The 115343-nt window shown below is 52.3% G+C and carries 107 protein-coding genes (2 of these 107 cut by a window edge); 54 read left to right on the top strand and 53 right to left on the bottom strand.

The window, feature by feature from the left end:
* Window positions 1-192 carry the 3' portion of an OmpW family protein gene (locus DBR37_RS03445; RefSeq protein WP_124572887.1) on the top strand. The gene continues 534 nt to the left of window position 1, outside the view, so only the last 192 of its 726 coding nucleotides appear in the window; the start codon falls outside the window, past its left edge; its stop codon occupies window positions 190-192.
* A 3-nt stretch (window positions 193-195) separates the two neighbouring features.
* On the opposite strand, the gene pncB is transcribed toward DBR37_RS03445, so the two are convergent.
* The gene (gene pncB / locus DBR37_RS03440; protein ID WP_124572886.1) at window positions 196-1389 is read right to left on the bottom strand and encodes a nicotinate phosphoribosyltransferase; all 1194 of its coding nucleotides are present in this window, start codon (window positions 1387-1389) and stop codon (window positions 196-198) included.
* A 324-nt stretch (window positions 1390-1713) separates the two neighbouring features.
* Between pncB and DBR37_RS03435 the strand changes: the two genes are divergently transcribed.
* The 3 genes from DBR37_RS03435 to DBR37_RS03425 all read left to right on the top strand — a co-directional run bounded on the left by DBR37_RS03435 (window position 1714) and on the right by DBR37_RS03425 (window position 5344).
* Window positions 1714-3696, top strand: a complete 1983-nt coding sequence (locus DBR37_RS03435; RefSeq protein WP_124572885.1) for a methyl-accepting chemotaxis protein — start codon at window positions 1714-1716, stop codon at window positions 3694-3696.
* Window positions 3697-3891: 195 nt separating this feature from the next.
* A complete protein-coding gene (locus DBR37_RS03430) occupies window positions 3892-5031 on the top strand; it encodes a DSD1 family PLP-dependent enzyme (protein WP_158610220.1) in 1140 nt (379 codons plus the stop codon).
* Between the two features lie 88 nt (window positions 5032-5119).
* Entirely contained in the window at window positions 5120-5344 is a 225-nt protein-coding gene (locus DBR37_RS03425; RefSeq protein ID WP_124572883.1) for a hypothetical protein, read from the top strand.
* Between the two features lie 76 nt (window positions 5345-5420).
* Here DBR37_RS03425 and DBR37_RS03420 read toward each other — a convergent pair whose 3' ends face one another.
* The 6 genes from DBR37_RS03420 to DBR37_RS03395 are packed head-to-tail and all read right to left on the bottom strand — an operon-like array spanning window position 5421 to window position 13692.
* Window positions 5421-5648 (bottom strand): hypothetical protein, encoded by a 228-nt coding sequence (locus DBR37_RS03420; protein ID WP_124572882.1) that lies wholly within the window; start codon window positions 5646-5648, stop codon window positions 5421-5423.
* A 32-nt stretch (window positions 5649-5680) separates the two neighbouring features.
* Window positions 5681-7072, bottom strand: a complete 1392-nt coding sequence (locus DBR37_RS03415; protein ID WP_124572881.1) for a heavy metal sensor histidine kinase — start codon at window positions 7070-7072, stop codon at window positions 5681-5683.
* Window positions 7069-7752 carry a heavy metal response regulator transcription factor gene (locus tag DBR37_RS03410; RefSeq protein ID WP_124572880.1) on the bottom strand — a complete coding sequence of 228 codons (684 nt, stop codon included), beginning with the start codon at window positions 7750-7752 and terminating at the stop codon, window positions 7069-7071. The genes DBR37_RS03415 and DBR37_RS03410 overlap by 4 nt, the downstream gene beginning before the upstream one ends.
* Window positions 7753-7803: 51 nt before the next feature.
* Entirely contained in the window at window positions 7804-9231 is a 1428-nt protein-coding gene (locus tag DBR37_RS03405; RefSeq protein WP_124572879.1) for an efflux transporter outer membrane subunit, read from the bottom strand.
* On the bottom strand, window positions 9228-10487 hold the full coding sequence (locus tag DBR37_RS03400; RefSeq protein WP_124572878.1) for an efflux RND transporter periplasmic adaptor subunit: 1260 nt from the start codon (window positions 10485-10487) through the stop codon (window positions 9228-9230). Before DBR37_RS03400 ends, DBR37_RS03405 begins: the two co-directional genes overlap by 4 nt.
* A 1-nt stretch (window position 10488) precedes the next feature.
* On the bottom strand, window positions 10489-13692 hold the full coding sequence (locus DBR37_RS03395) for an efflux RND transporter permease subunit (protein ID WP_124572877.1): 3204 nt from the start codon (window positions 13690-13692) through the stop codon (window positions 10489-10491).
* 447 nt (window positions 13693-14139) lie between these two features.
* Here DBR37_RS03395 and DBR37_RS03390 point away from each other — a divergent pair, with 447 nt between their 5' ends.
* The 8 genes from DBR37_RS03390 to DBR37_RS03355 all read left to right on the top strand — a co-directional run bounded on the left by DBR37_RS03390 (window position 14140) and on the right by DBR37_RS03355 (window position 23371).
* The gene (locus DBR37_RS03390; protein WP_124572876.1) at window positions 14140-14700 is read left to right on the top strand and encodes a hypothetical protein; all 561 of its coding nucleotides are present in this window, start codon (window positions 14140-14142) and stop codon (window positions 14698-14700) included.
* Window positions 14701-14992: 292 nt separating this feature from the next.
* Window positions 14993-16621, top strand: a complete 1629-nt coding sequence (locus tag DBR37_RS03385; protein ID WP_124572875.1) for a methyl-accepting chemotaxis protein — start codon at window positions 14993-14995, stop codon at window positions 16619-16621.
* Between the two features lie 12 nt (window positions 16622-16633).
* Window positions 16634-17119, top strand: a complete 486-nt coding sequence (locus DBR37_RS03380) for a chemotaxis protein CheW (protein WP_124572874.1) — start codon at window positions 16634-16636, stop codon at window positions 17117-17119.
* Window positions 17116-18387 (top strand): protein-glutamate O-methyltransferase CheR, encoded by a 1272-nt coding sequence (locus DBR37_RS03375; protein WP_124572873.1) that lies wholly within the window; start codon window positions 17116-17118, stop codon window positions 18385-18387. Before DBR37_RS03380 ends, DBR37_RS03375 begins: the two co-directional genes overlap by 4 nt.
* Entirely contained in the window at window positions 18380-19054 is a 675-nt protein-coding gene (locus DBR37_RS03370) for a chemotaxis protein CheW (protein WP_233588264.1), read from the top strand. The genes DBR37_RS03375 and DBR37_RS03370 overlap by 8 nt, the downstream gene beginning before the upstream one ends.
* Window positions 19051-21315: a hybrid sensor histidine kinase/response regulator gene (locus DBR37_RS03365; protein ID WP_124572872.1), complete on the top strand. Its 2265-nt coding sequence runs from the start codon at window positions 19051-19053 to the stop codon at window positions 21313-21315. The genes DBR37_RS03370 and DBR37_RS03365 overlap by 4 nt, the downstream gene beginning before the upstream one ends.
* Before the next feature lie 2 nt (window positions 21316-21317).
* Complete coding sequence (locus tag DBR37_RS03360) at window positions 21318-22328, top strand: chemotaxis response regulator protein-glutamate methylesterase (protein WP_124572871.1); 1011 nt, start codon at window positions 21318-21320, stop codon at window positions 22326-22328.
* 17 nt (window positions 22329-22345) lie between these two features.
* Window positions 22346-23371: a diguanylate cyclase gene (locus DBR37_RS03355; protein ID WP_124572870.1), complete on the top strand. Its 1026-nt coding sequence runs from the start codon at window positions 22346-22348 to the stop codon at window positions 23369-23371.
* Window positions 23372-23443: 72 nt separating this feature from the next.
* On the opposite strand, the gene DBR37_RS17120 is transcribed toward DBR37_RS03355, so the two are convergent.
* The 4 genes from DBR37_RS17120 to DBR37_RS03340 all read right to left on the bottom strand — a co-directional run bounded on the left by DBR37_RS17120 (window position 23444) and on the right by DBR37_RS03340 (window position 28176).
* Window positions 23444-23599 (bottom strand): hypothetical protein, encoded by a 156-nt coding sequence (locus tag DBR37_RS17120; RefSeq protein WP_158610219.1) that lies wholly within the window; start codon window positions 23597-23599, stop codon window positions 23444-23446.
* Window positions 23600-23687: 88 nt separating this feature from the next.
* Window positions 23688-24587, bottom strand: a complete 900-nt coding sequence (locus DBR37_RS03350) for a FecR domain-containing protein (protein ID WP_124572869.1) — start codon at window positions 24585-24587, stop codon at window positions 23688-23690.
* Window positions 24556-26592: a filamentous hemagglutinin N-terminal domain-containing protein gene (locus DBR37_RS03345; protein WP_233588263.1), complete on the bottom strand. Its 2037-nt coding sequence runs from the start codon at window positions 26590-26592 to the stop codon at window positions 24556-24558. Before DBR37_RS03345 ends, DBR37_RS03350 begins: the two co-directional genes overlap by 32 nt.
* Before the next feature lie 6 nt (window positions 26593-26598).
* Window positions 26599-28176, bottom strand: coding sequence for a ShlB/FhaC/HecB family hemolysin secretion/activation protein (locus tag DBR37_RS03340; protein ID WP_124572868.1), 1578 nt, complete (start codon window positions 28174-28176; stop codon window positions 26599-26601).
* Between the two features lie 292 nt (window positions 28177-28468).
* Here DBR37_RS03340 and DBR37_RS03335 point away from each other — a divergent pair, with 292 nt between their 5' ends.
* From DBR37_RS03335 to DBR37_RS03325, 3 genes are all read left to right on the top strand, one after another.
* The gene (locus tag DBR37_RS03335; RefSeq protein ID WP_199739019.1) at window positions 28469-29428 is read left to right on the top strand and encodes an HNH endonuclease; all 960 of its coding nucleotides are present in this window, start codon (window positions 28469-28471) and stop codon (window positions 29426-29428) included.
* 9 nt (window positions 29429-29437) lie between these two features.
* A complete protein-coding gene (locus DBR37_RS03330) occupies window positions 29438-30568 on the top strand; it encodes a hypothetical protein (RefSeq protein WP_124572867.1) in 1131 nt (376 codons plus the stop codon).
* An 85-nt stretch (window positions 30569-30653) separates the two neighbouring features.
* On the top strand, window positions 30654-31508 hold the full coding sequence (locus DBR37_RS03325; protein WP_124572866.1) for a DUF5677 domain-containing protein: 855 nt from the start codon (window positions 30654-30656) through the stop codon (window positions 31506-31508).
* A 727-nt stretch (window positions 31509-32235) separates the two neighbouring features.
* On the opposite strand, the gene DBR37_RS03320 is transcribed toward DBR37_RS03325, so the two are convergent.
* The 6 genes from DBR37_RS03320 to DBR37_RS03295 form a co-directional block, all read right to left on the bottom strand.
* A complete protein-coding gene (locus tag DBR37_RS03320; protein ID WP_124572865.1) occupies window positions 32236-32820 on the bottom strand; it encodes a hypothetical protein in 585 nt (194 codons plus the stop codon).
* Window positions 32821-32858: 38 nt separating this feature from the next.
* Window positions 32859-33053 carry a hypothetical protein gene (locus DBR37_RS03315; protein ID WP_124572864.1) on the bottom strand — a complete coding sequence of 65 codons (195 nt, stop codon included), beginning with the start codon at window positions 33051-33053 and terminating at the stop codon, window positions 32859-32861.
* A gap of 63 nt (window positions 33054-33116) precedes the next feature.
* The gene (locus tag DBR37_RS03310; RefSeq protein WP_124572863.1) at window positions 33117-34049 is read right to left on the bottom strand and encodes an ImmA/IrrE family metallo-endopeptidase; all 933 of its coding nucleotides are present in this window, start codon (window positions 34047-34049) and stop codon (window positions 33117-33119) included.
* Window positions 34050-34055: 6 nt separating this feature from the next.
* A complete protein-coding gene (locus DBR37_RS03305; protein WP_124572862.1) occupies window positions 34056-34538 on the bottom strand; it encodes a helix-turn-helix transcriptional regulator in 483 nt (160 codons plus the stop codon).
* A gap of 2 nt (window positions 34539-34540) precedes the next feature.
* Window positions 34541-35170 (bottom strand): GNAT family N-acetyltransferase, encoded by a 630-nt coding sequence (locus tag DBR37_RS03300; protein ID WP_124572861.1) that lies wholly within the window; start codon window positions 35168-35170, stop codon window positions 34541-34543.
* Window positions 35167-35382, bottom strand: coding sequence for a transcriptional regulator (locus DBR37_RS03295; RefSeq protein ID WP_124572860.1), 216 nt, complete (start codon window positions 35380-35382; stop codon window positions 35167-35169). The genes DBR37_RS03300 and DBR37_RS03295 overlap by 4 nt, the downstream gene beginning before the upstream one ends.
* A 270-nt stretch (window positions 35383-35652) precedes the next feature.
* Here DBR37_RS03295 and DBR37_RS03290 point away from each other — a divergent pair, with 270 nt between their 5' ends.
* The 5 genes from DBR37_RS03290 (at window position 35653) to DBR37_RS03270 (ending at window position 38545) form a co-directional block, all read left to right on the top strand.
* On the top strand, window positions 35653-35877 hold the full coding sequence (locus DBR37_RS03290; protein WP_124572859.1) for a DUF2188 domain-containing protein: 225 nt from the start codon (window positions 35653-35655) through the stop codon (window positions 35875-35877).
* Window positions 35878-35881: 4 nt separating this feature from the next.
* The gene (locus DBR37_RS03285) at window positions 35882-36097 is read left to right on the top strand and encodes a hypothetical protein (protein ID WP_124572858.1); all 216 of its coding nucleotides are present in this window, start codon (window positions 35882-35884) and stop codon (window positions 36095-36097) included.
* 76 nt (window positions 36098-36173) lie between these two features.
* Window positions 36174-36458 (top strand): hypothetical protein, encoded by a 285-nt coding sequence (locus DBR37_RS03280; protein ID WP_124572857.1) that lies wholly within the window; start codon window positions 36174-36176, stop codon window positions 36456-36458.
* On the top strand, window positions 36451-37353 hold the full coding sequence (locus DBR37_RS03275; RefSeq protein WP_124572856.1) for a TIR domain-containing protein: 903 nt from the start codon (window positions 36451-36453) through the stop codon (window positions 37351-37353). The genes DBR37_RS03280 and DBR37_RS03275 overlap by 8 nt, the downstream gene beginning before the upstream one ends.
* A gap of 604 nt (window positions 37354-37957) precedes the next feature.
* Window positions 37958-38545 carry a hypothetical protein gene (locus DBR37_RS03270; RefSeq protein WP_124572855.1) on the top strand — a complete coding sequence of 196 codons (588 nt, stop codon included), beginning with the start codon at window positions 37958-37960 and terminating at the stop codon, window positions 38543-38545.
* A gap of 450 nt (window positions 38546-38995) precedes the next feature.
* Here DBR37_RS03270 and DBR37_RS03265 read toward each other — a convergent pair whose 3' ends face one another.
* The 6 genes from DBR37_RS03265 to DBR37_RS03240 all read right to left on the bottom strand — a co-directional run bounded on the left by DBR37_RS03265 (window position 38996) and on the right by DBR37_RS03240 (window position 45514).
* Window positions 38996-39460 carry a hypothetical protein gene (locus tag DBR37_RS03265; RefSeq protein WP_124572854.1) on the bottom strand — a complete coding sequence of 155 codons (465 nt, stop codon included), beginning with the start codon at window positions 39458-39460 and terminating at the stop codon, window positions 38996-38998.
* Window positions 39461-39491: 31 nt separating this feature from the next.
* Window positions 39492-41306, bottom strand: a complete 1815-nt coding sequence (locus tag DBR37_RS03260; protein WP_124572853.1) for a TniQ family protein — start codon at window positions 41304-41306, stop codon at window positions 39492-39494.
* Complete coding sequence (locus DBR37_RS03255; protein ID WP_124572852.1) at window positions 41303-42289, bottom strand: TniB family NTP-binding protein; 987 nt, start codon at window positions 42287-42289, stop codon at window positions 41303-41305. Before DBR37_RS03255 ends, DBR37_RS03260 begins: the two co-directional genes overlap by 4 nt.
* Window positions 42286-44271 carry a Mu transposase C-terminal domain-containing protein gene (locus tag DBR37_RS03250; RefSeq protein ID WP_124572851.1) on the bottom strand — a complete coding sequence of 662 codons (1986 nt, stop codon included), beginning with the start codon at window positions 44269-44271 and terminating at the stop codon, window positions 42286-42288. The genes DBR37_RS03255 and DBR37_RS03250 overlap by 4 nt, the downstream gene beginning before the upstream one ends.
* On the bottom strand, window positions 44252-44953 hold the full coding sequence (locus DBR37_RS03245; RefSeq protein WP_158610218.1) for a TnsA endonuclease N-terminal domain-containing protein: 702 nt from the start codon (window positions 44951-44953) through the stop codon (window positions 44252-44254). Before DBR37_RS03245 ends, DBR37_RS03250 begins: the two co-directional genes overlap by 20 nt.
* A gap of 216 nt (window positions 44954-45169) precedes the next feature.
* Window positions 45170-45514: a helix-turn-helix transcriptional regulator gene (locus DBR37_RS03240; protein WP_124572849.1), complete on the bottom strand. Its 345-nt coding sequence runs from the start codon at window positions 45512-45514 to the stop codon at window positions 45170-45172.
* A gap of 508 nt (window positions 45515-46022) precedes the next feature.
* Here DBR37_RS03240 and DBR37_RS03235 point away from each other — a divergent pair.
* The 3 genes from DBR37_RS03235 to DBR37_RS03225 are packed head-to-tail and all read left to right on the top strand — an operon-like array spanning window position 46023 to window position 47572.
* Complete coding sequence (locus tag DBR37_RS03235; protein WP_124572848.1) at window positions 46023-46253, top strand: hypothetical protein; 231 nt, start codon at window positions 46023-46025, stop codon at window positions 46251-46253.
* Window positions 46254-46287: 34 nt separating this feature from the next.
* Window positions 46288-46608, top strand: a complete 321-nt coding sequence (locus tag DBR37_RS03230; protein WP_124572847.1) for a helix-turn-helix transcriptional regulator — start codon at window positions 46288-46290, stop codon at window positions 46606-46608.
* A complete protein-coding gene (locus tag DBR37_RS03225) occupies window positions 46571-47572 on the top strand; it encodes a reverse transcriptase family protein (RefSeq protein ID WP_124572846.1) in 1002 nt (333 codons plus the stop codon). The genes DBR37_RS03230 and DBR37_RS03225 overlap by 38 nt, the downstream gene beginning before the upstream one ends.
* A gap of 173 nt (window positions 47573-47745) precedes the next feature.
* On the opposite strand, the gene gyrB is transcribed toward DBR37_RS03225, so the two are convergent.
* The 3 genes from gyrB to dnaA form a co-directional block, all read right to left on the bottom strand.
* Entirely contained in the window at window positions 47746-50244 is a 2499-nt protein-coding gene (gene gyrB, locus DBR37_RS03220; protein ID WP_124572845.1) for a DNA topoisomerase (ATP-hydrolyzing) subunit B, read from the bottom strand.
* A 351-nt stretch (window positions 50245-50595) separates the two neighbouring features.
* Window positions 50596-51702 carry a DNA polymerase III subunit beta gene (gene dnaN / locus DBR37_RS03215; RefSeq protein WP_011979228.1) on the bottom strand — a complete coding sequence of 369 codons (1107 nt, stop codon included), beginning with the start codon at window positions 51700-51702 and terminating at the stop codon, window positions 50596-50598.
* 347 nt (window positions 51703-52049) lie between these two features.
* Window positions 52050-53432, bottom strand: a complete 1383-nt coding sequence (gene dnaA / locus DBR37_RS03210) for a chromosomal replication initiator protein DnaA (RefSeq protein ID WP_124572844.1) — start codon at window positions 53430-53432, stop codon at window positions 52050-52052.
* A gap of 338 nt (window positions 53433-53770) precedes the next feature.
* Here dnaA and rpmH point away from each other — a divergent pair, with 338 nt between their 5' ends.
* The 5 genes from rpmH to mnmE all read left to right on the top strand — a co-directional run bounded on the left by rpmH (window position 53771) and on the right by mnmE (window position 57800).
* Window positions 53771-53905, top strand: a complete 135-nt coding sequence (rpmH, locus tag DBR37_RS03205) for a 50S ribosomal protein L34 (RefSeq protein WP_011872825.1) — start codon at window positions 53771-53773, stop codon at window positions 53903-53905.
* 9 nt (window positions 53906-53914) lie between these two features.
* The gene (gene rnpA / locus DBR37_RS03200; RefSeq protein ID WP_012081531.1) at window positions 53915-54325 is read left to right on the top strand and encodes a ribonuclease P protein component; all 411 of its coding nucleotides are present in this window, start codon (window positions 53915-53917) and stop codon (window positions 54323-54325) included.
* Window positions 54322-54582 carry a membrane protein insertion efficiency factor YidD gene (yidD, locus tag DBR37_RS03195; RefSeq protein ID WP_012081530.1) on the top strand — a complete coding sequence of 87 codons (261 nt, stop codon included), beginning with the start codon at window positions 54322-54324 and terminating at the stop codon, window positions 54580-54582. The genes rnpA and yidD overlap by 4 nt, the downstream gene beginning before the upstream one ends.
* An 18-nt stretch (window positions 54583-54600) precedes the next feature.
* Complete coding sequence (yidC, locus tag DBR37_RS03190; protein ID WP_124572843.1) at window positions 54601-56298, top strand: membrane protein insertase YidC; 1698 nt, start codon at window positions 54601-54603, stop codon at window positions 56296-56298.
* Window positions 56299-56402: 104 nt separating this feature from the next.
* Window positions 56403-57800: a tRNA uridine-5-carboxymethylaminomethyl(34) synthesis GTPase MnmE gene (gene mnmE, locus DBR37_RS03185; protein ID WP_124572842.1), complete on the top strand. Its 1398-nt coding sequence runs from the start codon at window positions 56403-56405 to the stop codon at window positions 57798-57800.
* A 45-nt stretch (window positions 57801-57845) separates the two neighbouring features.
* On the opposite strand, the gene DBR37_RS17105 is transcribed toward mnmE, so the two are convergent.
* Window positions 57846-58298, bottom strand: a complete 453-nt coding sequence (locus DBR37_RS17105) for a hypothetical protein (protein ID WP_148089223.1) — start codon at window positions 58296-58298, stop codon at window positions 57846-57848.
* Between the two features lie 437 nt (window positions 58299-58735).
* On the opposite strand from DBR37_RS17105, the gene DBR37_RS03175 reads away from it, so the two are divergent.
* A complete protein-coding gene (locus tag DBR37_RS03175) occupies window positions 58736-60964 on the top strand; it encodes an NADP-dependent isocitrate dehydrogenase (RefSeq protein WP_124572840.1) in 2229 nt (742 codons plus the stop codon).
* A 171-nt stretch (window positions 60965-61135) separates the two neighbouring features.
* On the top strand, window positions 61136-62035 hold the full coding sequence (lpxO, locus tag DBR37_RS03170) for a lipid A hydroxylase LpxO (RefSeq protein WP_199739035.1): 900 nt from the start codon (window positions 61136-61138) through the stop codon (window positions 62033-62035).
* A gap of 129 nt (window positions 62036-62164) precedes the next feature.
* Here lpxO and DBR37_RS03165 read toward each other — a convergent pair whose 3' ends face one another.
* From DBR37_RS03165 to DBR37_RS03150, 4 genes are all read right to left on the bottom strand, one after another.
* The gene (locus DBR37_RS03165) at window positions 62165-62392 is read right to left on the bottom strand and encodes a Lar family restriction alleviation protein (protein WP_124572838.1); all 228 of its coding nucleotides are present in this window, start codon (window positions 62390-62392) and stop codon (window positions 62165-62167) included.
* 229 nt (window positions 62393-62621) lie between these two features.
* The gene (locus DBR37_RS03160) at window positions 62622-64460 is read right to left on the bottom strand and encodes a DUF4153 domain-containing protein (RefSeq protein WP_124572837.1); all 1839 of its coding nucleotides are present in this window, start codon (window positions 64458-64460) and stop codon (window positions 62622-62624) included.
* 130 nt (window positions 64461-64590) lie between these two features.
* Window positions 64591-65076 (bottom strand): asparaginase domain-containing protein, encoded by a 486-nt coding sequence (locus DBR37_RS03155; protein WP_124572836.1) that lies wholly within the window; start codon window positions 65074-65076, stop codon window positions 64591-64593.
* A 141-nt stretch (window positions 65077-65217) separates the two neighbouring features.
* Window positions 65218-67791, bottom strand: a complete 2574-nt coding sequence (locus DBR37_RS03150; RefSeq protein WP_124572835.1) for a chemotaxis protein CheW — start codon at window positions 67789-67791, stop codon at window positions 65218-65220.
* Window positions 67792-68127: 336 nt separating this feature from the next.
* Between DBR37_RS03150 and DBR37_RS03145 the strand changes: the two genes are divergently transcribed.
* Window positions 68128-68901, top strand: coding sequence for an L-asparaginase (locus tag DBR37_RS03145; protein WP_124572834.1), 774 nt, complete (start codon window positions 68128-68130; stop codon window positions 68899-68901).
* Window positions 68902-68924: 23 nt separating this feature from the next.
* On the opposite strand, the gene DBR37_RS03140 is transcribed toward DBR37_RS03145, so the two are convergent.
* The gene (locus DBR37_RS03140) at window positions 68925-69896 is read right to left on the bottom strand and encodes a D-2-hydroxyacid dehydrogenase family protein (RefSeq protein WP_124572833.1); all 972 of its coding nucleotides are present in this window, start codon (window positions 69894-69896) and stop codon (window positions 68925-68927) included.
* A gap of 147 nt (window positions 69897-70043) precedes the next feature.
* The gene (locus DBR37_RS03135) at window positions 70044-70277 is read right to left on the bottom strand and encodes a DUF2061 domain-containing protein (protein WP_124572832.1); all 234 of its coding nucleotides are present in this window, start codon (window positions 70275-70277) and stop codon (window positions 70044-70046) included.
* Between the two features lie 191 nt (window positions 70278-70468).
* Between DBR37_RS03135 and DBR37_RS03130 the strand changes: the two genes are divergently transcribed.
* A complete protein-coding gene (locus DBR37_RS03130; protein WP_199739018.1) occupies window positions 70469-70828 on the top strand; it encodes a hypothetical protein in 360 nt (119 codons plus the stop codon).
* Window positions 70829-70832: 4 nt separating this feature from the next.
* Here the strand turns inward: DBR37_RS03130 and DBR37_RS03125 are convergent, their stop codons facing one another.
* The 3 genes from DBR37_RS03125 to DBR37_RS03115 are packed head-to-tail and all read right to left on the bottom strand — an operon-like array spanning window position 70833 to window position 73430.
* On the bottom strand, window positions 70833-71537 hold the full coding sequence (locus DBR37_RS03125; protein ID WP_124572831.1) for a phosphatase PAP2 family protein: 705 nt from the start codon (window positions 71535-71537) through the stop codon (window positions 70833-70835).
* Window positions 71534-72397: an acyl-CoA thioesterase II gene (locus DBR37_RS03120; protein WP_124572830.1), complete on the bottom strand. Its 864-nt coding sequence runs from the start codon at window positions 72395-72397 to the stop codon at window positions 71534-71536. The genes DBR37_RS03125 and DBR37_RS03120 overlap by 4 nt, the downstream gene beginning before the upstream one ends.
* Before the next feature lie 31 nt (window positions 72398-72428).
* Window positions 72429-73430: an LLM class flavin-dependent oxidoreductase gene (locus tag DBR37_RS03115; RefSeq protein ID WP_124572829.1), complete on the bottom strand. Its 1002-nt coding sequence runs from the start codon at window positions 73428-73430 to the stop codon at window positions 72429-72431.
* Between the two features lie 312 nt (window positions 73431-73742).
* On the opposite strand from DBR37_RS03115, the gene DBR37_RS03110 reads away from it, so the two are divergent.
* On the top strand, window positions 73743-74054 hold the full coding sequence (locus DBR37_RS03110; RefSeq protein WP_124572828.1) for a hypothetical protein: 312 nt from the start codon (window positions 73743-73745) through the stop codon (window positions 74052-74054).
* A 16-nt stretch (window positions 74055-74070) separates the two neighbouring features.
* Here DBR37_RS03110 and DBR37_RS03105 read toward each other — a convergent pair whose 3' ends face one another.
* The 4 genes from DBR37_RS03105 to DBR37_RS03090 form a co-directional block, all read right to left on the bottom strand.
* Window positions 74071-76089 (bottom strand): cache domain-containing protein, encoded by a 2019-nt coding sequence (locus tag DBR37_RS03105; RefSeq protein WP_124572827.1) that lies wholly within the window; start codon window positions 76087-76089, stop codon window positions 74071-74073.
* A 24-nt stretch (window positions 76090-76113) separates the two neighbouring features.
* The gene (locus DBR37_RS03100; RefSeq protein ID WP_124572826.1) at window positions 76114-77508 is read right to left on the bottom strand and encodes a sigma-54 dependent transcriptional regulator; all 1395 of its coding nucleotides are present in this window, start codon (window positions 77506-77508) and stop codon (window positions 76114-76116) included.
* 167 nt (window positions 77509-77675) lie between these two features.
* The gene (locus DBR37_RS03095) at window positions 77676-77810 is read right to left on the bottom strand and encodes an oxalate:formate antiporter (RefSeq protein ID WP_124572825.1); all 135 of its coding nucleotides are present in this window, start codon (window positions 77808-77810) and stop codon (window positions 77676-77678) included.
* 31 nt (window positions 77811-77841) lie between these two features.
* Complete coding sequence (locus DBR37_RS03090) at window positions 77842-79245, bottom strand: OFA family MFS transporter (RefSeq protein ID WP_124572824.1); 1404 nt, start codon at window positions 79243-79245, stop codon at window positions 77842-77844.
* 438 nt (window positions 79246-79683) lie between these two features.
* On the opposite strand from DBR37_RS03090, the gene DBR37_RS03085 reads away from it, so the two are divergent.
* The 4 genes from DBR37_RS03085 (at window position 79684) to DBR37_RS03070 (ending at window position 84681) form a co-directional block, all read left to right on the top strand.
* Window positions 79684-81693 (top strand): TonB-dependent siderophore receptor, encoded by a 2010-nt coding sequence (locus DBR37_RS03085; RefSeq protein WP_124572823.1) that lies wholly within the window; start codon window positions 79684-79686, stop codon window positions 81691-81693.
* Between the two features lie 10 nt (window positions 81694-81703).
* Window positions 81704-83038, top strand: coding sequence for an ABC transporter substrate-binding protein (locus DBR37_RS03080; RefSeq protein ID WP_124572822.1), 1335 nt, complete (start codon window positions 81704-81706; stop codon window positions 83036-83038).
* A complete protein-coding gene (locus DBR37_RS03075) occupies window positions 83035-84408 on the top strand; it encodes a di-heme oxidoredictase family protein (protein ID WP_124572821.1) in 1374 nt (457 codons plus the stop codon). The genes DBR37_RS03080 and DBR37_RS03075 overlap by 4 nt, the downstream gene beginning before the upstream one ends.
* Before the next feature lie 75 nt (window positions 84409-84483).
* Window positions 84484-84681, top strand: a complete 198-nt coding sequence (locus DBR37_RS03070; RefSeq protein WP_199739016.1) for a hypothetical protein — start codon at window positions 84484-84486, stop codon at window positions 84679-84681.
* 110 nt (window positions 84682-84791) lie between these two features.
* Here DBR37_RS03070 and DBR37_RS03065 read toward each other — a convergent pair whose 3' ends face one another.
* From DBR37_RS03065 to DBR37_RS03050, 4 genes are all read right to left on the bottom strand, one after another.
* Window positions 84792-85541: a sterol desaturase family protein gene (locus DBR37_RS03065; RefSeq protein ID WP_124572819.1), complete on the bottom strand. Its 750-nt coding sequence runs from the start codon at window positions 85539-85541 to the stop codon at window positions 84792-84794.
* A 225-nt stretch (window positions 85542-85766) separates the two neighbouring features.
* A complete protein-coding gene (locus DBR37_RS03060) occupies window positions 85767-86969 on the bottom strand; it encodes an MFS transporter (protein WP_124572818.1) in 1203 nt (400 codons plus the stop codon).
* Between the two features lie 86 nt (window positions 86970-87055).
* Window positions 87056-88051, bottom strand: a complete 996-nt coding sequence (locus tag DBR37_RS03055; protein ID WP_124572817.1) for an asparaginase — start codon at window positions 88049-88051, stop codon at window positions 87056-87058.
* A gap of 47 nt (window positions 88052-88098) precedes the next feature.
* A complete protein-coding gene (locus tag DBR37_RS03050; protein ID WP_124572816.1) occupies window positions 88099-88986 on the bottom strand; it encodes a polysaccharide deacetylase family protein in 888 nt (295 codons plus the stop codon).
* Between the two features lie 152 nt (window positions 88987-89138).
* Between DBR37_RS03050 and DBR37_RS03045 the strand changes: the two genes are divergently transcribed.
* From DBR37_RS03045 to DBR37_RS03035, 3 genes are all read left to right on the top strand, one after another.
* The gene (locus DBR37_RS03045; protein WP_124572815.1) at window positions 89139-89912 is read left to right on the top strand and encodes an IclR family transcriptional regulator; all 774 of its coding nucleotides are present in this window, start codon (window positions 89139-89141) and stop codon (window positions 89910-89912) included.
* Window positions 89913-89996: 84 nt separating this feature from the next.
* Window positions 89997-90413, top strand: coding sequence for a winged helix-turn-helix domain-containing protein (locus DBR37_RS03040; RefSeq protein WP_124572814.1), 417 nt, complete (start codon window positions 89997-89999; stop codon window positions 90411-90413).
* A gap of 353 nt (window positions 90414-90766) precedes the next feature.
* The gene (locus tag DBR37_RS03035) at window positions 90767-91045 is read left to right on the top strand and encodes a hypothetical protein (RefSeq protein ID WP_124572813.1); all 279 of its coding nucleotides are present in this window, start codon (window positions 90767-90769) and stop codon (window positions 91043-91045) included.
* A 77-nt stretch (window positions 91046-91122) separates the two neighbouring features.
* Here the strand turns inward: DBR37_RS03035 and DBR37_RS03030 are convergent, their stop codons facing one another.
* The 3 genes from DBR37_RS03030 to DBR37_RS03020 all read right to left on the bottom strand — a co-directional run bounded on the left by DBR37_RS03030 (window position 91123) and on the right by DBR37_RS03020 (window position 94069).
* The gene (locus DBR37_RS03030; protein ID WP_124572812.1) at window positions 91123-91632 is read right to left on the bottom strand and encodes an HPP family protein; all 510 of its coding nucleotides are present in this window, start codon (window positions 91630-91632) and stop codon (window positions 91123-91125) included.
* A 147-nt stretch (window positions 91633-91779) separates the two neighbouring features.
* Window positions 91780-92982 (bottom strand): NAD-dependent formate dehydrogenase, encoded by a 1203-nt coding sequence (locus DBR37_RS03025; RefSeq protein WP_124572811.1) that lies wholly within the window; start codon window positions 92980-92982, stop codon window positions 91780-91782.
* A gap of 148 nt (window positions 92983-93130) precedes the next feature.
* Window positions 93131-94069, bottom strand: a complete 939-nt coding sequence (locus DBR37_RS03020; RefSeq protein WP_124572810.1) for a LysR family transcriptional regulator — start codon at window positions 94067-94069, stop codon at window positions 93131-93133.
* Window positions 94070-94348: 279 nt separating this feature from the next.
* Between DBR37_RS03020 and DBR37_RS03015 the strand changes: the two genes are divergently transcribed.
* The 4 genes from DBR37_RS03015 to modC are packed head-to-tail and all read left to right on the top strand — an operon-like array spanning window position 94349 to window position 97689.
* On the top strand, window positions 94349-95143 hold the full coding sequence (locus DBR37_RS03015; RefSeq protein ID WP_124572809.1) for a TOBE domain-containing protein: 795 nt from the start codon (window positions 94349-94351) through the stop codon (window positions 95141-95143).
* Between the two features lie 30 nt (window positions 95144-95173).
* On the top strand, window positions 95174-95929 hold the full coding sequence (gene modA / locus DBR37_RS03010; protein WP_124572808.1) for a molybdate ABC transporter substrate-binding protein: 756 nt from the start codon (window positions 95174-95176) through the stop codon (window positions 95927-95929).
* Window positions 95930-95941: 12 nt separating this feature from the next.
* A complete protein-coding gene (gene modB, locus DBR37_RS03005) occupies window positions 95942-96616 on the top strand; it encodes a molybdate ABC transporter permease subunit (protein WP_124572807.1) in 675 nt (224 codons plus the stop codon).
* Window positions 96613-97689, top strand: a complete 1077-nt coding sequence (gene modC / locus DBR37_RS03000) for a molybdenum ABC transporter ATP-binding protein (RefSeq protein ID WP_124572806.1) — start codon at window positions 96613-96615, stop codon at window positions 97687-97689. The genes modB and modC overlap by 4 nt, the downstream gene beginning before the upstream one ends.
* A gap of 10 nt (window positions 97690-97699) precedes the next feature.
* Here the strand turns inward: modC and DBR37_RS02995 are convergent, their stop codons facing one another.
* Window positions 97700-98788 (bottom strand): substrate-binding domain-containing protein, encoded by a 1089-nt coding sequence (locus tag DBR37_RS02995; RefSeq protein ID WP_124572805.1) that lies wholly within the window; start codon window positions 98786-98788, stop codon window positions 97700-97702.
* Between the two features lie 265 nt (window positions 98789-99053).
* On the opposite strand from DBR37_RS02995, the gene DBR37_RS02990 reads away from it, so the two are divergent.
* The 6 genes from DBR37_RS02990 (at window position 99054) to DBR37_RS02965 (ending at window position 106016) form a co-directional block, all read left to right on the top strand.
* Window positions 99054-99533, top strand: coding sequence for a formate dehydrogenase subunit gamma (locus tag DBR37_RS02990; protein ID WP_124572804.1), 480 nt, complete (start codon window positions 99054-99056; stop codon window positions 99531-99533).
* Complete coding sequence (locus DBR37_RS02985; protein ID WP_124572803.1) at window positions 99530-101086, top strand: NADH-quinone oxidoreductase subunit NuoF; 1557 nt, start codon at window positions 99530-99532, stop codon at window positions 101084-101086. Before DBR37_RS02990 ends, DBR37_RS02985 begins: the two co-directional genes overlap by 4 nt.
* 33 nt (window positions 101087-101119) lie before the next feature.
* Window positions 101120-103993 carry a formate dehydrogenase subunit alpha gene (gene fdhF, locus DBR37_RS02980; protein WP_124572802.1) on the top strand — a complete coding sequence of 958 codons (2874 nt, stop codon included), beginning with the start codon at window positions 101120-101122 and terminating at the stop codon, window positions 103991-103993.
* 28 nt (window positions 103994-104021) lie between these two features.
* The gene (fdhD, locus tag DBR37_RS02975; protein WP_124572801.1) at window positions 104022-104849 is read left to right on the top strand and encodes a formate dehydrogenase accessory sulfurtransferase FdhD; all 828 of its coding nucleotides are present in this window, start codon (window positions 104022-104024) and stop codon (window positions 104847-104849) included.
* Between the two features lie 21 nt (window positions 104850-104870).
* Window positions 104871-105101 carry a formate dehydrogenase subunit delta gene (locus tag DBR37_RS02970; RefSeq protein WP_124572800.1) on the top strand — a complete coding sequence of 77 codons (231 nt, stop codon included), beginning with the start codon at window positions 104871-104873 and terminating at the stop codon, window positions 105099-105101.
* A 102-nt stretch (window positions 105102-105203) separates the two neighbouring features.
* The gene (locus DBR37_RS02965) at window positions 105204-106016 is read left to right on the top strand and encodes an extracellular solute-binding protein (RefSeq protein WP_124572799.1); all 813 of its coding nucleotides are present in this window, start codon (window positions 105204-105206) and stop codon (window positions 106014-106016) included.
* Between the two features lie 105 nt (window positions 106017-106121).
* Here DBR37_RS02965 and DBR37_RS02960 read toward each other — a convergent pair whose 3' ends face one another.
* The 3 genes from DBR37_RS02960 to DBR37_RS02950 all read right to left on the bottom strand — a co-directional run bounded on the left by DBR37_RS02960 (window position 106122) and on the right by DBR37_RS02950 (window position 107331).
* Window positions 106122-106304 (bottom strand): hypothetical protein, encoded by a 183-nt coding sequence (locus DBR37_RS02960; RefSeq protein ID WP_124572798.1) that lies wholly within the window; start codon window positions 106302-106304, stop codon window positions 106122-106124.
* Window positions 106305-106579: 275 nt separating this feature from the next.
* Window positions 106580-106822, bottom strand: coding sequence for a hypothetical protein (locus DBR37_RS02955; RefSeq protein ID WP_124572797.1), 243 nt, complete (start codon window positions 106820-106822; stop codon window positions 106580-106582).
* A 20-nt stretch (window positions 106823-106842) separates the two neighbouring features.
* On the bottom strand, window positions 106843-107331 hold the full coding sequence (locus DBR37_RS02950; protein ID WP_124572796.1) for a hypothetical protein: 489 nt from the start codon (window positions 107329-107331) through the stop codon (window positions 106843-106845).
* A 153-nt stretch (window positions 107332-107484) separates the two neighbouring features.
* Between DBR37_RS02950 and DBR37_RS02945 the strand changes: the two genes are divergently transcribed.
* The gene (locus DBR37_RS02945) at window positions 107485-108444 is read left to right on the top strand and encodes a LysR family transcriptional regulator (RefSeq protein WP_012081482.1); all 960 of its coding nucleotides are present in this window, start codon (window positions 107485-107487) and stop codon (window positions 108442-108444) included.
* Between the two features lie 57 nt (window positions 108445-108501).
* Here the strand turns inward: DBR37_RS02945 and DBR37_RS02940 are convergent, their stop codons facing one another.
* Together DBR37_RS02940 and DBR37_RS02935 are read right to left on the bottom strand one after the other, a co-directional pair.
* Window positions 108502-109194 (bottom strand): type 1 glutamine amidotransferase, encoded by a 693-nt coding sequence (locus DBR37_RS02940; RefSeq protein ID WP_124572795.1) that lies wholly within the window; start codon window positions 109192-109194, stop codon window positions 108502-108504.
* 127 nt (window positions 109195-109321) lie between these two features.
* Window positions 109322-110143, bottom strand: coding sequence for a class I SAM-dependent methyltransferase (locus DBR37_RS02935; RefSeq protein WP_124572794.1), 822 nt, complete (start codon window positions 110141-110143; stop codon window positions 109322-109324).
* Window positions 110144-110216: 73 nt separating this feature from the next.
* On the opposite strand from DBR37_RS02935, the gene DBR37_RS02930 reads away from it, so the two are divergent.
* From DBR37_RS02930 to DBR37_RS02920, 3 genes are all read left to right on the top strand, one after another.
* Window positions 110217-110648, top strand: a complete 432-nt coding sequence (locus DBR37_RS02930; RefSeq protein WP_124572793.1) for a helix-turn-helix domain-containing protein — start codon at window positions 110217-110219, stop codon at window positions 110646-110648.
* A gap of 174 nt (window positions 110649-110822) precedes the next feature.
* Window positions 110823-112853, top strand: coding sequence for an AsmA family protein (locus DBR37_RS02925; protein ID WP_124572792.1), 2031 nt, complete (start codon window positions 110823-110825; stop codon window positions 112851-112853).
* 1097 nt (window positions 112854-113950) lie between these two features.
* Window positions 113951-115343 carry the 5' portion of a CoA-acylating methylmalonate-semialdehyde dehydrogenase gene (locus tag DBR37_RS02920; protein ID WP_124573254.1) on the top strand. The gene runs 125 nt beyond the window's last position, so the window shows 1393 of its 1518 coding nt (coding positions 1-1393); the start codon lies at window positions 113951-113953; its stop codon lies beyond the right edge, outside the window.

Below are 115343 nucleotides of genomic sequence, written 5' to 3'. Positions count from 1 at the left end.
CCAGTGGCCAATGCAGGTCTTACTTACAATCTCACTGAAAGATGGTCGCTGGGTCTTTCCGTCGCATACATCCCGCTCAAAACCGATGCCGATATTACCGGGCGTATTGGCAATACAGTGGTCTCGAGAAATACAACCACTCTGACACTCGATCCACTCGTAACCTTCCTCTCGGTCGGCTACAAGTTCTGATCATCAGTTGATTTGTGGATGATGAAACACCTGGCGCAGGTAGGCCAGGAACGTTTCATCAGTACATAAAGTCTTGCCTGCAGAATCGGACAGCTTGGCGACAGGCTGTCCGTTGCAGGACATCAGCTTCATCACAATATTCAAGGTTGCGATCCCGGTATCGTTCGACAAGTTCGTCCCTATGCCGAAGCCTGTCATGACGCGATCAGCGAAGTGGCGATACAACGCAAACGCGGTCGGCAAATCCAGTGCATCGGAAAACACCAGGCGCTTGGTCATCGCATCTATCCGCAACTTCGCATAATGCGCCAGCGCCTTCTCACCCCACACGATCGGATCGCCGGAATCATGGCGCAAGCCGTCGAATAATTTGGCAAAGTACAAATCAAAATCACTGAGGAAGGCGTCCATGCCAACAACATCCGTCAACGCGATTCCCAAATCACCGCGGTATTCCTGCACCCAGTCTTCCAGTGCCGCCTTCTGAAAGTCACGCAAACGCACACCAAATGATTGATAGGCTTGCAGGTATTCATGCGCCATGGTGCCGATAGGCGTCAGGCCATACTTCTTCGCCAGATACACATTTGAGCTGCCTTTGAAGTACTGCGGCACTTCGCGCGCCAGCGTGACCACCACTTCTTCCTGCCAGGCAGCGGAGTAGCGACGACGCACCCCGAAATCAAAAAATTCGAACGGGTGCTTGCGTTCCGCTTCGTTGCCGAATGCCTGCAGCAACGCTATCTTCGCTTGCAGTCGTTGCCGCCCTTCGGCCAGAACCGCTTGCTGGTCGAAACGACGAAAATACAATTCATTGACGATATACAGCACGAAGATCTCAAACCCCATCACATGCACCTGCGGCCCGGCGGCATGGATGTTCAGGGTATCGCCGTCGCTGCTGACCGAAATGAATTTGCGCTGAAAGCGAAACACGGCGAGGAAATCAACGAAGTCGCTTTTCATGAAACGCAAACTGCGCAGATAAGCCAGTTCATCTTCGCTAAAGTACAGCGTGCATAAATGATCGAGTTCGCGTTCGACATCCGCCTGCAATTCACTCAGCGGATAGGCCGGTGTATTGCGACAGACAAATGCGTATTCGGCCTGCACGCCGGGGTGGCTGTGCAACAGCGCCTGCCACATCGTGAACTTGTACAAATCGTTTTCCAGCAGGCTGCGAACAATAGGATTCATTTGATTTATATCAAGTTTGGGACGGGGCTTGCCCGTTATCGTTGCCGAAATAAATGCCAATAATAAATATATAAGGCGAATAAAAGACGTGAAACAAGCTCTCACTGTTCCCCAACATTACACGCTAACTGTTTGAATCGTTGGCTTTTAATGTCCGGCAGCATTCTTGCCCCGGTTTTATCGTAGTGCAGGCGCACAACATCGTGCAATGCAGCATTGCTTGATTCCTGCAGAAATCGTCCGTTATACAGTTATGATGTTTCCACAGAGCATCATCGCCAGTTGCAGTTTTTCGTACAACCTCATCATGGATGGAAGTAAGAGATGAACAGCCTTAAGCGTTACTTAGCCAAGCTCAGCGTCGGTGTCCGACTTTCCGCCATATCCTTCCTGCTGATCGCGCTCAGCTTCGGCGCATTTATCTGGTTCAGTAGCCAGGCGACTGCCGATCTGCTGCTGCAACGCGCGACTGCCGACGTCAATGCCCAGGCACAGCTGGTACTCGGCCTGAGCGAAGACGCCATCCTCACCAAACAAAAACTGCTGGCGCTGAAAGTCGGCCAGAGCGGGCAATACGCGGTACTGGACGCAAACCAGGGCGCGGGCTACGGCAAGCTGCTCATCGCCGCGCAGGGGCCGAATGTACTAAGCGGCAAAACTGCTGACGGGCGTGAACTGGCCAGGGAAATCCTGGCGCAGAAAGAAGGCAGCCTGCGCTACGCTGATGGCCATGGTGCGGAACGCATCGCCATCTTCAGCGCAGTGCCGAACAAAAACTGGATTGTAGTCGGCGATACTGTCCTCAGCGAATTCACGCAGGAAGCCAGCACCCTGCGCAATATCTCTGCCGCCGTCGCGCTCGTCGCCGCATTGATCCTGGCAGGATTGCTATACAGCGCAATCCGCAGCATATTGCTGCGTCCGCTGGCGCAGGCTACCCACACCGCACGCAAGCTGGCGACCGGCGACCTGACCATACGCCTGCAAACCAAACGTACAGATGAGGTCGGGCAACTGCTGACTTCGATCAACAGCATAGGCCAGGGTCTGGCCAATGTCGTATGGAATATCCGCCACGGCACCAAGACCCTGTCCACCGCGACCAATGAAATTGCCGCCGGCAACCTGGACCTGTCGTCTCGCACCGAGCAGCAAGCCAGCTCGCTGGAAGAAACCGCATCTGCGATGGAAGAAATGACGTCTACCGTCAAGGAAAACGCGGCGAATGCCGAGCAAGCCAATCAACTGGCACGCACCGCTTCCGAAGTCGCAGTCAAAGGTGGCAACGTGGTGTCGGAAGTGGTCAACACCATGGATTCGATCAACCAGTCCTCGAAAAAAATCGTGGACATCATCAGCGTCATCGACAGCATCGCCTTCCAGACCAACATCCTCGCCCTGAATGCCGCAGTCGAAGCGGCACGCGCAGGAGAACAAGGTCGCGGCTTTGCGGTGGTTGCGGGTGAAGTCCGCAACCTGGCACAGCGCAGTTCCGCTGCCGCCCGCGAGATCAAGGGTCTGATCGAAGACTCGGTGCACAAGGTACAAAGCGGCAGCAAGCTGGTGGCACATGCGGGCGAGACCATGAATGAAGTCGTGGCCAGCATCAAGCGTGTCGACAACATCATGCATGAGATCAGCTCTGCCAGCCGGGAACAAAGCATAGGCATAGAACAGGTCAATCAGGCGATCGCGCAAATGGATCAGGTCACGCAACAAAACGCAGCGCTGGTCGAACAGGCGGCCGCTGCTGCTGAATCTCTGCAAAGCCAGACCACCGAGCTCAACAACGTCGTCGATGTCTTCACCATCAAGAGCGGCAGCCACGGCACTGCCGATGAGGCAACAGAAATGGTGACACGTGCAATCGAGACCATGCACGAGAAGGGCCGCGATGCGACCTTTGCCGAGATCAATAACAAGCTCGGTCCGTTCTGCGATCGCGACCTGTATGTCGTGGTCTACGATATGCAAGGCAAGAACCTGGCACATGGCGCCAACCCGGCACTGATAGGCAAAGACCTGATCAATGCCAAAGACGGTGCCGGCAACTTCTTCATCCAGGAACGCCTGTCCATCATCAAGACACACGGCAAAGGGTGGCAGGATTATCTCTTCCTCAACCCGATCTCAAAACAGATGGAAGCCAAGTCCATGTATCTCGACAAATACCAGGATCTGATCATCGGCTGTGGCGTCTACAAGGAAGAAGGCGCAGCAAAGAAGTCCGATAGCAAGACCATCGCAGCCAGCAATACCTTGCGCATAGCTGCCGACGCCAAACGCCTGGAGCGTAAAGCCGCGTAAATATTTGTTGCCTCATCAGGAGCCGCTGCCTGCATACGGGTCAGCGGCTTTTTTTTCGCTCGTACAATACTGCTGTCATTACCTGCCACACAGATGTCACACATGAAATCGCATTTGCACGTAAAGTAAGGGGGCACTCGCTTACCGATGCAAAGCAGCGTTAGCGCTTCAATATTTATACAAACGAAGGACAACATGGGTCACAAAGAATTATCGTTTGCGTCGCAAGCGGCACCGGCACTACCTGGCGACTCGATTAACCATGTGGACACACCAGCCTTGCTGGTGGATCTCGATGCCTTCGAAGACAACCTGGCACGTGTGCATACCCGTGTACTGCAGGCAGGCCTGAAAGTAAGGTCGCACGGCAAGGCACACAAAAGTCCGGCGATTGCGCATCGCCAGTTGGAAGCGGGCGCTATCGGCATTTGCTGCCAGAAAGTCAGCGAAGCGGAAATCTTTGTGCAAGCCGGCATCCAGGATATCCTGATCACCAACCAGATCGTCGGCCTGCGCAAAGTCGCACGCGTCGCCGCACTCGCCGAACGCGCAAAGCTGGCAATCTGCGTGGATCATCCTTTGCAGGTTGAACAAATCGGCGACGCCGCCAGCAAACAAGGCAGTCATCTCGATGTCCTGATCGAAGTCGATATCGGCCATCAGCGTTGCGGCATCAGCAATGCACACCAGGCCATCGACCTTGCACGTACCATAGAACAATACAGCCCACACCTGCGCTTCGCCGGCATCCACGCCTTCCGCGGTTCGGCGCAACACATGCGCCTGCCGCAGGAACGCGCAGCTGCCGTCGCCAGCGCTGTCGAAAAAGTGCGCGACATCATCCGGGAACTGGCAGCATCCGATTTCCCTTGCAATACGGTTACCGGCGGCGGCACCGGCACATATATGCTGGAAGCCGCATCATCGCTGTACACCGAAGTACAACCCGGTTCCTATGTATTGATGGATACCGACTACGCGGCCAACACGCCGGAAGCAGATAGTCCGCCTTTGCGTCATGCCTTGTTCGGTTTATGTACGGTCATCAGTGTGCAAGCAGGGCATGCTGTGCTGGATGGCGGCCTGAAAGCATTTGCCGTCGATCACGGTTTGCCGCGCCTGCAATTCCCGGGCTGGTCAGTACAAACGCTATCGGATGAACACACAGTGATCGTGCCGGAGGCGGGTGCGGCCCCACTACACGTCGGCGATAAGGTACGCCTGATTCCCGGCCATTGCGACCCGACCGTCAACCTGCATGACTGGCTGATCGCTTATCGCGGCGAAACCGTTCACGAAGCGTGGCCGGTTTCTGCACGCGGCGCCTTGTTCTGACAGGCAACGCTGAACGAATTCAGCGCATCGCATGTCCCATGCTAAGATTAGAACTCATGTCATAAATATCCGTGTCGAGGAGGGTGCCATGGCTTTAAGAAAACTCAACAAGCAGGAATTCCTGGATGAACTCAACCGTAACCTGAAGGATCATCCGGGTTACGAAGACTGGATGCAGTTCGTACCACCGCCGGAAGGGGTGGAACCGAATACGGTGGAAGGATTTGAACGCGCCGGTCCGGAACCACGTCACTCGCTGTACGATCTGGTCGCACTGAAAGTCGGCGAAGCATTTGAAATGTTTCCCAAGTAGTTTTCCACTCGCCATCTTAAACATTTCCCGTCCTTAACACGCACGGGAAATGTCATTACCGCCAGACAGCACTCACTCAGGATTCGGATACCAAAACACCGCGTGCGTAGGCCCAATGATCTTTCGGTGCCGGCCGCGCCTCACCCTCATCCATCAGGAACACTTCAGTCACTTCACGCGGGAAATATTCGAGGTGCACCCAGAAATTGCGTGTCTTGCCCTGGTAACCGGCAGAGGCGGTTTCACCCGATATGGAGTCCTGATACCAGACGATGCGCACGTTTTGCAGTTCTACTTTAGTCATTTCTATACTCACCGAAATCGGATCTCGCCATTCTACGCCGAGTAACTATCCGCAATGGTAAAACCTATACTGGTCTCGCCCTTATTGCTGGCGGCAAATACCGAGCCACCATGCATATGGGCAATCGCCTTGACGATGGCCAGGCCCAGGCCGTGGCTGTTGCCGCTATCGCTACGCGCTGAATCAACGCGATAAAAGCGCTCGAACAGACGCTCCAGGTGATGCGCCTCTACCGGCGCACCCTGGTTGCTGACCTTGACTGCGACCACATGCTCATTGCGTTCGATATGCACACGGATGGTGGATAAGCGATCACAGTGCTGGATCGCGTTGTACAACAAATTGGTAATTGCACGCCCGAACAAAGAGCGATCTATACGTGTATCGGCATCGCCTTCTATCTGCAAAGACACGCCGGCATCTTCGATCAGCATGTCGAGGAACTCGGCGCTCTTCGAGACTTCGGATGCGATCGATGTCTGCTCCAGATTGGCAGCACGTATGCCACGGTCAGCCTGCGCCAGGAACAACATATCGTTGATGATGGTGCGCAAGCGTTCCAGCTCTTCCAGGTTGGATTGCAAGACCTCGGTCAATTCTTCTGCCGAACGCTCACGCGACAACATTACCTGGGTCTGCCCGATCAGGTTACCCAGAGGCGTACGCAACTCATGCGCGACATCTGCATTGAATGTCGACAACTGTACATACGCGTGCTCGACGCGCTCCAGCGCACCATTGAAAGACAATACCAGGCCGTTGAGTTCGGTTGGCAAGTCACGCGCCGGCAAGCGTTCCGCCAGATTCAGCGGACTCAATTTGGCGGCATGGCGCGATAGTTCATCGACTGCAGCGAGGCCACGCCGCGCGATCCACCAACCCAGCCCGGCGACCACCACCACGCCAAACAGGAAGGCGATTACCAGCGCTGCATTGATCGCACGGCTGGTACTGTCAAACGCGCTGGCATCCAGCCCCACCGTCAGGAACACTGCAGGTCGTTCGCCGGAAGCCGGGATCTCACCGTTCAGCGTCAGGTAGGTACCGTTTTCGGTTACGATACGACGCACGCCATTACCTTCGTAACTGATCTTCGCATCGGCGGCGAATGGTTTGCCCAGCCTGAACTGCGGATTGCTGCTTTCCACCAGATAAATAATGCTGCCGTCCTGCGGCATCAACTCGGTCATTTTTCCTTCGAGCAGGACCCACTTTTCGGCATTATTAATACGCCGGACGATCAGGCTTTCGACGAATTCGAAACGGGTTTTGATTTCCTGCAATTGATGACGACGCAACTCTATGCACTGGAATTGGTAGAGGGCATAGCCGGTGACGGAAAACACCGCCGCGGCCGCCAATGCAAACATCAGCGTCAGACGACGTGCAATCGATTGCGTGCTGACGAGGGCGCGCGCATTCACAGGGCGGCCTCGCTACGCTCTTCCAGCAAATAACCCATGCCGCGTATCGTATGCAGCAGCTTGATTTCGGATGGCTCATCCAGCTTGGCACGCAAGCGTTTGATCGCCACTTCAACCACATTGGTATTGCTGTCGAAGTTCACGTCCCACACCATTTCGACGATCACGGTTTTGGACAACACCTGGCCACGATGTCGCGCCAGTGCAGCCAGCAAGGCAAATTCCTTGGCCGTCAGATCCAGTCTGCGTGTACCGCGCGTGGCACGGCGTGCGATCAGGTCTATATGTAAATCGGCAATACGGATATGTGTTGACTCCTGTGGACGGCCGCGACGTCCCAGCGCCTGCAGACGGGCCAGCAATTCAAGAAAGGAAAACGGCTTCACCAGATAATCGTCGGCGCCGGTCTGTAAACCATGGATGCGATCATCCACTTCACCACGCGCGGTCAGCATGATGACAGGCGTACTTTTTTCACGGCGCAATGCCTGCAATACTGCAATGCCGTCACGCTCAGGCAACATGATGTCGAGCACAATGGCGTCGTAGTCGCCGGTAAGCGCAAGATGCTGACCGTCGATGCCATTGCTGGCGACATCAACGATGCAACCTTGCTCGGTCAATCCGCGCTGCAGGTAAGCAACGGTTTTGACTTCATCTTCGATCAACAGGATCTTCATAAGATAAACATCCTTTCTTGCACTGCCTTATATGCTACCGTAGCTTCAATCTTACTCATGCGCGGGCCAGCCGCCGCCGAGGGCCTTGATCAGTTTCACTGTATTCACCAGGCGCTGCCCATTCAACTGCACTTCCTGACGACGATAGTTGAGGAAGGTCTGCTGTGCAACCACCACCTCCAGATTGGTGGCAATCCCGCTCTGATATCTATCCGTCGATAAACCCAGCGAACGATCCGCACTATCCGCCGCAACCTTGGCCGAGCTGATTGCCTGCGCCAGTGCCAGATCGCTGTTCAGGCCATCCTGTACTTCCTGCATCGCGACCAGCACGCTCTGTCTGTAGTTAGCCACCGCTTGCTGATAACCAGCCCTGGCAAATTCAACATTCGCTTTGGTTCGGCCACCGTCAAAAATGGTTTGCGTCGCGCTGACGCCGATAGACCAGAGCAAGGCCGGAGCGCTAAATAAATTGCTGAGCTGGTTCGCATCGCTGCCATACAAACCCGACAAACCCAGCGTCGGGAAATACGCACTGCGCGCCACGCCGATTTGCGCATTGGCTGCAGCCATCGCTCGCTCTGCCGCGGCGATGTCAGGACGGCGCTCCAGCAATGCCGCCGGCGCTGTCAGCGGTATCGTCGGCACCTGTGTTTGCACCAGCTTCACCGGCATTTTAAAATCAGGCGCCGGCACGCCGACCAGGGTTGCTATCGCATTCTGGTAACGTGCGCGCTGATCCCGCAGCAAGGTCAGCTGGGTCTGTGTCGCCGCCGTCAATCCCTGCTGCTGGTTCAAATCCAGACCCGAAGCCGCGCCCAGCTCATGTCGCGCCGAAATGAAATCCAGCGCCTTGGTTTGTGCCGTCAGCGTTTGCTGCAGCACGTCGATCTCAGCATCGGTCTGACGCAGCACCAGGTAATCAACGGCCAGCTCGGCGGTCAGCACCAGGCGGGTATTCTCAAAATCAGCCTTCGCTTGTTGCGCGCTGGCAGCGGCACCTTCCGCCGTGCGGCGCACACGGCCAAACAAATCCAGCTCATAGCTGACCGTAAAAGCAGCATTGAAATCGTTCTGGATAACGGAGCTGTTTTGCGCGTTGTAATTGGTCAGTGGTCGCTCTGCCGACGTACGATTGCGTGCCGTTCCGGCCTGCGCTCCGACCTTGGGGAAGAAAGAACTGTTTGCGACATTTGCCTGCGCGCGTGCCTGATCAACGCGTGCCTGTGCAATGACCATGGTTTGTCCATTCGTCAGCGCCTGTTCCTGCAAGGCGTTCAAGTCGGCATCACCGAACACCTTCCACCATGCGCCTTTTAATTCATCATCACGCGGATTGCTGACTTGCCAGCCGGGTTCTGTTTTCCATGCTTGCGCCACCGATGCTTGCGGGCGCTGATAGTCAGGGCCGACCGCACAGCCGCTCACGATCAGCAGCGCCAGCAAAGACGCATAGGCCGGGGTACGACGCAGGATCACGACGCTTTCCCCTTGCTGGTGGCAGGTGTGGCTGGCGCAGTTGTTTTGTCTGCTGGCGGCGTGATGACACTCACGGCATCACCATTGCTGAGCGAATCAGACGGATTGATGATCAATTTATCTTGCGCCGTCACACCGCTCGCCAGTTCGATATCTACACCCAGCTCACGTCCAATCACCACCGGCTGCAAACGCACTTTGCCATCATCGCCAACGACGGCCACACGCGGACCCTCCGGACGGAACAGCAAGGCATTATTCGGTATCGTCAGCGCGTTTGCATTGCCGCCGCTGGCCTTGATGGCAACCTGCGCATACGCACCGGGCAACAGCGCACCATCGGGATTCGGCAAATCGATGGCGACCTGCAAGGTGCGGGTCAGCGTATCAATCGCGCCTGCGGTGCGGGCAATCTTGCCTTCAAAAACTTTACCCGGTATTTCACTCAGCGTGATGCCTACTGCATTGCCAGCCTTGATCTGTCCGGAATAACTTTGCGGCACATAAACATACACACGCAAAGGATCGCTTTTCGCCAGTGTGAACAGTACGCGGGTGCTGCCGCCGGAATCGACCAGCGTGCCGATATCAATATTACGGCGTGTCACGATGCCGTCGAACGGGGCAACGATGCGGCTGTAGCCCAGTTGATCCTGCAGGCGCTGTACCGCTGCCTTGCTCGAGTTATCCGCTGCCACCGCGACCGCCAGTGCATTGCGTTTTTCATCCAGATCCTGTTGCGATACTGCGTCGCGCTTGCGCAGCGCATCCCAGCGTTCAAAGGTACTCTTCGCCAGTTGCAGGTTGGTGGTGGCCTGCGCCTGTGTCGCCTTCGCTTCGTTCAACTGCTGCGCGACTTCCGGTGTGTCGATCACCGCCAGCAAATCGCCGCGTTTGACCGGATCACCAATGTCTTTCACCCAGCGGCTGACATAACCGTTGGTGCGCGCATTGATAGGGGCTTCAATAATCCCCTGCAGCGTACCCGGCAGGCGCAGCACATTGTCCGTCGCCGAACTGCGTGGGCTGGTCACCGTCACATAGCGCGTGGCCTGTTGCTTCGATACCTCGGCCAGTTCGGTCGCTTTCGCGAAGCGCAGGCCGATAACTATCGCAGCGCCTGTCAGCAGGACGCCGACGACGATCAGTGCGAACTTGCGCGTGCGTGATAACAGATGCAAGCGTTGTATCCCGTGCGCGGCCTGATGCGCGTGCAAGCCGTGGATACCGATATCAGAGTGGCGATCTTGAGTCATATCAGCTATTTCCTTCGAGTACTGCAGTATGGGGCGGCGGCAAACCTTTTTTGGCTGCACGCTGCACCAGGAATTGATGAACGCCGGCAAATACCAGCGGCACAAAGAATAGGGTGGAAGCAGTCGCAAACAAGAGACCACCGATAGTGGCGCGGCCCAGCGGTGCATTTTGCTCACCACCTTCACCGAAGCCCAAAGCCATAGGCAACATACCGATGATCATCGCCAGCGCCGTCATCAGCACCGGACGCAAGCGGGTCGCACCGGCTTCCAGCGCGGCAGACAGCGGCGGCTCACCTGCCAGCAAGCGTTGCCGTGCAAACGAGACCATCAAAATACTATTAGCCGTCGCCACCCCGACCGTCATGATGGCACCCGTCAACGCCGGTACGCTCAGCGTGGTACCGGTGAGGAACAGCATCCACGCGATCCCTGCCAGCGCCGCCGGCAGGGCGGTGATAATAATCAGCGGATCTATCCACGACTGGAAGTTAACCACGATCAGCAGATATACCAGCACAATCGCCATCAGCAAACCAACGCCGAGGCCGGCAAAGGAAGACTGCATGGTTTCAACCTGGCCGCGCATATTGATCTTCGATCCCTTCGGCAATTGTGCGCGTATGGGCTCTATCGCCTTCTCCACTTCACGCGCCACCGCACCAAGGTCACGCCCGCTGACGCTGACGTACAGGTCGATCACCGGCGTGATGTTATAACGCGAGATCACCGATTGCTCGCGGCTGGTTTTGACATCCACCAGATTACTCAGCAACTGGGTAGGCGTACCCGGATTACCGGTGCCAACCGGTATTTGCATCAATGCATCCAGGCTGTCTATCTTGTACTGCGGCGTTTGTACCGTGATGTTGTAGGCGATGCCGTTGGCAGGATTCAGCCAGAACGCCGGTGCCGTCTGCGAGCTGCCGGAGAGCGGGATCAGGACGTTTTGCGCCACATTGGCCGCGCTCAAACCCATCTGTTGTACACGACTGCGATCCATCGTCAGCTGCATCGCAGGCTGATCGATACGCTGACGGATGTATACATCGACTGCACCGGGTATCTGCTTCACCGCATTCTGCAACTGCGCAGCCAGACGATAATTTTCCTTAATGTTGTTCCCGGCGAACTGCACGTCGATGGCGGCAGGCAAACCGAAGTTCAGGATTTGTGTCACCACGTCAGCAGGCTGGAAGTAAAACTCTATGCCGGGGAAGCGCTTCGGCAATTCTGCGCGCAACTTCTTCACATAGTCATCGGTCGGGGCATGCCCCTTCTTCAGCGCGATCTGGATTTCACCGTCGAAGGTGCCGATGGTGCCGGCATTGCTATATGACAAATTGATACCGCTATATGGCAAGCCGAGGTTATCCAGCACGGTTTCCAATTCATTGGCGGGTATGGTCTCGCGTATGACTGCTTCGATTTCATCTGCAATACGCGCTGTCTCTTCGATACGGGTACCGGTCGGCGCGCGGAAATGCAGGCGCGCCAGGCCTGCGTCTACACTAGGGAAGAAATCCTGCCCCAGCGTGAAGTACAAGCCGCTCGACAAAACCGTGAAACCAAGGAAGATCGCCGCATAAAAACGACGACGTGGCAGCAGGGCGCTCAAAACCAGGATGTAGCCGCGACGCATGCGTTCGAAACGGGCGTCGAAACTCAGATAAACACGTTGCAACAAATTCGGTTTGTCCTGGACTGCAGGCTGGCCGGCGCCGTGCGATTTGCGCATGAACAGCATCACCAGCGTCGGCACCAGCGTACGCGACAGGATGTAGGACGCAATCATCGCAAACATCACCGCCTCGGCCAGCGGCACGAATAGATAACGTGCAACGCCGGTCAGGAAGAACATCGGGACGAAGACGATACAAATACACAGGGTCGCAACCAGCGTCGGGATCGCAATCTCACCCGCACCTTCGAGGATCGCCGTCTCCAGGTCATGCCCAAGATGCAGATAGCGCTCTATGTTCTCTATGGTGACCGTCGCATCATCGACCAGGATACCGATCGCCAGCGCGAGCCCGCCCAGCGTCATAATATTGATGGTCTCGCCCAGCGCATGCAGTGCCAGTATCGATGACAGCACCGACAACGGTATCGAAATCGCAATAATGCAGGTGGTACGCCAGTTGCCGAGGAAGAGCAGGATCATGGTCGCGGTCAGGCAGGCGGCGATCAAGGCTTCATGCATCACACCGCTGATTGCCGCCTTAACGAAGACCGACTGGTCAAACAATGCGGTGACCTTCACATCATCCGGCAAAGTCGGGATGATGTCTGCCAGCGAGGCACGTACCGCATCGACAATATCCAGCGTCGATGCGCCGCCATTCTTCAGCAGCGATAACAGCACGCCGCGCTGACCATCCTGTCTGGCGATATTGGTCTGTGGCGTGAAACCGTCGCGCACATGCGCCACTTCACCCAGATACGTGGTTGCGCCATTGACGGTACGCACCGGCAAGTCATTCAACTCATCCAGTACGCGTGGCGAACCATTGATATTGACGGTGAATTCGGTACTGCCGAATTTGGCGGTGCCGCCCGGCAGAATCAGGTTTTGCGCATTCACCGCATTCACGATATCGGTCGGCGACAAACCCTTGGACTGCAAGGCCTGCGCATCCAGATCGACGGACACGACCCGGCTTTTACCACCGTATGGATAAGGAATCGCCACACCCGGTATCGTTACCAGTTTGGTGCGCAAGGAATTGAGTGCGATGTCGAACAAGCCCTGTTCCGACATGGTCGGGCTGGATAAACCCAATTGCATGACCGGGATGCTGGAAGCGGAATATTTAATGATGAGCGGCGGCGTCATGCCGGGCGGCATCTGGCGCAGAATGGCCTGTGATACCGAAGTCACTTGCGCAATAGCGGTCTGAATACTCGCACCAGGCTGGAAAAACACCTTGATCACGGCCACCCCGGCCAGCGTCTGCGATTCTATGTGCTCGATATCGTTGACGGTTGTCGTCAGAACCCGTTCATTGACGGCGGTAACCCGCTGGCCCATCTCCTGAGCAGAAAGACCGTTGTAGTTATAGATGATGCTGATAACCGGAATATCGATTTCCGGCAATATGTCGGTCGCCATGCGCATCAGCGCGACAGGCGTGGCCAGAAAAATCAGCAGCGCCATCACGAGGAAGGTATACGGCCGCCGCAAAGCGATTTTGACAATCCACATCGAATAATTTCCGTTCTTGTTTGGGATACCGCTGGAGCCCGGATCTCGGCATGACTATCCGGGCGCGGCAGACTGCGAGTGCCTGGACATAAAGCGCCACTAAGCAGGCAATATACCGTGTCGTCTATGTCGGCTTGCTGACCAGAAACTGACAAATTTGTCAGTTTTGTGCGACTTCAGGCTGAAAAATCGCGCAAGCACAAGGCACACTAGGCGAGGACTGCGATTCTACGCTTATCCCCACAAATATTTCTGGCAGTACATTTTTTCGCCGTTTACATATAAAAACACTGAAAAAATGCCACCAAAACCCCTCAAAACTCGCAAATAGCATGCCCAATCTGGTGTAATCTGCCTGATATGCGGAGCTCTTGAGGCCGCGCTAAAACATATAAAAGAAACACCAGACAGACAGGATCCGCGCCTGGCGAGGGTCACGGAGGAGACATGAAGACGATAACGTGCGCCTTATTGGCGCTATGTTTGGTCGCCTGCGGCAAAGCAGTCGAAACCCGGAGCAGCGATGTACCGGAGCGCCACAGCAGCCTGAACCGGGAAGCCGAATTCGAACTGACGACGGAACAGTTCGCCAACGCCTTCAACGCGGCCTCACGCGCCTACGGCCAGTCATTCAAAATCAATAAGGTCGAAGTACAACACGGCCCGATCCACGACTATTTCCAGCACACCTTCCCCAGCGGCATCTCACTGACGGCCGCGGTCTCCAAGGACACCGGCCATATCACCAGCGTCACGGCGCTGGTGGCTGAACATGGTGCAGCGACCGAGAGCCGCAACAATGTCATCGCCATTTCAGAGGTGGTCGCAGCCGCCGTCAATCCGCGCATGAGCCAGGGCAAAACCACTGAACTGGTGCAAGACATGCTGCGAGAAGTCAGCACCAGCCAGGATGCCGGAAAATTCCCGCAACGCTTCATCAACAACGTCCGCTATGTCTTGCGCAGTGGCAGCGGCATCGGCTATTGGTGGATTGCGAATCCGGTCTGAACCCCGGTAGCGACACCAGGCTGCAGCCCTTGCAGCCCTGATCTGCTGTCAGTAACCACTTACTGCAACGACTCACTTTGCCCGTGCTGCAACACCATGTCGCCGCGCGACTTGATTTACCTGCAAAACTCCCCCAGTATTTACCCGCGTTTGTTAACAGCTGTCTCGCACTTAAATATGGCATTCGCCTACCTATTCGGCCATAATGCCCAGAGGCAAGATTCAATAAAAAAACGCCGTCCCTCCGCCTACTCACAGCACTAAAAACCACTCGCCAGGAAAGCCTGCCTACATGAAAAATTGGACAATCAAACAACGGATCCTCGGAAGCTTTGCGCTCATCCTGCTGTTGATGGCCTTGATGGCGGCGGTGGCCTGGGTACGACTGGCAAAAATTGATGACGCAGCCAGCAGCATGCGCGATGACTCGACACCCGGCCTGCACGCCAGTGCGATGATCAATGCCTACTGGTATGAAAACTATATGCTGACGCAGCAGATTGCAGAGATTGCTGACACTGAAGCAAACCGCAAGGCCGACCTGGCCAAATTGCAAGTCAACAATGACCGCATCAATACGATGCAGGTGCTATACGAAAAATCGATCTTTAGCGCAGACGACAAAGCGCAGTTCGAACAATTCAAACAGGCTCGTGCCCGCTATCAGCAAGCTCAACAAGAAATCCTGCGCCAGGATCTGAGCCGCACATCAACGACAACGCACAAACTATTCACTGATCAGTTGCGCCCGGCCTGGAAAGAAGCGCATGCGCTGATACAAAAAATCACCGAAAGCAACAAGGTCATCGCCGATCAATCCGCACAGCACATCATCGACTCCGTCCATCAAGCCAAGATCAATATGGTGGTGGCGCTCATCGTCGCTTTGCTGGCTGCGATCATCTGGGGTTACTTCCTGTTGCGCGCGATTACCGTCCCTATGCAAAAACTGATCAGCATCCTCGACGTCATGCGCTCCGGTGATTTCTCACAACGCCTGCATCTGGAACGCAAGGATGAATTCGAGCACCTGGCCTCCGGCTTCAACCGCATGACCGACGAACTGACCATCCTGGTCGGCCAGGCACAAAAATCATCCGGCCAGGTTTCTACCTCGGTCACTGAAATTGCCGCCACCTCCAAACAGCAGCAGGCGACCGCAGCGGAAACCGCCGCCACCACCACCGAAATCGGCGCAACCTCGCGTGAAATTTTTGCCACTTCACGCGACCTGGTACGCACCATGAATGAAGTGTCGCTGGTATCGGAGCAGGCAGCCACGCTGGCGGGCAACGGTCAGACCGGCCTGACGCGCATGGAAGATACGATGCAGGCGGTGATGGATGCCGCCGGTTCGGTCAGCGGCAAGCTGGCCATCCTGAATGAAAAAGCCGGCAACATCAATCAGGTCGTGACCACCATTACCAAAGTCGCCGATCAAACCAATCTGCTGTCGCTCAACGCGGCGATCGAAGCAGAAAAAGCCGGTGAATATGGTCGCGGCTTCTCCGTAGTTGCAACCGAAATCCGTCGCCTGGCAGATCAGACTGCAGTCGCTACCTATGACATCGAATTGATGGTCAAGGAAATCCAGTCTGCCGTTGCCGCCGGTGTAATGGGCATGGATAAATTCTCCGACCAGGTGCGTCGCGGCATGCAGGAAGTGCAGCAAGTCGGTAGCCAGCTCTCGCAAATCATTGCGCAGGTGCAGGCACTGGCACCGCGCTTCCAGGTCGTCAATGAAGGCATGCAGGCGCAAGCCAACAGCGCCGAACAAATCAACCAGGCACTGGTACAACTGAGCGAAGCCGCACAACAAACGGTCGAGTCGCTGCAGCAATCGAGCCAGGCGATTGATGAACTGCACCTGGTTTCCAACGGTCTGCGTAACGGCGTATCGCGCTTCAAGGTTTCGGCCTGACAGGACCGATAGATGACCGCCGGTAACGGACAAAAAATGCTCTTCCTGCTCTTCCAGATCGGGCGTGACCGCTATGCGCTGGAAGCGGCGCAGGTAGCACTCGTCTTACCGCTGGCGCAGCTCAAAAAAGTACCGGGTACGCCATCATGGGTGATGGGCCTGTTCAACTACGGCGGTCAGCATGTGCCGGTGCTCGATGTCAGTCTGCTGGCGACGGGACAAGCGGCGGCAGCACGCCTCAGTACCCGACTGGTGCTGGTGCACTACACACCGGCGGGAAAGCCGCCCCAATTACTTGGACTGGTGGTGGAAAAAGCCACCGACACCCTGCGTTGCGACCCGGCTGACTTCAGCCACTCGGGTCTCGCCAACGATGATGCCGCTTATCTGGGTCCGGTCTTGCGGCGTGATGACGGCCTGATCCAGCGCATCAATGTGCAGGACTTGCTCGACACCTCGGTGCAAGCATTGCTGTTTCCGGAAGCGGCCAGCGCATGACCACGCTCAACCGCATCGCCAGTTTGCTTCGGCACAGTATGGGACTGGACGTCGCATCGGTCGGCATGATGCTGATAGAGCGCGCAGTCAGCGAACGCATGACGACGCTGGGACTCAGCCAGGATGCTTATCTGCTGGCCTTGCAGTCGGCGCCGGCAGAACTACAGGAATTGATCGAACTGGTCATCGTGCCGGAGACCTGGTTCTTCCGTGATCGCGAAGCCATCCTGTCACTGGCGCGGATGGCGCGCGAACAAATCACAGCGCAACCGGAACGGTGCGTACGCGTACTCAGCCTGCCGTGTTCCACCGGTGAAGAACCGTATTCGGTAGCGATGGCCTTGCTCGACGCTGGCATCCCCCCAGCCAACTTCCATATCGACGCAATCGACATCTGTCACCGTTCGCTCGCAACTGCCGAGCGCGGCGTGTATGGCCGCAATTCCTTCCGTGGCAAATTGCTGGAATATCGTGACCGCCACTTCAGCACCGACAAGGATGAATCGATCTTGTCGGAACTGGTGCGGAAGCAAGTGCATTTCCGCCACGGCAATATGTTTGCGCCGGATTTTTTGAGCAATGAAAAGCCGTATGACTTTGTGCTGTGTCGCAATGTCCTGATCTACTTTGATCGCGAGATGCAACAACAAGCAGTGCAAGTGCTTGATCGACTGCTGCATACGCAAGGCACGATTTTTGTCGGCCCCGCAGAAGCAGGCGTGATGCTACGACCCAACCTGGCCTCAGCCGGCATACCGCTCGCCTTCGCTTTTCAAAAGCGCAGTACACCTTTACCTGCCGTGACTCCCTTCAGAGCCAGCAAACCCGCCGTACCTGCGTCCGTCAAGATGCAGGCGTTACCACCGATACCGCCACTGCGGAAACCGTTTGCGCCTGTTGCACCTGCTGCACCGCTAGCTGCTCCTGTAGCGCAGGCAGCATCCAGCGAAGCGATACTCGCACGTGCGATGCAATGCGCAAACCAGGGTGAACTGCTTGACGCTGCGCGACTGTGCAAGGAATACATGCAGCAAAATGGCCCGAATGCCGCTGCTTACTACCTGATGGGCCTGATCAGCGACGCCAGGCACGATACCGGCGAAGCGATGCAACACTATCGCAAGGCGATCTACCTGCAACCGAATCACTATGAAGCGTTGACGCATCTGGCAGCGCTGCTGGCCGCACAAGGCGATGCTGCCGGTGCCCGCTTAATGCAACAACGCGCACAACGCGTAGCCGCTATCCAGGAGCAGCCGCATGCATGAACAACTGCAAACAGGTGATGCGGTCATGAGCATACAAATCGATGATTGCTGGAATCGCATAGGCATACGCGGCGACTGTACCTGCCCGAAACTGCAAGACTACTTCCGCTGCCTGAATTGCCCGACCTATGCAGCAGGCGCTTCGGCTTTGCTCGACCGGCCGGTATCAGCAGCAGACATGATCAGCGACTGGGGCCAGGCTGCACAAAGCCTGGCGCGCAGCGAGACTGCGGTTTCCGCATTGATCTTCCGCGCCGGGAATGAATGGCTGGCTCTGCCGACTGACGCCATCGTCGAAGTCGCCGAGCAACGCACCATTCATAGCCTGCCGCATCAGACCAATCGCGCAATACTCGGCTTAAGCAATATACGCGGCTCGCTGCTGCTGTGCGTGTCACTCACCCAGATGCTGGGTGCAGAGCGCGCAAGCGCAGCGGCAATCCAGCGTCTGCTGGTAGTCGGCTACCAGGGTCAAACCCTGGTCTTCCCGGTCGATGAAGTACTGGGTGTACAACGCTTCACGCAAGCCGAACTGCAAACGGTGCCGTCTACGGTGGCACAATCGCACACGACTTATACGCAAGCGATGATCGTCAGCAAAGACAAGAAAATCGGTCTGCTGGATTGCAATCTCTTGTTCTACGCACTGAACCGGAGCCTGACATGAGCTCGCCAGACCTGAGCCAAATGTCCATGCTGGAGCTATTCCGCCAGGAAGCGGAAAGCCAGACACACGTCCTCAGCATAGGCTTGCTCGAACTCGAACAGAATCCGCGCGCAGCCGATCAGCTGGAAGCCTGCATGCGTGCAGCGCACTCGCTCAAAGGTGCGGCCCGCATCATCGGCCTGGCGGCAGGCGTCGATGTCGCGCACGTAATGGAAGATTGCTTCGTCCTCGCACAGCGTGGCGAGTTGCAGCTGCATCGCAAGCAAATCGATGTCTTGCTGAAAGGCGTGGACTTGCTGACACGCATAGCCAACCCGCCCGGCGACGATGAAACCTGGGGCGACAAAGCAGGCAAACCCGAAATTACTGCATTCATCGCCAGGCTGACCAACGTCATGGCCGAGCCTGAAGAACAAGTCAGTGCGCCGGACAACATAGCCAGCTATGTAGAAGAAAAAATCGCAGCAGAAACACCCCCCCTCAGCAACGGCACTACGCTATCTGAGACACGTGAAAGCAGCATACGTTCGGTACGCGTCAACGCCCGCAACCTGGACCGGCTACTCAGCCTGAGTGGTGAATCGCTGGTTGAATCGCGTCGCCTCAAACCGTTTACCGCATCCATCCTGCGCCTCAAACGTACACAACGTGAAGCCGGGCAGGCTCTCGATCTGCTGCATCAACAACTGTCAGCACAAACGGCAGACGAAGCAACGCAGGCCGCGTTGTCCGAAGTGCGCACGCTAATGATGCAATGCCAGCACATGGTGGCCGATCAACTGGGTGAGCTGGAAACATTTGATCGTCGCTCAGTGAATCTGTCGCAACGCTTATACGATGAAGCGCTGGCTTGCCGCATGCGACCGTTTGCCGATGGCACCCAGGGCTATGCGCGCATGGTGCGCGACGTCGGCCATGCACTGGGAAAATCGGTACGACTGGACATCATCGGCAACGCGACGCAAATCGATCGTGACATCCTGGAGAAGCTGGAAGCGCCTATCGGCCATCTGCTGCGCAACGCAATCGATCACGGTATAGAAAGTCCGCAGCAACGCAAAGCGGCGGGTAAGCCGGAGCAAGGCACGATCACGCTAGAAGCACGACATAGTGCAGGCATGCTGCTGGTGAACGTCAGTGACGATGGCGCCGGTATAGATCTGGATCAACTGCGGGCCGCCATCATCCGGCGCAAGTTATCGAATGCCGACACCGTCGCACAACTAAGCGAAACTGAATTACTCGAATTCCTGCTACTGCCCAGCTTTAGCCTGCGCGATACCGTCACCGACATATCCGGTCGTGGCGTGGGTCTCGACGTCGTCAGCAATATGCTCAAGCAGGTGCGCGGCACCATGCGTATCTCGAGTTCCGTCGAACAAGGCACACGCTTCCAGTTGCAACTGCCGCTGACACTTTCCGTGATCCGCAGTCTGCTGGTGACGATTAATGATGAACCATATGCCTTCCCGCTGGCCTATGTAAACCGCACGCTGGAACTGCGACGCGATCAGCTCGCCATGCTGGAAGGGCAGCAACACTTCAGCTTTGACGGCCGCCAGATCGGCCTGGTCAGTGCACATCAGATTTTGCAAAAAGGTGAACTACGCGCCAAGGATGACCTGGTTTCGGTGGTCGTCATCGGTGATCATGAACACACTTACGGCCTGGCAGTCGACGCCTTCCTCGGCGAACGCATGCTGGTGGTACAACCGCTCGACAGCCGTCTCGGCAAAATCCCGGACGTACTGGCCGGCGCACTGATGGAAGATGGCGACCCGGTCCTGATACTCGACGTCGCCGACATGGTGCGCTCGGTTGAAAAACTGACCGCAGCCGGCAAGCTGGACGTGGTTCAGCATGGCAACAAAAACCAGAACGACGTCAAACGCAAGAAAGTACTGGTGGTGGATGACTCACTGACGGTGCGCGAGCTCGAACGCAAGCTGCTCAGCAATTGCGGTTACCAGGTCGTCGTCGCGGTCGATGGTATGGATGGCTGGAATGCGGTACGTACCGAACACTTCGATCTGGTCATTACCGATATCGACATGCCGCGCATGGATGGCATCGAACTGGTATCGCTGATCAGGCAAGCCACCAACCTGCAAGCGCTGCCCGTGATGATCGTTTCATACAAGGACAGGGAAGAAGACAGGCAACGCGGCCTCGATGCCGGAGCCGATTACTACTTCACTAAGAGCAGTTTCCATGACGAGAGTCTGTTACAGGCTGTCACCGATTTGATAGGAGCGGCCTGAACGTGAAAATCGGCATCGTCAATGACGTACCCATGGTAGTTGAGATATTGCGCAGGGCGCTGGCAGAGCACCCCGCACATCAACTCATCTGGGTCGCTCAGGACGGTGTACAGGCAGCAGAGATGTGCGCATGGCAGTTACCCGATGTGGTCCTGATGGACATCATCATGCCAAACGCGGACGGCGCTGAAGCAACACGTCGCATCATGCAAAAGACACCTTGCCCGATCCTGCTGGTGACAGCTGATATCAGTGCGAATGCCGTCAAGGTATATGAGGCGTTGGGTTACGGTGCGCTGGATGTCGTCACGACCCCGGTCATGACCGGCGGCAACTTCCAGCAGGGCGCTGCCGCATTAATCGCGAAAATAGAAAAAGTCGCCCGCATGAGCAAGAAGGTGGAAGCACCGGCTCCTGTGAAGAAGCCCGCTGCCATACGCGAAGCTGATCCGTCCAACAAACTGGTAGTGATCGGCGCATCGGCAGGTGGCCCGGCAGCATTGGCCGAACTCTTGCGCGGCCTGCCGACTGACTTCCCGGCCGCAGTCGTTATCGTGCAGCATATCAATTCGGCTTTTGTCGATGGCATGGCGGACTGGTTGCAGCAACAAACGGCCTTGCGTGTACGCGTGGCGAAGGAAGGTGATCAGCCGCTGAGAGGCACCGTCTTTATTGCGGGTACCAATCAGCACCTGTTGATCAAGAATCGCGACAGCCTCGGTTATGTCGCAGAGTCACCGATGGATATTTATCATCCGTCCATCGATGTGTTGTTTCATAGCGTGGTGCAGCAATGGCAGGGTAAGGCAGTGGGAGTACTGCTGACAGGTATGGGACGCGATGGCGCGCTCGGCCTGAAGGCGATGCACGATCATAAATATCACACCATCGTGCAGGATCAGGAAAGCAGTTCTGTGTACGGGATGCCCAAAGCAGCCGCTGCGCTGGGTGCAGCGACAGACATACTCCCCGTATCCGGCATTGCACAAAAATTAGTCCAACTGTTTAATTGAATCTAGGGATAAAAAATATGGAATCTTCCGCACTGAGCGACAGCGATCTCGGAATCCATCTACCGGCTGAAGAATACAAGATCATGGTCTTGCTGGTAGATGACCAGCCCATGGTCGGCGAAGCGATACGGCGCGCCTTATTGAACGACCCGAATATCGACTTCCACTACTGCGCACGTGCGGATGAAGCCTTGCGCGTCGCAGAAAAAACCAAACCCACCGTCATCCTGCAGGATCTGGTGATGCCAGGTGTGGACGGACTGACGCTGGTACGCCAGTACCGCCAGAACGCAACGACCTGCGATATCCCGATCATCGTACTGTCGACGCGCGAAGATGCCGAGGTCAAACGCGATGCCTTCGCTACCGGCGTCAACGACTACATGGTGAAGTTGCCGGACACGATAGAACTGATCGCGCGCATCCGGTATCACTCACGTTCGTACAACAATCTCTTGCAACGCGATGCCGCTTACCGCGCGCTGCGCGAAAGTCAGCAACAGCTACAAAAAAGTAACTTCGAACTGCAGCGCCTGACCAATACCGATGGTCTGACCAGCATTGCCAATCGGCGTTACTTCGATGACTACCTGGGTGCAGAATGGAAGCGTGCGCGTCGCGAGCAACAGGAACTATCGATACTGCTGATCGACGTCGACAACTTCAAGTTATACAACGACACTTATGGTCACGTTGCGGGCGACCTGGTATTGAAGAAGGTCGCCAAATCACTGGAAGCCAGCGCGATGCGCCCGGCCGATCTGAGTGCCCGCTTCGGCGGCGAGGAGTTCGCCATCATCTTGCCGGCAACCGGCATCAATGGCGCCGTCATCTCGGGCAAGAAAGTCTGTGCTGCGGTGGAAGCCTTGCAGATCCCGCATGCACACGCTGCGTCCGGCGCATGGCTCACTGTGAGCATAGGTGTCGCTACACTGGTTCCGCAATCGGAGCAGGCACCTAGCGATCTGATCGAGCTGGCAGATAGACGACTGTACCGTGCCAAGGAACAGGGTAAGCATCGCGTGGTGTGGGAAGACACATAAGTCCGGCGCCACTGGAAATTGATGCAATAAAAAAGGCTTCCCCCGGGAAGCCTTTTTACATCTGTCATTCATCTACGGATTGCCATGTTGCACGCCGACATCGATAACGCCGTAGGCTTCTACACTCGAACTGCCATTTGGCGTACGTGCATAGCCGCCACATCCGGCTATTACCAATACAACTGGCATCAGCAAACCCATCATCAATTTACGCAATATTTTCTTCATTGCATCACCGTATCAACTTGCTTTTCAAAACCTGAAAAGCTCAATCCGTACGACATCACAAGTACAGAAACATTCCCATCATCTCGAACTAACGCACCACGCAATCCACTGCATTGGATTTAGGTGGTGCGGAGCTTGCACCTGGGGTGTTTGACATCGGGACACTAAACGCTGGTGGCGGAGTAAATTGCAGGCCCGGGTTTCTCGGTACGACTACCGGCGCCTGAATCGGAGTCGGTGTAAAGCCGAACTGTCCAGCAGAAAAATTCTGCGTACCGCCCTTGTTCGTCACGTTAATCAAGCCATCGATTACCTGCACATACAAACCCGGCGGCAATGGCGGTGTTGAACCAACAGCATTCGGCTTCAGCCCGGTGGGTAAAGGTATATTGACCTGCGCCAGCAGCAAAGGCTGAATAGCTGCAGGTGCCGGCATGTCGCTACGAGTTGCATGCATGGATAAATCAAGTGCTGCAGTACTCGCCAGTAAATATGCGTGGCGCGCAGCCGCAACTGCTTCCGCTGTCGGCTTGATGTACTGCACGACGACATTCGCCGCTTGCATGCTAATGCTGGCGCTTGGCGTCACCATCTGCACGCTGTCCTTGCTGCGCTTGCCGAGCGAGCCCGCATTGGAACGCACCCCGCCTTGCACCAGTGTGAAGGCAACATTGTCTGCAGCAGGCTTGGCCGCGTCATACGAAAACTTATCTATCGTCAGCGTCGTATCCGGTTGCAGGATGAGCGTGCTGCCATCGCTGAATCTGACTTGTGCATACGCTTTACCCTGAGTGGATAAGGTGTCTCCGGCCTCGACCGTCGACTTCGCGCCGAGCACGCGCATCGTGCCGTTTGCTTTCTTCGCCAGCAAGGGACCACTCAGCAAGGTAACCGTGCCGACGCCTGCAGCCTGAACCACTGTTGCTGTACACAAAACTGCCAGCAACAGGGCTGACTTAATTACAGTACATTTTTGCGGCTGTTTCATTTTTGGTTCCACTCTTGTCATTGGATGCGAGTTCTTTGGTGTCGGCTTTCTTGTCATCAGATTTTTTATCATCCGGAATAGATGTACTTGCGGATGATCCCGACCCGCCAGATGAGGTATCGCCTTGATTTTTTGTATCGAGGGAAGCCACCTGATCGAAATCAGTCTTAGGTGCGGCTGCATTAACTGTCTTGATGATTTCATTGCTTGCCCGTTGTACCGGCTTGACTGGTTCACTTGCGGTCGGAGGTGACAGCACCTGGCATAAGGCTGAGTTGGGGGCAATGGTACAGATGTCGGCGGAAGGAGGAGGTGAAGGTGGATTCGTAATCGAATCTCTAATGGTCACCGTACCTCCGTTATTAGAACGAACCAGCCCGCCGTTGCCAGCATTGACGATGACTCTGCCACTACCGCTAGCGGTTCCTGCACCATTATCATTCGCCGATAAAACGATGGCACCACGATTCGTGGCAAGCAGCGCATTGACGACGATGTTGTTACCCGCCTGCGCCGTCAGTCCTATATCAGGCATATCAATATTGACCACACTATCGAAAGTTATATTTCGCTTAGCCTGCAAAATAACACTTGCACCCGGAGCCACTCCAGAAGCCATCGATATGGTTGCGCCATATATTTGAGTAACGTCATTTGCATTAGCTGAAAATGCAGACACATCACTCAAATCCGTTCCCGGGTCATTTTGAGGATCAAAAGGAATGACAACAATATCCAGGGGATCGAGTAACCATTGACCACTTGTGCCTTTGGGTGCGCTGGCATTCACACGTATGCCCGCCACATCAAGGAAATTACCCGACGTTTCAATGAACCCACCGTTACCCGACTGCGCACCACCCCGCGCAAAGATGGAACCATAAGCCTGCGCAGTCTGGTTACCCCAGACGATGACCTTGCCGCCATCACCACTCGTAATTGCGTCTGCCTTGATCGTCGCATCCTTGCCGACAAAAGTTTGTTCGGCATTCATCACCGCGGTATTTTTACCCTGATAGTCACCACCGACCAACGCAGTACCGCCACCGCTCTGACCGCTGACATCGACCACCGCATCACCCATCAGACCGACTTTTTCACCGAGCACCTGTACTTCGCCACCTTTGCCTGCACCGGTTGCACTCGTCACACTGCCAGCTTCCAGCAAAGTCGTGCCGCTCGCTTTCAGGATGATCTCGCCGTTCTCACCGACCACCGCGCTATTTGCATTCAACTTGCCGCGCTGATTAATCAAGGCACCGTAGATACCGATCTTGCCGCCTCGCGCAATCACTTCACCAAGATTCAACGCACGGTCGGTCGGCGCAGAGACCACTACCTGCATATCAGGATTGGTCGAATCCGCCAGTTGCACGCTGCGTCCTGCTGCCAGCACCACATCACCTTTAGGCGAGGTGATGATGCCGCTATTGCTCACATCCGGCGCGATCAGATAAACCTGCCCGCCGCTAGGCGTAGTAATCGCACCAAGGTTACTCACCGCACCAGCGACATCGCCTGCTGTAAATTTATTCTTGCCAGCGAGGAAGTCGTTGTTTGAAATCGCCAGTGTCGACGCCACCAACCCAGCTACGTTCACTTGCGAGCCAGCACCAAACATAATGCCGTTTGGATTGATCAGGAACACGCGACCGTTTGATTGCAGCGCACCCATGATGCGGCTCGGGTCTTGTCCGGTAATGCGGTTCAGCACGCTGCTGCTACTGTTTTGCTGTATGAAACGCACCATCTCACCCGCACCGATGGAGAAACTGCTCCAGTTAATAATCGCGTTCGGGCTATTCGTAATCGTGAAAACATTGCCTTGCTGCGAAAAAGTAACCTGTCCATTCACGACCGTAGGGTTGGATGGATTCGCAACTGCGCTGCCGATACCTGCGACACCAAGGCATGCGGCCATTAGTGGTGGCAAGAAAGCGCAGCGCACAGACCAGGCGAGGGCGGCGGGTTTATTCAAAGCCATATTCATAGATTTCTTCATCATGGCACCTTAGAAAGACAAGGCAAGACGTGCGTGTACACGGTTGTCACCGCTGCGGGTAGTCGTTGCCTCCGCATGCAGGACATGGCCAACATCAACCTGGAAGTTCACGTCATTACCCAATTGCACCCGCAAACCCACACCAACGCTGTTGATAGAGATTGTGCTGAACTCGCCCGGCAAAGAGTGATTACGCGTCAGGTAAGCATGATCATAAAAGGCCAGGGCGCGGCATTGCCACTTGCTGTTGCCGCACAATGGCACGGTGTACACCTCAAAGTTACCGGTAATACCTGAATCATTGGCCACTTCGCGCTCGAGGAAACCGCGTACCGAAGCAGCGCCACCCGCACCGAATTGCTCACCCGGAATCAAGGCATCCTTGGTGTACTGACCGTTGATAACGGCGCGCGCCAGCCATTCAGCAGGCAAGGCTTGCGTCAGGCTTGCGCCGACGCGCAATGCGGTGTAATTCGCCTTCGCATCAACACGCACCTTGTCGAAATCACGCTGATGACCATTGGTACCACCGGAAATGTTATGCAGCAGAGTCGTCACAAAACCGAATGAGCCGTTAGCCAGAGCCCAGTCGCCCTGATAAGCGATGCTGACCGGACGCACCGTGATATCAGCACCCAGCTCAATGCCTTGCAACTGCATGCTGTTCTTGTATTGCTTCAAATCGACGCCGTACATCAGCTTGGATTCGTAATTGCCGGCCGTCGCCAGATTCTGGTTATAACGCGCACCGTACATCGACCCCTTGCCGCTCACCGCCAAATCAAAAATACCGGCCGTCACCGTACCCGCATTCACATCGGAATAGCTCGCATAGAAGTCCATCGAATCACCCAGCGCATACAGCGGCACGTGATAACCAACGCCATACACACCAACGCGGCTAGGTTCTTCCAGCGTTGTCGTGTACTGCAAGCTCATCACATGATCAAGGCCGAACATATTCGCGTTCTGCAATACAACATTGGCGCGGGTGCGTCCGGTAGACGGAACGCCAGTGTTATCCAGGCCCACCGTAGTACGCCAGATCGACTCGTCAACAACCGCCAACGTCGCCTCGACTTCGTCATCCTGCTCGGTAGACTTCATCCGCATCGTCACCTTCTTGGCCGGATTCTCATTCGCCAGCTTCAGGCTCTTGGAAACCGCTTTCAGGTTCGGCGTTTGTCCTTCATGCAGCGCAGGCAAGGAGCGACGGATATTCGCATCATCGAAATGGCTATTGCCTTCGATGACTATATTGCTGATCTTGGTCTGCACCACATTCAGCACCACGGTGCCGTGATCCAGTTCCTGCTCAGGCAAATCGATACGCACCAGCTGATAACCGCGCGCATGGTAAGCCGCCTCCAGCGCTTCCAGCGCCTTCATCACATCAGCAAAATCACGCTGCTTGCCGAGGTAGGGCGCAACCAGGCTATCGACAGTCTGCGTGGGCAACAAAGTATTGCCGCGGACATCGAAACGGTTGATATCAAAATGAACGGAAGTGCCGCTATCGGCGAACGCCGAAGCACAGGTCGCGGCCAGCAAAGTGCCGGCCAGCATAGACATAAAACGGTATTTCATCGGATCGCCCTTGGGCAGCGTAATTATTATGGTTTTAGGTAGACGCCATGCGGGTTACGTGGCGATCCTGCCGTGGGTTTCTAGTCTACAGAATTTGTATTTCTCATAAGGAATTATTGCAAGAAAAATCGGTTTTGTGATGCTCAGACGCTACAGTGGATCAAACACCAACGGAAAATCGCACTCGCACAGACTAGTGCTTGCGCCGAAACATCGCGGATATTTCCAAAAGGCAATCCGTCGTTCATTTCTATTAATATAGGAGTTATCTTAAAAATAGGAATTAATAGAGATGGTGCCATCCGCTACAAATCCACCAATTAACTATTGGTGGGTTAATCAGAACCAAACCTACAAAGACGAGATAAATGGCGGATTTCTTTGGTCGCCCAAAACGCGCTCAGACGGCGGCCGAAATCAATTCTATGAAAACATGAAAGACGTCTCCCCAGGAGATGTCATTTTTTCGTTTTGCGATACCAGAATAAAAGCAATTGGACGCGCATCGGGCGTCGTGCAAACTGCGCCAAAACCAGATTTCGGAAATGCGGGCATCAACTGGTCTAAAGAAGGATGGCTTGTCCCTGTAGAATTCAAAGAACTAACAAATATTATTCGGCCCAAAGACCACATAGAACAGCTTTCCGTATATTTGCCAGAGAAATACTCGCCTCTTCAGAAAAATGGGAATGGCCTTCAATCAGTTTATTTGGCAAAAATCGGCAACGCTATGGCCCAACAGCTAATTGGGTTAATAGGCGCCGAGTATCATTCAACATTAACGGCCCTCACCAGCACAGTTGAAATTGAATCGACCAGCGATGATGTATTTGAAAACGCGATCAGAGGTAGAACAGATATCAGCGCCACTACAAAATCCCAGCTGATTAACTCTAGACTTGGACAAGGTTTATTCAAAACAAACGTCAGGCTAAATGAGAAAGCATGCAGAGTGACAGGAGTTAGCGATCCTCAACACCTTCGCGCGAGTCATATCAAACCTTGGCGTCTTTCTGACGATACGGAAAAATTACATGGATGTAATGGGCTTCTTCTAGCACCGCATGTGGACCATTTGTTTGATAGCGGATTTATTTCTTTCTCTGATATTGGTCAATTACTTATCTCTTCTAAATTGAATACGGATGTTTTGTCGGCATGGGGAATTTCGCTAAAGAAGAGCGTAGGAAAGTTCAACTCAGAGCAATCAAAGTTTTTACAATTTCACCGCACAAATATTTTTAAACAATGAGTAGATCATATGCAGGAAAACATTCGTGTTTTTTACTATGAATTAGATTCAAAAATTTACGTCTGCAGTGACTCTCTAATTAGAGAATCTGCAGAAAAACTTCTAAATGATTTTCAAACGGTACCACCTACTTCTAGTACGGAGCCTTGGGGGCCAAACAAGACTTACTTGCCCTTCGGGGTGACACTGATTCCCACGCCAATAACCCGGCTTTGGGAGAACAACCAAGTTCCAGTTTTTGATCCGATTTGCAGACGTTGGATTTTAAAAAATGTTAGCACCGCAAGACTATATCCAATAGAAGAATTGTGTTTTTATACTGGACATGACATTTGGCCGAATAGACCATCACTAGGATCAAATTTTTACACTGACCCACACCCTTCAAATTTCAATGATCCGATTCCGTCATGGATCAATCAAATTTTGGCGAGTAATTTTATTTACAGATTCAAATCTTCTGGTACTGTCCGAAGAGATCTTCAGCAAAGATTATTCTCTATACGAGAGACCTCAAAGCTTATCTACAAAAAATGGGACGAGGCTAAAAATCCTAAATCCGATGCAGTAAATCCATTTGATTATCATATTTCCACGGACGCATTGATTTTCCAAATCCGCCGCGTATTAGATGAAATAGTTAGCTTGCTTTTTATTGATATATTTCACAGCCAACTACAAAAAATAGGGAGCCCAATATATCTAGATTCTTTTGCGTCTTTGTTTGAAGAAACGCAGGGAATACAAAAACGGATGTTTAAAAATCTGGCAAACAATGTTGAATTAGCCAATCGTTTTGAATTATTGAAAAAAGTTTTCTTAGGGAACAATATCAGCTTTGTTAAAACAATTCAGACCTTAAGCAATGCCTCTAAACACGCATTTCACAACAGTGATATTCGTGGGCTTTTAGGAGCAGAATTTCCCACTGTACTAGCCCTGGCACAGAAACGTGACAAGCACATTAATGGCCTTGTTCAATACAGCCATCCACTACCTCAAGTTTTAGGTGGATTAGAAGATTTTCTGATTGATCTTGTGGCTCGCATTGTAGATATGCGGCGTGATGGCAATGTTGATTTAACAAAGACCTATCTTTCAGATACTCATCAACTTATTTCTTATACCGATCTTTATTAAGCTCAATAGCACATCCCATAGTTGAACGTTCATTGATGTGCAAGCGCCCCCGTACATCTGCTCTTCATCTTGCATCAAAGATCTAATGACCTTTTTAAAACAATTCACAGCGGACTACGCTGCGCATACAACCCAAGTTGAAACCCTCTTAAAGACGGTCACAACGTTAAGAGAAATTTCCCTCAATATTCCCGTTGAAACACATGCATCACTTAGTTTCATCATTCAACGCGTTCAAGTTCGACATTTTTTAAATGGGATTAATGAGCTTAACGCAACGATTTGCCACGCGTTATCTCAGAAATTTAGTACTCCCGCCGAAGCTCTTTCTCGCGTTTCTATTGAAATGTCCGTTAATTTGCTTTTTATTCTGGCCAAGACTCAACATGCGAGGTCTAAAGGACTACTGCGAGCATGCGTAGAAGCTCGTAAATCACGCGCAAAGAAATGGTACAAATTCGCAGCTGGGGCAAATTTAGTCACATCGATGAAGGCAGCAGAAGGATTATTGCAATCAACAGAATTGATTGAAAAAAGCATTACCTTTTCGCCTAACCTCCCTATCGCGCCTTGGCCATCAAATAGTCGAGAGAAGTTTAAGGCCGTAGGAAAAGAAGAGGTGTATTGTACGCACTTCCAATCGTCGTCTGATTCAGTGCATCTTCTCGGCGAAGACATTCTTAATTCAACGATTGTAGAGTTCATACCAACCGAGGATCACGCACGGGCGTTTGCCCTACTTGATGTAGAAAAATTCAGTTTCGCTATTTACCTTACCATTCAGGCGATTCTTTGCCATTGCGAAGCAATACATATCCTGCTTGAGTTAATTGGTAGCGACGAAAAGCTCAGTCAGGAGGTACAGCAAATAGCCAACAAAATCGGTGAGCTTCACTCATTACATGAAAGCGATCATGAGCGATACTTTTCTTCCAAGTAAAGCCCATCTTTTCGTTTCCATTTATTTCTTCTACACCGGAATCGATTTGAAGCCACCATTGGGTTTCGGCGACATATTCGAATCTCACCATACTTGTAAAAAAGGCTCCCAAAGGAGCCTTTTCACGTATTTGAAAACATTTCAAATGTTTTGAAAATATACCTGTAGGAAGTCACAGATAATGAAAATTATGCTCTTTGATTTTTAAAGGAAATTTCAAGCAGTTTTCTATTTTCATTATTCGGCTATTTCACAGTTTATTAAAATTTCCTATATTTTCTCAAATTAAATGAAAACTGCTTTTATGTTCTTCATTACTCGACGTTTGTATAAAGTGACTCTATTTAGCCAATAGCCTTTAAATTCGGGAAATTACCGTGCGGTAGAAAATAATTCTCGATTAGCTCCAAATGAATTCGATGATGCCCGACTGGCGAATCCAAAGAGGATGTTGTTATTTCTTCGACAGTGACGTCTTTTTCGGCACGACTGAAACCCTCCGTACAAAGCATGTGAATAGTCCGAGCATCGACGTGGTGCGCTAAAAGACAGACATTTTGAATACCGGCGTAATCAGGAGCCTTCGCGTTAAGATTTGATACATTTTTCAAGAATTTCTGGTAATTCTTATTACTTCTGCCTCGCGTTATGCTGACTTCGTAAAGGTATTTGGACACTGCTATCCCTTTCCATTGAAACTAGGCCTAGTTTGAAGGACCCCTCAAAGTTAATCTTGTATAGGGCGGAAGTATGCTTTTATTACATCTGGATTTCGCACGCATATTTGCACATGGTTTTTCTTCTCAATTAGAGACCCAGGGAAAATTGGACCGCCCTCCCAAAATGCTCCTCGAACGGTGTCATAGGCAGGTAGTGTCTGCCTTCCCGGATTTTTCTTCTGCCAGGTCTTTTGTTGAGTAACCTCACGAAGTTCGTGCAGCATATTTATCACCGCACAATCCAAATTTCTATTCCACCTTTGTGTGCCATTAACGGGCAACTGGGCAACATCACCATTATTATTTGCAAGCAAGGCTTCATACGCAAGTTCTAACGACTTCAATCCTGACGCATCTAAAAGGTTTAAGCAAAGCCCTGGGTCGATAATGGCTCCGACGACAGCAACTTTGTCTTTTCTTTTTTCTCGTGCGAATTTTGTTTCAACAAATTCTTGCGCTCTATGCGGACTATATTCCCAGAAATAAATTCCATGTCCCAACCAATCATACTGATTGGTACTTTGATCTAAATGATCTTTGCCCGCCAGAATTTTTTCGGCTGTAGCTTCATCCGTCCCGTGAAAGCACACCAAAAAACTCGGTAGAATTTCGTAACGCGATCCGGTATTTATTATTTGCTCCGATAAATTGAAGGCACCCGCCCCGTTGGCGTAGAAACACCGGCTTTCACTGCAATCTTACGTAATTCTTGAGGTTTTTTCTTAAGCTCGAAGACGACAGTGCGCAAGGTCGCCAATTCGGCGCTCGCTGTTGACTTCACAACAAACTTACTCGTGCTTGTGCGAAGCACATGTGATTTAGCCATAACACCTCCATGAGCACATTATATTTCTTCAGTTTAGGCTCTGCCTTTAAATCTAACAGGCTCCTAGGATACAGCAACCATTAGCTGCTCGGGCTGTAAATAAGTACCCAACGTTAACCCGTCATATCGGTTAAAGAACGTTTCAAATTTAAATCGATGATTTTCACCATTATCATCAGTAAGAATTAAATCAGTAGCACCTAGCGGCCCCCCACTCTGGGGGCCGCAATAACCGGCAACCGCCTTAAACAATTCAATCTCTGAAATTTTGCTGAAACGAGCCATGAACGCAGGAGAACGAATAAAGTGGCGACAGGGTTTAGCCTCATCAAATTCAGGTTTTCGTTTGGTTGAATGTGGATGGCCAGTAATCAATGCGAGCATAGGTACGTCAACGCCCACGCATTCTACAAATCTGTAAAGTGTTGTTGACAGCGTATTTCCAAATATTCCGTGTAACTTCCTTACAGATGCCAAGGTCGGATCAACAGAAAACGCTTCGTCTAAAAATCGATCGCGCAAGAACAATAATCTCCCCGCAGCAAAATTAGCCTCGGCTTCGATTTGTTCATGACACGAGTGAGAAACTGTATGCGTGTTATCTCCATGCATCATGTCGTCATGCCAAGGGATTAAACTATGCCCAATCTCATGAGCCTCATTCCATCTATGTTTTTTTTCTGGGATATCTCCATCAAGCATAATTCGCTTACGATCAGGCAAGTAAAGAGCTTTCAGAGACATCTTCTTAATCGCATCTATTAGAAGTGTAGGTCGCTTATAAACTTGAATAGTAGCGACTCGAATTCTACTGATTGTCTCTTCTGCAAAACCAGGGTCAGTAGCTGTATAAAACTTCAAATCTAGATTTAAAAGAGCTCTTACATCTTCTAACCGAATAGGTGGTTCGGGATTGCCAAGCCCATTCAGCACACGCTCTATCTTTGCATCAATATCGCGACTAGTTCTGGAAGACAGTAAGAGATTTTTTGCCATTATCTTTTATTTTTTATCTATGAGAACAGACACAAAGGCTTCCAAAGCAGCACGTTCTTCATCAGAGAGGTCAGCATTTGGGTCCGAACGCGCCGCAAATCTAATGGCCTCACTATGAAGATGTATATCTTTGGGTATAGTAAGTCCTGCTATCTGCATCAAATTACTTCTTGGAATTTTGAAGTAGTTCGCTAATTGATATACGGTCCTTGGTTCTGGCTTATGTCTTGTATCGGCCTCTATTTCTACCAGCTCCTCTATTTCTATATCGGTATCCTCTGCAAGCCTCTCAAGACTTAATCTATTCTTTCGCCTAATAAGGCTCACAAATCTGCCAAATGCAATGTTCGGCTCCTCTAAAAAGGATTCGACCTCTTCTTGCTCAACGTCCAATACTGGATCAAAACTAAATGCTCCCGCACTAATGGCAGCATCATTCTCCAGATGTGCCATCCTCATACACCATTCTTTGGTGAATTCGATTTTCATGGCTAATTCCCTTTCGCAATGAAGGCTTCTGCCTGCGCAGGTGTCATTTCGAAATAACGTAAGCCTTCTTTGTTTGTATCGATGCCCAAATCACTCATTCCGCATGAATTGGCGTACCAATCATTTGCTTGTGGCAATGAGTGAAGGCCAATCCTTCCCTTGAAACCCTCTTCTTTGCTGAGTTCGATTGCTGCCCGGATCAAAATACTGCCGACCCCGCGGTAACGCGGCGTAAGTAGTAACTCCTTTCTATTCCAGGGTGCATTTTCAATAAATTCAACGTAAATTAAATGTTGCCCCTCTTGTTCCTGAAGTCGGCAACGGTACGACGTATTTTCAACGACCATTAAACCTTGCGTAACGCCATTACACATGACGCTGAAACCCGGGTATGCGAGATAGCCTTGCACCGCCTCCATTTTTTTACGCCAATCCCAATGACGATTCTGGGGCCAATATTTTCTGGCGACCCCTGCTTGATTAAGATTTCTAATGCCAGTTTGGAGTGTTGGTGCCCATTCAGCCTCCCAATCAGCTAATTGTTTTTCAGTAATTTGATCCCACAGCTCCGCTTGCACAGAATTTTTACTTTGGATATCCAACAGGAAAATTGGCGATATGGTTACGGTCATAACATCATGACCTCAGCTTTTTCTTTGGATTTTTCATCTTCAAAAAATAGCTTATCACCTTTCTCCATGCGCTTTTCCACCAACTGATACAGCCTAAGAGCCTGCCTCACAAGCGAAGTCTTACTTAAATCCTTTTTAGCGCAAAGCTCCTCCAATACAGTCATTTCTGCATCGGTAAGATTAAGCGTCATTGTCTTTTTAGCTAATGCCATCGTGTTCCCCCAACCATTGCCTGTTATTTCATACCTACATTATATAAATTAAAAATAGCCATGTCAAAGCTATTGACTAGCTATTTTTTAGCTATATAATAATCAGCATGACTAGCGATTAACCATCAAAAGTCAGGGCTACGGCAAAGGAATTGGACCCAGGACATCCAGCGCTTCTTAGAAGCTGGCACGCGAATATCGTGGCAGTTCTTTTGTCGAACACGATGCTTTACTAACGTTTTAAAACCTATTTTATAAGCGATAAATGCTATGAAAAAATCAAATCAACACGTCGTCACTCACAACGGTGAGTGGGCAGTCCGCCGCGAAAACTCTTCTCGCGTTACAGGAACGTTTTCAACGCAACGCGAAGCAATAAATGCAGGGCGTGAAATTGCCAAGAACCAGAACTCTGAATTAATCATTCACAGACCGAATGGCCAAATCAGGGATAAGGATAGCTTCGGCAACGATCCATATCCACCCAAGGGTTAATAATATGGCGATCGAATCAAATGAAGCAGGGTCCGAAACCAACCTTACTAGTCCTCTTTTATGGGAGGGTTTAGGTGTTGGTATTTTTGCCTTAGCTGCAGGTGCATTGCTCATAGCAGAACGAATGGGCTGGATATCCAAAGACGTTTCATGGGGATTCCCCCTGATTTTGTTTGTCTTTGGCATTGTTACCATTGCACGTGCCCTACGAAGAAAATGAAAGCCAACCCAAAAAGAAGCCAACTCTAAGTTGGCTTCCTCCCCAAATTTAATACTTACTATTTACTCTAAATCTCATGATTAAAATTACTGGGCTTGATGAGCTAAGCCAAGAACTAAAAAATGCAGAAATGGCACTTGAAACTTTGGATGGCGAGCTCGGCACAGTAACCTTTGATGCCAATGACCCTGCAAGTATTGAAGCCGCGATCTTAAGTGTTGAGACGATAATCAATGAAAAGCTCGGGGAGTATGCTGACAACTCCTTTATTGGCCCACTCGCCGAACAGATGAAAGAGCATTATCGAGAGGCAATTATCGATCGGGCAGCCGCAATACGTTTAGGGAGTACAGATGTCTGACGATTTAGATTTATTCCTACAAATCAATAATGCAATTCTTGATATACAAGCCGCACAGCAACAATCATTTGAGCGGCCATTAAAAGCGCTCGTGCGCCTTTTACATCATCCTAGTTTGGAGGAAATAAATCGCTCACTAATTACCAATGTGGATTTCGACGCCTTCATACATGAAAGTGAAACGACTGGTGGAAGCATGGTCGGCAGTCATCAACTTGTTTGGCCGGATGAACCTGAAAAAATTCTAGGTCTGACTTTAATATTGTTGGACAAATTTGCAGCTGACCCAGACTATGCACTTAATTTTTGCAATCAATTTTTCTACTCAGGTCGAAAAGTAATCGCTGGACTACAAGCATTCACCCGACAAGTAATAATTCCATTCGCTAGGGACTATAAAACTTATGTCATAAATCATGGGAGCCTTAGTCCAAAGCTAATGCAATCAAAATCGAATAAAATTTTTATCGTTCATGGTCATGATGGCGAAGCACGGGAAACCGTTGCTCGATTTCTCAGCAGTATAGGGTTAAATCCGATAATTCTTCACGAACAGGCCAATAGAGGGCGTACGGTTATTGAGAAGGTTGAAGCCAATAGTGATGTAAGTTTTGCCGTTGTTCTCCTTACCCCAGACGATTTAGGTAAAGCGAAAAACGATATCGAGTTAGAACCGCGTACTAGGCAAAACGTGCTTCTAGAACTAGGCTACTTCATTGGTAAGTTGGGGCGTGAAAATGTATGTGCCCTTAAGCGAAGCGAGGTAGAGATACCAAGTGATTTTGCCGGTGTTGTATGGGAAGCCATGGATGTAGGAAATGGCTGGAAGACGGCCCTAGGCCGAGAGCTAAATGCCGCAGGTCACAATATTGACTGGAACAAAGTAATGAAGTAAATGCTCTGTTTAGTGAGTATTCGCATGAAGGTTGGCATTAGTTAGCAAAGCAAAGTTGCCACCTAGTCGCATCTCAACAGTGCCACCTATTCGCATTAGTTAATGCTGGCGTCACTTCGTATTAATTTCAGTCCACGTCAAAGTATCCAAAATACCGCCGCTCCCTCGCGAAATATTTATTGAAGGGGGGAACTCAAATCTAGTTTCTAGATAATCAAAATCTATCGGGTACTGGAGTTGGCAATACCAACCATCTTTGTCAACTGAAAACCAAGGAACTGAAGTGGGCTTATTACCAATTTCAATTAAAGCGTAAATGATAGGTTCTAGGTGTGCGAATGGCTTTAGCCTTTCTAACGATGAAGATAGAATTTTGGTTTTCATGGATTGAATGACTCGCTTCAAATTGTTAGCACTTCAAGATACTACCAAGTGATATCCGCTTTTGGCCGAAAGCAGACATTGACCAATGCGCATCAGTGGCAACTTTGCGATGCTATTCGGTAGCAATTTTTATGCGAATACTCAGTTTAGATCAATTTTTCTGCTCGCAAAGATTTAACGTACGTAAAAAAGCATTGCTCCCAAATATAGGATATCGAGAATGAGTATTACTTGGTGGGAAAAAACTGTTGAGTATAAATTTGTAGTAAGTGTAATGGCAATGGAGAGGATGTTTCTTTCTCCACTTGACGGAACGCACGAACAAGCGGGTGATGCAATTTTTTCTAAAAATGAAAAATGGATCTTGATTGAGTTTAAGAAAGATCAAATCTCCATTAATAGTGAGAAAGCAAAATTTATAAATTACACAAACGCTAGGCAAGCGTTATCGAATAGCGATGGTCACCATTTGATCGTATTTGGATCCAAGGGAGATAAGACCCGTCCAAGTATCCTACTGAACTACCAGACTTATTTCAGTTCCACCAAAAAGAACGACGTTAATGAAGTATTAGCGAGCGGAATAGAATTTAAATCTTTTAAGCATTATGTTGAGAGCTTTGCAAAATTTAAAAAGGCTTCAAATGGTGGGGGCGGGTTAAGCATGAATGATTTTAGTTTGGTTGCCGGCATCAATAGCGATGGAAGTATTTCACAATATTTATCGCTATCAGAATTTCAACGGCAACTTAACATGGAACTCTTGCACGAAAAAGAACTGAATCGCGATCGCGGTTATGAACGTTGAACTTACCTCGAAAATAGTCGGAAACAATTCGAGATTTAGTCAGCTCAATAAACTAATAAATTTTGATCGTTTAGATCCAGCTTTCGGCATACACATAGTGCTTAGCGTTAACGTCATTAGTGTACGGCGATTAAAATTTCAAGTTCACATGAATGGATAGCAGTCTTTACCCGGCAGCAGAAGAGAATACGCTCTCTGAGAAAATCGGATATATCATCCTGACATCACATTCAGCTTTTATGATTTTTGTATAGATCAGAGCCAAACTCTCTACCGACGGGCAAGACCTTCCCCCATATTTCATTACCGAATTGTAGAGGGTCATTGAATTTATCCGGTCGTCTTATATCGAGAGTTGAGCTTTTATGCTCAGCAACTAGACGGGCATAGAGAAATCTTTTTTGAAATCTTCTCCTCATATTTGGCTGTCCTTTATCACTTATATCTTGATTATTCGCATTCACTTCGCGTGTAAGCATAGCGATTAGCTTTAGCATCATTCAATGCATGATGATCTTTCAGTTTCCTCTCGATAAAGAACCGATGCAAAGCCACGGGATCAATATATGGATAGATATTCTCACCTGAAATCCACTCAGGAATATCATTACCGATCAAATCACAGAATAGAATCCAATCTCCTTCGTAGTCGTATGAAATGATAATTGGAGCTTCCTTCTCATATTTATTAAGCCATTCAATTAAACGCATCTGCAATTGTGATCGATCATATAAGACGCCTGGCAGATGACATAATTGAGGAAGGACTATGGCAAGAACGAAATTGTTACAGCGGCTCAGATCTACTGGAAGCTCAGCATAAAATTCATCTTCCCCACACTCTGCAACCAAACCAATACTTATCAGCTCAGGGTTAACGAAATCACTAAATTCTGTATCAATAAAAATTCGCATTGTATAAAGCCATCTTTCGATATGTAAGCCACTACAAGACCCGCATGAGTGCGACATCATTTTTTTTGTAAAAGTACTGTCGACAACCATCTATGGAAGGGCCAGAAATTGGCACGATTCCTTCTGTCATTAAATTCTTGATGATAAATTTTGGCGAAGTATTGCGAAGCTTTGCGAGTTGCGCCGAAGATATGTATTTATCCTCAAATTCATTTAGGGCTGCAAGGGTAACAACTCTGTATTTCCTTCTCCCAGATTTTTGCGTTAGCGATTGCAACAATCCTGAGCCGGCAAGATGATAAATAACCTGTTGTTTGAACCCCAATTTCTTGGCTAATTGGGGAAGAGTCCATTGCTCATCTCCCTGGCATAAAGTGAAACGAGATCGCCAATCATAGTATTCCGTACGATCCAGTAGGACCCCCGCAATACCATCTTTCGATTCCGGCGTACCGATGGTTGATATATCACCGGAAAGAATCGCACGCATCATTAAAACAAATTCTTTTCCTGAAGCTATGTGGCTCTTTAACACGGACCCCATTGAAATGGGCGTATTTTCGGGCGAGTGCAATTTTTTAGGAATAGATAAGGTCTCGACCAATTTCTGAACTTGGGTTTTACAAAATATTCGTATACCTCTTTCGCGTGTTTCATCCAAAATGCCTGCCCCTACTAGGTCATTCGTACGTCTGCGCGATAGGTTTAATATGGCGATCACATCAGTGAATGTGAGCATATTCGTCCGATAGTACTTAGCTTTATTAAGCGAACTTCGCTCAATGACGAGATAACTCCGTTTATTAGTTTTGATACTGTAACCAACCAAAATCTCTTTCTGTACCAGGTCGGCAATAACCGCTCTCTTAACCCCTAAAATCTTTGCTGCAAGTGTTCCTGGCATGTAACGCTGTTCTACTCTCTGTTCTCTAGTCGCCCAGCTATTTCTGCGGTCCAGTAGTCGCGCACCATACTTCGCCAAATAGTCTTGAAGTTCTCTTGCGATGAAATCAAGTTCCCCGTTCTTTCTGGCCTGTTTGCGAACTAGTCTCGAAAATTTAGCAAATTGCTTTGCTGTTTTTGTTCTCAGATCAAATGAGATGTTTTCTTTTAAGAACTCGTAAAAGTTGAATGGCCAATTCGTTATTGCAATTGAGGTAAGTCGGGTCATTTTGTGTGCATCACTCACCTTGCTAAATTTAGCTAGGCCGGTACCTAAATTTTTTCCTCTATCTACATAAGTACCAAATGTAAATATCAAACGCACTAACGCATGAAGATTCAGCACTTTTAGCGTATCTATTTCCGTATTCCCTTCCCAGGAAGCTTGAAGACCACATTCGTAAAGGATTCTCTTTGATATAGCAGCGCATAACTGGGATTCGTCAGTCAGAACATCGGCACTACGCCAACTAAGTATTGAGGAACCACATCTACAATGGGTAAGACTGGGACGGTCCCATGTTAGGTAAGCATTGCATTCAGGGCACTGATCACGAAGTAGATGCCGATGAACATGACAGACGGTATAGAAGATATGTTCCCATTCAATCCTCCAGAATGGATATTCGATAAGGCAGTCGGGACAACAACGTGAAAGCTTTCCCAGATAGTGGTGATGACTTAGGTCTCCTGACAAAAGCGCCGCTCCCCGCTCTCGAAGCCATGACGGTATCCTGCCATGCACAGAGACTCCTATCATGGTACGTAACCGTCGGACCTCTTCAGGCAGTTCTTTTAACCAACCCATGCCTGGCCAACCATAAGCCGTACTCAATCTAAGAAGATAGCCTCTCAAGCTTTCCCCTTGTTCTGCCTTTATTGGATGCAGTGTTGATCTCTTCATGAGCGATAACGAGCGCGTACACTTCGAACATGTACTGGCGCCGGTGCAAACGGCTCACCAATTTGATTCAATTGCCTGAATTGGAAAGCTTTGTTGAAGGGATTAAGCGACTTCAGACCGTCCTTCCAAATTACATCGATAAAGGTTTGTTCAAATATAGTCGCATCCAATTTGCTCGCTTTTTCGATAACCATTAACTCATAAGCTGCCGTGATCAACGGGCGTAGATAACCGATAAGACCATTGCTCGCAAAGTAAAGCCGCCTGGCCATATCCACATCTGCGAGTTTTGATAACTCGCTGGTAGGAAGCGATTTATCGATCTGATGTACTAACGCTCGAAACTCCCGCTCTCCCTCCATTGTGTCTAATGAGAATGCAGATAGCTTCAGACGAGATGAAAACCGACGACGCAGTTGTTCGTTAACCTGAAGAATCCCCTCACATCGTGGCAAGCCCATCAGCAAACAGGGCACGCTAGCATCATCAATGAAGCGTTTCAGCCAATCGGACACGGCAATAAGTGAATCAAATTTCCCATGGTCGAGAAAATGTTGAAATTCATCTAGGACTAGAAATTCAACATTGCGCCGCCTTAATAGATCAAGAGCTCGATTTCGCTTTTCGGCCGCCGTTCCTTTGAAAAACAATGGATCTCCAAGCGCCATTAACATCGCCTCCGCGAGCCCTTTCAAAGATGGAATGGCGGGTGTTTCTACAATTAGAACCGGAATAGGACCTATGACATCATCTGGATTAAGCCTTGGCGGATACAGTGACGCGAAGTGCTGTGCCAGCCAGGTCTTTCCAGTTCCCGATTCGCCAACCAACAATGTATGTCGAGGCTCCGCACCCTGTTGCGAGAACTCGATGGCCTTTCTCAAACGAGACATCACTTTTGTAAAACCGCTGTGAGGTATTAGAATGTTCTCCACCGCCCTGAGTTCATCGAAGAAGCCTATAGCATCTTTGTGCTTTCTCATGATTGACTACCCTTTGTTTTAGAACGACGTGTGAAGACGGCAGAGCCGAAGTCTGGCAACTCATCGTTCTCGATATGAGCGGAGGGGGGTGGCGGAGCCCTGCGAACGTTTTCCTTGGCAATTGAATCATCAAGAAAGTTCGGCTGTTTTTTTTGTTTAATAGCTTTTATTCTGGCGCTTCGCTGCCGAATACGTTGGGATTTGTCGATTGATAACTCATCAATGAACTGGCGAATTTCATGCTTGGCTCGGGCGAGCGAAGTGATGTCAATAACGCCGGCGTTTGTGTCACGTGCGCGAATTCCGATTAGACGGTGTTGCTCCATTGTTAGGCCACGCGCGTAATCTTGCGCTAATGCAGGAACTGCTATGGTTTGTTTTGTTAACGGGTCAATGACGTGAATGACCGAGATATCGTCAAAGTAAAATCTAACTTGAAACTTCTTCTTTTCGCCGTGCTGACGGCGGAGCACTAAGAGTGCATTGTCGTTGTATCGGATATTGTGCAGCTCAATACCGTAATGCCAGATAACGCGCTCGCATGTACGTCCCAGAGAAACGTCCAGCCTATTCAAATCTGTCAACAGTTTAGGTGGCACAGATTTGGCGCCATCTTGCCATTTTTTATAGGGGGACGTGTTGATGCCTCGGTGCAGTTGTCGTGCATATATATCGACAATCCATTTGTGCAAGAGCCTCATCAACTTGTCAAAGGTAACTAAGGCATGTTTTTGCGGATCATAGTCTTCCCGATGAAACCATTTAGGGAAGCTATGCCCTGGTATCTCTCTTGAAAACTGGTAATTGAGCGTCTTCAAAAACCGCTCTACAGAACCTTTGTAATAAGCCTGTCTTTTGGGGCAGTATTGCATTGACACACCAACCTCCAGCGCGACCCGCTCAAGCTCTTTGCTGTGAAATTCAAGCCCGTTATCACAAACGAGCGTTTCAATATGTCCGTGACATGGCCAATCTCCTTCTATCTCCGGATAGCTTTCCTTGATGTATGTTTTGGGAGTTAAAGCATGTCTGAGACAGGCGAATACGGCTTCTAATGACGGGCCAGAGAATCCGACATGCAATCCGACCAACATCTTTGAGTATTTATCGATGGCCACCGTAACGGTTGGTCTCCCCGACGGCAAGCCTGTCACGTCGTCGATAATAAAGAGATCGAGAGGGGTATGGTCAATTTCCACACATTCGAGAATACGAGTTGCTCTAATTCCTTGACCACTCGTCCGGTACTTCATTTGTGCATAGCGGGCACCGAAACGAGCGGCTGTCTTTTCATAGTGGTCTAGACTAGCGATAGCACGATTGATCGTCGACTTACTTGGCACCGGTAGTTTCTCTCTTTCATCGAGGAACTCATTTAACTTGTTGATGCGATAGACGACTTCATAGAATACTGTCTCGCCTGAGTTTCTTTGTTCTGATAGATAAATTTCATCGATCACGTCTTGTACAACTGTGCATGTACCAGGATGAAGTCTGCTTCCCAAACCACCCTTACGATCATGTCTATCTATGAGCGCGCGATAATCGCCATGATGACGTAACAACTCTCGATGCCATCTATATACAGAAATTGATGATGGAGGATTTACATCATTAATGCTCTTCGCAAATTCAGATATCTGTTGATCGAGAATGTCTTTTGTTGATACAAAAGGACCCATCCCAAGAATGAAGTCGAGGTATCTCTTTTTTCGTATTGCATTCGCTTGAATTGGCTCTGCGAAAGTTGAAATTGAACGGTTCAATGGCAACTCCGGGATCTGCTTTTCTGACAATTTTTCTACAAAAATAATTCTCTTGTCCGCATAACCTTTTAGAAGTTCTTCTATAGAAGTTCGAATCAATGTTCCGTCCGTCAAGCTTTCAAGTTGTACCTGACTGTCTTCAAGCATCCGTTCAATTTTGAACATTTGAGAATCAATCTTTAGAGATGTACCGACTTTAAAAGAGAAAGTCTTCATACGAATCTCCTTTAGCGGAAGTCGAGAAAATTGTGCCAGCTCCCACTTCAACTTTTAGATCACAGATTAAGAGTCCTTCGTTAATTAACATCCATACTGTCTCGCAACTTCCGAAAAGAATTCGGACCTCGTCAAAAGAAATGGCGTCTCTACCAGTAAATTGCTCAGCAAAGCGCAGCCGCTGAAATTTTGTCAATGGTTTGCATCGATAGCGCATCATCATGCGCAAGTTGTCGAGCAAATCAGACTGGCGAATTTGTATTTCGGTAAGAACACGGAACGATTTTCCATGTGCGGAAAAATGTTCGAAGATGCATTCGAAGCGACGTTGCTCTTCTATGTCTTGTAGTTTTTCCATAGGCTTTACTTCGATTAACAATAGCTCTTCGTTGGCTAGTGTTAGTTCAAAGTCCGGCGTATACCTACGCGTCTTTCCAGCCAACGTGTAATACGTTTTGAATGGTTGTTCTCTGTACGCAAGAACACCAGGGGAGAACTCAAACAGATACACTGCATCACGCTCAAGCTGACTCTCCCAGTGAATCATTCGGCCCATTTTTTGCGAAGGGAACTTTCCGCGCACAGAACCAAATGAGCGCCCAACCGGTTCACGTGCACGTATTCTCTGGTTTCCCAAGGCGGGTGTGGCCGATTCCGAGCGAGATACAAAATCGTTAGGCATAGCATTCCCCGCATCGCCATAAATGGACCAAAACTGATCCATTCCTCGGCGAAAACTTGTTCATCGAAGATGAGTAGGGGGCTTGACCGCGGGAAGGAAGAGGACAATACTAGAATTTCCACGTTCAGTACTATCTGCATCACCCAGCGGGACAGCCCATCAAAGGTTCGTCCCGTTTGTTTTTCTACATAGTGTTCTCCATTGCTTTACCTTCGCTCACAGCTTCAAAATCGCATTGATCGCACTTATCTGTGCCGGCCTTAGCTTGCCTATTAAGCTCATGATCTGCCAAACCATTTCATGTTCGCTCTCGTTAGCTTCAGAAGGGATCCGATAAAGCCTTTGCGAGAATTGCACCGCTTCTGACAAGGCCTGGCACTCTTGTTGATCAAGGTTTAGTTCTTTCTCAAGCCGCTGTACAAAACTACTAGTAGGAGACTTCTTACCACGAGCCATCGCGCTCAGATATGACGGATCAACTCCGGTCATATAGGCGACCTGCTTTTGTAGCATTCCGCGAGACCGACAAATGCCGTTTAAAAACGCTGAAAATGGCGTCATGATCAGCCCAACCTTGTTAATTTAATTGAATAAATCTTAGCAAGATTCAGACGAAAACACAAAATTCCTTTTAAAATCAACATGTTGCTATAATTTTGCTATAAAAATGCAACATAGAAAATTACCCAACATCCGCCATTAGGCGCGCAAAGAGATTGCGTGTTTTAGCGAAATAAATTCGCCATCAGCGAATTTATTCTTGCATTTCAACTTTGCCCCGTATATATTGGCCGGGTAGTAAAGAGAAACCTCGAAGTAGTTTGAGCATTTGCTCTCGACAGCAGGTAATCGCTGTCAAAACCATGCCTCGGTCTACTATCCGGACACGTCGAATCATCGAAATATCCGGTATTGACTGAATGCATACCTGATCGCCGAGGGCGGCGATCAGGTCAAGAATGGATGAAGGGTATTCGGGACGGTCTCTCTAAGTTAAAAAAGGGCGAGGGGGAAGCGAAGCTTCCACATTAGTCACCCGACTAATGTCTTTTTTAACTATAGGAACCATATGGTAACTAAAACTACAGTCCGCCCGACGCACGGGAAGAAGTCAAAAGAAGGCACCGGGCCTTGCATTCAAGTTGAACGCAAAAACGGTGCAACCAAACTCCTCAAAGCCAGTTTGCGCTGGTTGCTGTTACGTCCATCGGTGTGGAATTTCTGCATCGTTACTGTGCCGGAATACGCAGAGAAAGCTTGGTCTTATATGCGAGAGTTTTTCTCGCATGCCGACTTCTAACTGTGCGCCCTTCCATTATTGAGGAAAGACCATCATGTTAAGCAATGCACTTAAAGTTATACGTCAGTATCACAACCTGAATCAAACGCAGTTAGCTGGGAAGTTGTCGATTTCAACCTCTTATCTTTCCGAACTAGAGTCAGGTAAGAAAGAACCATCTTTGGATATTCTCAATAAATATTCCGAGGTCTTCAATGTGCCGCTTTCATCACTTGTCGTATTTTCGGAGACCTTAGATGGTTCTCAAAATATGAATAAAGCACGCGCATTTATTTCAAAAAAAATGCTGAAAATACTTGAATGGATTGCAGATAGCGATGACGAAGAATCCAACCAGAGGATCAAAAAAGTATGATCTGGAGAGCTCTCCACTTTACCGTTTGTCCAACAAACGTAAGCTCGCAGATTTACTGGGAGTAGAGCCAAGTAAAATATTGGGGTTAAAGAAATCCGCTATTTGCTCTCAATATAAAATATTCAAAGACAAACAGACTTCTCGTTTTATCACCGAACCGCATAGCGACCTACTATTGGTCCATCGGCGACTACTGGATTTACTCACACGTATACAGTGTCCTCCCTATCTTCATTCAGCGAGAAAGAAGCATTCATATAAGACGAATGCTGAAGCTCATCAACATTCTTCTGCTGTTCTCAAAATCGACATACGAAAATTTTTCCCGTCGGTAAAATTTCATTATGTTTATGATTTTTTTAAAAACGAGATGTCTTGTGCTCCAGATATTTCAACAATCCTTGCAAAGCTCTGTACGGTCACAACATTAAAGTTCGGAATCCATTTACCAACTGGTAGCTGTATAAGTCCACTTCTTTCTTTTCTCGTTAATAAAGTGATGTTTGACGAGATAGACGCGCTATGCCGCGCACATGATTGCAAGTTTACTTTGTATGTCGACGATATGACGATATCTGGCGACAAAGCTTCGAGGGCGCTACTGACTTCTATCGCAATGATTATTCACCGGTTCGGCTACGGATACCACAAAATAAAAACATATCATCAAGTACCAACGGTTATTACAGGCCTAGTGGTCTATAAAGGTATGTTGCGTCTACCTCATCGTCGAGCCAAGCTTGTAAGAGTCGCTAGCCAAGCATTAGCTCAGGCAGTAAGTGGATCTATGAGGAAGAAGCTTCTAGGCAGTTTGATAGGGCGCTTATCTGAGGCCGAGCAAATCAACCCACTCTACAAAGTCCGCAAGGAAGTTTTATTGACTCGCTACAAATCAGAATGGCAGACGATTATGGATGAGAGAGTAGAAAAAAGTCTAAAAGTGCGAGGCACTAAATCGAAGTAAATAAATAATCAAAAACCATCTGTCTCTGAATGCATGTCGAAGAGTTCAAGAAAAATAAAAAAGCCCAGCACATGCTGGGCTTTTTTGAATCTAGATGTTTTCATCAACCATGAAAAAAAGTTTTCACGGGAATGACTTAATTTTCATCTTCTATGGCTTCCTACAATACCAAATCAAATATCAATATTCCCCGCAGAAAGCGCATTCAACTCAATAAACGCCCGACGCGGTTCCACGTCATCGCCCATCAAGGTAGTGAAGATCTGATCCGCAGCAATCGCGTCTTCGATCTGCACTTTTAACAAGCGGCGTACAGCTGGGTCCATCGTTGTTTCCCACAGCTGTTCTGGATTCATTTCACCCAGACCTTTGTAGCGTTGTTTGCCGACGTTGCGTTCTGCTTCGCTGCGCAGCCAGTTCATCGCCTGGTGGAAGTCGCCGACTGCCGATACTTTGGCTTTGTCGCCGGCGCCACGTTGCACGATTGCGCCTGGGCCGATGAGGCCTTTGAAGGTTGCTGCGGCAGCTGCCAGTACGGTGTAGTCAGAGCCGTTGACGAAGTCGGTGTCTATGCTGCTGACTTTGACGTTGCCGTGGTACATGCGCTGGATGCGCAGTGTGTGTTTGTCGGACAGCTCATCCGATTTCACACTGACAGTGACCGATGGTTCGTTGATGCCGTCTTGCAGGCGCTGTGCCGATTCTTGTGCTGCGCTTACCGAGCTCAGGTCCAACGTGACGCCGGTCATGATGGCGGTGAGGGCGGCGCCGTCTACTGCGCGGGTGAGGCGGTTGATGATGGCGTTGGCCATGTTGTACTGGCGAACCAGCTCGGCCAGTGCGTCACCAGCAATCGCTTGTGCACCTTCAGCAGGAATCAGTGCTGCGTCGTTCAATGCGATTTGCATCATGTAGACGGCTTCTTCCACGTCATCTTTCAGATAACGTTCGTCCTTGCCATGCTTGACCTTGTACAGCGGCGGTTGCGCGATGTAGACGTGGCCGCGCTCTACCAGTTGCGGCATCTGACGATACAGCAGGGTGAGCAGCAGGGTACGAATGTGCGCGCCGTCGACGTCAGCATCGGTCATGATGATGATGCGGTGGTAGCGCAGTTTTTCGATGTTGAATTCGTCGGCACCGATGCTGGTACCCAGCGTTGCGATCAAAGTTGTGATCTGTTCACTGGCCAGCATTTTTTCAAAACGGGCTTTTTCAACGTTGAGAACTTTACCGCGCAGTGGCAGGATGGCCTGGAATTTACGGTCGCGACCTTGCTTGGCCGAGCCGCCCGCGGAGTCACCTTCGACTACGTAGAGTTCGCACAGTGCCGGATCTTTTTCCTGGCAGTCGGCCAGCTTGGCGGAGAGGCCGAGGCCGTCCATGACGCCTTTGCGACGGGTGAGGTCGCGCGCTTTACGTGCTGCTTCACGGGCACGTGCTGCCTCCACGATTTTGCCGCAGATGATTTTGGCGTCGTTTGGTTTTTCCTGCAGGTAGTCAGCCAGTGTCTTCGCAACAATTTCTTCGACCGGGCCACGCACTTCGCTCGATACCAGTTTGTCTTTGGTTTGCGAGCTGAATTTCGGTTCAGGTACTTTGACTGACAGCACGCAGGTCAGGCCTTCGCGCATGTCGTCGCCACTGATTTCCACTTTCGCTTTTTTTGCGAATTCGTGTTCGTCGATGTATTTGTTGATGACGCGTGTCATCGCCGCGCGCAGGCCGGTAAGGTGAGTACCACCGTCGCGTTGCGGAATGTTGTTGGTGAAGCAGAGCACTTGTTCGTTGTAGGCGTCGTTCCATTGCATGGAGACGTCCACCGTGATGTTGGTGCCTTGATCCGACAAACGTTCGCCGGTTGCCTGGAAGATGGTCGGGTGCAGGACGCTCTTGGCTTTGTTGATGTATTCAACGAAGCCACGGGTGCCGCCTTCGAATGCGAAGTCTTCTTCCTTGCCGGTGCGCTGATCGCTGAGTTTGATGTGCACACCATTGTTGAGGAAGGACAGTTCGCGGATACGTTTGGCCAGGATGTCGTAGTGGAATTCGACGTTGGTGAAGATTTCTTCATCTGCCCAGAAGTGCACTTCGGTACCGCGCTTGTCGGTATCACCGACAACTTTGATCGGCGATACGACCATGCCGTCGATGGTTTCGACTTCACGGTTTTGCGGCACGCCGCGCACGAATTCCATTTCATGCTTTTTACCATCGCGACGGATGGTCAGACGCAGCAGCTTGGACAAGCCGTTAACGCAAGACACACCCACGCCGTGCAAACCGCCGGAGACTTTGTATGAGTTCTGATCGAATTTACCGCCGGCGTGCAGTTCGGTCATGACGATTTCTGCCGCGCTGCGTTTAGGTTCGTGCTTGTCATCCCATTTGATACCGGTCGGAATACCGCGGCCGTTATCGGTGATGGAGATGGAGTTGTCGGAGTGGATGGTGACGTGGATTTCGGTGCAGTGACCGGCCAGCGATTCATCGATGGAGTTATCCAGAACTTCAAACACGCAGTGGTGCAGACCGGTACCGTCCGACGTATCACCAATGTACATACCTGGGCGCTTGCGCACCGCTTCCAGCCCTTCGAGGATCTGGATGGAGGACGCACCGTACTGAGCGGATTGCGGCTGTGGGGCGTTGTCGTTAGGGATCGCGGACATGGTTACCTTTAATAACGGTTACTAAGTCATAGACCTGCTGTGGGAGCGTGGAAGGAAGGCGGGTTTGAATACCTGGCGGTTACTCAAAGAGGCTGACCTGTCCGGTTGCTCCTGAAGGAAAGGAACTGGCTTGCGCGGCTTACGCGCTGGCTGGCTTGACCTCACACATACGGGCTGATGACTTAACTACAAAAAATTGCTGCAAAACTAATTACTACCGCAGCAAAGCCGGACCATCTTTATTCAGTGCAACAAAACAAAGACAGTGCGTGCTTTGCGATCTTTTCTACATGGGGGCAAAGCGCTGTTTTTAAAGCGTTTTATCCCCTTTTTTACCTCTGGTTATGGGTCTTAAATACGCATCGGCATGACAACGTATTTGAAGTCCGGATTGTCCGGCACGGTGATCAGTGCGGACGAGTTGGCATCGCCGAGGGCGATGTTGATGCTGTCGCCTTTGAGGTTGTTCAATACGTCCAGCAGGTAGGTCACGTTGAAACCGATATCGACGCTATCGCCGCCGTAATCGATTTCGATTTCTTCGACGGCTTCTTCCTGGTCGGCATTGGTCGAGCTGATTTTCATGCTGCCCGGGCTCATGATGCAACGCACGCCCTTGAACTTGTCCGAGGTCATGATCGCAGCACGTTGCAGCGAACGCAGCAAAGCATCGCGGCCGATGGTGAAGTTGTTCTTGTAACCCTTAGGTACGACGCGGGTGTAATCCGGGAACTTGCCTTCTACCAGTTTGGAGATCAGTTCGATGTCGCCAAAGGTCAGCTTGACCTGGTTGTTGGCGATTTCCAGATCGACTGGCTGATCGTTTTCTTCCAGCAGGCGTTGCAGTTCGATGATGGTTTTGCGCGGGATGATGACTTCCTGACGTGGGAATTCCTGCTCGGTAGCAACCTGGCAGAACGCCAGACGGTGACCGTCGGTTGCGACAGCGATGACGTTCTTGCCGTCAACGACCAGCAACAAACCGTTGAGGTAGTAACGGATGTCTTGCTGCGCCATCGAGAAGTGCACCATGTTGAACAGGTGCTTCAGAGTTTTTTGCGGCAGCGTGACTTTGGCGTTGTATTGCTCAGCCTGGGCCACGGTAGGGAATTCTTCAGCAGCCAGGGTCTGCAATGCAAAACGGGATTTGCCCGATTGCACGGTCATGCGCTTGTTAGCGAGTGTCAGCGAAACGTCGCCGGAATCCGGCAGCGCGCGCAAGATGTCGAGCAATTTACGCGCAGCAACCGTGGTCGATGCAACATCGTTGCCGCTACCGACTTGTGCGTGCGTGGTGATCTGCACTTCAATGTCGGTCGACAGGAAAGAGACTCTCTCGCCATCCTTGCGTATGAGGATATTGGCCAGAATCGGCAATGTGTGCCGACGCTCGACAATACCACTCACAATCTGCAGCGGACGTAACAGCGCGTCTCGTTGGGTTTTGACCAATTGCATAGTTAGATCCTTATCGATAGTTAAACGAATACGGTATTCAGTGAAACCCATGCCTGATGCACTTTATCGGCACTCTATATTTAGAGACTGATTTCGCGCACGTCGACCGGCATTCTTTTTGGCCTTCATTCTATTTCCGCCTGGATAAATACAGAGGGAAGAGAACGCGGCATTTTTAACCGGAGGCATACTCTACAACACCCCGTATTTTGACAGAAACACCTGTCTAAAAGCCGATTTGCCGCGATTTTGTCCTTCTTCTTACTTATGCACCGGATATCCACCACTTATCCCACGGATATCCACAAAGTTATCCACAGGCTGATAGGCAGCAGCGATTTCGGTGCTTAACCCTTCAAGGTTTGCTCGAGCACGTGCAACTCATGGTTGCATTCCGGGCTCTTGCCGCGATCCGCCGCGATCTTGCGAACCGCGTGCAAGACCGTCGTGTGGTCGCGTCCGCCAAACAGCTCGCCGATTTCGGGCAAACTCTTTTGCGTTAATTCTTTAGCAAGGTACATCGCAATCTGCCGTGGTCGCGCAATATTCGCAGGACGTTTTTTGGAGTACATATCCGCCACTTTGATATTAAAAAAGTCAGCCACGGTCTTTTGGATGTTCTCTACCGAGATCTGACGATTTTGCACCGATAACAAGTCTTTTAATGCATCCTTGACAACTTCAATCGTGATGTCTTTGCCATGAAAACGGGAGTAAGCAAGAATCTTGCGCAGTGCGCCTTCCAGCTCACGGACGTTGGAACGTAAATGTTTGGCAACAAAAAACGCTACGTCATCGGAGAAGGTCACACCTTCCTGCACCGCTTTTTTGAGCAAAATAGCAACCCGCATTTCCAGTTCCGGCGGCTCGACGGCAACCGTCAAACCCGAATCAAAACGTGAAATCAGGCGATCATCCATACCCGTAATCTCTTTCGGATAGGTGTCGCTGGTGATGATGATTTGCTTCTTGGCAGCGATCAGCGCTTCAAACGCATAGAAGAATTCTTCCTGCGTGCGGCTCTTGCCGCCAAAGAACTGGATGTCGTCGATCAGCAACAGATCAAGTGAGTGATAGTAGCGCTTGAAGTCATCAAAACCCTTACGTTGGTAAGCGGTCACTACGTCGCGAACGTATTGCTCTGCGTGGATGTAGCGGATTTTGACATCAGGATTGTCGGCCAGCACCTGGTTGCCGATGGCGTGTATCAAATGCGTCTTGCCGAGGCCGACGCCGCCATATAAGAACAGCGGGTTGTACGAGCTGCCGGGATTATTCGCGACCTGGATTGCCGCCGCGCGCGCCAATTGGTTGGCCTTACCGGTGACGAAACTGTCAAATGTCAGCGCTGTATTAATACGACTCTGATCGCGACGCGGAGTCGATTCGCTGGCATTCGACGGAATCGGTTCGAGCACGCTGGCCGGCACGTCGTCGGATTGCGCCGGTGCAACACTAGCCGATGTAGCCGGCTTGCGCGGTGAGGCCAGACGCGGGTCAAGTACGAACTGTACGTCCACCGGCATTTCCCAGAATTGGGTCGCCAGGCTGGTGATGCGGCTCGCGAACTGGGTTTTTACCCAGTCCAGCTTGAAACGATTCGGCGCGGCTATACGCAGCGTGCCATCCTCGTAATCGAGCGGCGCGAGTGGTTTAATCCACGCACTATATTGTTGAGGCGTCAATTCCTGCTCCAACTGGGCGGAGCAGGTCTGCCAGAAATTTTCCATGAATCTTCTACGTGAATTTGTTCGGGGGTGTTGCTGCGGCGCCCAGGGGTGGTCTATTTATATGCCGGGCGGCGCGCCACATGTAGTCCTATTCTACCCTTGACCGGCAAAGTTATCCACAGGCCAGGCGCTTATTTCAATATGTACTCGCTGACTAAAAGTATGCTAAGTGATTGACAGGGAAGCAGAAAATGCTGTCTAATTCAGGGTTCACTACCCAGGATGTTGGTAAGTTGTGTTGTCGCCAGTCAGGCATCAGCATGCACCAGCTGCCCAGAAATTTGGCGACGGGCGCGTGATGTTCCGATTTATATTATTTGCTGATTAGCGAGACCAACATGAAACGTACTTACCAACCTTCCGTCGTTCGCCGCAAGCGCACCCATGGCTTCCGCGTCCGTATGGCAACCCGCGGTGGCCGCGCTGTGCTCAATGCACGTCGCGCCAAAGGCCGTAAGCGCCTCGCTGCTTAAGCGAATGGCGTGACCGGCGATCGCTCGCTCGACTTTGCACGCGATCGGCGGATCGTTAAAACGGATGAATTTTCATCCGTTTTTCGTTTGCGACCCGTGCAACGTACCGCACACTTCGTGCTGTATACACGTCAGACCGATCTGCCACACGCCCGTCTGGGTGTGGTAGCGGCCAAGCGCTTCGCGCCACGTGCCGTGACTCGTAATACGATCAAGCGCGTGACGCGGGAGTTGTTCCGACAAACGGCATTGCCGTCCATCGATTGCATCGTTCGTCTGTCGCAACCTGTTAATTCGAAAAAAGGGCCAGCCACTACGGCCAGCCTGAAAGCCGCATTACGGGAAGAATTGACGCGACTGTTTGCTTCTCTAAGTCTGCATCAAGGTGTTTCGCAGCGTTTGCCGGAGGCGAACAAATGAAAACGATCTTGCAGTTACTGGTACGTGCTTACCAATTGGGCATCAGCCCTTTTCTCGGACAGAATTGTCGCTTTTATCCAAGCTGCTCCAGCTATGCTATCGAGGCTCTTGAAGAGCACGGCGCATTGAAGGGCAGCTTTTTGGCGACCAAGCGCCTGTGCAAATGCCATCCGTGGCATGCCGGCGGCGTTGATCCGGTACCCAAAAAATCATCGTCCAAAACTTCTACAACCGCTTGCGGTTGCGGCCATTCCTGATTACTGATTAAGACACTTATGGATATCAAACGTACCGTCCTGTGGGTTGTGTTCTCGTTTTCACTGCTGATGCTGTGGGACAACTACAACCGCTATACCGGCAAACCATCGATCTTCTTCGACAATCCGACCACGCAAGCAGCCACACCTGCTGCTACCGGCGACGGTAAAACGGCCCCAGCCCCAACCGCAGATGTTCCGACTGCCAGCACCGCACATCAGGCAAATGCCAGCGGCGTGCCAACCGATGCAGCAGCAACTGCAGCAAAAAGTGAAGTGGTCACCATCACCACCGACCTGATCAAGGCTGACATCGATACCGTCGGCGGCGAAATCCGTCACCTCGAATTGCTGACACACCACGAAAGCTCGGATTCGACCAAAGACATCGTCTTGTTCGATTCGACCCCGCCACGTACTTACCTCGGCCAGACCGGCCTGATCGGCGGCGCGTACCCTAACCATAAGTCGCAGTTCTCCGTACGTCCGGGTCCACGCACGCTGGAAAGCGGCGACCAGATCCAACTGGTGCTGGAAGCCGAGCAAAACGGCGTGAAACTGGTCAAGACCTATACCTTCAAGCGCGGCGAATACAAGATCGACATCAAACATGACGTCATCAACAAAACCGCTGCAGCTATCACCCCATCGCTCTACCTGCAACTGGTACGCGACGGTTCCAAGCTGAACAATGAATCGATGTTCTACAGCACCTTCACCGGTCCTGCCGTGTACTCCGATACCGACAAGTTCCAGAAGGTCAGCTTCGAATCGATCGAAAAAGGCAAGATTGAGCACGTCCTGAAAGCCGACAGCGGCTGGATCGCGATGGTGCAGCATTACTTCGTGTCCGCATTCGTGCCACCAGCCAATGCGCCGCGTGAATACTTCACCAAGAAACTGGCGACCAATCTGTACGCAGTCGGCGCGATCATGCCTATGGGCTCTGTCGCTCCGGGCGCAACCGAATCGATGGACGCGACGCTGTATTCCGGCCCGCAAGAATCGAAACGTCTGGAAGCCGTTGCTCCAGGCTTTGAACTGGTCAAGGACTATGGCTGGCTGACCGTCATCGCGCGTCCGATTTTCTGGCTGATGATCCAGATTCACCAATTGCTCGGCAACTGGGGTTGGACCATTATCGTGTTGACCATTGTCATCAAACTGGCGTTCTTCCCATTGTCGGCAGCCAGCTATCGCAGCATGGCGAAGATGAAACTGGTCACGCCAAAAATGACCGAAATCCGTACCAAGTACAAGAGCGAGCCGCAAAAGATGAACGCGGCCATGATGGAACTGTACAAGAAAGAGAAGATCAATCCGTTGGGTGGCTGTATGCCTATCCTGATCCAGATCCCGGTCTTCATTTCGCTGTACTGGGTATTGCTGGCCAGCGTCGAGATGCGTAATGCACCATGGCTGTGGATCAGCGATCTGGCGTCGCCTGATATTCTGTTCGGTTCCTACATGATTGGCTCGTTCCACCTGACCATCGGTATCCTGCCTATCCTGATGGCGGTTTCGATGTTCATCCAGACCAAGCTGAACCCGACACCACCAGATCCTATCCAGGCTAAAGTGATGTTGTTCATGCCGATCGCATTCTCGCTGATGTTCTTCTTCTTCCCTGCCGGCCTCGTGCTGTACTGGGTAGTCAACAACATCCTGTCGATTGCGCAGCAATGGACCATCGGTAAAAAGATGGGTACCAACTAAATCTGCATGCCGGTAATCACTGATTACCGTGTATAAAAAAAGCCCGTGTTGTTTGCGGGCTTTTTTGTTGCCTAAAATATCTGAACTCACTATAGAATTGCTGCATGAACTTTGACTCTTCCCCCATCGCAGCAATCGCCACCGCACCAGGCCGTGGCGGCATCGGCGTCGTACGCGTCTCCGGTAAAAATATTTCTTCCATCGTCGAGGCAGTGTGCGCCACCAAAGGTGCCGAACTCCAGCCACGCCATGCCACTTTCACCAACTTCGTCAACGCTGATGGCAGCGTCATTGATCAGGGTCTGGCGCTGTACTTTAAGGCACCGCATTCCTATACCGGCGAAGATGTGCTGGAGCTGCAAGGCCACGGCGGCCCGGTCGTCTTGCAAATGTTGCTGACCCGTTGCCTGGAAGCTGGCACGGACATTGGTTTGCGCATGGCGCAACCGGGTGAATTCACGCACCGCGCCTTCCTCAACGACAAACTGGATCTGGCACAAGCCGAGGGCGTGATCGACCTGATCGAAGCATCGACCGAAGCCGCGGCCAAATCCGCCTCGCAATCGCTGTCCGGCGCTTTCTCCAAAACCATCCAGGAACTGGTCGATAAGATCACCAACCTGCGCATGCTGGTCGAAGCCACACTGGACTTCCCGGAAGAAGAAATCGACTTCCTGGAAAAATCCGATGCACGCGGCCAGTTGAATGGCATACGTGAAGCACTGCAAGCCGTTTTCGCGCAGGCTTCACAAGGCGCCTTGCTGCGTGACGGACTCAACATCGTGCTGGCCGGACAACCGAACGTCGGCAAATCATCGTTGCTGAATGCACTGGCAGGCAGCGATGTCGCCATCGTCACCGCCATCGCCGGCACCACCCGCGACAAAGTGATCGAAACCATCCAGATCGAAGGCATACCGGTCAATGTGATCGATACCGCCGGTATCCGCGACGCCAGCGACGCCACCGATGAAGTAGAGCGCATCGGTATCGAACGCACCTGGGCGGCAGTAAAAACCGCCGACGTCATCATCCACATGCTCGACGCCAACCGTGGCCCGACACGTGCTGACGAACAAATCGTTGAACGCTTCCCGGAAAACATTCCGGTGATGCGCATCTGGAACAAGATCGACTTGTCCGGCCATCGCCCGGCGATCGATCGCATGCCGGATTCGACCCACATCTATGTCTCGGCAACTGACTCGCAAGGCATGGATTTATTACGTGGTGAGTTGTTGCGCCTGATCGGCTGGCAGCAAACCGGTGAATCGCTGTACCTTGCACGCGAACGTCATCTGATCGCGCTGAAGGCAGCGCATGATCATCTGGAGATGGCGGCACAGCATGCAGCGCACGATAGCGAAGCAACTGATCCGGCACTCGACTTGTTCGCGGAAGAATTGCGCCTGGCGCAAGAACGCCTGTCCAGCATCACGGGTGAATTCACTTCGGATGATTTGCTCGGTGTGATTTTCAGCCGTTTTTGCATCGGTAAGTAAGGCCATCTGTCGGGGTTCCGGTTTATATACGGAACCCCGTGTACTTCATTCCTCCAGCGGATAAATATCCTTACCCCACACCGCTAAAGATTTCTCTACCGGGAACAGCAACACGCCAGTCCGACTCGGTGTCAGACCGGGGCTACGATTCTGGTCGACTTGCCGCACATAGCGCGCGCCTATAAACGTCTTCACCAGCACGCCGCTCTTATACTCAATCGCACAAGAGTTGCCATCCGTATCCACGCCAAATCTGCGTGCGATTTCATTCGGCGACAGGCGTTTTGTGGAAGACTCGATGATGTTCCAGCGCTCTGACTTTGTCTGACGTTGCATCAGTACGAATTTGTTCTTTTGCCGTTTCACCCGATATTGCATATCAGCGCCTCGCCACGGTTCGTACATGCCGATGAGCTCGCTGCATGCCCATGACGATGGTACGACTAACATGAGTACCAACAGCATCGCTACTGGTCTTACCAGTTGCCTATTGTTCATAGCTTCATCCCCCGCGCATGATGCAAACTGCGTTCACCACTGATCCGGCCTGTCATCTGCGCAGTATTACTCCGCGCCCACGCAACAAAAATAGGATGCGTCCCGAAAGCAGCGTTACCCCATGGCTGGCCATATAAGTCTTGTGGATTTGTCACAATAAGCAGTCCGGTATGCGCTTGCGACCACAGTTGGGTACAATTTGGGCTCTAGTCACACTGAAACGGAATTGGCGACCTCAGATCTGCCATCAAGAGACCCGTGTGATACTCAGCCGCCCCTGCAACGGCAAGTAGTAACAATATGCACTTGTAGCCGTCGTGGATGGCGACACAGGCATACAGCAGATGCTCCACACTAACGTGTCATCGCATCGATACCCGGCAAGAGCCGCTCGTTGCTTTGATATTTCTTTACCTCTGCACTATAGGAAATGACACATGTCAGCACGCTCAAAGATTATCTACACCCTCACTGACGAAGCACCTGCGCTGGCAACGTATTCATTACTTCCTATCGTCGAAACCTTTACCCGTTCTTCCGGTATCGCCGTGGAAACCCGCGACATCTCGCTGGCTGGCCGTATCCTCGCCGCCTTCCCCGACTACCTGGACGACAAGCAAAAAATCGCGCCGGCACTGGCCGAACTCGGCGAACTGGCGACCAGACAAGAAGCCAATATCATCAAGCTGCCAAATATCAGCGCATCGATACCGCAACTGAAGGCCGCCATCAAGGAACTGCAAGAGCAGGGCTACAAGCTGCCGTCCTATCCGGATGAAGCCAAGACCCCGGAAGAAAAAGATGCCAAGGCACGCTACGACAAGATCAAGGGCAGTGCGGTCAATCCGGTACTGCGCGAAGGCAACTCCGATCGCCGCGCACCTTTGTCGGTAAAAAATTACGCACGCAAACATCCGCACAAGATGGGCGCCTGGTCAGCCGACTCCAAAGCACACGTTGCGCATATGGATCACGGCGATTTCTACGGCAGCGAAAAATCCGCGCTGATCGCGCAAGCAGGCAATGTGAAGATCGAATTGTTTGCAGCTGATGGCAGCAAAACCGTACTGAAAGAAAAAACCGCGGTCAAAGCGGGCGAGATCATCGATACCGCCGTCATGAGCCGCAATGCCTTGCGCAGCTTCATCGAAGCGCAAATCGTTGATGCCAAGGCGAAGGACGTACTGTTCTCGATACACCTGAAGGCCACCATGATGAAGGTCTCCGACCCTGTCATCTTCGGCCACGCTGTTTCGGTGTTCTACAAAGACGCGCTGAGCAAACACGCAGAAGTATTGAAACAGGTCGGCTTTGATCCGAACAACGGCATCGGCGATTTGTACGCACGCGTCAAAACCCTGCCAGCCGACACCCAGGCTGCGATCATCGCCGATGTCGAAGCCGCGTACACCCAGCGCGCGCAACTGGCGATGGTGAATTCGGATAAAGGCATTACCAATCTGCACGTACCTAGCGACGTCATCGTCGATGCTTCGATGCCCGCGATGATCCGTGACTCCGGCAAGATGTGGAATGCAGCTGGCGATTTGCAGGATGCCAAAGCAGTAATCCCGGATCGCTGCTACGCCGGTATCTATCAGGTTGTGATCGACGACTGCAAACAACACGGCCCATTCGATCCGGTCACCATGGGTAGCGTGCCTAACGTCGGCCTGATGGCGCAAGCCGCCGAAGAATACGGTTCACACGACAAGACCTTCCAGCTCGCAGCGGATGGCGTAGTGCGTGTAACAGATGAAAACGGCCAGGTATTGCTGGAACAAAAAGTCGAAGCAGGTGACCTGTTCCGCATGTGCCAGACCAAGGATGCGTCTATCCAGGACTGGGTCAAACTGGCCGTCAACCGCGCTCGCGCCACCGGCACGCCAGCCGTGTTCTGGCTGGATGCACAGCGTGCACACGATGCGCAAATCATCGCCAAGGTAAATCACTACCTGAAAGACCACGACACCAAAGGTCTGGATCTGCGCATCCTGTCGCCGGTCGAAGCAATCAGGTTCTCGGTCGAACGTATCCGTGCCGGCAAGGACACCATCTCGGTGACCGGTAACGTCTTGCGCGATTACCTGACCGATCTGTTCCCTATCATGGAGCTGGGCACCAGCGCCAAGATGCTGTCCATCGTGCCTTTGATGGCGGGTGGCGGTTTGTTTGAAACCGGTGCCGGCGGTTCGGCACCGAAACACGTGCAGCAATTCGTTGAAGAAGACTTCCTGCGCTGGGATTCGCTCGGCGAATTCATGGCACTGGCGGCTTCGCTGGAGCACCTCGGCAATGCCTACGGCAACGCCAAGGCATTGGTACTGGCAAAAACGCTGGATCAGGCGACCGGTAAGTTCCTCGATACCGACAAATCACCAGCGCGTAAAGTCGGCGGTCTCGACAATCGCGGCAGCCATTTCTATCTGGCGCTGTACTGGGCACAGGCACTGGCCGAGCAAACTGAAGATCCGGCCCTGCAGGCACAATTCCAGGGTCTGGCCAAAGCGCTGAAAGACAATGAAGCCACCATCGTGGCGGAGCTGAAAGCGGCACAAGGCAAGCCGGTCGATATCGGCGGCTATTACCATCCGGACACCAGCAAAACCAGCAAGGCCATGCGCCCAAGCAATACGCTGAACCAGGTACTGGACGCCGTCGCCTAAACCCTGGCATTAGCTGACACACTGCGGATCGCCCCGGCCTGACGGTCGGCGCGGTCCGTTTTCTATGGACAAGATTGTTAAGATAATGTTCAGAATGCAACACTCTCAGCACAGCCCGCTGCAGTTGGGTACAATTTGCCTTTCGCCCTGTCTGTACTATTTTTACCAATGATTAAATGGACTCTGATCACGCTGTTCCTGGCCAGCGTTTGCTATACGCACTATCGCGGCAAGATACGGCATAAATGGCTGCGTCAGTCGACCGACCATTCAACTTTCATGGCGCCTATCAATGCGTTCATGACGCTGTTCTCCAGCCTGCCGGACAAGCCTTACCATGATGTTGATAGTTATCCGGAACTGAAGAAGCTGGCCGACCAATGGGAAGTGATCCGCGATGAAGCTATCGCGCTGCAAAGCGAAGGCGGCATCAAGGCCTCGGCCAAGATGGATGACGCCGGTTTCAACTCCTTCTTCCGTCGCGGCTGGACCCGCTTCTACCTGAAATGGTACGGTGACAGCCACCCATCGGCGATTGCACGTTGCCCGCGTACGGTCGAAATTCTCGACTCCATTCCTTGCATCAAGGCCGCGATGTTTGCGCAATTGCCGCCGGGCGCGGATCTGGGCAAACACCGCGATCCGTACGCCGGTTCGCTGCGCTATCACCTCGGCCTGGTGACACCTAACGATGATCGCTGTTTCATCAATGTGGATGGCATCGACTACAGCTGGCGTGACGGTGAAGCGGTGATTTTCGATGAAACCTACATCCACTGGGCTGCCAACAATAGCGACAAGAACCGCATCATTCTGTTCTGCGACCTGGAACGCAAGATGAAATGGGGCTGGGCGCAAGCTGTGAACCACTGGTTCAGCAACACCGTAATGTCGGCCACGGCAGCACCTAACGATATGGAAGACCGCACCGGCGGCGTGAATCGCGCATTCAAGAATATCTATGCGATCCGTGCCAACGGCAAGAAACTGAAGGCCTACAACAAGCCGCTCTACTATCTGGTGAAGTGGTCTATCCTGCTCGGCATCGTTGCCGCCATCATCCTGATCTGATGTCAACGGACGGAAACAAAAAGCTCGCTACGGCGGGCTTTTTTATTGTCTGAGACATACAGGGAGGCGGTCGCACAAATAAAAATGGCCTGGTTGCCCAAGCCATTAATCGTTGTTACTGATGGATATCTAATGGTGCACGGCGGGGATTTCCAGCCGCTTGTTCCAGGCAGTTACTGCGCTTTCGCTATTCCTGGCTTCAGTGTTGCCGCTGAAATGCGCAGTGTTGTGGTTGAGGGTGCAACTTTCACTCGTGCAATGCACGTAGCTGTAAGGCAATTCGGATTCAAGGTAATGGGCTTCTTTCAGTTCTGCCTTGCTGCCGCAAAACGGACAGGATTTCAGTGCTTTATCCATTTTTTTCCTCCAAGTGATTGCGTTATATCTCTCAGTTTGGTCCCATCGTTTGATAACCTGGATACTCAAGAGTTCAGCCGAATTCCCCTTAATAAATGAGTTGTTGTTGACGCCTGATGAAGGGCTGCCGTAATGCAGCCACTCGATTTAAATTCTAGTACAAATTTAAAAGTAAAGTTTGAAGTAAATATTAATAGCCCTACAAGCTGTGTTTATATCGCCGCAGCGCTCAATTTTTCGCTACCGGTGTCTTGCACTTGCTGTCGTCGGATGCCCACGGCTGTATATGGAAGCGCTCACCCGCCACCTCGAGGTCAGGAAACAGCGGCGCCACGCCATGCGCGCGGCCAGCGGCCAGATCCTCGTTGACACCCTTACATTTAAAGCCGCCGGTCATGGTTCCGGCCGGTTTCCACGTGCCATCCGTTTGCTGCGCAAACAACACCGCCTGACCATAATTTCGCTCATTCCTCATCAGTATCTCGGTTTTACCGTCACCATCTATATCCAGCAGGTAGGCGTCGCACTTGCTATGCTCCAATTTCAGGCAATCCGGCAACATGTAATTACGCTCAACGTTGCGCATGTCTTGTTTGAGGAAAGCTTCGGGCAAGCTCTGTCCGCTCGGCCAGACCGTGATATTGGCGGCACGCAAGGTCGCATCCATCTTAACGTCTGGTTCGCTCCAGCGACTTTTCCGTTCCAGCGCGACAGCCGCACGTTTGCTGATCAGCGCAGCGTCGGGGCCTTCGGTCTTCTCCTTCAAAGCACGCAAAGCGCGATCCCCGTAGCGCGCGCCCTCAAAGCGCAAATAGGTGAAATCGAATTTATCCGCACCAACCTGACCAGACTCCAGGCGCGCCATTTGGTTGGCGACCGAGATGCGTACCGGATCAGCGACAGGCGTAAACAATGCCAGCAATATAGCCAGCGTCAGAAAAGCCGTCAGGACATTAATGGCAGCAATACGGGTGAGCCAGACACCGCGCTCCAGCGCCGCCCACAGATAGCCGCAGGCGTAGCAAGTCGCGACCAGCAAACACGACGCCGCAATCACACGGTCTACACTCCAGCCATATTGCTGTACGCGCAAAGTCAGCGAATAAATCGCGATCAGCGCCATCGGTAGCAGGAGCACACACGCCAGCCTGGCGCTGAAACGCAATACCCGGGCCACTTCCTTGCCGACCTCACCGCCCTGGAAAGCCGCGTTGATCAGCAGCACCAACGTAGCACTGGTACCGAGCAAGACCGAAGTCGCATGACGCGTCGCCCATAAAAGTTCGAGTCCGGTGAATGGCAAGGTAAGCAGGAAACCGGCAACGATCAGGGTGGTAATCGGCAGCAGCCAGGACATCAGCACCAGCAACAAACCACGTATGCCGCGTACGATGCCGGGCCGCACATCGGTAATGTGCAAAGCCGTCGAAAACGCAAAGGTAGTAACCGGAATGAAAAACCAGGACTGCTCCAGCAGGGTTTGCAGGAAGCTGAGCTTGACCAGCATGAAGAGCGTCGCACCCAGCCACAAGATTAGCCACAACACCGCGACGAAGAGCACGGAAAATTTGATCTGGATAATCAGCTTCCATGCGGTTTCAAAGTAAGTCGGATAGCGCGCGATGCGTCGTTCGTCGTTAGCTGCGGCCAGTACCAACGCATGCGCAATATAGAAACCGCCGGTAATAAACACCACCAGCATTGCGGATGGAGTAGGTCGCAACGAGCCATCAGTAAGCAGATTATTCCCGTCCAGCGCAGCCATGCGCCAAATGTCATAAACACTCAGCAGCACACAAATCAGCGTCGCTATCGCCATCCATATCCACATGCGACGCGTATTCAAATGACCTAATGCAGAGATGAAAAGTATCGGCACGAAGACAAAAATCATCGTCAACGGCGAGAACAAATATCCACTCGTTGAGGGCCAGAATTTTTCTTTCAGGCTATAGTAGAGCGCATACAGGATCACGCCCTGCAGCAAACCCGTCAGCAGCCGCAGTCGTGCTACGCGGCCGGTAACGATGGCTTTGGGTATGGATAATTCTTCATCTGCCGTATGCATGCTTGTTCTCACTGTAGGTATTGATAACCAGGCACTCAGGACGTGAGCACCACTCTACACAGGAATTGCTGGCCTGGCCACGCAGGGGTCTACGGCTCAGATAAAACTGAAGGGAAGGATGGGGCTTGACTCAGGCTTTTTCAAACACACCGGCGCTGCGATTCTTGCGCACGTTATTCCAGGTGAAAATTTGTGCGTTCATCGCGATGTAGACGCCGTGCGGCAATGCCTGCGCTATGCCGCAAGCGAAACCGAAGTTGAACAGCGCATCTGAATTCTTGATTTCATATGGAATCATCGCGCCGGTCAGGACGATGGTTTTCGGCAGTTGTGCGGCACCCAGCACTTCAGCCGTTTCGCGCATGGTGTCGGTGCCATGTACCACGACGATGCTGGTTTCATCTGCACGCAGGCAGGACGCAGCGATACGCTGACGATCTGCATCGTGCATTTCAAGAGAATCGAGGAAGGGGAGTTGTTCGAGCTGCAGCGGCACGGTAATGCGTGCCCGTTTGATGACCTGCGGCAGGTGACCATGGCTGAAATTTAACTGGCCGGTAATTTCATCGTAATGCTTATCGAAAGTACCGCCGGTAGCAATGATGCGCAGTGTCATTTAAGGTCACACAACTGAGATAGTCCAAAAGCGGATATCGCATCATAACGCGAGCCGGATGATTGTGAAAAGAGGCGCGCATTTATTAGCCAATAAATTTACAAATGGATGGGCCAATATTCCGGTCCATCCATCATGTGCTTATGCAGCAATTTTCATGGTCTCTGTCATGGCTGCTTGCGGGATAGGAATCTCCTCATCATTCAGCAAGGCAAACAGATGATCCACATTGATGGCCTGGATCAGCAAGCGGCCGCCATTCGCCTGTATCACTTCCGTCACCAGCATGCCATCGGTCGGGCTGGCCAGTGGCGTCGGTGTGATTTGCGCCGCCTGGAATTCCGGCACACCATGCAGCTCACTCACCAGCAAGCCTATGCTTTGCGAACCGCGCTTGACGATGATGACCTGACTGCTGCTGTCGATCTCGGAGCGATAACCGCGCATCAGATGGCCGAGATCAAAGACCCAGACGAAACGCCTGGATTCATTGTCATGTTGCAGTGCGAGTATGCCGATGCGTTCAGCACGCCCACCCATGGAGACAGGTGATACGGCAGAGGCAGGCAAGGCTTCCTCGGCATGTTCTGCTGCAATCGCAAACAGCGAACCATCGATAAAGAAGGTGGCGAATTCACGTCCCGGTACCGCGTTGATATCGACTTCCAGCGTGGTATCAACATGATTGCCGTTGTTGATTTTTTGCCGCTCCTCACCGAAAGATTTATACACGACAGCCAGCACATCTTCACGATAGCCATCCGTCGTCTTGAACTCGCGATAACCATGCGACACGGTGCAACCGAGGATTGCATAATGACCGTCATGGATAACGATGCGCGATGTGCTACTGCCGTTTTCCATCGTCAACAATTCCGGTGCGATGTCTAATACATCGCCAACCGGACGCGTGGGATCGGTGCTGGAAATGATCCGGCCACTACGGTTAATGAAGAGGGCGCTGACGTCTTCCTTGTCGCCCAATGCACCTTTCAGCATCGCCGCGAACTCAGGTTCAGAATCAAACACGATGCCTATTCCGCCTACCATTTGCGCCGAGTGCTCCGGATGTCGGATCGCCGCGTGGTACACATAGGTTGGCCGCTCGCCGTACAAGGCGGTGCTTTCAAACGGCGTCACGTAGTACTGTTGATCGCTGCGCAGCATGGATACATGCCCCAGCGTCGTGCTGTCTATGCTGGTGCCGACCACATCCAGGCCATCTGCCTTGAAGTCGGTGCTGGCAATAATCACACCCTCGCTGTCATAGACGAAGATGCGCGTATAGACGGTATAAAGCGAGTTGATGTAAGCCAGGATTTCCGTCAGGCGCGCCACACTCTCTGCCGATTGATACGGCTCCGCCAGCGCCACTTGCAGCTCCGGCGTCAACGCCCACCAGCGGCAGTCATCCGAGCGCTCATACAGATTGCGGTCGAGCAGATCGACCATCAGGTGCGAGACGAATTCTGAATCGCTCAGACTCGATGACAACACGGTTTCATACAGATCACGTATCGATTGCGAAAACAATTCATTGCTGCGCGCACCGGTTTCGCTGATTTGCTCGAGTATGGTTTTGAGTTTCAGCAATTCGCCGTTCTGCCCGGCAGTCATGACCTGGCCATTCCACACCACGCGACGTATGGTTTCAGCCGCACTCATGATTTCAAACAGGGGCGGGCAGAATGATTGCGCATGCGATAGCAAGCCGTCAGCGACATCGACATCCAGTGATTTCAGGGCCGTAGTTGCCAGTCCGGTAAAGCCCAGCTCCACCGGTATCATGACTTGCCCTTGCCAGCCTGGCGGCCCCATATAACCCTGGTAGCCGTCGGCAGAGAAGGTACGTGCCAGGTATTCACGGCCACCGTAGACCACCAGTCGCGGATCGGCATCACAATTGACCGGCACGGTCGTGCCTACCGGTATCCACAGCGGATCGGCACTGGCGATCACGCGGTTGCTGCCGTCCAGCAGCAGCATATTAGAGCGTTGCGCCGGATCGCGATGCGAGCGGAAGATGCCGGCCATTTCTTCTTCAAAGTGGAAGCACAGACAAAGAATACCGACCACTGCACCGGTTTCCGGATGATGCATGCGACGTGAGTACACCAAGGCCTCGTGCTTGCCGGGACGCAGGTCGGTCGCACGGAAGGTTTCGACATAACTATCGGATGCCAGAGTTTCCTTCAACAGCGGGTCCGTGGTTCCTTCCAGCGGCGTCGCTTCATCGATTTGCACCAGGACATTACCCGCCACGTCGATCAGCATGATTTCATCATAGACGGTGTACTTGCTGCGATAGGCGCGCAAGCGCGCACGTATCATGTCGCGGTCCTCATGCAAACCCGCGACAAAGCTGCACAACTCACGATCGGTCGCGAGGAAGCCGACGTCGGCAGTGCGCTCGTACAGATTGCGCACCACGATATCAATGACGTATTGCGCCTTGGTGCCTATCTCTTCCAGTACGTTGGCGACTTTTTCACGCACCAGACTGCTGACCAGTTCCTGCTCCAGTCGATTGAAACCGGCACGGGTTGCCGCCATGGTCGGCAGGATGGCCTTGGCCTCGACCGGGCAATTCATCTTGGCCGACGCTTCGATCATGCGCCACATCAGGTTCAGCTCGCGCAAGGACTGTTCACATCGGCTGACATCTCGCATATAAGGCAGGAAGGTGTCGATTTGCAGCGCGGCTTGCGGGTTCATTGTAGACTCCTGGGCGTTAACGTTCTGGCGCGGCCCGGCACGGATAGCTGGCAGAGCCGGACATGAAAATTTCTATGTCTATACATGCTCCAAAGCAATTTATAGACCACCCGCACAAGCTGTACCCGCACTGGAATCTGCGCCAGGAAGCGACATTTTGAAACTGCGCATTCCAGCGTGAAGCCGACACGGTATACTTATGGTTTGGCCCGCACCGGATTAGTGCAGGCACGCAGCACAAGTCTGACTGTACAAATATAAGCAACAGAAAATCCCGCTACACTGGCGCGGGATCGCAACCCTGATTAAACGTAGCTAACGAACATCGCTTTACCCATGAAACCTATCGCTCCAGGCACCGTGATTTTCCACCGCCATCGTGGCTATGGCGTGATCACGGCCGTTAACCTGATGACCGGCTGGATCTCTGCCCGTTTCGGCAACGAAATGCGTACGCTCGACCTCAATCTGTCGACCGACGAAGTGCAGCATGCGGATGGTGAAGCGATTTTGTTCCGCCGCACCCCACCCGACCCTATGCCGCATGCGCGACTGATGGCGATGGTGCGCGAACTGCATAAGGCCGGTTACCAACGTCTGTATTTATATAGCTGGCCCAAACCTTCGGGCTTGCATTGGCGTTGGCATTTGTTCACCGGTCCGCGCAACTGGATGGAGCGTCCATGGCGCGAAGGCTGGTACGGCTCAGGCGCTGAGTACAACTGCAATCCGGTGATGGGTTGGGGCGATGCGCCAGGCGAAACCGCGGAAGAATTGGCCAGCACCCTGGCGCAGTTCGATCCGTCCGGTATGTCGCAGGCACTGGGACGCGACGAAGATCACGCCGCATGGTTCGATATGGTGTGCGATGCGCTGCTGCCTGACTACACCTTCTCGCTGGGTTGGGATAAACAGGATGGCCGCATCCCCGATGCCTTGCCGGTGATACCGGTGCGGCGCGGTGTGCCGGAATACAGTGGCCCCGCATTGCCTTGGCCACCAGGCTGGACGAAGCTGTTCGGTAGCGCGCATCTGGCCAGCACGACTGCAACCGTGCTGCCGAAACCGGCCAAAAGCGCCAGTAGCGATAAATCCGATACCGTCAAATAAACTGCGGCTTTACATCCGCCAGGTCACTGCAGCACATTCTTCGGCGTGCCACGCGCAAAGTCGACTATGTTTTGAAACGCGCTGCCGAAATAGAGTTCGTAACTGTCTTTCTCAACATAGCCGAGATGCGGCGAGGCCAGCACATTCTCCATCCGCAGCAAAGGCGAACCCGGCGGCAGCGGCTCGCTTTCGAATACATCGAGTGCGGCATAACCGGGACGGCCTTGCTCCAGGGCTGCCTGCAAGACATCCGGCGCGACCAGCTCGGCACGACTGGTATTGACGAAGAGAGCCTGTGGTTTCATATGCGCCAGATCGTCGGCAGTGACGATACCGCGCGTCGCATCATTCAGGCGCAAATGCAGCGTCAACACATCTGCTTCACTAAAGAATGCCTGCCGTGATGGCGCCGCGCGATAACCGTCGCGCACCGCCGCCTCGCAACTGGCGGCACGGCCCCACACCATGACGTCCATGCCAAAGGCTTTACCGTAAGCGGCGATCATCTGACCGATACGACCATAACCCCAGATCCCCAGCGTGCGTCCTTTCAATGCCGTACCCAGCGTATTACGCGCAGGCGACATCGACGCGATCTGCCACAAGCCATCCTTCAGGTTATTGACGTACTGCGGCAGTTTGCGCATCGCCGCCATGATCAGGGTCCAGGTCAGTTCTGCCGGTGCAGTCGGATCGCCGACGCCTTCCACGATGGTGATGCCGCGCGCCGCTGCCGTCGGCAAATCGATATGGCCGCTGACCTTACCAGTTTGCGCAATGAGTTTCAGATTGGGGAGTTTTTCCAGTAACTGCCGCGACAAAACCGTACGTTCGCGTATCAGTACCAGTGCATCGAAGCTGGCCAGGCGTATCGCCAGTTGACCGACACCACGCGCACCATTGGTGAATATCTTGACTTCGTGGCCGTCCAGCAACGAGTAGCAATCAAGGTGGCGCACACTATCCTGATAGTCATCGAGTATCGCAATTTTCATCTGCACATTCCTGTCGGCGGCCGTAGGTACTTACTTAGCCGCTTATTATCCGACAGCTGGAGCAAATGCGGATGATCTGTTCCCGTTGCCGGCGCAATAAAAAAGCCGCTGATGATCAGCGGCTCTGCGCAACAACACACGCGAATATCAAACCGTCTGCATGTTCGATGCGTCCGATGACGCAGCCTTGCGTGCATCCACCCTGGCGCGTATGCGTTCCCACATCTTGTCATGCAGCGGCAACAGCATCACGTTGCAGATAGGCTCGACCACTGCGGCCACACCGCCCAGCGCGAGCGAACCAGTGGCGACATACATAACAGCGAATGCAACTGTCATGTGCATTGCGACCTGGCTAACGGTTTTTGCTGCGGTGACCATGATGGCATCCTTTCTATCTTTTGTTCTCGGGCATGTAACAGATGATAGCGATACGCATTTAATAGCTCAAATTGATTTAAATAAATAATTCAATAGAAATTGACTATGTCCTCCGGAGCGCTTTCCCAACCGGCTCCTCCCGCTTCGCGTAGAATCAGGGGGAGAATTACCCTTAGCCATCCGGATCTTACGTGCCACTTCGAATCACCCCTCTGATTGCATCGCCTTATCGTGTGATTCGCAACTCCATCCAGACACTGTGGGCTGTCCAGAGCCGGGAACGCGTACGCCTGTGGGATGAGATGACGGAAATGCGTGGCTTGCTGCCGTTGCTGATGAAGCAACGCAACGGCTATCGCTGGACTGAACTGGATCGCAAACGGATCAAGGTGCACCTGCGCAAACTGGTAGAGCTGAGTCCTTACCTGGTCTTGTTCGTGGCGCCCGGTGGCTTCATCGTGCTGCCGGTACTGGCCTGGTGGCTGGATAGACGCCGCCTGAAACACGATGAAGAAACCGCTGCCCGTATCGCCGAAAAGCTGCAGCCTTAAGTGCTTATAACGCTACGCGTGGCGGCGGCAGGATGATGCGCATGAGTGCATCGATGACGAAGCAGGTAGCCCACACCAGCCATACACTCCATAAATTGTGCGACAAGAAATGCGCGCCGCGCGCCATTTGCACGACACTCATCAACGCCCCCATACCCAGGCTGAATAGCAATATAAGGCGCGCCAGTTTCGGCTTGCTGTCACGCAGCGCAAAGTAACCCGCCATCACGGCAAAACCACCTGAAGCATGACCACCTGGCCAGCATAAACCCGGGCCGGACATTCCACCGATCGGGCCGAACAAAGGGAACCACTGCGCCGAACCACCGAAGGTGTTGATGTCCCACGGGCAGGAATGCACGCTGGCACCTTTCAGCGTTTGTACCAGGTAAGCGGCACATGCCGCCATCAGTACAAACAGAAAGAGCGCACGGCGCCACGGCTTCAAAACCTCTACCCAATTGCTCACTACCAGCACCACTGCGGCGATGACGAGTATCCAGACCGTAAACAATTTCAATACGGTATGACCCCAGAAATCCAGTGCGTCAGAAACCCGCAAAGGGAAACTATGTGTAGCGGGATCGAAGAATAGTTGCGCCAGGCGGAAATCCACTGCGCCGTCGCGCGCAAGCCACGTGAACAACAAGCCGCACAGCAATAGCCCGATGACATTGATCGTGGCAAAACGGGTATAGGATGAATTCATTTCTTATCGTCGCGCAAACGGATCAGGCCTTCTTGCGCCACGGTCGCCAGCAATACGCCATATTGATTGTAAACATGCAGGAAACAAAGGCCGCGCCCACCGGATGCGTTCGGACTTTCCATCGCAAACAGCAGCCAGTCGTCCATGCGTATGGGGCGGTGAAACCAGATCGTATGATCGAGGCTGGCAATTTGCAGGCGCGGATCGCCCATCTGGATGCCGTGCGGTTGCAAGGCCGTCCATAACAAACCGTAATCAGATACATAAGCGAACAAGCTCTCATGTACCAGCGGATCATCCGGCAACGCCACAGGCGCACGTGCCCACACCTGGCGCACGGCCGAAGCGCGTTCGCCACCAAAGATATCGTCGGCTACATTCGCACGAAAATCGACCGGCGCCGGATGAAAGGCGCGCCCAGTCGCGATGCCGCGCTGCTGCCATAGCTTGACGCTGGATGGCAGCGTCTCGGGATCGGTCATTACCGGAGCCGCCTTCTGATGCGACAAGCCGTCTTCGTCCGACTGAAACGAAGCCGACATCACAAAGATGCGCCGCCCTTCCTGCGTTGCGACCACACGTCGGGTGCTGAAAGTACCGCCGTCACGCACACGTTCAACTTCATATTCAATCGGCAATTGATGATTACCGGGCAGGATGAACAAGGCATGCATGGAATGTGGTCGTCGCTGCGGCACGGTGCTGCAGGCTGCATACAATGCCTGACCCAGCGCCTGTCCACCGAACACATTCGGACTGCCCATGAAATGGCTTTGCCCGAGGTATCTGTCTGTGCCGATCTCCTCCAGGGCCAGCAAGCGGATGATCTCTTCCGTGTTGTACAAGGATGTATCCAGCATGGGGAGCCTTTGGTCAGGGACGACGAATAGTTCAGGACTGCCAGACATCGGCCACGATGTCATACGAGCGCACACGTTTGGCATGATCGAAAATCATGCTGTTGATGATGATCTCATCCGCTTGTGTACTCTCCAGGAAATCTTCCAGCTTTGCTTTCACCATAGGCGCATCACCAATGATGGAAGCGCGCAACATGGACTCTACCGAGATACGTTCATGCGGCAACCACGCATCGTCCATATTTTCGATAGGCGGCGGCAATTTACCTGGCGTGCCGCGTACCAGGCTTAAATGCATTTGCTGTTGCGAAGTCGCCAGACGTTGCGCTTCGTCTTCCGTATCTGCCGCAAATACATTCACACCAACCATCGCATACGGTGCATCCAGTGTGTCCGAAGGCACAAAAGTCTGACGGTACAAATGCAATGCGTTGAGCATGTAATCCGGCGAAAACTGTCCGGCAAAGGCAAACGGCAATCCGAGGTGGCCCGCCAGTTGTGCGCTATAGCTGCTGGAACCCAGCAACCAGATCGGGATATCAATACCCGCACCCGGCACCGCTTTCACCGCGGCGTTTTCATTTGTCGGTTTCAGGAAAGCGCGCAGCTCATTCAATTGACGCGGGAATTCACTGCCATCATCACTAATCTCACGGCGCAGGGCGCGTGCCGTCGCCTGATTCGAACCCGGCGCACGTCCAAGCCCGAGATCGATGCGACCCGGATACAAGGAAGCAAGCGTACCGAATTGTTCCGCGATGACCAGTGGCGCGTGATTCGGCAGCATGATGCCACCGGAGCCGACACGTATGGTCGAGGTTCCGCCCGCGACATAGCCAATCACCACCGAAGTCGCGGCACTCGCAATGCCGGGCATGCTGTGATGTTCAGCCAGCCAGTAACGGTTGTAGCCACGTTTCTCTGCATGTTGTGCGAGATCGAGCGAACGGTGGAAAGCATCAGCTGGCGTACCGTCCACCAGGATAGGGGATAAGTCGAGTACGGATAAAGGCGTATTTTTCAGGGATTTCATGAGCAACTATATGACGGCGTAATGTATGCAATCCGTTGACACTTGGAAATACACAAAGAGGTTTTAGCAACAGGCGTAAGACAGACAGCATAACGTGAATCCGAAAATCAGGTCGGCCGTCAAAATTCGGGAGCGGAGTATGTGGATGACGCTTGCTGTAGAAGAAAGGCACATAGAAACATGCGGCGTCCCCGTGTAATTTTTACAAACCAGGGCTTTTCTTCTGTTATTTCTTTGTTGGCGAAAAATAAACCTTACCCTTGCGCGTTACGCTCACTACAATGGGACGACCAACCCACTGAAGGAGCTCACATGCCTTACACCCGTTCCATACTTGTTTCTGCTTTTCTGGCGGTACTGTTGATCGGCTGCAAGAAGGCAGAGACGCCGCCGGCACCCAAAGTAGACAGCGGCGGCTCCGTTGCCGCCCCTGCTGCATCCATGCCCTCATCTGAAGCCAGTACGCCACCAGCTGCCGCTGGTGCAAGCACCGGTAGTGGTGATGCCAGCGGAACGACGCAGGCCAGTCCGAAAGAGTTAAGCAAAGAGCAGGAATCCACCTCCATGCCTTTATCCGGACAGGCAAATAATCATTCCACGGCACCACCGACAGAGAAAAAGTAAAGCACCCGGTCTGATATCAAGCCAGCAGTCGCACGGTGAATTCCGTGCCCTGGCCGGGTTCGCTCCTGACCGTGATAGTGCCGCCATAACGTGCCACCAGCGTATAGCTGATAGACAAGCCCAGGCCGGTGCCGCCTTGCCGCTTGGTGGTGAAGAAGGCATCGAAGATATGCGCGATATCTTCTTTGCGGATGCCGCTGCCGGTATCTTCTACGCGTATCAGCACACCGCGTGCGCCGTTTTCTTCTTCCCAGTCGCTGGTCGTTATCGTCAGCTTGCCGCCATCTTTCATGGCATGGATAGCATTCGTGCAAAGGTTGATGAGCACTTGTTGCAACTCGCCACGATTGATAGGCACTGACAATGTCGCTTCTTTTTTATGCACGACGATGATGCGGCTTTGATTCAGCAAATGCCGCACCAGCACCAGCGAATCCGCTACCACTTCATCAATGTTGATCGCTTCCACATAACCGGCAAATTCACCCGGACTGGCGAATTGCAGCAACTTGGTCACGATGGTGTTGATGCGATAGATCTGTTGATCCATCAATTGCAACTCGCCTTGCACCGGCCTGATCGCAGGTCCCAGCGTATCGCGCAATACATCCAGATTGCCTTGCAGAACCGCGACCGGATTATTGATTTCATGTGCAACACCGGCCGTGATTTCACCTATCGCTGCCAGCTTCTCGGCCAGCACCAATTGCTGTTGTGCCTGCACCAGTAATTTATTGGTTTGCTGTAGTTCGGCGGTACGCTCGACTACTTTGCGATCCAGCTCATTACCCCAGGTTTTCAGTTCCGCATTTTGCTCTTGTACGGTATCCAGCAATTCATCCAGGTGGCGTGACAGATTGCCCAGCTCATCGCGCGCCTGGTCACCACCGGTGCGCGCATCCATATCACCTTGCTCTACCGCCGTCATGGTGCGGTTCATGCCCTTCAGCGGCTCATAGATGCTGCGCGCAACCCGCAGGGAGAAATAAGCGCCACCGATACCTATCGCGATGAATAAAAGCGCCAGCAAGATGATGGCCGTTTCCTTGGCCTTGCGGAACGGTTCTTCCAGATACCCGACGTACAGCATGCCAACCCGTTTGCCGAAGCTATCGCTGATAGGCTCATAGGCGGAGATGTACCAGTCGTGCACGACAAAGGCGCGATCCAGCCAGGTCTTGCCGTCATTGAGTACATGATCGCGCACGATTTGCGATGCGCGCGTACCCAGCGCACGCTTGTTGCCAAACAAACGCACATTGGTCGCGATGCGCACGTCATCGATAAAGAGAGTAGCGGTACCCGCGCTGCCTTCCGGCAACGAGCCTTCGGCATAGACCAGACTATTGATGGTATCGACGAAGCTCAGGTTTTGGTTCAGCAACATGCCACCTTCGAGTACGCCCAGCAATTTGCCGTCGTCGTCATACACCGGTGTCGCCGAGTGGATGACCATGCCGCTTTTTTCAGCGGTCTTTTTGGTCGGCGCCGCATTCGAGGTATTCAGCAGTTCTGTATAAGCCTGCTGTGCCGCCTTATCGCTCAGCTGGCGCAACTGCTCTTCCGAGTAGATATCTATCTCGGTCGCTTTCTCACCTTGCAGCGCGCTGTACACGACAGGCCAGCTTTCTGCGATCAGCTCTGCCGGTTTGCCGTTGGAAGAGACGATGACGCGCCCTTGCGGATCGAGGAAGTTGAGGAAATCAAGATCCAGTGATTTCTGCTTTTCCGCCAGCATGCGCTGCAGGTTCGCATTATTGTCATCGCGCACTGTGGTCACGAAGCGATAGGAGTCGCCCAGACTCGATACGTCCTGACCTATGCGTTCGCGCACATGGATGAAGTATTCATGCGCCACGGTCAGGTCGCTGCTCACCTTGAAGGTAAGCAGGCGGTCGTAATAACCAAGTCCCCAGTAAAAAATCAGCGAGAAGATTATCGGCAAGGCGGTCAGTATGGGTACCAGCGCCACCAGCAACAACTTCGTGCGCACCGATACATTACCGAGGATATGACGGGTAGCCACCCATTGCATGAAACGTCGCACTATGTCCCGCTTCTATACGCCCCACTCGGCGCATTTACGCTCGAGGGTCTTGCGTGAAATCCCGAGACGACGACCAGCCTCTGTCTTGTTACCATCGACTTCGGCCAGTATCTTCAGGATGTGTTGTTTCTCGACTGCTTCCAGCGTGACGTCACCGTTCGTAGTTGCGGTTGCCGCTCCGGTATTGGTAGCAGGTGTTACGTCAGAAATATTGCCGAGTATCAGCCAGCGTTCGATCAGATTACGCAACTCACGTACATTGCCCGGCCAGCTATACGATGCCAGTGCAGCAAATAAATTGTTATCCGGTTTCTTGGCCGCCACGCCCAGCTGGTGCGCCAATTGCCGGACGAAGTATTCAGCGAGGGCTGGGATGTCTTCGGTGCGTTCACGCAGAGGCGGCATATGCAGTTGCACGACATTCAGGCGGTAGTACAAATCCTGGCGGAAGCGGCCCTCGCGCACGGCTTCTTCCACGTTGCGATTGGTCGCTGCGATAACGCGCACATCGACCGGTATCTCGCGCTCGGCACCGACCGGACGAATTTTCTTTTCTTCCAGTACGCGCAATAGTTTGACTTGCATCACCAACGGCAATTCGGCGACTTCATCAAGGAAGAGGGTGCCGCCTTGTGCATAGAAGAACAATCCTTCACGCGAAGAAGCCGCGCCACTGAACGCTCCTTTGACGTGTCCGAATAATTCGCTTTCAATGATTTCCGGCGCCACCGCGCCGCAATTAACCGGAACGAAATGGTTGGCGGAGCGATTACTGAGATTGTGCATCGCACGTGCTGCGATTTCCTTCCCGGTACCTGACTCACCGGTGATCAGTACCGTACTCGGTACTGTTGCCAGCCGCTTGATCGCTTCACGTATCGGTTGCAAGGCAGTCGAAGCGCCGATCAGTCCATCGACGCCCGCCAGATCCACATGCGTATCCAGCTCGCGCCGCAAAATAAAGTTCTCACGTCGCAGATGCGCACGGTCAAAGCAACGGCCTATTGCACTGAGTATCTGATTGACGCGAAACGGCTTCAGCAAGAAGTCGGCAGCACCGGCGCGCAAGGCGCGGATAGCCGTTTCCAGATCGGCAAATGCCGTGATCAACACCACGTCGTTATGCAAACCCAGGTCGCGTATCTCCTGCAACCAGTCCACACCCGATTTACCAGGCAGTGAGTTGTCCAGAATGATCAGGTCAAAATGATGCTGGTCCAGTAGTACGTTCGCGGCCTCCACCGACTCCACGGTTTCAACACGGCTGCAGCGACCGACCAGCGTACGTTGCAAAAAGCTGCGCATGCCGGGCTCATCGTCCACGATCAGGATGGAGCGCTCTTGCCAGCCGCCGAATGCTTCGACGAAAGGCTCTTCTGGATGGTTGACGGGGGTTGCAGCGCTCATAATCAATTTTATGCGGGATAAGCCACGAACTATGGATAACGTTTTCTTATAACCCATAATTGCGCATCCTGCAGTTTGCGTCTAGTCCCCATGGAATCGGGGCGACGTTAAGACAGAAAAAAGCGAGGTACATATGCGTACCTCGCTTTTGTTGGCCGCGACTGATGTTAATGGAATAGTGCCATCGACTTTTGCAGCGTAGACCACACACCCCATATCAGCGGTATCGTGACGTAGGCCCAGAATATTGCGATCAGCGCAGGGCTGGTTTGCTTACTGCTAACGGATGTTTTTGCATTCATATCTTTCTCCTAATCATCTGTAGCGCAAGGCTTAAGCCGCGCTGGCAACTTGTGCGTTACCACCGTGCACGGGCTTGTCGGCTTTGGCGGCATCGTCACGCATATAGTGTTTTGCATCTACCGGCTTGATCAACATATTGCAGATGAACCCGACCAGCAACAGACCTGCCATGATGTACATGGTGACTGCGTATGCTTCGCCTTTAGCCACACCCTGGTCGATCTGATATTGACGGATGTAATTGACCAGCACCGGGCCCAGTACGCCTGCTGCCGACCATGCGGTCAACAAACGGCCGTGGATTGCACCAACAAACTTGGTACCGAACAAATCGGCCAGATACACAGGTACAGTCGAGAAGCCGCCGCCGTACATGCTGACGATGATGCCGTAGAAAATGACGAACAACGCTACGCTACCGCTATGACCGGTGTACGGAATACACGAGTAGAGGATGATGCCGACGGCAAAGAAGATGAAGTAAGTACGCTTGCGACCGAGGTAGTCGGACGCCGACGACCAGAAGAAGCGACCACCCATATTGAACACACTCAGCAAACCGACGAAACCAGCAGCGGCAGCGACCGACACGGTATCCTTAAAGGTTTCCTGGATCATCACCGAGGCCTGGCCCAGGACACCGATGCCGGCAGTCACGTTCAGGCACAAGACCAGCCACAGCAGGTAGAACTGCGGCGTTTTCATGGCCTGCTCGATATCCACGTGATTCTTGGTGATCATCTTGTTTTCGACCACAGGTGGCACCCAGCCAGCAGGTTTCCAGTCAGGTGGCGGGATACGGATCGCCAGCGCACCGATTGCCATCGAGAGGAAATAGACCACACCCATCACGACGAATGTCTCGGTCACACCAACCGAAGTCGCGGTCTTGAAATGATCCATCAGATAGACCGACAAAGGCGCGCCGATCATAGCACCGCCGCCGAAACCCATGATCGCCATACCGGTCGCCATGCCGCGACGGTCCGGGAACCATTTAATGAGCGTTGAGACTGGCGAAACATAACCGAGGCCCAAACCTATACCGCCGATGACCCCATAACCGAGATAGACCAGCCAGATCTGGTGCAGTGAAACACCGATGGCAGAAATCAGGAAGCCGCCACCGAAACAGCAAGCCGCAACAAACATGGTCAGGCGCGGACCAACTTTTTCCAGCCATTTACCACCGAAGGCAGCTGCCAGACCAAGGAACACGATGGCGAGACTGAAGATCCAGCCCAGCGTGGTGAGTTTCCAGTCTTCCGGAGCAGGACTGTCCACACCGATCAGACGGGACAAGGGGCCGTTGAATACGCTGAATGCGTAAGCTTGTCCGATACACAGATGGACTGCCAGTGCGGCTGGCGGCACCATCCAACGATTGAAGCCGGGACCGGCGACACTTTTATCTTTAGCAAAAAAATCGAGCATGTAAATCTCCTCATTTGATCTTGTTCGCAACATCGCTGTGTTGCGAGGCGTTTTTGACGGCGCTCATGCATCGTCTGCGGCGAAGCTTCTTCACCAGGCCCTGATCTATAGGCAATCGACATGCCATGCCGGGAAATCAGTGCAAGTCATTGATTCTTATTACTTATTGCGACTGCACATAAGTTTATTGCAGGGACAATTTGACCGCGCACAGCGACAATTTGTCCCGCCATCGCGGTATAAGGACTGCCCCCGACATCTGCCATACAAGCTTGCAAACTGTGGCAAATCGTCATCAACCGCTGTTAATTTCTCGTTAAAACATTATGTTGTTTAAATACATAACGTATATACTCTCGCTTTTTTAAAATAGGTCGTTATTCCTGATCAGCTACAACGTTGCCATCAGCGAGGCCATAAAATAGTAGAGGGAGTAAGATGAAATATCTGTTGTCTCGCACCACCATCGCAGCGTCCTTGCTGCTGGCATTTGGTAGCAGCTTCGCTGCAGAACCGGCCAATGATTCCAATGTGTTTAAGCTGGGTGAAATTAATGTTGCCGGAACCGGCACATCGAATCCTGCGGTCGGTGGCAGCACCGTCACCCGCGAAGATCTGGACGACTTCAATCGTGAAGTCGTGGTTGACGCACTCAATCTGCTGCCAGGCATCACGACCACCGGCGGCGGTCAGCGCAACGAACGCATGGTGACGGTGCGTGGCTTCGATAGCCGTCAGGTGCCCGTCTTTATCGACGGCATTCCTGTCTACGTGCCATATGACGGCAACGTCGACATGGCACGCTTCACCACATATGACCTCGCTTCGATCGAAGTCGCCAAAGGTTTCAGCTCAGTCCTTTATGGCTCCAATACCATAGGCGGCGCAATCAACCTGGTGACACGTCGCCCGGCAAAAGAGTTTGAAGGCAACATCGGCGTCGGCATCCGTAGCAACGATAAATTCAATAGCAACGGCAAAAGCACCAACGTCAATCTCGGCACCAATCAAGGTTTGTGGTACGCGCAACTTGGCCTGTCTTATCTCGACCGCGATGGCTACACGATGTCGCGTGACTACCGTCCTGTTGCCGCACAACCCGACCGCGAAAGACGCAATGCATACAACACCGATAAGAAAATCAATATCAAAATCGGTTTCACGCCAAATGCGACTGATGAATACGCACTGAACTACGTCAATCAAAAAGGTGAGAAGGGTAGCCCACCTTATGCCGGCACTATTGACAGAGCCCGCTACTGGCAATGGCCAGCATGGGACAAAGAGAGCCTGTACTTCATCTCTAACACTGCTATTGGCCAGAATTCGTACATCAAGACACGCGTGTACTACGACAAATTCACCAATTCATTGGCGATCTTTGGCAATGCAAACTACAACCAGGCAACGTCCAGAAGCTTTTATGATGACCATACCTACGGTGGCAGTGTCGAGTACGGAACCAAAATATCTGATGTAAATACCCTTAAGGTCTCCATGCATCTTAAAGAAGATGTACACAAAGAACATGATCAGGGCGGACCTGAACAACGTTCGGCTGACCGTACAACTTCGCTCGGCATTGAAGATACACATAAGCTTACAAACAAGCTGGATCTGGTTGTGGGCGCCAGCTACGACCAACGTAAAGAAAAGCAAGGGCAAAAATTCGCCAACGGTGCCATGACCAATTTCCCGGTCAAGGATACATCGGCATTCAATCCGCAAGCAGGGCTGATTTATCACACATCCGAAACAGGCAATGCCTACTTCACGATTGCGCGTAAATCTCGCTTCCCGACGATCAAACAACGTTACTCCGCCGGTATGGGAACCGCCATCCCTAACCCGGGTTTGAATGTCGAACGCGCGATTAACTACCAATTGGGTATTTCTGAAAAGCTAACCTCGAAGGTTCGTGTTGATGCAGCGATCTTTTACAGCGACATCACCGACATGATGCAATCGAATGTTGTTCCAGGCACGTTCTGCGCTCAGAGCACCAACGCAGGGAGAGCCTGTAATCAAATGCAAAACATCGGCAAAGTTTCCAGCAAAGGTATCGAACTTGGTCTGACCGCTGCAGTCAGCAACACGCTGGAATTGGGTGGCAACTACACCTACCTCGATAGGAAAAACAAGTCTGATTCGAAGTTACTGACCGACGCGCCTGCGCACAAATTGTTCACCTATGCAAAATGGGCGGCAACACCAAGCATGAACGTTATCGGTAGTGCCGAATACAATTCCAAACGCTGGAGCAATGACTCCGGTACACGTGCTGCCGAAGGCTTCGGTATAGTCAATGCGAAGTTAAGCTACAACCTGCAAAAGGGCGTAACGTTGGAAGCAGGCGTCAACAATTTGCTGGATCGTAACTACGCCTACTCCGAAGGCTACTACGAAGAAGGCCGCAATTTCTTCGCCAACATGAACTACCGCTTCTAAGAGCTACGCTATGCTACGCACATCACTTTCTCTCCGTAAGCTGTTCGCTGCTGCGCTCTTCGGCTTTGCTTCAGTCATTGCAATGGCGGCAGACCAACCTGCCGGCAAGGTCGTGGTCATGACCAGTTACCCGGAGGAAGTGGTGTCGCGTTTTGAAGCTGCTTTTGAAAAAGCACATCCCGGTACGCGCGTCGAAATACTCTGGCGTCGTTCCGGTGATGCGCTGTCTTACTTACGCAAACCGAATCAAGGCAATGTCGATGTCTACTGGGCACCGGCACAACGCAATTTTCAAATCCTCGCCAAAGAGGGTGCTTTCCGCCGTCCTGATCTGGATATGACGGGCCTGCCTGCCAAAGTCGGCGGCTTCCCGATCTCCGATCCCGCCGGTTTTTATCTCGCAAGTGAAATTGCAGGTTATGGCTTTGCGCTCAATCCGCAGCGCCTGCAAGACAAAAAATTAGCGCAACCCAAACAATGGACCGACCTGACCGGCGCTGAGTGGAAAGACGAAATCGTTTTTCCGGTACCAGGCAAAGTCGGCTTCGCACCGATACTGATAGACATCATCCTGCAAGGCTATGGCTGGGATAAAGGCTGGGCCCTGCTGCAAGCGATCGGCAGCAATGCGCAACTATTGGGTGCAGGTGGCGCCAATATTTCTGACGATGTACGTAACGGTAAAGCCAGTGTCGGCGTGTCCATCGATTTTTTCATCAAATCGGCGATTGCCAATGGCGCACCGCTGCAATTCATCTATCCCGGCGTCACCGGTTACTCGCCTGCACATGTAGGCATCATGAAGAGCGCACCGAATCCGGAAGCCGCACGCGCATTTGCTACCTTCGTCTTGTCGGATGAAGGACAGAAGATACTGTTCCACCATGACATCCGTAAACTGCCGGTACGTCCTGCGGTGTATGCCGAGAAACCTGCTGGCTATTACGATCCGTTCGAAGCAGCCAAGGCCATGCCGTTTGTCTTTGATACCACACACGCACTCGCGCGTCAGGGCTTGAACAATACTCTGTACGATGTATTAATCACCAATGAACACGCGCGCCTACGCCAGACCAATGACAAAGTCATACAGGCTGAGCGTGCTGCCAATACCGCGGCGTTGAAAGCAAAAGCGTCGCAAGCGCGTAGCCTGCTCGATACGGTGCCGGTAAGCGAAGCAGAAGCCGATAAGCTCGCACAGCAGTTTGTATTTGCCTTCGATGAAACCACAGACGCACATCGCAACGACGTCATCACCACACAATGGACAGCACGCATACGACAAAATCGCGAGCGCGCGGAACAACTGGCGCAAGAAGTATTGAACGCCGCAGGTACGAATTGAAACTCGGGCGTCTTGTTGGCTACCTCGGCATCTTGCCGGTAGCCTTCCTGCTAAGCGGTGCAGCCAGCGTCGATCCCAAAGCATTGAACGGTGGCAGTGCTACCGTCTTTGATGACAGTCGTGAAGCTTTTTCGCTACCCAGTCCGGTCATGGATCCTGACAATGTTGCCGCATTCGCACAAGGCCGCAGTCTGTTTCGGCAATCCTGGGTAATCGCTCCGGCGAACGACAAAGTTGCCGGACTCGGACCGCTCTACAACCGCATCTCCTGCATCGCCTGCCATGCAAAAAACGGGCGTGGCGGCGCACCGGATGGTCCCGACGGCACCATGCAAGCCATGCTCTTGCGCCTCAGCATCCCTGGCACCAATCCGCATGGCGGCCCCAAACCGCATCCCGCTTATGGCGATCAGTTGAATGAACGCGGCGTGCCGGGCGTACCAGGTGAGGGCATAGGTTTCCTGATTTACGATGAGCACGTGGAGACACTAGCCGACGGCGCCAGGGTGACACTGCGCAAACCCAATGTGCACTTCAAGGAAATGGCTTACGGCACACTTGGGCCAGACATCATGGTGTCGCCACGCGTAGGCCCGGTCGTATATGGCCTGGGCCTGCTGGAAGCGATCAGCGACGAGACTATTTTGGCGATGGCGAAACAGGCCAAGCCGGATGGCATCGCAGGCCGTGTGAATATCGTGTGGGATGCAATGGCACAGAAAGAAGCGATAGGCCGCTTCGGCATGAAGGCGAATGTCGCCACGCTGACTGAGCAAATCGCTAACGCTTTCTCCGGCGACCTCGGGATTACTTCACCGTTGATACCGCATGAAAATTGCAGCAAGGTACAAACCGCATGCCAGCGCGCACCGTCCGGCGGCGAACCCGAACTGACGCGTGCAGAGTTGTACGCAACCGTGTTTTATCAACGCATGTTAGCGGTACCGGCACGCCGTGATGTCAATGATAAGCAAGTGATTCGGGGCAATCGCCTGTTCGAGCAGGCGCGCTGCATCAGCTGCCATGCTGCGCCTTTGCGCACCCGTCCTGATGCTGCGTTGCCAGCCTTATCGAACCAGTTGATCCGGCCTTATACCGATTTGCTGCTGCATGACATGGGGCCGGCTCTGGCCGACGGTCGCAGTGACTATCTGGCAAATGGTCGCGAATGGCGCACACCGCCACTGTGGGGCATAGGCCTGACGCATAAAGTCAACCCGGATGCCGGTTACCTGCATGACGGTCGTGCCCGCACCTTGCTGGAAGCCATCATGTGGCACGGCGGTGAAGGCAATTACTCGAAGGAAGCGGTGCGTGCAATGTCGACCCAAGACCGCACTGCCTTGCTGCGTTTCCTGGAATCACTTTGAGATTAAAATCCTGCTTCCACTCAGCGCGCTGGCATGTGACACTGTGCACATCAACGCATAAATGGAAGAAAGATCATGGCCAAGAAAGAAGAACTCGATCCGGAAACACTCGCACTGATTAACTGGTGCATAGAAGTAGAGGGCTTCCTGGTTGCCGGTGGCGCCACCGTAACCGAAGCGCAAGATCATATTGAAGAACAAATCGAATGGTTCACTGACTTGTTCTATGATGGTTTGACGCCGGAAGAAGCGGCGAAGGAAGCACTGGCCTGAAGTCGCTGCAGTGAAAGTACACGATGAAATAAAAAGCGCGCCTGACTATGCAGAGCGCGCTTTTTTATTGTGTGTAATTTCCCGGCTCGGCAAGGCCGGCATATAAAGGTTCAGGGTTGACGCGCAGGAGGACGTACCGAAAGCGGATCAGCCTCGCTGCGCATGATGCGGTCCATGAAGGCCAGCGCAAAACCATAATTTCCCGCAGGACTTGCATGGTGCAAATGATGACGGCGGCTGGCAGCTAGCGGATGACGCAAACCGACTGACGGGAAAAAGTCGTAATTTGAATGGCCGATGGAATTCAGTATCAGACTAAGCCCTGGCACCGCGGCAAGCGACCAGAACGCGAAGTCATGCACCACCATCGGCCACAGGATGATATTCCCCAGCATCATCGCCTCTAGCGGATGAAAGCTATAAGTGGACCAGGGCGTAACCACGACCGAGCGATGATGATCCCCATGAAAACGTATGAACCAGGTCGTATGCAGCAATCGATGGGTAATCCAGAAATGTACATCGTTCCAGATCAGTAGCACCCCGATTTCGATGGCGATCTGCCAACCACCTGGATTGACAGCGAAATGCGCCCAGCCCAGTTGCACAAAACCCCATGGCACGATCATACCCAGGCCAAACACGAGTATGGAGTAGAAGGATTGGCGCCATTCACGTCGCAATTGATCCGGCTTGAGCGGACGCGTATCCAGCACCTGACCTATGCCGTGTTTTTGCAGGAAGCGTGTCAGCGCTGTCATACCCAACCCTCCTGCGAGGTACAAGGCAGAGAAAAACAAAAGGCCCCAGATCATCACTTGCCAGGTGCTCAGATTGGTAAATATTTGGGCAGCGGTCATAAGAAGGTACTACATGCTGAAGTAAGGTACACGACGATAGAGAATATCTAAAACTACAACCTAATCCGGTTGCCCGGCGGCAGACTCTTCTTTATTGCAAGACGTGTGCACAATCGCAGATTGGTAAAGCGCTGAAATGCAAAGGCGAGCCTGAGCTCGCCCTGTATTTCGTCTATACCCTACTCATCGTTGGCATTAGCATTATCAGCTGACGCCGATTGAACACTACTTTGCCTGTTGCTTGTGGCCCTGCGTTGCCACTATCGAAAGCAATCCAGCTATCAAAGCACACCCTGAAACCTGCACGATGCCTGCCATCGACCAGCCCAGCGAACCTTTCAGTTGCCCCAGCAAGTAACCGGCAAACGCCGCTGGAATATACAGACTGGCGACAAACAGACCGGATGCATGCGAGGCATGCACGCGCTTGACGGATTTAATAATGCCCGCCGACAGGTTCGCATACACCATGCCGCTGATCGCACCGCCAAACACAAAGGAGAAGATGGCATGCAAGGTCAGCGATTTCTCCAACCCCGAGAACAACAAGCCACCCGCAATGGCCGATAAGACCAATGAAAAGAACAGGAGCTTGCGGTAGTCATAGCGATCACCCAACCAGCCACCCAGCAGCGACAACAAGGCGCCCATGCCATAGAAGCTGACAGCAAAGCCTGCTTGTTTGGGTGTGAAGCCCAGCGCTTCGCGCAGATAGGTCGGATACAAACCCAGATAGCCGTATATCGCCAAGCCTGCAAACACCGTCGCCAAGGCCAGGGTCATCGGTACGCGCGACCAGATACTGTCTGCCGCATTTGCATCTGCCGCTTCTGCTGCGCCATCCTGTTTCACTGATTTGATTTCAGTGAACCAAGGTTTAACAAAGAGCACGATCAGCACCAGTGCGATTGCGCCGGATGCGCCAAACACCATGAAAGGCATTTGCCAATGTGTCGCACCGAGGATGGCGGCACCGAGGTTGGGGCCTATGATGGCACCGATACCAAAGGTGAAGTTCAGCGAGCTGGCAGCCACTGCACGATGATTGAAAAAGTAAGTCGTACCTATCGCCAGCAAGGCAGTCAGTTGCATCGCTTCGCCGAGACCGGAAACAAAGCGATAGAACAAAAGATCAGGCATGCCTTTGGCCAAAGCCGTGAGGTAAGTCGCAACGGAAAAGATAATCAGGCCGACCAGCACCACGTTCTTGCGCGACATCACACTCAATAGATAACCAGTCGGTATTCCGGCCACCCCCATGCCCAGTGTGAACACGGTAGAAGCCAGGCCTACCTGTGGCAATGTCAGGTCCAGCGCCACACGCACATCCGGCGCCAGCACCGAAAACAGTTGCCGGTCCATCGCATTAATCACATACGAAAATAGCAGAATGATGAACATCCATAGTGCTGCCTTGTTCTTTTCCATCTCGGGTCTCCCTTCAGTATCTCGTCAATACCGCATCAATATTTGGTCCGCTCTTCTCAGGATCGGCGTTTGCATCTGTGCTTACATTAGCTATTGCTATTACTTCGTTCTGCATACGCAGCACGCAATGCGCTGCCACTCATGCCCTGTGCCAGTAACAAACGCAGCAGATGCACTGCTTTAACACTGCTGATGGTGCCGCCAGCAATGGCGCCGCGCGCCAGCAAATCCATTTCCGATCCGGGGAAACCATAGGTCTGTGTAAAGACCGGACCCGCCGCCACGCGTGTCGCCAGGACTACCGGCATCGCATTTGCCAACTCGCTCACCTTGTCCGCCAGACTGGCTGGCAAATGCCCGGCACCCATAGCCTCGATCACTGCGCCGCGATATGCCAGACCCGGTAATGCGCTTAACATACGGCCGTCGTCACCCAGCGCGATCTTCACCAGCGCGACTGCCGCTTCAGACTTATGCGGGCGCGACAATGTCGGCGTTCGCAGCAGCGTGGCATAGCGTACGAAGCGGCCTTCGAGAACGCGTCCCAATGCGGCGAAACCAGGGGAAGCAAAGGCAGCAACAGAAGCGGTATGCGTTTTCTGCACATAGCGCGCCGCATGCACTTCATCATTCAGTACGACTAAGGCACCCAGGCCAGCAGCATCTGGTGCCGCTGCCACCGTGACGGCTGCAAGCAAGTTGGCGGGTCCGTCCGCACCTGCTACGCTAGCGCCGCGCATCGCGCCGGTCACGACGACAGGGCGCGCAGATTGCACCAGCAAATCCAGTACGAATGCGGTTTCTTCTATGGTGTCGGTACCCTGTACCATCACTGCGCCATCAAACCCGGCCGCCAGTTTTTCATCCAGCAGCGCGGCAATTTCTATCAAGTCTTCCAGCGTCAATGAAGCGCCGGGCTTCATGGAAAAGGTGTGCACGTCGAGTTCAGCCTGTGTCGCCAGCTGAGGTACTGCCTGCACCAGATCCTCGGCGGATAGCGTCGGCGTGATGCCTGCTCCGGCAGCCGAGGTCATCGTGATTGTGCCGCCGGTAGAGACCAGCAATATGCGTGCTTTATTCATGATGGATAGCGAAGGTGATATTTAGAAATGACGCGTTGCACATAGCGTCAGGACTGGCTTTTATAGATGTCGAGGATTTCCTCGCCGGTGCACATCAGCACATCGTCGTGTCCGCGTATGTAGTCATACAGCTCGGCCAGGTAACGTATGCGATGCGGCGCACCTGTCAGATAAGGATGGACCGAGATCGCCATCACGCGCGGTATGGTTGCGCCTTCCTTGTACAACTGATCAAACTGATCGCGACCGCGACGCAGGATTTCATCAGAAGGCTGCTGCTGGATCGCAGACATGACGACGTCGTTGATCTCTACCGTGTAAGGAACGGAAACCAGATTGCCGCTGCTGGTGCAGATAGGAACCGGCTGATCATCCAGCACCCAGTCAGCGACATATTCGATCCCTGCTGCGGCCAGCAGGTCGGCGGTTTCCGCGGTCTCGGTCAGGCCCGGGCTTTCCCAGCCACGTGGTGCTTTGCCGGTAAATTGCCGTATCGCTTCCATGGTCTGGCGTATCTCTGCAGCCTGGTCTTCTACTCTGTGCATAGGTTTCTGCACCAGGCCATGGCCCATGAATTCCCAGCCTTCTTTGAGTGCGGCCTCGCATGCTGCCGGGTACTCACTGCATACGCTGCCGTTCAGTGCCAGCGTCGCCTTCAGCCTGCGCTCTTTCAAGGTTTGCAGGATGCGCCAGTAGCCGACACGCATGCCGTATTCATGCCAGCACCAGTTCGGCACATCCGGCAGCAAGGGCTGGCCCATAGGTGGCGGCAAGACGGTACGCGGCATAGCATTTTGCGGCAGCCAGTTTTCCAGGTTCACGATGGTCCACACCGCGACGCGCGCATTGCCCGGTAACTTGAAAGGGCGGCGGTGGACGATCGCTTCATAGGGCACCCGCTCACGCGCGCTAGGTGTCGACTTGTCTTGCGTCATATGACTACTCCCGGAAAATGTATATAGAGCCAGATATCCACTATGTGGAATAATCGTCCACTCTAATGGCCTGATTGCACGTCAACGATGCTATTTTTCGGTTACTAGCCGGTCAACACGATTTTCATTTGTTCCGTTATGTGGACTTTTATATGAACGAAGCGACAAAAAGAGAAGGCTCGCAGTCAATTTCCCGCGCGATACGCGCAATGAAACAGATCGCCAGGCATACGCCGAATGGCATGCGTCTGGTCGACATTGCGGAAGAGATGAATCTCGAACGTCCGACCGCGCATCGCGTGCTGAAGGCACTGGTGCAGGAAGGCATGCTGGTGCAATTGCCGGGCTCCAAACGCTACACCCTGGGGCCGGTGATGTTTGAGCTCGGACTGGCAGCGACGCATCAATTCAATCTGCGCGATATCTGCGCGCCGATACTGGAACGACTGGCATATGAAACCGGCGATACCTCATTCCTGTTTGTGCGTAGTGGCAATGATGCGATTTGCCTCAGCCGCATACAGGGTAATTACCCGATACAGACACCGGTGGTACCAGTTGGCAGCCGTCAACCGCTGGGGGTCAGCGCTGGTGGCCTGGCGCTTCTGAGTTGCCTGGCCAAGAGTGAAGCAGAGCAGATATTGCGCGAAGTCGAACCGCGCCTGAGTGTCTACGAGAATCTGGATATCAACGATGTGATCGATCATTACAATCGCACCCACGAACTCGGCTATGCATGGATCTCGAATCATGCAGTACCTGGTGTCAGTGCGCTCGGTCTGCCGATACGCAATGCGGCGGGTACCGCGGTCGCCGCCATTACCGTCGCCACTACGCTGGCACGCATGACTGAGGGCCGAGTAAAGGAAATTTTACCTATCCTGCGTCAGGCCGCTGACGATGTTGCGCAGTTGTTGCGTCCATAGTTGAGATTAAAAATCTCTCTGCAAGAAACGTATATCCGGCGCAAATCTGGGCGAAAATACGCCATCCATGAAAGAGTCCCAGCCATGCCTAAAAGCCAGACTAAGAAATTCCTCGCCCCGCAACCCCGCGTACGCGTGCTGATGGGTGAATTGACCGCGATGGGTCCAGGTCGCGCTGACCTGATCGATGCAATAGAACGTACCGGTTCCATTTCGGCTGCAGGCCGCGAGATGAATATGTCCTACCGTCGTGCGTGGACACTGGTCGAAACCACCAATGCCTCCTTCATCGAACCACTGGTGGTAACCAGCACCGGCGGCAGCGGTGGTGGCGGTGCACTGGTCACTGACTTCGGGCGCGGCGTCGTCGAGCGCTATCGTGCGATGGAGCGCAAAGCATCCAAGGCCATCAGCAGCGACTTCGCGGTATTCAGCAAACTCTTATCCACCACTCCGCCTCCGGCAGCCAAAGCCAAGGCCAGCAAGACGCCGCAAAAGTAAGCCCGGCCCGTCCTCAATTTGTAGCGATAGGATCAACCTATCGCTACATATATTTTCCTTCACAAAATATTGATACACCGCTGCCGTATTTCGGCTAATCTTTGCTTAGCAAACGCAAGGAAACGCTGATAAATACTTGCGTTAGGTAGTACAACGCTATATTCTTACGGACATAGCGAAATCGGTTTAAACCGCGCACTGCGAAATACATACCCTTCCGGCACAATTTTCCACGCTGATAACCGAACGCGTTATTACTTCCCGTTACCGGCTTTGCATAGCAGGATGCTAGTGCAAGCGTATCGTCGGTAACTTTGTGTACATCCAGTTGAATTATTAACAGGACTAACATCGTGGCTTTACTTGAGTACAAAGGGTACGTTATTTCGGTAACGGCAACCGAACAGACATGGGGCTTCTCATTCGGGGAGTGGGGTGGAACTTATCGCGTCTGGCATAAGGAAAACCTGGCGCCGATAGAAGGTGTGATCGAAGGATGCGAGACTTCCGCGTTTGAAGCAGAGCAGCGCACCTTGCGCATCGTCAAGGTGGCAATCGATGAAGCAACCTCCAAGACCAGCGAACAATTAGTGCAATCGCTTAGCCAATTGGGCGAACGGTTTGCAATGTAAACAAACCCGCATTACTTCACTCTCTAAACTGATCTGATGCCTGACCACACAACATCAGATCAGCGACACATCCCCGCTTACCAATACTTGGGATATTTATTCTTGCGTACGACGTTGTTGTAGAACATCGCAACCAACACCAGTATGCAAGCACCGATGAGAGTCGGGAATATCAAAAAACTCCAGCCTGGCATCGCAAGAAAAACAATCACCGGATTGGAACCTGCCGGTGGATGCACGACACGGAAGGCCATCATCACGATGATGGCAGTCGCAACGGCCAGCGCCAATGCCCACCAGTGTGGCCCAAATACATTAAGGTAAAAGAGACCTGACAAACTGCTCAGGAAATGTCCGGCTATCACATTGCGCGGTTGCGCCAATGGTGTATCAGGTAAAGCAAAAACAATCACACAAGATGCACCGAACGATCCAAGGATCAGAATCGCCTGCGTGTAGTCTGCAGCCAGTGCAATGACACTGATCGCAATGAAGCCGCCGAGGCCAGACAACATCACATTGACGAATGTAGGTTTGGGTGGCAGCGCCATGCTGCTACTAAAAAATTTCTTGATGGGATTCGACATGAGGGATCCTGGCGAGTAGATGTCTGCAGACAACGCAGCAGAAGCATCTCGAATTAAAAAATGCCGACGTCATTACTGCACGTCGGCATTCAATAAAAATGGTCAGCCACCAGATCCGGTCACCCAATGGCTTACCGTTTCGTCGAATTACGCTACTTTAAATTTCGCAGCTTCTTCCGAACCTTTGGTTGCGTTACCGTCACTGTAGGAGTGAGCGCCGACGCCTGCCAGTTTGCCGCCTTGAACGATGAGGTATTCGTCACGGATAGGACGACCTTCAAAGTAGCATTCCAGGATTTCGCGGGTACCTGCTGCGTAGCGTGTTTGCGCTGTCAGGCTGGTGCCGGAAATGTGTGGTGTCATGCCGTGGTGCGGCATGGTGCGCCATGGATGGTCTTTTGGTGCTGGTTGTGGGAACCAGACGTCGCCAGCGTAACCAGCCAGTTGACCGCTCTTCAATGCTGCAACAATCGCGTCGCGATCGCACAGTTTGCCGCGTGCGGTGTTGATGATGTACGAACCACGCTTGAAGTTTTTCAAGGATTTTTCGTTGATCATGTGTTCTGTTTCCGGGTGCAGCGGGCAGTTCAGTGTCACAACGTCACAGACTTTGGTCAGGCTGTCGAGTGTGCTGTGGTAGGTCAGGTTCAGTTCTTTTTCAACTGCTTCTGGCAGACGGTGGCGATCCATGTAGTGCAGTTTAACGTCGAATGGTTTCAGCAGACGCAGTACGCGCAGACCGATACGGCCAGCAGCAACAGTACCCACGCTCATTGCTTCCAGATCGTACGAACGTTCTACGCAGTCAGCAATGTTCCAGCCGCCGTTTACAACCTGATTGTACGAAGGGATGTAGTTACGTACTTGCGACAAGATCATCATGACGACGTGTTCTGCAACGCTGTGGCTGTTGCAATAGGTCACTTCGGCGACGGTGATGTTGTGCTTGTTCGCTGCTTCCAGATCGGTGTGATCGGAACCGATACCGGCTGTCACGATCATCTTCAATTTTTTAGCTTTAGCGATGCGCTCTGCTGTCATGTATGCAGGCCAGAACGGTTGCGAGATGATGATCTCTGCATCGTGCAATTCTTTGTCGAGGACGCTGTCTGCGCCGTCTTTGCTGGAGGTAACAACCAGAGTGTGGCCGTTCGATTCCAGGTATTTACGCAGGCCCAGTTCACCGGATACGCTACCCAGCAAAGTGCCTGGTGTGAAATCGATACCTTTTGGTGTCGGCAGAGTCTGGCCGTCCGGGTAGATCGATGGTTGCGCTACGTCATCACGTGCGTAGGTCTTAGGGTAACCGTTGACTGGATCATCATACAAAACACATAAAACTTTTGCCATGTTACTTCTCCATAAGATAGGTTGCATAAAATTGCTGGCTACACCGAATCGAAAATTGCTGGCGGTAGCTGAATTTTCTTTTTCTTCTGCAAGCGGACATCAGAATGTTGTCCAGCGCAGCCATCTTATGAAGTAAGTTTTATACGGTCTAATCGTTTGATGTGATGGGCTGATAGCCTCCGCTTATGTATGCATCGAATTGCGCTTGCAGATTGATCTGTTCGGCTATGCTGCGCGCCGCTACCACTATCGGTGAGCAAGGTTCATGATCGAGTGAGATCAAGCCGATCGAGCGACTCAGCTCGGGCACGATAGGGATAGCCATCATGCCGTCACGCAATTCAAACAGGTAGAGCAGACTATGCGGCACCACGCTAAATAAATCCGCGTGACGAACATGGGAATACAAGGCAAACACCGAATCAGTTTCCACCACCACATTCGGATGCACCTCGGCACGACGAAATGCCGCATCAACGATGCGACGATTCTGCATATGAGAAGTCAGCAGGCATAAGGGCAACTCGGACGCTTCTTCCCAGCTCACATCTTCCTTGCCGTCCGGCATGCTGCCGGTACGCGCCAGCAACATATAACGTTCGCGATACAAGGGCTGCACATGGAAGCCATTGAGCCGCTGATCTTCCAGATAAGTCAGGCCGACATCCAGCTCGAAGTCGTCCAGCCTGCGCATGATTTCTTCAGTACTTAAAGAAAGTACCAGTTGCCGCAAGTCCGCATGCAGTGCGCGACAACGGCCGGTCAGCAGCGAAACAATCGGCATGGTGGTCGGGATCGCGCCCAGGCGTAACGTGCCGCTCAGCTTGACGCGCGACATCGATGCTTCCTGCTTCAGACCTTCCAGCGCCGCCAGCGTCTGCCGCGCCCAATCGAGTATGCGCTCGCCTTCCGGCGTGAAGCCCTGGAAACGCTGGCCGCGCTGCACGATGGAGATGCCCAGTTCGGTTTCTAGATTCCGCACCGCTGCCGACAGCGCCGGTTGCGAGACACAGCAGATTTCAGCTGCACGGGCAAAATGCTTTTCCCGGGCAAGGGTGACGAGGTAATCGAGCTGACGTACAAACATCGGGATGGCCTGTAGAAAGTGATGGCGTAGTCGTGGTGACTGGCACGCCGCGGAAGGGGTAAGGCTGAGTTCATCTTATCCGCTTATGCGCGATTTTCCCGAATGCCCCTGCTGCCAACGTGACCAATAGGCCAACGGAATTCACGATACACAAATAGAATGGTGGTACTTCACCCTGTTCTCGTTATGTCGTTAAAAGTTATATCGTGTATAGTATCAACTTTTAGAGCGACTTTTGCTGAACAGCCCTTCATCATTTTTAAAAAGATATTGACTGTTATGAGCAAGACAACTTCGCCCATCAAACTGGAAGGTCTGTCCAAATCGCGCGGCAAGCGCTGGGATCATTTGGAGCTTCTGGAACGTATCGACGCCTCGGGCTCCATTTCCGCCGCAGCAACAGCGATGGGAATGAGTTACAAGGCTGCCTGGCAGGCCGTTGAATCGGTGAACAATCTGTCGCACGAACCGCTGGTGATACGCCAGCCGGGCGGCAGCACCGGTGGCGGCACTTGCCTCACTGAGTATGGCAGGCGTGTGGTTGCAACCTATCGCCGCCTTGAGCAGGAATGGGCAGCGGTACCGGCGGCTATCGGCCGCACCATGGACGATTTTGATCAGTACTACACAATGAGCAGGAGATTCGATATGCAAACCAGCGCACGCAACCAATTCCTCGGCACTGTCAGCGCCGTCAAGAAAGGCGCCGTCAACGCTGAAGTCATCCTCGATATCGGCAACGGTGCAGAACTGGCCGCCATTATCACGAATGACAGCGCAGATCATCTGGCGCTGGAAGTCGGCTCTGAAGCTTATGCGCTGGTGAAGGCGCAATGGATCATCCTGACTGTAGAAACTAATTTCAAAACCAGTGCACGCAATTCCCTGACCGGCACCGTCGTCCGTTGCCAGGAAGGTGCAGTCAATGCAGAGGTCGTGATCGAACTGCCGGGCGGTAAAACCGTCGCAGCGATTATCACCAATGAAAGCGTAAAGACACTCGGTTTAAAAGAAGGTGTGCGCGCCACCGCCATGATCAAGGCATCGCACATCATTCTGGCGGTGCCCGCCTAAAAGGTTTTTTAACTCGTTTTACTCATCACCATGAAAACACTTTCGTATTCGCTCCTGTCCGGTCTGCTTGCCCTTGGTATCTCCGCTTCTGTTTCGGCAGAAGAAGTGCAAGTCGCTGTTGCCGCTAACTTCACCGCACCGATGAAAGTCATCGCTGCTGATTTCGAAAAAGCGACCGGCCACAAAGTGACGCCTTCGTTCGGCGCTACCGGCAAGTTCTACGCACAGATTACCAATGGTGCGCCTTACGATGTGTTCCTCGCGGCTGATGATGAAACACCGATCAAACTGGAAAAGGAAAACGGCATCGTTGCAGGTTCACGCTTCACATACGCAACCGGCAAACTGGTGCTGTGGTCGGCTAAACCTGACTTCGTTGATGCCAAAGGTGACGTCCTGAAAAAAGCCAACTTCGCACACATCGCACTGGCAACGCCAAAACTAGCTCCTTACGGCCTGGCTGCAGAAGAATCCATGAAGAAGCTGGGCGTGTATGACAGCCTGCAATCGAAATTTGTGCAGGGCGAAAGCATAGGCCAAACCTTCACCTTCATCTCGACCGGCAATGCAGAACTCGGCTTCGTCGCACTGTCGCAAGTATTTGAAGGCGGCAAAGTAAAGAGCGGTTCGGCATGGATCGTTCCTGCCAACCTGCACAACCCGATCCGTCAGGACGCAGTTATCCTGAACAAAGGCAAAGGCAATAAGGCAGCTGCTGAATTCGTCAAATACCTGAAATCGGAACCAGTCAAAGCCATTATCCGTAGCTACGGTTACGATCTGTAAGAGAGGTTCTCGTTGTTTACCGATCCTAATATCGGTGCGATTGTCCTGACCCTCAAGCTCGCCAGCCTCACCACCATCATTCTTCTTTTGATCGGCACGCCTCTGGCGTGGTGGCTGGCGCGCACACGCTCCTGGTTGAAGGGCCCGGTAGGCGCGTTCGTTGCGCTGCCTATCGTGCTGCCGCCCACCGTCATCGGCTTCTATCTGCTGGTGGCGCTGGGTCCCAACGGTCCGGTCGGACAACTGACGCAGGCGATGGGCTTAGGCACATTGCCCTTCAGTTTTACCGGCCTGGTTGTCGGTTCGGTTTTTTACTCGATGCCCTTCGTTGTACAACCTATTCAGAACGCTTTTGAGGCGATGGGCGATCGCCCGCTCGAAGTGGCCGCTACCTTGCGTGCGTCACCACTCGATACTTTTTTCAGTGTCACCCTGCCATTGGCCAAACCCGGTTACCTGACTGCCATCGTGATGGGCTTCGCGCACACCGTAGGCGAGTTCGGCGTGGTGCTGATGATAGGCGGCAATATCCCGAATCAAACACGCATGATTTCTGTACAAATTTACGACCATGTGGAAGCACTTGAGTACGCGCAGGCACATGGTCTGGCAGCTGGCATGCTGGTGTTCTCTATGCTGGTACTGATCATACTGTACACATTGAATCCGACCGGGCGACGCAAATGAGCGATATCCGAGCACGTTTCAATATCGCTTACAGTGCGTTCAAACTGGATGTAGACCTGAGCTTGCCCGGCCGTGGTGTGAGCGCATTATTCGGCCCGTCCGGCTCCGGCAAGACCACCTGCCTGCGGGCGATGACCGGACTGGAGCGCTTCCCCGGCTCCTATCTGGAAGTCAACGGCGAAGTCTGGCAGGACGATGAACGCAATATTTTCCTGCCAACTTATAAGCGACCACTGGGTTATGTATTCCAGGAAGCCAGCCTGTTTCCGCATCTGAGCGTACAGCGCAATCTGGAATACGGTATGCGCCGGGTTCCTGGCGCCCGGCACCAGGTCTCGCTGGATCAGGCCGTGGCTTTGCTGGATATTGCTCATCTCTTGCAACGCAGTCCTGATAAGTTGTCCGGCGGTGAACGTCAGCGCGTCGCCATCGCTCGTGCACTGGCTACCAGCCCGCGCATCCTGCTAATGGATGAACCGCTGGCTGCACTCGACAGCAAGCGCAAGGAAGAGATCATGCCTTATCTGGAAAGGCTGCATGATGAACTGGATATCCCGGTCATCTACGTCAGCCATTCGTCGGACGAAGTAGCGCGCCTGGCTGATCATCTGGTTCTTCTGGAAAACGGTAAAGTCATCGCCAGCGGCGCCACCAGTGATTTGATGACGCGCCTGGATCTGAACTTCGCGCATGGCGATACGGCCAGCGCACTGGTAGTCGCGACGGTGTCCGCGCATGATGCCGATTTCCATCTGACCTCCGCTGAATTCTCCGGCGGTCAACTGCTGTTACCGCAACAGGCAGCCACCATCGGTCAGCACATCCGTGTCCGGATACAGGCACGTGACGTCAGCTTAAGCCTGACGCCACAACGTGACAGCAGTATCCTGAATATTGTCCCGGCAACGGTCGCAGAGTTGTCTGACGATGCGGCAGGGCAGGTGATGATAGGACTGGATGCAAATGGCACGCGCCTGCTGGCGCGCATTACACGCAAATCATGCGAAGCCATGAGCCTGGCGCTGGGTACGCCAGTCTTTGCGCAAATCAAAGGTATCGCTATTCTTAAATAGCGATACTTCTTTAGACGGCTGCTACTTTCGCGTGGCCGAAAGCTTCCGACAGCAACAGGATCTTGCCGGTGTCACTGGAATCATACCCGGCAAGACCATTAATCACTTTGCGGAAGTATCCTGACTGCACCACATCGATGACCAGCTGTATCAGCGGATCATCCATGATAGACAAGGGCAGGGCCAGGAAATAGCGTTCACGTATCAACGGAATGAAGTCCAGGCTGAAACGTTGTGCCGCCGTTTGCACGCCTACGCCTACATCGGCCATGCCGCTTGCTATATAAGCAGCAACCGCGGAGTGGGTGAATTCGTTGCTTTGGTAGCCTTCTATATCGAACGGCGAAATATTTGCGCCTGCCAGCATCAGCTCCAGCAACATGCGGGTACCGGAACCGATCTGACGGTTAACGAAGCGTATGCCCGGGCGTGTCAGGTCTTGCAATGTCTGTATGCGCTTCGGATTCCCCGGCGCCACGAACATACCCTGAGTACGAATGGCCAGATGGATCAGGCAATGCTCGCGCGGGTTGAGCCACTGGGTATAGCGCTCGACGGCCTTTTTCTCGAATTCACCAAGCGGTACGTGGAAACCGGCCAGATCGCATTCATTCCGAGACAACGCAGCAACAGCATCGGTGCTGTTGCGATAACGCAAATCTACCGGCAGGTTGGCTTCCGTTAATTGATGTAACAGCGCGTCGACTGCAAAACCATGGCTGGCATCGAGCCGGATAGGTTTGGTTTTACCGACGATGGTCTTGCCGATTTCGCTTTCCAGCTCGGAAGCCAGACTTTCCAGGGTAGGGGACAGGCGCGCGCGGATGCGGCGATCAGCCCAGATCAGCTTTTCCGCCAAAGGCGTCAATGTTGTCCCGCGACCGCGATCTGTATTTAACAAAGCCGTGCCAAACAGTTTTTCGGCTTCGCGCAACAAACCCCAGGAATAGCGATATGACAAGTCGACCAGACGGGCAGCCTTGGAAATGGAGCCGGTCTTCTGGATCGACATTAATAGATTAAGCAGGACGGCCGTATCCAACGGCGAGTCCGTGCTATGGGTAATTTCCCAATGGGGATTAATGACTACTTTAAACATATGCCATCTCGCTTCTCTGGCTAGTTTGATTATCGCCGCGCTGTCGCGTTTACGCCTCTTTTTCGGCTATGCAAAAAATAGCCTATTGAAGCGTCGATTTCCGAGTGCTACCTTTCACATGTTGCAAAGGTGCGCCCGCAAACTATATGCTATTAAAAGCATATATACAAGATAATTTTTAACAAGGAAGCAGTATGGTTTCGTTCGATTTCACGACCTCGCGGCATGTAGCATTGCCATCGGTGTCGCTAGCTGGAGACTCTAAGTGAACACCCAAACCCAATTTGATCTGGCCGCGGTCGAGGCCATTATTGCACAGCGCAAAGCTACGCCTGGCGCGCTTTTGCCTATCCTACACGACATCCAGGGCGTGGTTGGTTATATCCCGCCTAGCGTGGTTCCTGCGATAGCTGAGGGTTTGAACATCTCGCGCGCGGAAGTACACGGCGTGATCACCTATTACCACTTCTTCCGTCAGCATCCGGTCGGCGAACACGTCGTTCAGATCTGCCGCGCTGAAGCCTGCCAGGCACGCGGTTGCGAATCGCTGGCTGACCATGCGAAAGAATTGCTGGGCTGTGATTTCCACGGCACCACTGACGACAACAAATTCACCTTGCAGACCGTGTACTGCCTCGGCCAATGCGCCAGCGGCCCGGCGATCCAGATCGACGACGACCTGTACGCCCGCGTCTCCAAGGAAAAATTCAATAGCCTGATCCAGGCCAAGCGAGGTGTGCAATGACCGTAACCATTTTTGTTCCACGCGACTCGACCGCCCTGGCGCTCGGCGCCAATGAAACCGCAGCAGCGATCGAACGCGAAGCCAAGGCACGCGGCATCGACATCAAACTGGTGCGCAACGGTTCGCGCGGCATGTTCTGGCTCGAGCCGCTGGTTGAAGTAGCGACCGACGCCGGCCGTATCGGCTTTGGTCCTATCGAAGAACACGAAGTTGCCGGTTTGTTCGACGCTGGTTTCACCACTGGCGGCAGCCACCCGAAAGCGCTCGGCCTGACCGAAGAAATCCCATACCTGAAAAAGCAGGAACGCCTGCAATTCGTACGTGTCGGCATTACCGATCCGGTATCGCTGGACGACTACCTGGCGCATGAAGGCTATGTCGGCCTGAAAAAAGCCATCGCCATGGAACCGGCTGCCATCGTGCAGGAAGTAACCGATTCCGGCCTGCGTGGTCGCGGCGGTGCAGCGTTCCCTACCGGTATCAAATGGAAAACCGTATTGGGCGCAGAAGCGCCACAGAAATACATCGCCTGCAACGCCGATGAAGGCGACTCCGGTACCTTCTCTGATCGTATGGTGATGGAAGATGATCCATTCATGCTGATCGAAGGTATGACCATCGCTGGCCTGGCAGTCAAGGCTACCGAAGGTTATATCTATGTGCGCTCCGAATACCCGCACTCTATCGCCAACCTGAACGAAGCGATTGCTGCAGCCAACGCTGCCGGTTACCTCGGTGAAAACATTCTCGGCTCCGGCCGCACCTTCAACCTGCAAGTACGTAAAGCCGCTGGTGCTTACGTCTGCGGCGAAGAAACCGCGATGCTGGAAAGTATCGAAGGCAAACGCGGCATGGTACGTGCCAAACCGCCACTGCCAGCGCTGCAAGGCTTGTTCGGCCAGCCTACCGTTATTAATAACGTCATTTCGCTGTCGGCCGTACCATTGATCATGTCCCGTGGCGCTGAGTTCTACAAAAACTACGGTATGGGTCGTTCGCGTGGCACCTTGCCTATGCAACTGGCAGGCAACCTGAAATTCGGCGGCCTGGTAGAAAAAGCATTCGGCGTGACCCTGCGCGAATTGCTGTACGACTTTGGCGGCGGCTCGGAATCCGGCCGTCCTATCCGTGCAGTACAGGTTGGCGGCCCGCTCGGTGCCTACATGCCGGAATCGCTGTTCGACACACCGTTTGACTATGAAGCATTCGCTGCTGTTGCCTCTACTGTAGGCCACGGTGGTCTGGTCGCATTCGACGACACCGTCGATATGGCCAAACAAGCACGTTACGCGATGCACTTCTGTGCAGAAGAGTCGTGCGGCAAGTGCACACCGTGCCGGATTGGTTCGACACGTGGTGTAGAAGTTATGGACAAAATCATCGCTAACCAGAATCGGCCACAGCAAATCCACCTGCTGCGTGATTTGTGCGATGTGATGGTAACGGGATCGCTGTGTGCGATGGGCAACATGACACCATTCCCGGTGTTGTCTGCTCTGAACCACTTCCCAGAAGATTTCGGCGATCAAAAAACATTGGCAAACGCAGCTTAATTGGCAGCCTAAGCTTAGAAACTGGAGCGAAAAATGAATCAACTTAACGGTATCGACTACGGCACGAAAAAAAGCACGTCCGAAGTCATGATCTCCCTGGAAATCGATGGCGTCGCCATCACCGTGCCGCAAGGCACTTCCGTCATGCGTGCAGCAGCTGAGTACGGCATCAACGTACCTAAGCTGTGCGCTACCGACAGCCTGGAATCTTTCGGCTCCTGCCGTCTGTGCCTGGTTGAAATCGAAGGCCGTCGCGGCTACCCGGCATCGTGTACAACACCTGCCGAAGCCGGCATGAAAGTCAAAACACAAACGCCTAAGCTGGCAGACATCCGCCGTGGCGTGATGGAACTGTACATCTCGGATCACCCGCTGGACTGCCTGACCTGCCCGACCAACGGTAACTGCGAACTGCAGGACATGGCTGGTGTAGTTGGTCTGCGCGACGTACGTTACGGCTACGACGGCAGCAACCATCTGAAACTGGAAAAAGACGAATCCAATCCTTACTTTACCTACGACGCATCGAAATGTATCGTTTGTAACCGCTGCGTCCGCGCTTGCGAAGAAACACAAGGTACATTCGCTCTGACCATCGACGGCCGCGGCTTCACATCGCGTGTGTCGGCTGGTCAAAAAGAAGACTTCATTGATTCGGAATGCGTATCCTGCGGCGCTTGCGTAGACGCATGCCCAACCGCAACGCTGACCGAAAAAACCGTCATCATGATGGGTCAGGCAGAACACAGCAAAGTAACCACCTGCGCGTACTGCGGCGTCGGTTGCTCGTTCAAGGCCGAAATGAAAGGTAATGAAGTTGTCCGCATGGTGCCAAATCCGGATGGTAAAGCCAACCAGGGTCACGCTTGCGTCAAAGGCCGCTTCGCATGGGGTTATGCAACACATAAAGACCGCATGTTGAAACCGATGATCCGTAGCAAAATCACCGATCCATGGAAAGAAGTATCGTGGGACGAAGCGATCAACTACGCTGCTTCCGAACTGAAACGCATCCAGGCTAAATACGGCAAGGATTCGATCGGCGGCCTGGTTTCCTCGCGTTGCACCAACGAAGAAGGCTACCTGGTTCAGAAGCTGGTTCGCGCTGCATTCGGTAACAACAACGTTGACACCTGCGCACGCGTTTGCCACTCGCCTACCGGTTACGGTTTGAAAGTAACGATGGGTGAATCCGCTGGTACCCAAACCTTTGAATCGGTGATGAAGTCTGACGTCATCCTGGTCATCGGTGCGAACCCGGCATCCGGTCACCCGGTATTTGCATCGCAAATGAAACGTCGCATCCGTCAAGGCGCGAAGTTGATCGTTGTCGATCCACGTACTACCGAAATGGTTAAGTCGCCGCACATCCAGGCTGACTATCACCTGAAATTGAAACCAGGCAGCAACGTTGCTATCGTCAATGCGCTGGCGCACGTGATCATCACCGAAAACCTGCACAAGCCTGACTTCATCGCAGCACGTTGCGAAGTTGACTCGTTCGAAGAATGGGCAGAATTCGTTTCCCTGCCAGAAAACTCGCCAGAAGCAATGGAAGAAGTATCCGGTGTACCGGCTGCTGACATCCGTGGCGCAGCGCGTCTGTTCGCAACCGGCGGCAATGCAGCGATCTATTACGGTCTCGGCGTTACCGAGCACGCACAAGGTTCGACCACTGTTATCGGTATCGCCAACCTGGCGATGGCAACCGGCAACATCGGTCGTGACGGCGTCGGCGTGAACCCGCTGCGCGGTCAAAACAACGTGCAAGGTTCCTGCGATATGGGTTCCTTCCCGCACGAACTGCCAGGCTATCGTCACGTGTCCGACTCCGTCGCACGCGCTGAATTCGAAGCAGTATGGGGTTGCACACTCGAATCCGAACCAGGTCTGCGTATTCCTAACATGTTCGATGCAGCGATGGACGGTACCTTCATGGGTCTGTACTGCGAAGGTGAAGACATTGTTCAGTCCGATCCGAACACCCAGCACGTTACCGCTGCTCTGGAAGCAATGGAATGCATCATCGTTCAGGACATCTTCCTGAACGAAACAGCTAAGTACGCACACGTCTTCCTGCCAGGTTCGTCGTTCCTGGAAAAAGACGGTACCTTCACCAATGCAGAACGTCGCATCTCGCGCGTACGCAAAGTAATGCCACCGAAATCTGGCTACGGCGACTGGGAAGTCACCCAAATGCTGTCGAACGCACTCGGCTATCCAATGAACTACAAACATCCACGTGAAATCATGGATGAGATCGCCGCATTGACCCCGACCTTCACCGGCGTCAGCTTCAAGCGTATCGACGAATTGGGCGGCAGCATCCAATGGCCTTGCAACGCTGAAGCGCCAGAAGGTACCCCAACCATGCACACAGAAGAATTCGTGCGCGGTAAAGGTCGCTTCATCAATACCAAGTACTTCGGTGCTGGCGAGAAGGTCAATAAGAAATTCCCATTGATCCTGACCACCGGTCGTATCCTGTCGCAATACAACGTTGGCGCGCAAACACGTCGTACCTTCAACAATATGTGGCACAGCGAAGATCGTCTGGAGATCCATCCGCACGATGCAGAAGAACGTGGCATCAAGCAGGATGACTGGGTTGGTATTGAATCGCGTGCCGGACAAACGGTATTGCGTGCAGATATCACCGAACGCATTCAGCCTGGCGTCGTGTACACCACCTTCCACTTCCCTGAATCGGGTGCGAACGTGATTACGACCAACTCGTCTGACTGGGCGACCAACTGCCCAGAGTACAAAGTGACGGCAGTGCAGGTAATGCCGGTGGCCCAACCTTCGGAATGGCAACGCTCGTATAATCGCTTTAACCGTGAGCAAGAAAGTTTTGCTGCCGAGAAGATGATTCCACGTGGCTCCGAGTTGTCCACATCGAAGTAAGGTCTGATAACACTTAGAGGTCTGTGTGATGAACGCAAGCACTGACGACGAACGTACGGCACTGGTTCGTGTCCCGGTAGAAAAATGGGACATGGATCAGCACACTATCTGCGAGGATGATGTCGCGGAAGAGGTCCCGGTCGCGTTGGAATACAACGGCATTTCGCACGCCGTCATGCTTGCTTCGCCATACGACCTGGAAGACTTTGCGCTCGGCTTTTCGCTCAGTGAAGGCATACTGAAGGACAAGTCCGAACTCTACGATTGCGAAGTTGTACCTGGCTGCGAAGGCATACAGGTACAAATGCGTATCGCGACGGAACGCTTCGTCACGCTGAAAGACAAACGACGCAATATGACCGGACGTACCGGCTGTGGATTGTGTGGCGCAGAAACGCTGGAACAGGCGATACGTCATCCGCAGGCAACGGTCGGACATGCGATGTTTTCGGCACGGCAGATTTATGCCGGCATGAAGGCGATGAAAGCGCAGCAACGCCTGCAGAAGCATACCGGCGCCACCCATGCAGCAGCGTGGATGAATCTGGATGGTTCGGTAGGCCTGGTACGTGAAGATGTAGGGCGCCACAACGCGCTCGACAAACTCATCGGTGCCATGGCTGAAGACAAGCGCGATTTCACACAAGGTGCGGCATTGATTACCAGCCGGGCCAGTTATGAAATGGTGCAGAAGTCGGCCACCATGGGCATCGGTTTCCTGGCGGCTATCTCAGCGCCTACCAGCCTGGCGATACAGCTGGCGGAAGAGACCAATGTCACGCTGATCGGTTTTGTCCGTGATCAAAGCCACGTCGTTTATGCGCAAGCACATCGCCTGATACGCGAGTCGAAATAAATTATATTAAGGAAGAGCAGAATGAGCGGTAGCACAGTAGATAATCTGATCAAGATGGCTAACCAGATCGGCGACTTTTTTGAAACCATGAGAGATCGTAATAAATCTCTGGAAGAAATCGCCGGGCATCTGAAAAGATCATGGGATCCACGTATGCGTCGTGCGTTGATGGAGCACGTCGAACAGCACAATGGTGAAGGCTTGAAACCTATTGTGCTGGATGCGGTACGTGCCCACAAAATGCTGAACTAAATTTTTGTGATGGGTTGTCTCAACAACTCAACACGATTACCATGGCTGCGCCACCCGCCGGGGTTCGCAGCCATTCTCATTATTAAACCCTCAGGAGGAACCATGTCACGTCGCCCATTATTGCGTTTTGCCGCCGTCGTTCTGGCATCTGCATTCGTTGCGCCACTCGGCTTCGCGCAACAAATCATCAAACTCTCGACTACCACCAGCACCGAAAACTCGGGTCTGCTGCCGTATCTGCTGCCAGAGTTTGAAGCCAAGACCAATTCCAAGGTCCACGTGATCTCGGTCGGTACCGGCAAAGCACTGGAACTGGCCAAGAACGGTGACGTCGATGTGACGCTGGTACACGCACGTTCGGCTGAGGATAAATTCGTCGCTGAAGGCCACGGTGTTGATCGCCGCGACGTGATGTACAACGACTTCATCATCGTCGGCCCTGCCAGCGACCCTGCCGGTATTAAAGGCAGCAAGGACGTACTTGCTTCGATGAAAAAAATCGTCGATAGCAAAGCCAAATTCATTTCGCGTGGCGACAATTCCGGCACCGACGTGATGGAAAAAGCCTACTGGAAAGAAATCGGCGTGAAGCCTGAAGGCAGTGCCTATGTATCGGCAGGCCTGGGTATGGGTGAAGTATTGACGATGGCAGGCGAGCTGCAGGCTTACACCTTGTCGGACCGTGCTACTTTCGGCGCTTACAAAGCAAAAACCGGCCTGGCTATCGTAGTACAGGGCGACAAGAAGATGTTTAATCCGTACGGCGTGATTGCAGTGAATCCAGCCAAGTACAAGGACATCAACTACAAGGGTGCGAAGCAGTTCATCGACTACCTGACTTCACCTGAAGGTCAAAAGAAAATCGCAGCTTACAAAATCGACGGCGAACAAGTGTTCTTCCCATCGGCCAAGTAAATGGATAGTGCTACGTGTGATCGCTGAGTGCGATCATGCGCAGTGCAGCAGCCTGAACCAAGCAGGCCGCATAAAACAAAAGCGCGGAATTCCGCGCTTTTTTATTTACAGCTGTTCAAATACGTCTTCGCTGGCTGTCTTCAATTCCTTCGCCTCTTCCAGCATCCTGCGGTGTTCTATGCGCTTGCGCATGATGTCCGCATGCTGCTTCGCCGTCATCGGTGGCGTAGTCATTAAATCCTTCAACAAAGCGGTATTGGAGTAGTTGTTTTTGATCAGACGGCCCAAGTTGCTTGACTCCGTAATTAAGCATCAACATCACTGCACTATCAGAACTGAAGCAGACCAGATAGATGATGTGTAAAACGATTACCTTGCTGTATTTTGCACGAAATTAGCTTCTTTATCATGACATCGGAAAAAATAGCCGATTTAAACAACAGTCGCGCTTAATCGCTATCCCGCCTACAGACGAAAAAAATCCCGCCGAGCTTGCGACTCGCGGGACCTTGAGACCTTCCTTGAGAGGGAAGAGAGAGACTGGTAAGCGTTTACTGAGGCTGTCATCCTTGTGAGCTGACAGCCTCGGTATCGGCGTTAAAACTTTTCCGGATGTGTGCAATTCGTGGTCGCAACGCCCGGGTGATGAGAACGGCGGCAAAGCTGCCACCGCCATTCAGCACCACGCCAGATAACAGCGCTTGTACTGCAGGTGACCAACGTAATGCGTGTACGACGTAACTGGCATAAACGTTGCCTGCTACCAGTCGCATTAAATTGATCAGATAAATTTGATTACCGTTCAACTAAAACTCGCTTTACAGCGTTAAGCGTAAGCAGCTTGCATACGTAGCTTGGCTGCCAGTTCAGGCTGAGTCTGGGCAATCTGGTTCGCTTTGCGGTTCAATGCAAAACGGGTCTGTGCCGGACCCTGCGACTGCACAACAGCGCGTTTGCTGATACGTTGTGGTGCAGAGTAAGCAGCACGCATACGCAGTTCAGCAGCCAGCGCAGGTTGTGTTTGCGCGATCTGGTTGGCTTTACGATTCAACGCAAATGCGGTTTGCACCGGGCTTGTTGCAGCGACAGTAGCTTTCTTGACAACAGCAACCTTTTGGCTAGGTGCGAGCGCCAGCAAGATGTTGCGCAGCAGTGCCACGGTCAATGGTTTAAACAGTAATGCCAGGGCCGCTACACCAGCTACCGCGATGATCGCAGGACGAGCTGGGCTGTAGGCGAGGCCGATTGCAGCCAAAACAGCTGGAACGGCGATCAGCGCCGGGTTCGTGTATGAGTTATTCGATAAAGTAGACATGATGATTTCCTTTTTTCTCTGATAATCCTTGTTGTTGCATTGCAGTATAGGTAGGATAGAGATATAAATCTAATTTCAATTTAGGATACCAGTCATCGATTTCGTGAATATGTCTGCTAATCTCCCCATTGAGCTTTTTTTGGTAAAAATAATATGAGTTTCCTGACCCTTGATTTGAATTTGCTGCGCGTCTTCGATGCCGTCATGACCGAGCAAAACCTGACGCGCGCCGCCAATTTGTTGGCAATGACGCAACCCGCCGTCTCCAACGCGCTGCGCCGTCTGCGCGACACGCTGGGCGATGAGCTGGTGATCCGTACCGCCCATGGTGTCAAACCGACATCGCGGGCCGAAGAACTATGGCCCGTGGTCCGCCGCGCGCTGTCTGACTTGGAAGCAGCGGTCACACCGGATACGTTTGACGTGTCCCGCGCCAATACGACTTTCCGCATGGCGATGGCCGATGCGACCGCCGCACTGTGGCTGCCTTTCCTGGTACGTGCCATCGAAAAAGACGCGCCAGGCCTGAATGTCCGCATGGTGCCGCTGACCACCCGTGAACCACGCCCAATGCTGTTACGCGGTGATATCGATCTGGCTATCGGCTTTTTCCCGGGCGTAGCCGCGCAACTGGCAAGTGGACAAAACACCGCTGTTTCGCAGATCCGCCATGAGCGTCTGTACACCGGTGAATATGTTTGCGTGATGCGAAAAAACCATCCTTTGGCCAAAGTCGAACTGACACTGGATAATTATTGTGCGGCGCACCATTTATTGGTGAGTTTCTCCGGCCGCGCGAAAGGTTTGATGGATGAAGCCCTGACCAATCTGGGACGCGAACGTCGCATTTTGCTGACCGTGAATCAATTCTTTACCGCTGGTCGCGTGGTCGCCAGCTCGGATCTGATTACCGTCTTGCCGCGCCATTTGATCGCTTCTACCGGTATGGCGGAAGCACTGATAGCCAAGGATTTGCCGTTTGAATTACCGGACGTGCACGTGGACATGCTGTGGCACGAACGGGATGCGCGTAACCCTGCGCATAAGTGGTTGCGTGAACAATTGAGTGCCAGCACGGAAGAGGGCATAGGACGCGTCAAGAAGCGGCGCTAAACCGCTTTCTGCGCCCCTGGCCCGGTCATCTCGGCTTGGTCGCGTATTAATCTCGCATTAATCTATATCGCAGACCAGGTATTCAAGGATAGCTGCCATCAAGGCATTGATTTCGACATAGTTGCCGTGGCTGACATTACGCAGCTCGGCTTCACTTTGTACATAGCGCTGCGGCACCAGTTCATCACCGCAATGCAGGATGATGGAGTTCGCACTATCTGGCGTGGTTTCCAGATGGAATTGCAAACCTATGACGCGGCTCCCGACCTGGAAGGCCTGGTTGCGACAAGCCGCACTGCTGGCAAGATGGATTGCTCCCTCCGGTAAATCAAAGGTTTCACCATGCCAGTGGAAAACATCAACCCTGGCAGGGAAGGCCAGTCCATCCAGCATCGCCGGTTCAGCCACGATAGGAAACCAGCCTATCTCTTTCTCTGCCGCCGGATACACTTTGGCCCCCAGCGCATTTGCGATCAGTTGTGACCCCAGACAAATTCCCAGCACCGCTTTGTGTTCGGCTATTGCCTCTGCGATAAAACGCTTTTCTGCACATAACCACGGCAAACTGGCTTCATCATTTACGCTCATCGGACCACCGAGCGCAATGATCAGATCAATCCCATCCAGCGACGGGAACTGGTCTGATTCAAACAGCCGTGTATAGCTGATCGACATGTTACGTTGTAGCAGCCATTCTTCTATGCTGCCCAGACCTTCAAAAGGAACATGTTGTAGTACGTGTACGTGCATACCGGGACCAAAGCGTAAGTTGATCGGATAGAACGGGTGACGAAACGACAGAAACAGCATTCGACACAGGACAAGGACTGTAACACGCGTTTCATTTTCGTTCCGGCACTCACTCAGACCAACACTTTCATGCAGCGCTGGCAGTGACCTTCCAGCATGCCGCATTGAAGCTGACCTGCTCACCATGCACATAGGGCTCAAATGCGCGTCGCACGATCTTGATGACGCTGCTACGCGTCTGCTCATCCTCTTGTTGCAAGACACGACCCAACGGCCCCATGCGACTGAGGTAAAGCAGCAAATCCTTTTCCGCGAAAGAGCAAGGTACATCGATCGCTGCTACGTTTACGCCAGTCCAGCCACTGGCTTGCAGGATGTCCGTCATCCGTTCTTTGTTCGCAAATGCAAATTGTCCGGGCTCATCAGGTTTGCGTATCGGCATATGCGGCAACAGGCTGCTCCCGACCCGTTCCGCGGTCGTCATAAAAGGATTTTCATCAGCACTGCGCCAGGCGATAAACCTCAGTTCAGCATGCCTGCGTGCAGCCTGTTTCAAATTGGCAAACGCTGCAACGGGATCATCGAAGAACATGACGCCAAAACGCGAAATAATTAAATCAAAACTCGCTGGTGCAAATATGTACCTCTGTGCATCACCACAGATGAAGCGTGTAGTTAAACCTTGTTCACTTACAGCAGTTTGCGCAACATTGATCATTTGCTGCGAGATGTCTATGCCCGTGCATAATCCTTGCACCCCGAGTTGTCGCGATGCGGCGGCAGAAGTGCTTCCGGTACCACAACCTACATCCAATACTTGGCTTGCAGCACTGATGTCACACACGAGCATCGTGGCAATTTCCTGAAACATTTGCTCGATCAGTTGCTGAGTTTCTACCCATGCGCGTCCGGCGTCGCCATTCCATATTTTTGTTTGTTCCGTGTTCATGATTACTTCCTTTCATACACATGTAAAAGCTGGAAGTGATATCGTGCAACTTAAAGTCAACTTGAGGTCAAGCATGGCAAGACTGGATATCGCCGAAGTCGTGGAACAAGCCGGAGTACCTGCATCCACACTGCGCTACTACGAAGATAAAGGTTTGATCAAACCGATAGGCAGAAGCGGATTGCGTCGCGTATTCGACGCCACCGTATTGGAGCGTCTGACGCTGATTGCATTAGGACGCGCAGCTGGTTTTACGCTGAGTGAAATTGCCGCCATGTTTGAAACCAATGGCAAGGTGAACCTAGACAGAAAGATGTTGCTCAGCAAGGCCGACGAACTCGACCTCACTATCCGCAAACTATCTGCCATGCGTGACGGATTGCGCCATGCTGCCAAGTGCGCAGCACCCAGCCATATGGAATGCCCGACCTTTAGAAAGATCCTGCGGGCGACGGCATCCGGCCTTATCGCTGCTACACCCCCGGCACGAAGCCTGAAAAAATAGCGCTGCGCCATTGCCCCCATCTCAAGTTCTATTGTTTTCGCTGCAATTGCTATAAGCATACGAAGAACCGTCCGCGTAATTATCCCGGTCAACATTTCCACACGGAATATCTTATTGAACTCGCAAGTTATCGCAGAGTCGTACTAACTCGTCTCCCACTATTTGAGTCCGCTTATGTCTCGTACAAAAAAAATAATGCTGTGGAGCGCCATCAGCTTTTCCGCGCTATTACTTATCTGTGTGTTGTTCCTGTTGATGTTTGACTGGAACAGGGCCAAACCCTGGCTGAATGAAAAGGTCAGTGAAGCAACAGGACGTCGCTTCGCCATTAACGGCGATTTAATCCTGACCTGGCAGCGCGCAGAACCTGCAACCGGCACCTGGCGTGACTGGGTACCTGCGCCACGCCTGAGTGCGCATGACGTCAGCCTCGGTAATCCTGAATGGGCCAAAGCCGATAGCAATATGGCGGAAATCGGCCACATTACTTTCTCTGTCAATCCATTGCCGCTGTTAAACAAAACCATCGTGATTCCATCGCTGCAACTGGATGATCCCAACGTCGCACTGCAACGCGTCAGTAAAGATAAAAACAACTGGACCTTCAAGCAGACCGAACCGTCAGCCTGGACGCTGGATTTGCAGCGCCTGTATTTTTATCGCGGCGAGATCACGTTAAAAGATGAAGTCGAACATATCGACGCAAAGGCAAACATCGATACGTTGGAACCGAGCGCCGTCAATGACTTCGTAATGGGTTGGAAAATCTCCGGTACTTACAACGGCGCGCGCATCATCGGTGACGGTAAGGCTGGTGCCTTGCTCGCCCTGAAAAATGTGGATAAGCCTTTTCCACTGGAAGCAAAACTGAATGTCGGAAAAACCGTGATACGCGTCAACGGTACGATTACCAAACCACAGGAACTGGCTGCCATCGATATGCGCCTGTATCTGGCAGGTGCCAGCATGGCCGATCTGTATCCGCTGACCGGCATTACGTTGCCGAAGACACCTGCGTTTTCAACAGAAGGGCGTTTGATCGGTGTGACTGACAAACGCGGTGGCAAGTGGACGTATGAAAAATTCAAAGGCAAGGTGGGCGATAGCGATATCGCCGGCAGCCTGGTGTATGAAGCGAAACAACCAAGGCCTTTGCTGTCAGGAACGGTGGTTTCCAACTTGCTGCAATTAAGTGATCTTGGCCCCGTCATTGGCGCCGATTCCAATGAGAGTAAAAAAGAACGCGGCGTCGCGGCCAATCAACCGGCAAATAAGGTTCTGCCCGTCGAAAAATTTACGACTGAGCGTTGGGGCAGTATAGACGCCGATGTGAAAATCACTGGCCATAAAATCGTACACAGTGCATCACTGCCTATCGAAAACCTGGATACCCACCTGAAGCTGCAAGATAGCGTGATTAGCTTGTCGCCACTGAAGTTCGGTGTTGCCGGCGGTAATCTGATCGGCGATATCAAACTGGATGGGCGCAACAATGTGATCAAGGCTGAAGCAAAAGTTTCGGCACGTCATTTGAAACTGAAACAGTTATTCCCGACCTTCCAGCCTATGCAAGCCAGCTTCGGCGAAGTCAACGGTGATACTTCTTTATCCGGTACCGGTAATTCGATCGCCAGCCTGCTGGCCACATCGAATGGTGAAATCAAATCACTGATCAATGAAGGCACGATCAGCAAACTCTTGCTGGAACAGATAGGTTTAAATATCGGCAATATCGTTATTTCCAAATTGTTTGGCGATAAGCAGGTCCAACTGAATTGCATGGCGACCGATCTTTCCGTTACCAACGGTCTGGTACAAACACGCACCTTCATCGTCGATACCAGTGATGCCGTGATGTATGTGACGGGCACAGTAGATCTGGCGAAGGAACAACTGAACCTGACCATCAAACCGGAAACCAAAGGCGTACGCATTGTTTCCTTGCGTGCACCGATCTACGTAACCGGTGAATTCACCAATCCCAAGGTAGGCGTGGATACAGGCGTACTGGCATTGAAAGCGGGGAGTGCTGTCGCTCTGGCTGTCGTCGCTCCGGTAACCGCCTTATTGCCATTGATCAATGTCGGTACCCAGGAAGAAAACAAATGCACGGCCTTGCTCAGGGAAGCACGCAGCAAGCCGGTCGCACCGCCACCAGGTAAAACATATAAAGCCAAAGCTGCCAGCAAGGCACCGGCTAAGTAATTGAAATAATCCGGCTGTTTTTGCAGAGCCCGTACAACTTGTGCATAAAGCTCTGCAAAAACGGTGGATAGCTTGTGGATAATCCTGTGGAAAAAGAAGGTTGTGTTTTTATCCCCGAACTATCCTTAGCGAGTACACCGTTTATGCAGGCTTTATCCAGATTCCAAGTAGTTGATTTCTTTCAGGCTTTTCCCCTTATCCACAGAAAAGCGCCTGCGTTAACTATTACTACTAAACATATATATAAACAATTAACTTAAAACCAGAATCGCGTTTTCTTTTCAAAATTCGAAAAACCTAAAGTCAAAAGCCTCTGTAAAAACACTCTTTCCAACTCTTTCTTCAGTTAGCTATCGCTATACAAGCTGCAAGCAACACCTCAGCAGCTGTTTCATTGCAAAACCGCTCTGAAAAACACATTCCTCAAATGATTTACAGACAAAAATCAAAAAAATTTCGTTTGTCTGCAAGTTAAAACGCCAGCTCATTCAACGCGCTATCTTCATTTAAGAGTTCTGTAGCTGCCATACAGGGCATTTGGGCTGGCAAGTGACAGGGCAGACACGCGATTTCATTTAAAAATCGTCTGGAGGCCGCAAATCCATGTTTTTGTTCAGCAGCACTTTGGTTTTTACCAAACTTGCTGATCTTGGAAGTTATTTAAACAGCTGTTATCAAAACTGATGGAATGTTGAATGTCATTGAACACCTGTTTTGCAAAGAGGCTGTTGTTTTAAGGTTTTAGATTTAAAGTTTTTGAGCTTTTGGGTTTTAGAGGTTTAAAAAGAGGGTTTCTGGTTTTAAGTTAATTGTTTATATATATGTTTAGTAGTAATAGTTAACGCAGGCGCTTTTCTGTGGATAAGGGGAAAAGCCTGAAAGAAATCAACTACTTGGAATCTGGATAAAGCCTGCATAAACGGTGTACTCGCTAAGGATAGTTCGGGGATAAAAACACAACCTTCTTTTTCCACAGGATTATCCACAAGCTATCCACCGTTTCTGCAGAGCTTTATGCACAGTATTTTTCCCTTATTGCCATGTTAATCTTGAACAGATTACAAGCAGGCAAGATGAAACCTACCGAAGGAAAGCTGATGACAACGACTGCCAAAATTAAGCATTACATCCATGGTCGCCTGGTTGATACCGAGGGTGGCAGACAACAGGACGTTTTTAACCCGGCTACTGGCAAAGTCAGTGCACAGGTGGTTCTGGCCAGTGATGCAGATGTACAGGCAGTCGTGGCGACGGCAAAAGCAGCCGCACCAGCCTGGGCTGATACCGCGCCCTTGAAGCGTGCGCGCATACTTTTCAAGTTCAAGGAATTAATAGAGAAGCATCATGATGATCTGGCCGCTGCTATCACCCGTGAACACGGCAAGGTTTTTTCCGACGCCAGGGGTGAAGTGACGCGAGGCCTGGAAGTCGTCGAATTTGCCTGTGGCGTACCGCACTTATTGAAGACCCAGTTCACTGACAATATTGGCGGCGGTATAGATAACTGGAATCTGCGTCAGCCTCTGGGCGTGACCGCCGGCATTACGCCTTTCAACTTTCCATTCATGGTACCGATGTGGATGGCGCCAGTCGCTTTGGCAACGGGCAATACATTCATCCTTAAACCGTCTGAGCGTGATCCTTCACCTTCGTTGATGGTAGCGGAGCTCCTGCAGCAAGCGGGGCTGCCTGACGGCGTTTTTAACGTCTTGCAGGGCGATAAGCTGGCAGTGGATGGCTTGCTGCAGCATCCCGACGTGAAGGCAGTTTCTTTTGTTGGTTCTACACCGATAGCTGAATATATCTATGCGTCCGGCGCGGCACGCAAAGGTGGTAGTTATCCACTGCGGGTACAGGCGCTGGGTGGTGCAAAAAATCATTTGGTGGTGATGCCGGATGCGAACCTGGAACAAGCGGTCGATGCCTTGATAGGTGCGGCATATGGTTCGGCTGGCGAGCGTTGCATGGCGATCTCGGTGGCGGTGGCAGTAGGTGATGTGGCTGACAAACTTGTGGCTGCATTAGTCCCGCGCGTCAAATCACTGAAAGTAAAGAATGGCATGGAAGCCGATGCCGAAATGGGGCCTGTCGTCAGTGCCGCTCATAAGGCCAAGATAGAAGGTTATATAGATGCAGGTGTAAAAGCAGGTGCCAAATTACTGGTAGACGGACGTGGTTTGAAGGTGGCGGGACACGAAGAGGGATTTTTCCTTGGTGGTTGTCTGTTTGATCACGTCACACCAAAGATGACAATTTATCAAGAAGAGATATTTGGCCCGGTACTTTGTGTCGTGCGTGTGCCTAACTTTGCTGCTGCTCTGGATTTAATTAATCGACATGAATTTGGCAATGGTGTGTCGCTGTTCACATCCGATGGAAATACTGCACGCGAGTTTTCCCGTCGCGTCGAAGTGGGCATGGTAGGGATCAATGTACCCATTCCTGTACCGATGGCCTGGCATTCATTCGGCGGCTGGAAGCGATCAATGT

The sequence above is a fragment of the Herminiimonas sp. KBW02 genome (assembly GCF_003852535.1).
Taxonomy (GTDB): domain Bacteria; phylum Pseudomonadota; class Gammaproteobacteria; order Burkholderiales; family Burkholderiaceae_D; genus Oxalicibacterium.
This window is presented reverse-complemented; position numbering and strand designations above follow the sequence as displayed.

Bases quoted from the DNA above. Each gene is read 5' to 3' on its own strand.
- DBR37_RS17120 (WP_158610219.1), bottom strand. From the start codon at position 23,599: ATGAAGAAAATATTGCGTAAATTGATGATGGGTTTGCTGATGCCAGTT.
- DBR37_RS03375 (WP_124572873.1), top strand. From the start codon at position 17,116: ATGACCACGCTCAACCGCATCGCCAGTTTGCTTCGGCACAGTATGGGA.
- DBR37_RS03395 (WP_124572877.1), bottom strand. From the start codon at position 13,692: ATGTGGATTGTCAAAATCGCTTTGCGGCGGCCGTATACCTTCCTCGTG.
- DBR37_RS03160 (WP_124572837.1), bottom strand. From the start codon at position 64,460: ATGCATACGGCAGATGAAGAATTATCCATACCCAAAGCCATCGTTACC.
- DBR37_RS03265 (WP_124572854.1), bottom strand. From the start codon at position 39,460: ATGCGAATTTTTATTGATACAGAATTTAGTGATTTCGTTAACCCTGAG.
- DBR37_RS03335 (WP_199739019.1), top strand. From the start codon at position 28,469: ATGGTGCCATCCGCTACAAATCCACCAATTAACTATTGGTGGGTTAAT.
- DBR37_RS03085 (WP_124572823.1), top strand. From the start codon at position 79,684: ATGAAATATCTGTTGTCTCGCACCACCATCGCAGCGTCCTTGCTGCTG.
- DBR37_RS03125 (WP_124572831.1), bottom strand. From the start codon at position 71,537: ATGAATTCATCCTATACCCGTTTTGCCACGATCAATGTCATCGGGCTA.
- DBR37_RS03270 (WP_124572855.1), top strand. From the start codon at position 37,958: ATGAGTATTACTTGGTGGGAAAAAACTGTTGAGTATAAATTTGTAGTA.
- modC (WP_124572806.1), top strand. From the start codon at position 96,613: ATGAGCGATATCCGAGCACGTTTCAATATCGCTTACAGTGCGTTCAAA.
- DBR37_RS03045 (WP_124572815.1), top strand. From the start codon at position 89,139: ATGAACGAAGCGACAAAAAGAGAAGGCTCGCAGTCAATTTCCCGCGCG.
- DBR37_RS03305 (WP_124572862.1), bottom strand. From the start codon at position 34,538: ATGAAAATCGAATTCACCAAAGAATGGTGTATGAGGATGGCACATCTG.
- DBR37_RS03365 (WP_124572872.1), top strand. From the start codon at position 19,051: ATGAGCTCGCCAGACCTGAGCCAAATGTCCATGCTGGAGCTATTCCGC.
- dnaN (WP_011979228.1), bottom strand. From the start codon at position 51,702: ATGCAATTGGTCAAAACCCAACGAGACGCGCTGTTACGTCCGCTGCAG.
- DBR37_RS02940 (WP_124572795.1), bottom strand. From the start codon at position 109,194: ATGCACGTACACGTACTACAACATGTTCCTTTTGAAGGTCTGGGCAGC.
- DBR37_RS03385 (WP_124572875.1), top strand. From the start codon at position 14,993: ATGAAAAATTGGACAATCAAACAACGGATCCTCGGAAGCTTTGCGCTC.
- DBR37_RS03290 (WP_124572859.1), top strand. From the start codon at position 35,653: ATGAAAAAATCAAATCAACACGTCGTCACTCACAACGGTGAGTGGGCA.
- DBR37_RS03280 (WP_124572857.1), top strand. From the start codon at position 36,174: ATGATTAAAATTACTGGGCTTGATGAGCTAAGCCAAGAACTAAAAAAT.
- DBR37_RS03245 (WP_158610218.1), bottom strand. From the start codon at position 44,953: ATGCCTAACGATTTTGTATCTCGCTCGGAATCGGCCACACCCGCCTTG.
- DBR37_RS03435 (WP_124572885.1), top strand. From the start codon at position 1,714: ATGAACAGCCTTAAGCGTTACTTAGCCAAGCTCAGCGTCGGTGTCCGA.
- modA (WP_124572808.1), top strand. From the start codon at position 95,174: ATGAAAACACTTTCGTATTCGCTCCTGTCCGGTCTGCTTGCCCTTGGT.
- DBR37_RS03345 (WP_233588263.1), bottom strand. From the start codon at position 26,592: ATGATGAAGAAATCTATGAATATGGCTTTGAATAAACCCGCCGCCCTC.
- DBR37_RS02945 (WP_012081482.1), top strand. From the start codon at position 107,485: ATGAGTTTCCTGACCCTTGATTTGAATTTGCTGCGCGTCTTCGATGCC.
- DBR37_RS02970 (WP_124572800.1), top strand. From the start codon at position 104,871: ATGAGCGGTAGCACAGTAGATAATCTGATCAAGATGGCTAACCAGATC.
- DBR37_RS03030 (WP_124572812.1), bottom strand. From the start codon at position 91,632: ATGTCGAATCCCATCAAGAAATTTTTTAGTAGCAGCATGGCGCTGCCA.
- DBR37_RS03015 (WP_124572809.1), top strand. From the start codon at position 94,349: ATGAGCAAGACAACTTCGCCCATCAAACTGGAAGGTCTGTCCAAATCG.
- DBR37_RS03100 (WP_124572826.1), bottom strand. From the start codon at position 77,508: ATGAGCGCTGCAACCCCCGTCAACCATCCAGAAGAGCCTTTCGTCGAA.
- DBR37_RS03115 (WP_124572829.1), bottom strand. From the start codon at position 73,430: ATGAAATCCCTGAAAAATACGCCTTTATCCGTACTCGACTTATCCCCT.
- mnmE (WP_124572842.1), top strand. From the start codon at position 56,403: ATGAACTTTGACTCTTCCCCCATCGCAGCAATCGCCACCGCACCAGGC.
- yidD (WP_012081530.1), top strand. From the start codon at position 54,322: ATGAAAACGATCTTGCAGTTACTGGTACGTGCTTACCAATTGGGCATC.
- DBR37_RS03070 (WP_199739016.1), top strand. From the start codon at position 84,484: ATGGCCAAGAAAGAAGAACTCGATCCGGAAACACTCGCACTGATTAAC.
- DBR37_RS03105 (WP_124572827.1), bottom strand. From the start codon at position 76,089: ATGCAATGGGTGGCTACCCGTCATATCCTCGGTAATGTATCGGTGCGC.
- DBR37_RS03240 (WP_124572849.1), bottom strand. From the start codon at position 45,514: ATGACGCCATTTTCAGCGTTTTTAAACGGCATTTGTCGGTCTCGCGGA.
- DBR37_RS03315 (WP_124572864.1), bottom strand. From the start codon at position 33,053: ATGGCTAAATCACATGTGCTTCGCACAAGCACGAGTAAGTTTGTTGTG.
- DBR37_RS03080 (WP_124572822.1), top strand. From the start codon at position 81,704: ATGCTACGCACATCACTTTCTCTCCGTAAGCTGTTCGCTGCTGCGCTC.
- DBR37_RS03060 (WP_124572818.1), bottom strand. From the start codon at position 86,969: ATGGAAAAGAACAAGGCAGCACTATGGATGTTCATCATTCTGCTATTT.
- yidC (WP_124572843.1), top strand. From the start codon at position 54,601: ATGGATATCAAACGTACCGTCCTGTGGGTTGTGTTCTCGTTTTCACTG.
- DBR37_RS03325 (WP_124572866.1), top strand. From the start codon at position 30,654: ATGACCTTTTTAAAACAATTCACAGCGGACTACGCTGCGCATACAACC.
- DBR37_RS17105 (WP_148089223.1), bottom strand. From the start codon at position 58,298: ATGAACAATAGGCAACTGGTAAGACCAGTAGCGATGCTGTTGGTACTC.
- DBR37_RS03295 (WP_124572860.1), bottom strand. From the start codon at position 35,382: ATGGCATTAGCTAAAAAGACAATGACGCTTAATCTTACCGATGCAGAA.
- DBR37_RS02930 (WP_124572793.1), top strand. From the start codon at position 110,217: ATGGCAAGACTGGATATCGCCGAAGTCGTGGAACAAGCCGGAGTACCT.
- DBR37_RS03255 (WP_124572852.1), bottom strand. From the start codon at position 42,289: ATGAGAAAGCACAAAGATGCTATAGGCTTCTTCGATGAACTCAGGGCG.
- DBR37_RS03150 (WP_124572835.1), bottom strand. From the start codon at position 67,791: ATGAACCCGCAAGCCGCGCTGCAAATCGACACCTTCCTGCCTTATATG.
- DBR37_RS03155 (WP_124572836.1), bottom strand. From the start codon at position 65,076: ATGACACTGCGCATCATTGCTACCGGCGGTACTTTCGATAAGCATTAC.
- DBR37_RS03025 (WP_124572811.1), bottom strand. From the start codon at position 92,982: ATGGCAAAAGTTTTATGTGTTTTGTATGATGATCCAGTCAACGGTTAC.
- DBR37_RS03400 (WP_124572878.1), bottom strand. From the start codon at position 10,487: ATGACTCAAGATCGCCACTCTGATATCGGTATCCACGGCTTGCACGCG.
- DBR37_RS03165 (WP_124572838.1), bottom strand. From the start codon at position 62,392: ATGGATAAAGCACTGAAATCCTGTCCGTTTTGCGGCAGCAAGGCAGAA.
- DBR37_RS03020 (WP_124572810.1), bottom strand. From the start codon at position 94,069: ATGTTTGTACGTCAGCTCGATTACCTCGTCACCCTTGCCCGGGAAAAG.
- dnaA (WP_124572844.1), bottom strand. From the start codon at position 53,432: ATGGAAAATTTCTGGCAGACCTGCTCCGCCCAGTTGGAGCAGGAATTG.
- DBR37_RS03370 (WP_233588264.1), top strand. From the start codon at position 18,380: ATGCATGAACAACTGCAAACAGGTGATGCGGTCATGAGCATACAAATC.
- DBR37_RS02925 (WP_124572792.1), top strand. From the start codon at position 110,823: ATGTCTCGTACAAAAAAAATAATGCTGTGGAGCGCCATCAGCTTTTCC.
- DBR37_RS03095 (WP_124572825.1), bottom strand. From the start codon at position 77,810: ATGAATGCAAAAACATCCGTTAGCAGTAAGCAAACCAGCCCTGCGCTG.
- DBR37_RS03040 (WP_124572814.1), top strand. From the start codon at position 89,997: ATGCCTAAAAGCCAGACTAAGAAATTCCTCGCCCCGCAACCCCGCGTA.
- DBR37_RS02950 (WP_124572796.1), bottom strand. From the start codon at position 107,331: ATGTCTACTTTATCGAATAACTCATACACGAACCCGGCGCTGATCGCC.
- gyrB (WP_124572845.1), bottom strand. From the start codon at position 50,244: ATGTCCGCGATCCCTAACGACAACGCCCCACAGCCGCAATCCGCTCAG.
- DBR37_RS03300 (WP_124572861.1), bottom strand. From the start codon at position 35,170: ATGACCGTAACCATATCGCCAATTTTCCTGTTGGATATCCAAAGTAAA.
- DBR37_RS02965 (WP_124572799.1), top strand. From the start codon at position 105,204: ATGTCACGTCGCCCATTATTGCGTTTTGCCGCCGTCGTTCTGGCATCT.
- fdhD (WP_124572801.1), top strand. From the start codon at position 104,022: ATGAACGCAAGCACTGACGACGAACGTACGGCACTGGTTCGTGTCCCG.
- DBR37_RS03175 (WP_124572840.1), top strand. From the start codon at position 58,736: ATGTCAGCACGCTCAAAGATTATCTACACCCTCACTGACGAAGCACCT.
- DBR37_RS03380 (WP_124572874.1), top strand. From the start codon at position 16,634: ATGACCGCCGGTAACGGACAAAAAATGCTCTTCCTGCTCTTCCAGATC.
- DBR37_RS03065 (WP_124572819.1), bottom strand. From the start codon at position 85,541: ATGACCGCTGCCCAAATATTTACCAATCTGAGCACCTGGCAAGTGATG.
- DBR37_RS03330 (WP_124572867.1), top strand. From the start codon at position 29,438: ATGCAGGAAAACATTCGTGTTTTTTACTATGAATTAGATTCAAAAATT.
- DBR37_RS02995 (WP_124572805.1), bottom strand. From the start codon at position 98,788: ATGTTTAAAGTAGTCATTAATCCCCATTGGGAAATTACCCATAGCACG.
- DBR37_RS03250 (WP_124572851.1), bottom strand. From the start codon at position 44,271: ATGAAGACTTTCTCTTTTAAAGTCGGTACATCTCTAAAGATTGATTCT.
- DBR37_RS03285 (WP_124572858.1), top strand. From the start codon at position 35,882: ATGGCGATCGAATCAAATGAAGCAGGGTCCGAAACCAACCTTACTAGT.
- DBR37_RS03410 (WP_124572880.1), bottom strand. From the start codon at position 7,752: ATGAAGATCCTGTTGATCGAAGATGAAGTCAAAACCGTTGCTTACCTG.
- DBR37_RS03230 (WP_124572847.1), top strand. From the start codon at position 46,288: ATGTTAAGCAATGCACTTAAAGTTATACGTCAGTATCACAACCTGAAT.
- DBR37_RS03350 (WP_124572869.1), bottom strand. From the start codon at position 24,587: ATGAAACAGCCGCAAAAATGTACTGTAATTAAGTCAGCCCTGTTGCTG.
- DBR37_RS03235 (WP_124572848.1), top strand. From the start codon at position 46,023: ATGGTAACTAAAACTACAGTCCGCCCGACGCACGGGAAGAAGTCAAAA.
- pncB (WP_124572886.1), bottom strand. From the start codon at position 1,389: ATGAATCCTATTGTTCGCAGCCTGCTGGAAAACGATTTGTACAAGTTC.
- DBR37_RS03225 (WP_124572846.1), top strand. From the start codon at position 46,571: ATGACGAAGAATCCAACCAGAGGATCAAAAAAGTATGATCTGGAGAGC.
- DBR37_RS03260 (WP_124572853.1), bottom strand. From the start codon at position 41,306: ATGAAGAGATCAACACTGCATCCAATAAAGGCAGAACAAGGGGAAAGC.
- DBR37_RS03050 (WP_124572816.1), bottom strand. From the start codon at position 88,986: ATGACGCAAGACAAGTCGACACCTAGCGCGCGTGAGCGGGTGCCCTAT.
- DBR37_RS03425 (WP_124572883.1), top strand. From the start codon at position 5,120: ATGGCTTTAAGAAAACTCAACAAGCAGGAATTCCTGGATGAACTCAAC.
- DBR37_RS03275 (WP_124572856.1), top strand. From the start codon at position 36,451: ATGTCTGACGATTTAGATTTATTCCTACAAATCAATAATGCAATTCTT.
- DBR37_RS03310 (WP_124572863.1), bottom strand. From the start codon at position 34,049: ATGGCAAAAAATCTCTTACTGTCTTCCAGAACTAGTCGCGATATTGAT.
- DBR37_RS03055 (WP_124572817.1), bottom strand. From the start codon at position 88,051: ATGAATAAAGCACGCATATTGCTGGTCTCTACCGGCGGCACAATCACG.
- DBR37_RS03110 (WP_124572828.1), top strand. From the start codon at position 73,743: ATGCCTTACACCCGTTCCATACTTGTTTCTGCTTTTCTGGCGGTACTG.
- DBR37_RS03430 (WP_158610220.1), top strand. From the start codon at position 3,892: ATGGGTCACAAAGAATTATCGTTTGCGTCGCAAGCGGCACCGGCACTA.
- DBR37_RS03355 (WP_124572870.1), top strand. From the start codon at position 22,346: ATGGAATCTTCCGCACTGAGCGACAGCGATCTCGGAATCCATCTACCG.
- fdhF (WP_124572802.1), top strand. From the start codon at position 101,120: ATGAATCAACTTAACGGTATCGACTACGGCACGAAAAAAAGCACGTCC.
- DBR37_RS03090 (WP_124572824.1), bottom strand. From the start codon at position 79,245: ATGCTCGATTTTTTTGCTAAAGATAAAAGTGTCGCCGGTCCCGGCTTC.
- DBR37_RS03390 (WP_124572876.1), top strand. From the start codon at position 14,140: ATGAAGACGATAACGTGCGCCTTATTGGCGCTATGTTTGGTCGCCTGC.
- DBR37_RS02985 (WP_124572803.1), top strand. From the start codon at position 99,530: ATGACCGTAACCATTTTTGTTCCACGCGACTCGACCGCCCTGGCGCTC.
- DBR37_RS03420 (WP_124572882.1), bottom strand. From the start codon at position 5,648: ATGACTAAAGTAGAACTGCAAAACGTGCGCATCGTCTGGTATCAGGAC.
- DBR37_RS03145 (WP_124572834.1), top strand. From the start codon at position 68,128: ATGAAACCTATCGCTCCAGGCACCGTGATTTTCCACCGCCATCGTGGC.
- DBR37_RS02935 (WP_124572794.1), bottom strand. From the start codon at position 110,143: ATGAACACGGAACAAACAAAAATATGGAATGGCGACGCCGGACGCGCA.
- DBR37_RS03140 (WP_124572833.1), bottom strand. From the start codon at position 69,896: ATGAAAATTGCGATACTCGATGACTATCAGGATAGTGTGCGCCACCTT.
- DBR37_RS03340 (WP_124572868.1), bottom strand. From the start codon at position 28,176: ATGAAATACCGTTTTATGTCTATGCTGGCCGGCACTTTGCTGGCCGCG.
- DBR37_RS03135 (WP_124572832.1), bottom strand. From the start codon at position 70,277: ATGGTCACCGCAGCAAAAACCGTTAGCCAGGTCGCAATGCACATGACA.
- DBR37_RS03120 (WP_124572830.1), bottom strand. From the start codon at position 72,397: ATGCTGGATACATCCTTGTACAACACGGAAGAGATCATCCGCTTGCTG.
- rpmH (WP_011872825.1), top strand. From the start codon at position 53,771: ATGAAACGTACTTACCAACCTTCCGTCGTTCGCCGCAAGCGCACCCAT.